The organism is Halopseudomonas phragmitis, assembly GCF_002056295.1.
Lineage (GTDB): Bacteria > Pseudomonadota > Gammaproteobacteria > Pseudomonadales > Pseudomonadaceae > Halopseudomonas > Halopseudomonas phragmitis.
Map to the genome: position 1 here is coordinate 2,078,260 of NZ_CP020100.1, position 111,760 is coordinate 2,190,019.

Sequence of the window (111,760 nt, forward strand, 5' to 3'; positions counted from 1 at the left end):
GGAACAGCAGGATCAGGATCAGCAGGCTGAAGGCCACAACGTCCTTGTATTCGGTGCTGAAGTAACCGGCGGTCATCGCCTCGGTAATACCCAGCAGCAGACCGCCAAGTACAGCTCCGGGAATGCTGCCAATGCCACCCAGTACTGCGGCGGTAAAGGCCTTGAGGCCAGCCATAAAGCCGATGTAGGGGTTGATCACTCCGTAGTACATGCTCAGCAGTACACCGGCAACCGCAGCCAGGGCCGCACCAATGACGAAGGTCAGGGCGATGATGCCGTTGGTGTTGATGCCAAGCAGATTGGTCATTTTCAGGTCTTCGGCACAGGCGCGGCAGGCCCGGCCCATGCGCGAACGGGAGATGAACAGGGTCAGCAGGGTCATGGTCAGCAGGGTGACCACGAAGATGATCATCTGCATATAGGACAAGGTGGCGTGGAACCCCTCATCCGGGCCGATGCTGATACCACCGGTCACCAGGCTGGGCATGGCGATATCGCGCGAGCCCTGAGCCAGCCGCACCAGGTTTTGCAGGAAGATCGACATGCCGATGGCTGATATGAGTGGAATCAGCCGGTTGCCGCCGCGTAATGGTCGATAGGCAACCCGTTCGATACTGTAGCCATAGGCGCTAGTGACGATCATGCTGATGATGAAGGCGCCGAGAATCATTAGCGGGAGAAACTCGACTCCCATCAAGGCCAGGGCTGCCAATGCCATGAAGGCGATATAGCTGCCGATCATGTAAACCTCGCCGTGGGCGAAGTTGATCATGCCGATAATGCCGTAAACCATGGTATAGCCGATGGCGATCAGGGCGTAGGTACTGCCAACTGTCAGTCCATTGAGCAGTTGCTGGATAAAATAATAAAGGGACTCTGGCATAGCCAAGCTACCTGTTGTGACAGGAACGTCGTTCGGAGGGAACTCACAAAAATCGGGCCCGCTGGGGTGACCAGCGGGCCCGATGACGTTGACGGTTTACTCAGTCAGTGCGGTCTTGGTGGCATCTGCGTGCCATTTGTAGACCACGAAATTGAAGTCTTTCAGGTCACCCTTTTCATCGAAGGCAAGGGTGCCGGTCGGGGTGTCGAAGCTGTTGGCGCGCAAGGCAGCGGCAACTGCCTCGGTGTCTGTGCTGCCGGCCAGCTTGATGCCATCGGCGATCACCTGAACAGCGGCATAGGCCGGAAATACGAACGGCCCTGAGGGGTCTTCGTTTTTGGCCTTGAAGGCTTCGACCAGATGAGCATTTTTCGGGTCTTCGTCAAAGGCCTTGGGCAGAGTGACCAGCAGACCTTCGGAAGCCTGGCCTGCAATCGCGGAAATGTCGCTGTTACCCACGCCTTCCGGACCCATGAAGCCAACGTTCAAGCCCTGTTCGGCCGACTGGCGCAGCAGCAGCCCCAGTTCCGGGTGGTAGCCACCGTAGTAGACGAAATCAACACCAGCCTGGCGCAGCTTGGCAATCAGGGCAGAGAAGTCCTTGTCGCCGGCGGTCACGCCTTCGAAGACTGGCACTTCAATGCTGTTTTCGCGCAGCACATCACGCACGGCGGTAGCGATACCTTCACCGTATTGCTGCTTGTCGTGGATCACTGCGACCTTGCTTGGCTTAATATGTTCAACGATGTACTGACCTGCAGTCGGGCCTTGCAGGCTGTCCAGGCCGATGGTGCGGAATACCAGCTCATAGCCGCGTGCGGTGATATCCGGGCTGGTTGAGGCGGCGGTGATCATCAGCACGCCTTCTTCTTCATATACATCGGAAGCTGGTTGAGTTGAGCTGGAGCAGAGATGGCCTACCACGAATTGAATGCCATCGTTGACAATCCGGTTGGCGACTGCAACCGCCTGCTTGGGATCGCAAGCATCATCGAATACCACACCCTCAAGCTGGCTACCATTGACGCCGCCAGCGGCGTTGATCTGCTCAATGGCCATCTTGGCGCCGATGAACTGCATGTCACCGTACTGCGCTACTGGACCGGTAACCGGACCGGCCAAGGCGATCTTGATGGTGTCGGCCAGGGCAAAGCTACTGACGCTGGCCAGAGCGGTGGCGGCGATGAATTGGGATAGTGCTTTGCGATGCATTTTCTTCATGTTATCTGCTCACTTGTTGTTGTCCGACAAATGAAAGTGCCGAGGGTTGGCGGCTCGGGACCTTCTCCGGGAACTGTACCGGAGCAGTTTAGCAATGGGATATAAGACAGGGAATCGAGCTGTTTCAATTTGCTGACAGATGTCCTTAAAGTGCAACAAAATTACCTATTAGTGACAAATGACCGATTGGTCAGGCTTTTTCCGGGTGCTACCCTACGCGTTTTCAGAGCCCTTCAGCCCCCGGGAGCCCGTCGATGACCAGCCCAAGTGAAACTTACGCCGCCATTTTAGGCTCGACCGGTCGGATCGACTGGAAAACCCTGGAACCGCATTTTGCCCGAGGAGAAGTCCTGGTGGTGGGGGCTGCGCTGGATTTGGTAGCGGTAGCCCAGGCGCTGACGGCCGATGATGCCGACACGGTCAAGGGCTGGATGGATGCTGGGCAGTTCGGCCCGATCAGCAATGAACAGGCCATTGACTGGAGCGAGCGCCACCCCGACAACCTATGGGCCGTGGTTATCCGGCCCTGGGTACTGGTACAGGAGCGGGCCTGAGTCACAGACTGGCAGAGACGCCGTGCTTCGTCATTGCGAGTCGCGCAGCGGTGCGGCAATCCATCCATAAAGAGCGTCAGGTCATAGGCGCCGGCGAAGCCAGGCGCTGAGTGCATCAACCAGCAGCACCATCAGCAGCATTGCCAGAATTACGGTCATCGCCCGCGGTTGCTGGAACAGGCTGAGGGTCACATAGAGCATCTGGCCCAAACCGCCGGCACCGACGAATCCCAGCACCGCTGCCATTCGGATATTGTTTTCCCAGCGATACAGGGTATAGGCCAGCCACTGCGGCAATACGCCTGGCAGGGTGCCGTAGAAAAACGCCGCCACGGTACCGGCTCCGGCTTCACGCAGGGCGTTGGCCGGTTCGGCTGGGGTGTTTTCCAGCGCCTCGGCAAACAGTCGGCCAAGCACGCCAGCGGTGTGCAGGGCAATGGCCAGGGTGCCGGCAAAGGGCCCGAGACCGGCGGCCAGTACCATCAGCGCAGCCCACACCAGTTCAGGTACTGAGCGCAGGGCATTGAGCAGCAACCGGGCCGCTGCCTTGGCCAGCCGACCTAGCCGACCGGCCGCGAGCAGGCTGAGGCCGGCGCCCAGTAGAGCTGCCAGCAGAGTACCGATGGCCGAAATAGCCAGTGTTTCCAGGGCGCCACGACTGATCTGTCTGAGCCAGCTGGCGGAGCTGTCGGGCGGGAAGAAAGACAGTGCATAGGCCTGCATCTGCTGTGGGCTGTCGCCGCGCAGCAGGCCTCTCAGGTCCATATCCAGATACCAGAACGAGGCGATCACCGCTGCGCCAATCAGCAGCAGCCAGCCTATGGCTTCCCCGCGTCGGCTCATGCCAGCCTCCGGCGTAGCAGGGTGCTGAGCTGGTCGGCCAGTAGCACCAGCAGCAGGAAGGTCAGCAGAATGCTGACCACTTCGCCGCCGGCGAACATTCGGATCGACAGGTCGATCATCTGGCCCAGTCCACCGGCTCCGACAAAGCCCATGATGACTGAGGCACGTACCGCACATTCCCAGCGGTACAGAGTGTAGGAGGTCAGCTCCTGGGCGGCAGCCGGCAGGATGCCGTAGCAGAATGCCGCGAGGCGACCACTGCCGGCCTGCAACAAGGCTTGGGCTGGACGCTGGTCGACCGACTCGCAAATTTCCGCATAGACCTTACCGAGCATACCGCTATAGGTGATGGCGATAGCCAACACGCCAGCCGTTGGTCCAAGACCGACAGCGCGAACAAACAGCAAGGCCCAGACGATTTCCGGCACGCTGCGCAGGATGATCAGCAGCAGTCGTACCGGGTAGCGAATCAGGCCACTGCGCAGTGCCGGCTTGCCATGCAGTAAGGCGGAGATCGACAGCGCTTGGGTGGCGATCAGCCCCAGCGGGATGGCCAGCAGCAGGGCCAGGACCAGGCCGGCGGTGGCCATTGCCAAGGTCTCTAGCGTGGCCTTGCCGAGCAGGGCGAGAAACTCTGGGGAGGTGTCCGGCGGCCAGAAGCCGGCAAGAAAACGGCCGAAGGTATCCAGGTTGCGCGAGTCCAGCAGGCTAGCGGGATTGAATTCGGTCAGCACCAGCCCCGGCCATAACAGAATCAGGACGCCCAGGGTCACCAGTGCCCGTGGCAGGGCGGCAGGATCGCGCCAATACTGCGCCTGTGCGCCTGGTTTCAGAAACATCGCGGGATATTGACGGCGTCGACGGCGCTGGGAGAGGGGGGCGGTGACTCACCACTATCCAGGCTGGCGTTGACATAGAGTTGTTCAAGATCGCGCTGGCTGACGTCACTGGCGGGCTTGTCGAACAGCAACCGGCCTTCACGCAGGCCAATGACCCGAGGGAAATGACGCAGGGCCAGGTCAACCGCATGCAGGCTGGCAATCAGGCTCACGCCGCGCTCGTTGGCCAGTCGGTTGAGCAGCCCCAACGTGTGATCAGCCAGCACAGGGTCCATGGCCGAAACCGGCTCGTCGGCCAGCAGCAGGTCGGCGCCCTGGTATAGCACCCGGGCGATGCCGACGCGCTGTAGTTGACCGCCAGAGAGCTGATCGCAACGCATAAACAGCTTGTCGGCCAGATCCAGTGGGGCCAGCGCTGCGTGGGCACCGGCAATATCCAGGGGATAACACAGTGACAACAGCGCCTTGCCCAGCGACCAGTGGCCGAGACGTCCGGCCAGCACGGCTGTCACCACGCGCTGGCGCGGTGGTAGCGGCGGGCTTTGATGGATCAGCCCGATGCGCCGACGCAGATGTCGCAGTGCCTGGCCACGCAGACGGGCCGGCTGGCTACCGAGTAGCTGGAGTTCGCCCGTGCTGGGCAGCAGACTGGTGCCCAGCAAACGCAGCAGGCTGGTTTTGCCAGCCCCGGAAGAGCCGATGATGGCGACCCGCTCGCCGGCCTCAATCTGCAGATTGACCCCCTGCAACGCAGCGAAGCCATTGGCGTGGGTCAGCCCCACGCCATCAAGCCTGATGCTCACTGCAACAAGCCGGCAGCTCGGGCGGCTTGCTCGATACCTTCGTAGTTCTCCGGCCGAGTTTCGATGAAGCGGCTGGCACGCTGCAGGTCGAGAATGGCCTTGTGCTCAGGATTGGCCGGGTCGAGCTTGAGGAACGCGGCCTTGATCCGTTCGACCAGTGCTGGGTCGAGATCGCCGCGCACGGTCCAGTTGTAGTCGAAATAGGTCGGGGTAACCTGATAAACGCGTACCTTGCTGGTGTCGACCTTGCCTTCGTCAGCCAGTTTTTCCCAGACCGAGGCATTCAGGACGCCGGCATCGACCCGGCCGGATTCGACCCAGGCGACAGTCGCATCATGGGCACCGGAGAAGCCGATGCGGCTGAAATGGCTATCTACCTCAATACCGTCCTGCTGCATGAAATAACGCGGCATCAGGTGCCCGGAGGTGGACGATACCGAGCCGAAGGCAAAGCTCTTGCCGGCCAGGTCTGCATGGCTGTTGACCTTGGGGTCGGCGGTGATGAAGGTGCTGGTGAAGACCTCATCCTGCTCGCGTTGTACCAGCGGGATGGCATCACCGGTACGCAGGCGGGCCTGAACAAAGGTGAAACCGCCCAGCCAGGCCATGTCCAGGCGCTTGGCGCCGAGAGCCTCGACTACACCGGCGTAGTCGGAAACTGGCTGAAACTGCACGCTCAGGCCCAGTTCCTGTTCGAGATATTCGCCCAGCGGCTTGAATTTGCGCAGCAGCTCGGTCGGAGCTTCGTCGGGAATGGCCGAGACGCGCAGCACGTCCTGGGCCTGCGCAGTGGAAAACAGGGTGGCAACGGACAGGCATGCGCCGGCCAGCACGGCCAGCGGTCGTTTGATCATCGACATGTGGTTTCTCCGGTTCAATAGCGGATGACTCCGGGCCGGGTGTCGAGACCGGCCAGGGCGTGGCGCAAGTTTAGAGCAATCGACTGGCGGAGCAAGCGGGAAATGCTTGGCGCGGCAGGCTCCGAGCCTTCGATAAGGCATCTTCTGCCAATGCGAGGAGCGCAGCGACGCGGCAATCCACAGGCCGCATGGATCACCACGCGGCTGCGCCGCTCGTGATGACGGGGCTGGCGGTCTGGGCGATGCAGGCTTTCTTGCCGCCAAACAGACGGTTAGGATTGTCATTCTTTTTTAGCGTTCAGGAGCCACCTGATGCCTTGGCCGATAGCTGCCAACCTGTCGATGCTGTTTACCGAAGTGCCGTTGACCGAGCGTATCGAAGCAGCGGCCAGCGCAGGCTTTGACGGCGTGGAAATCCAGTTCCCATATGAACTGCCAGCGCAAGAGCTCAAATCCCGGCTGGAGTCGGCCAGGATGCCGCTGGTACTGATCAACCTGCCGGCGGCCGACTTGTTGCAAGGCGGTCCGGGACTGGCAGCGGCGCCGGGCCGAGCTGCCGAGTTCGAGCAGGCGCTGGAACAAGGGCTGGCTTATGCCGCGCAGGTCAGGCCACAGCGAATCAATGTCCTGCCTGGGCGGCTGGTCGAAGGGCTGAGTCGTGAGGCGGCTCTGGAAACCCTGGCCGAACGTTTGCAACGCGCTGCCCAAGCTTTTGCCACGATTGGGGTAGGGGTGACCTGTGAGGCAATCAACCGACACGACATGCCGGGTTTTGTGCTGTCTACTTCGGCTGAACTGCTGGCCATGCTGGAGCGGGTAGGGCATGCCAATCTGTCAGCGCAACTGGATCTGTACCACATGGCCCGGATGGACGAAGTGCCTGCGGACAGTATCGAGCGATTGGCCGGACGGATTGGTCATGTGCAGTTTGCTGATAGCCCGGGGCGGGCTGAGCCGGGCACTGGCGTGCTGGATTTTGCTGGCGCTTTGGCCGCTTTGGAGCGAGCTGGTTATCAAGGCTGGCTTGCTGCCGAATATCGCCCAGCCAGCAGCACAGCGGCCAGTCTGGACTGGCTGGCGCGGTGGCAATAGCACTGGAGTGTTTTCACATCAGCGTCATCACGAGTGGCGCAGACACATTCTTCAGTCAGAGTCCTGGTCCGCAGCGAATGATTCGAGCCCTGGTCAGACGTTCACCTTCTGGATTCAGTAGCCAGGCTGCGGGCTGCCAGCCCCTGCGTTCAGCGTAAATCTGATACTGCTGACCGGCCCGGAAGTCATCATGGCTCAGGCCGAGAATGCAGGTGCGCTCGCGACTTTCCAGGCGTCCACCGTTACGCTGCCCGCCGCCGGGTACCTCGAACTGGAAGCGAACCTGCAGTTCGTGCGAGCCAGGCGGCAGGTCGGGAAATCTCAGACTACGCACCAACTCGCCATTGAGGCGGTAAGCGCGCAACTGCTCGAGCGGCATCGAGGTGCGCTGTTCGATCCTGACCTGCTGGCTGTCCAGCGGTGGGGTCGGCTGCTGGGCGCAAGCCGACAAGGTGCAGCAGAAAAGGCCCATGGCTGCGGCCTTGAGAGGAAACATTACAACTCTCCACTGATTCCGTTCATGCGTAGGGCCAACTCGATATCCAGACCAATGACCAGAACACCAACCACCTTGCCGCTTATGGGGTCGATGATCTGGCTGCTGACGTGTACCTGAAAACCCTGTGTTGACTGATCATACTCCAATGGCCCCATGAACGGGGTGGTGTTACTGGCGAAAAATGACTCGGTGAACTTGGCTTCGTCACCTTGCCAGTAATCTGTGGTGATCTCGCTGACAGCGACATTCAGGCCCAGATAATCAGTCACCATGACCTCGGTAATCAGGCCATTGTGGCGAATCTGTTGATCAGTCAGCCAGTGTGACAGTGGGTGAGCCAGTACGCTATTGATCAGTGGACGCTCATGCTGGCTGGTCTCCGCGATCCACTGCTGATCGAGCTGAATGATACGGGTGACGTCCAGTTGCTGGTGGCGGCGGTTCTGTTCCAGCACCGCCTCAATAATTTCGGGCTTGCCGGGCCAGTCGGCGAACAATTGTTGATGCAGTACCTGGATGCGTTCACGCTCCTCCGCGGTGAGGGTAGCCATTTCCGGAATGCAGTGGAAAACCTCGTCGTTGAAGCGGCTTAAAAAGCTCGGGTGACGATGCAGAAAGTCATCGGCGAAGTACACCCCGAGATTGGTGTACTGCTGGAAGTGTTGATGTCGGGGGCGCAGTCCAAGCGGGAGCGGGGTTAGTTCAATACGCAGGGTGCGCTGATCGGCCAGGAAAGCGTCGATACGCCCACGTTCAAGCAACTGTAACAATTGCCGGGTATTGCCGACCAGGGTGTTGACCTCGACTCCCTGCTTCTCCAGCCAAGCCACCTGATTACTGCCGCGGATGCCGCCAATCTTTAACTGAGGGTCGCTCGTTCGGCGAGGCTCGAGAGGGTGCTCGGGGTTGTTGCTGTACCAATACCATTTCTCCAGTGCCAGAGGTGCCGAGAGTTGGGCAAATTCGTTGGCCCGGCGGGTGCGGGTGGCGGAGAAAAAACCGTCAGCTCGCCCCTGACTGACCTCATGAATCGCACGCTCCCAGGGCAGCACTCGAATTTCGTAAGGCTGGGCCAGCGCCTTGAAGATACAACTCAGGGCCGTAACAGAACTACCGCCCAACTGGTCACCTTCCTTTACCTGGTAAGGTGGAAATATATCGGTATTGAGTCTGACAGGATCAGAGGCAGCAGCCAGGCTGGCGCAACCACACAGCATGAGGATGCTGGCAAGGCGAAACATGTTGGGCGTCCTTTCGGGTGTATGGAGTCACTATAGAATCGCTTGGCCTGCTGCGCCGCTCGACCATAAGCTCTGTTACTAAATCGCGATCACGGTCACGCATAGCGCTGGTTCTGACCATCCTGGACAGGCATCCTATTCATCATATTTATGATGATGTGTGGAATATATCAACTTCACGAGTTTTGAGGAGATAGGCCGATGAAAGATTTTCAGGGCAAGGTGGCGGCGATTACCGGTGGTGGCAGTGGTCTGGGGCGTGAACTGGCACTGTGCTGCGCCGCCCGGGGCATGAAGTTGGTGCTGGGTGATGTGGATGAGAAGGGTATGGTGGAAACCCAGCGCTTGGTCGAGGCCGCTCATCCGGGTACCGAAACCACAACCATGCGCCTGGATGTCTCCAGTCTGGATCAGGTTCAGGCTTTTGCCGATCTGTGCAAGAGCAGCTTCGGCGGAGTTCACCTGGTGTTCAATAACGCTGGTGTCAGCGTCGGTGGCCCGGTGTGGGAAAACACAGTGGCTGACTGGGACTGGGTCATGGGCGTTAACCTGTATGGCGTGGTCTGGGGTGTCAAGGTGTTTACACCGCTGCTGATCGCGCAGGGCGAAGGGCATATCATCAATACCGCATCGGCTGCCGGTTGGCTCAATGGGCCGAGCATGGCTATCTACAACGTTACCAAGCACTCGGTGGTCGCGTTGTCGGAAACTCTGGCGCTGGACCTGCGTGATGTCGGTGCCAATGTTGGCGTGACCTGCCTGTGCCCGGCTTTCTTCCCCACCGGCATCTCTGACTCGGCCCGCAATCGTCCGGCCGACAAGGCTGAAACCATTACGCCGAGCGACGTCATGCTCAAGCGTGCCGAGCTGACCAAAGCCGCCGTGGCCAAGGGCAAGATTCAGGCTGCCGATATCGCTGAAATGACCCTCAGGGCGGTGGAGAATGATCAGTTCTACGTCTTCCCGCATCGCAAGATCAAGGAGCTGATCAAGCTGCGTGCTGCTGCGGCAGAGCGTGAGCAGGTTGTGTTCGATTCGCTCAACCCCTGAGTAAAAAGCTCCCCCCGACAGCTGGATCGCCACAGGTCTACGGCCTTCGCGATGACGGGGGGAGCCAAGCCAGACATTCCCTGCGCCACCTCGTCATTGCCAGTCGCAGGGGGCGGCCATCCGCCGATGTGGCAATCCATCAGTGCCTGGGCCAGTACACCCCCTGGATCGCCACAGGCCTACGGCCTTCGCGATGACGGGAGCGGGAGCCAAACTCAGGCGTTCCCCGTCCTCCACCTCGTCATTTTATCTACACAGCCAACGCCAATCGCTGCTCGGCCACCCCCTGGCGCAGGAAAAACCGCTCCACCGCCGAGCGGGTATCCTGCCAGGCCGTCTTGTGTTCCATTTCCAGAAAGTGGCCGCTGTGAGCTATGGTTGCGAACTGAGCCTGTGGCGCCAGTTTGGCAAAGCCGCGTGCATCATCCGGGCTGGTGTAACGGTCCCACTCGCCATTGACGAACAGCAACGGCAGGTCGATATTGGTCACGCAGCTCATATAGCTGTTGCTGTCCAGGCCCAGTACCTGGCGTATATGGAACAGCATCTGCGCATACTCGTGCTCTTCAAGGCTGCTGACATGGCGAAAATTGCAGCGCCTGAATAGGGGCGGCAGATATTCACCGATGGTGTCATTGACCAGATTGCCCACCGCCTGGCGGTCACAGGCCGCCAGATGGGTCTGGCCGCGACTGAGATAGTCATGCATCGCGCTGTTGAGAATCGGCGAGAATGAGCTGACCACGGCACTGCGGATCCGTGCGGGTCGCTGAGCCAGGGCCAGCAGTGTGGCGACGCCGCCCCAGGAGAACGAGTAGATGTGGTCGGCACTAAAGTGCTCGATCAGATCCAGCAGAATCAGTGCCTCGTCCTCCTTGCCAATCAATGGCAGGATTGGGTTGTGCGGGCGTGAGGCGCCAGCATAAGGCTGGTCAAACAACACCACATTGAACAGTGGTTGGAGAAACCGCAACGCCTGGCTGAACGAGGCGCTGGTGGCCAGCGAGCCGTTGACCAGAATGATGGTAGCGGTTGCGTCGGGGTTCGGATAACACCAGGTGTGCACCTTCATATCTCGGTGCACGCGAATTACTGCCTTTTCAGCGTACATGGGGGCACCTCGGAATGTTGAAGGCGAGCGTTTAGCGCGCCGGTGAAGAGTGCCACCAGCTAACCGCACCCAGATGACAGCAGCGTGTCATGGCCGCAGCCGTTGGTCGGGTGTAACTGGCTGTTCATGAATCCTGTAAGGCGGGAGCATCCGCTCCCGCAGCGAGCCCGCCGCATCCCTGTCCTGGAGCAGATGCTCCAGGCTCCCAGGAAACCCCAGGCCACTCTCAAGCCCGCCCCTGCCTGCTGATAACCTCATGACGGTTAAATTTGCATGTCAAAATGCTGTCAATAGAGCCTTGAGAGGCGATGACTGGCTGCAAGTGCCTGTCAAAAAGAAAGAAAAAAATCCTTAAAAAGGTCCTAAAGCTCCCCGAACAGACGCCGATAAAGTAATCGAATGCGAACTCTATGGGTGCCTGGGCAAGTCCCACCTTGGAGGCGCAGGCTCAGGCAAACATTATTAGGTCCTCTGGAGGCATGACATGTCCTTGACCGTTAATACCAACGTCGCGTCGCTGAATACTCAGCGCAACCTCAACAGTTCGGCCAGTTCTCTGCAGACATCCTTGCAGCGCCTGTCCACCGGTTCGCGTATCAACTCCGCCAAGGATGATGCCGCAGGTCTGCAGATTGCCAACCGTTTGACCAGTCAGGTCAATGGTCTGAATGTGGCGGTGCGCAACGCCAATGACGGTATCTCGCTGGCGCAGACAGCTGAAGGTGCTCTGCAGCAGTCGACCAATATCCTGCAACGCATGCGTGATCTGGCCCTGCAGTCGGCCAACGGTTCCAACAGCACTTCCGAGCGTGAGGCATTGAACGCCGAAGTAACCCAGTTGAAGAAAGAAATCGACCGAATCAGCAATACCACCACCTTCGGTGGTCGCAAGCTGCTGGATGGCAATTTCGGCATTTCCAGCTTTCAGGTTGGCTCTGCGGCTAATGAAATCATCAGTGTCGGGATTGGGGAGATGAGTTCCAGCTCTTTGGAGGGTACTTACTTCTCTGGTAACAGTGCGGAGTTTGATCCGGCGGCAGGTACCATCGTAGCAGGTGATGTGACCGTTGCCCTGACGCTGACAACGGGTACTGTAAACGTGACAGCTACCATGAGTGGCGGCGAAACCAATAAGCAGGCGGCAGAAAAAATTGCGGCAGCGGTGAATGATGCCAATGTTGGCGTGGGTGCCTTCGTTGAGGAGGACCCTGACAATGCTGGCGACTTCCTGATCAAATACGTTTCCAAGGCGGATGATGATGGCGCCTCTCTGTTGACCAGCGTAGCAGTAACCGACACTGATACTACAGGTGTGGGTACGCTCGGTTCTGCGGCAGCTATGACAGCTTCGACTGACAATACTGTCAAGGATATCGACATTACTACAGCCTCAGGTGCGCAGGCAGCAGTGCTGGTTATCGATGATGCGATCAAGATGATCGACTCCCAGCGCGCTGACCTCGGTGCGGTACAGAACCGCTTCGAGAACACCATTGCCAACCTGCAAAACATTGCCGAGAACGTGTCGGCCGCCCGTGGACGGATTCAGGACACCGATTTTGCCGCGGAAACTGCGAACCTGACCAAGAATCAGATTCTGCAGCAGGCCGGTACCTCTATCCTGGCCCAGGCCAACCAGTTGCCGCAGGCGGTACTCAGTCTGCTGGGCTGATCTGGCAGTAGGGTTGGTTTTCAACACAAGCCGGGCTTATGCCCGGCTTGTGTGTATTTGCGGCAGGCGCTTGCCTGCGCGGCAAAAGTTTGCCGGAATATCTCGGCAGTCAGTCGGTCTGGCTGGCTGTAAGTGGCCGTGGTTGGGCGCTTTATTGTTGTTGGCACACTTCCTGCTCATTCAACCTTGTGACATTAAAAAGCGGCAATGCAGTCGTTCGTCTGCATCGATGCCGAATATTCGTTGAATGCAGATTGCATGGCTGCCTGGTGATCGCGGTACGGGCAACAGGCAACAATGGAGGCAAGACATGTCCCTGACGGTGAACACCAATGTGGCGTCGCTGAATACCCAGCGTAACCTCAATACTTCATCCAATGCGCTGCAGACTTCTTTGCAGCGTCTGTCCACCGGCTCGCGCATCAACTCCGCCAAGGATGATGCTGCTGGCCTGCAGATTGCCAACCGCCTGACCAGTCAGGTCAATGGCCTGAACGTGGCGGTACGCAACGCCAATGACGGTATCTCGCTGGCACAGACCGCCGAAGGTGCTCTGCAGCAGTCGACCAATATCCTGCAGCGTATGCGCGATCTGGCCTTGCAGGCGGCCAACGGCTCCAACAGCGTCTCTGAGCGTGAGGCGCTGAACGCCGAAGTCAGTCAGCTGAAAAAGGAAATTGACCGGATCAGTAACACCACTACCTTTGGTGGACGCAAATTGCTGGATGGCAATTTTGGTATTTCCAGCTTCCAGGTTGGCTCGGCGGCCAATGAGATCATTAGTGTTGGCATTGGCGAAATGAGTGCTCAGTCGTTGCAAACCAACTTCTACTCGGAAGCTTTTGGTGATGCGGCTGGTACGGTAACTGTCGATACCCAGGTTACTCTTGATCTGGTGTTTACTGACACCAGCAAGAACACAACCATCACGGTTGAACTGAAAGCTGGCGATACTGGTGATCTTCTTACCGCCAAACTGGCAGCGGCAATCAATGACGCCAATATCGGTGTGGGTGTGCACCTTGATGCTGATGGTGACTATCAGGTGATTTCGCGCACTGATGCCAATGATCCAACGGTCAGCGATTTGCAGACCATCACTTTTGGTGACTCCACTCCAGCTTCAGGTGCGACATTCACTACTGTTGACCTGTCGGCTGCTACACCGGTGGCAGACAACACTATTGCTGATCTGGATATTCGCGATGTGGCGGGAGCTCAGGCGGCAATTCTGGTGATTGATGAATCCATCCGCCTGATCGATGCCCAGCGCGCCGAACTGGGTGCGGTGCAGAACCGTTTCGAAAACACCATTGCCAACCTGCAGAATATTGCTGAGAACGTCTCGGCAGCGCGCGGGCGGATTCAGGATACCGACTTTGCTGCGGAGACAGCGACGCTGACCAAGAACCAGATTCTGCAGCAGGCCGGAACCTCGATCCTGGCTCAGGCCAATCAGTTACCCCAGGCCGTACTCAGTCTGTTGCAGTAAGTTGTATTTGTGGTGGGGCAAAGCCGGGCCTGCGCCCGGCTTTTTGCTGCCCGAAGAATTGCCGGTGCTGGCCTAAAGCTTTGTCAGTGGCTGCCGATACAGGGATTGAACGCAGATTTCATGGTTGCCCGACCTCGGTCGAACCATGGAGTGGATACTGGGCAATCGCCACTATCGGAGGCACTATATGTCCCTGACCGTCAATACCAACGTAGCATCGCTGAATACCCAGCGTAACCTCAACAGCTCCGCCAGCTCGCTGCAGACTTCCTTGCAGCGTCTGTCCACCGGTTCGCGCATCAATAGTGCCAAAGATGATGCTGCCGGCCTGCAGATCGCCAACCGTCTGACCAGCCAGGTCAATGGTCTGAATGTGGCAGTGCGTAACGCCAATGATGGTATCTCGCTGGCCCAGACCGCCGAAGGTGCATTGCAACAGTCGACCAATATTTTGCAGCGTATGCGTGATCTGGCCCTGCAGTCGGCCAACGGCTCCAATAGCACTTCCGAGCGCGAAGCGCTGAATGCTGAAGTGACTCAGCTGAAGAAGGAAATCGACCGGATCAGCAACACCACCACTTTTGGTGGTCGCAAGCTGCTGGATGGCAACTTTGGCGTGACCAGCTTCCAGGTCGGCTCGGCGGCCAACGAAATCATCAGTGTCGGTATTGGCGAAATGAGTTCGACTTCGTTGAATGGTACTTTCTATACCGAGGCTTTTGGGACTGCGGCAATCGGTACGCCAGCAGATTATGTTGGGGGGACGGCTACCATTGAGGTGACGCTGGATGGGGTCGCTGATCCGGTGGAGTTGAGTGTTGAGTTGAGTGCTTCCGATGATGCTGAGACTATCACGGCCAAATTGGCAGCTGCTGTTAACGACGCCAATCTGGGAGTGAGTGTACAGAAGGACGAAAATGATGCCTGGCAAGTAATTACCAACTCGAATGCAGATGGTGACGGCCCGGCCGTTACGGGTATCGAGTTTACCTCGCTGCCAGCTGAAGTCACTCTGGCCGATATTACGCTTGATGCCACGAATGCGGCAGCGGCTGCCGACAGCACTGTCAGTGCCATCGACATCACTTCTGCCTATGGAGCCCAGGCTGCCGTGTTGGTGATTGATGAGGCGATTCGTATGATCGACTCTCAGCGTGCCGACCTCGGTGCGGTGCAGAACCGCTTCGAGAACACCATTGCCAACCTGCAGAATATTGCCGAGAACGTGTCGGCAGCCCGTGGTCGTATCCAGGATACCGACTTTGCCGCCGAGACTGCGAATCTGACCAAGAACCAGATTCTGCAGCAGGCCGGTACTTCGATCCTGGCTCAGGCCAATCAGTTGCCGCAGGCTGTGTTGAGCTTACTTGGCTGAGTAGCTTGGTTAAGCATTTTGATGTTGAGAAGCCGGGCGTATGCCCGGCTTCTTGCGTATCGGTGAGTAAAAAGTCGTTATCGGGCTAAAGCTTAAGCCAGCCTGGTCGATAACCTGTCTGAATGCGGATTCTATCGGTGCCTGGGAAGTGGTGGGTGCCTGAGACGCAACCCAGGCAGTAGCCTTAAATAGCTTCAGTGGAGGCGACCCATGTCCTTGACAGTAAATACTAACGTAGCATCGCTCAATACCCAGCGTAACCTCAACAGCTCGGCCAGTTCACTGCAGACTTCCTTGCAACGTCTGTCCACTGGCTCGCGCATCAACTCCGCCAAGGATGATGCTGCCGGCCTGCAGATTGCCAACCGTCTGACCAGTCAGGTTAACGGCCTGAACGTGGCGGTACGTAATGCCAACGACGGCATCTCGCTGGCGCAAACCGCCGAAGGCGCTCTGCAGCAAACCACCAATATTCTGCAGCGCATGCGTGACCTGTCGCTGCAATCGGCCAACGGTTCCAACAGCGACTCAGAGCGTGAGGCGCTGAATGCCGAAGTCACTCAGCTGAAGAAAGAAATCGACCGGATCAGCAACACTACCACTTTCGGTGGCCGCAAGCTGCTGGACGGTAATTTTGGCATCTCCAGCTTCCAGGTTGGCTCGGCGGCCAACGAAATTATCAGTGTCGGTATTGGCGAGATGAGTTCCAGCTCGCTCGAAGGTGACTTCTTCAGAACTGCACTGGGAGCCGCTGGTCCGGCAACTGCTGACGGAACCCTGGAGTTTACGCTGGTATTTGAGGATATCGATGATGTGGAAATCACTGTCGATGTCAAGGACGGTGATACCGGAGCTGTAGTCGCTGACAAGATCGCTGCCGCAATCAACGATCTGAATCTCGGGGTGGGTGTGCTCAAGGATGAAAACGGAGCTTACCAGATCATCTCGGGTGTGGCTGAAGATGGCACCAGCAACGCACTGACAAGCATTACCATGGACGATGCTGATGGTTCTGGCGTGACCTTCACTGCTGTGACCGCTTCGACTACCGCAGTGGCTGCTAACAGTGTCAAGGACATCGACATCACCAGCGCCGCAGGTGCTCAGTCGGCCATTCTGGTCATCGACGAAGCGATCAAGCAGATCGATTCCCAGCGTGCCGACCTCGGTGCGGTGCAGAACCGCTTCGAGAATACCATTGCCAACCTGCAGAATATTGCTGAGAACGTCTCGGCAGCGCGCGGGCGGATTCAGGATACCGACTTTGCCGCTGAGACTGCGAATCTGACCAAGAATCAGATTCTGCAACAGGCCGGCACTTCTATTCTGGCTCAGGCCAATCAGTTGCCGCAGGCGGTACTGAGCCTGTTGCAGTAAGATTGACGGGATGTGAAATGACGGGGGAAAGGTGTTAGCCTTTCTCCCGCATTGTCCTTAATGAGGATACCGCCATGGACATGGGAATGCTTGGAACACCGGGGGCTGAGCGGCCTGCAGGTGCTGCTGTCAGCGCGGCTGCCGGTAAGGTCATTAGTCTGGTAGCGGGCAAGGCGCCAGAGGCTCCAGATAATCAGAACAAGACTGCACTTCCCGCAGTAGTTGATGTCCAACCGGCTGATCGCCAGAGTCTGGAAAAAGCCGTGTCGGACATGCAGGACTTTGTCCAGAGCGTGCGGCGGGATATCAATTTCCAGTTGGATGATGGCACAGGTCAAGTCGTAGTCCGGGTCACCGAGGCGGCTACTGGTGATGTGATCCGTCAAATTCCTTCCGAGGAGGCTCTGCGTCTGGCAGAGAACCTATCGGAGATTCGTAGCTTGTTGTTTGAAGCGGAGGCTTGAGCTGGCCCGTTTCTTGCCTGAAAGCTCTGGGTGAACCCATCAGGCATTGATGCCGTCAAGAAAACGGCAACGAGGTGAGTAGCATGAATATTACCGGTATTGGTTCGGGGCTGGATATCAACTCCATGGTCAAAGCGATCATGGACGCTGAACGTGCCCCCAAGGCCGCGTCGCTCTCTCGTCTGGAAAGCAAGACCACCGCACAGTTCTCTGCACTGGGGCAGTTCCGCAGTGCTATTTCCGATTTTCAGACTGCGCTGAAGAATCTCAATGATTCGGCGTTGTTCCAGAAGCGCACCGCGACCTCGTCCAACACGGACTATTTTACCGCCACGGCCACTTCCAGCGCAGCAGCGGGCAACTACAGTGTTCAGGTATTCAACCTGGCCCAGAGCAGCAAGGTGGCTCTGGCTGGGTTCGATTCGGCCACTACCCAGGTTGGTACGGGCGAGCTGAACATCACAGTTGGTGACGAGGTCATCAATGTTCAGATCGGTGAGGATAAGCAGTCGCTTAGCGCGATCCGTGATGCGATCAATGCCGCTGGTGCCGACAAAGGGTTGAGCGCGGCTATCGTCAATGATCCGTCAGGGGTTGGCGGGGCGCGCATTGTGTTGACTTCTACCAATAGCGGCTCAGGCAAAGATATCCAGGTCGAAGTGGCCAATGCCACCGGTGATCTGGGTCGGTTGGCCTTTACCCCGCCTGATCCAACTGCGACCAACTATCAGCCTCCTGCGGCGGATCCGGATGATCCGCGAGCCGCGAGGGTGATCAGCTTTGCTCGTGATGCCAGCTTTGCTGTGGATGGCCTGCTGATGAGCAGTGCCAGCAACACCATTGATGATGTGATTGAAGGTGTGAGCCTGACCCTCAAAAAACCCCAGTCGGCCGAGGATATTGCTAATGCCAATACCTTCAACTTGGCCGTGGCTGAAGACCGCGCCGGGGTCAAGGCCAACCTGCAGAAGTTTGTCGATGCCTACAACAAGCTGATCGATACCACCAACTCGCTGACCAGGGTAACCCAGGTTGGCGGTGATTCTGGTACGCCACTGGCCGGACCGTTGGTTGGTGACGCTACCGTACGTTCATTCCTCAGTGCCATGCGCACCGAGCTTGGCAATGCTCAAGGCTCTGGTGATATTCGTATTCTGGCCGATCTTGGGATTACCACCAAGCAGGACGGCAAGCTGGAAATTGATAGCGATAAGCTGGATCAGGCGCTGGAGCGTAACTTCGATCAGGTTCAGGGTTTCCTGACGGGTGAGAAAGGTTTGATGGGGCGCCTGGAAGCACGCGCTGAGCCATATATACAGACCGGTGGAATTCTCGAGCAGCGTACCAAGTCGCTGCAGACCACTCTCAAGAATATCGATAAGCAGCGTGAAGACCTGGATCGCAGGATGTCTGCCATGGAAACGCGTCTTTTTGCGCAGTTCAACGCCATGGATATGCTGGTAGGGCAGCTCAGTCAGACCAGCCAATATCTCGAAAACCAGTTGTCCAATCTGCCGGGCGTGGTCAGACAGGATAGGAAACGATGAGCAATCCGATCGACACCTACAAGCAGGTCAAGGTTTCCCAGGAAGTCTCTCAGTATCGCGCGGTCCAGCTGTTGCTGGCTGGCGCTATTGAGCGGATACGTTTGGCCCGGCATGCTCTGGAAACCGGTAATGTTGAGCGGCGTGGTGTGGCTATCGGCAACACTATCAGCATCATTGGTGCCTTGCAGGCAGCCTTGGATAAGGAACTGGGCGGTGAGATCGCCGAGAATCTGGACGCACTCTACGACTACATGACTCGCAAGCTGGCAGGTGTGGCTCTGGATGACACGCAGCGTACCCTGGATGAGGTTGAATTGTTGCTGGCCCAGATCAAGGACGGCTGGGACGCCATCGAGCCTGCTTGAGCATATTTCGTGATTGCGAGTCGCATGAGGCGGCCATCCGCCGATGTGGCAATCCACCGGTACCCGCCCCGGCAGTTGGATCGCCACAGGCCTACGGCCTTCGCGATGACGTGGTTGAAGGCGTGCAGGATTTCGCCGCCGGCGTTTTTGACATTTTCCCTAAAGTTTTCTCCCGGCCGCCGATACAGGAAGTATGTGCAACACTCACTCAGGATGTGCTCGATGAATGCCTACGCCGCCATGAAGCAATACCAAACTGTCAACGTCAACGCCCAGATCAGTGAAGCTGATCCGCATCGGTTGATTCAGATGCTGATGGAGGGTGGGTTGCGCCGGATTGCTGAAGCCAAGGGTGCAATGGAGTATGGCAATCTGGCTCTCAAGGGGGAGTTGGTAGGCAAGGCTGTGGCGATTATCGGTGGCCTGCGCGACGGTTTGAACCGGGAGCAGGGTGGCGAGATTGCCGAAAACCTGGATAACCTGTATGCATTCATGCAACAGCGTCTGAGTGCTGCCAATCTGCAGAATGATCCGGCAATCCTCGACGAAGTGGCCGGGTTGTTGCGAGAAGTCAAAATCGGTTGGGATGGCATTCGTCACGCCGCCTAAGGAGATAGTCATGGCTCAAGCCGTCAAGCAGTTGCAGCAGACCCATGAAGCGCTGATCGCCGCGGTGCGTGCCGGTGACTGGGAGCAGGTGGGTGAACTGGACAAGCTGTGCCGCCAGCAGGTTGCCCAGGCCATGGAGCAGCCCGAGCGTGATGACCAGGTGGTGGTGGAAACTCTGGACGGATTGTTGGCCACCTATCGGGAGGTGATCGGTCTGTGCCAGGCGGTCCAAGGCAAGCTGGCCGAGGAGCTGCAAGGCATGCAGCGCGGCAAGGCTGGTGCCAAGGTTTATCAGATGTTCTCCTGAGCGCTGGATTTTTGCGCTCGATTGCTATAATTGTCCCGTTAGTTGCTCGCCCTGACCGTTTGTCCTGTGTGGCTAACGGATAAGGGCGTTTTGCGATACCTTATCCGCGCCAAGTATTTGACTCTGGTGTCGAATCTGACTACCTTTGGGCCATTCAAAAAAAGCTGGCGCACCGCTATCAAAAATCACTGGTGCCGCTCGTGCGTTAACAGGACGTCTGCCACGCTATGCTGCTCAATAGCCATATTTTGCTTATCGATGATTGCCCGCAGAATCGTCACGATTTGAGTGTGATTCTGGGGTTCCTGGGGGAGGAGGCGGTCATTTCCACGTCTTCGGACTGGCAGCGCGACGTCAATGACGAGTTCGAGTCGCCCGGTTCGGTCAAGTGCGTGATTCTCGGCCGCTGTGACCATGACCATGGTGTTCAGGGCCTGCTTGGGCAATTGGACAAGTGGGATGAAAACCTGCCTGTGGTAATGCTGGACCCGGCCCAGGCCAGCCATTGGCCTGAGCACCTGCGTCAGCGTCTGCTGGCGGTGCTGGAGCCGCCACTGAGCTACAGCCAGTTCCTCGACACTCTGCACCGGGCCCAGGTTTATCGCGAAGTCTTCGATGAGCGCAGCAGCCGGCCGCGTCAGCGCGAGCCTAACCTGTTTCGTAGTCTGGTCGGCACCAGCCGGCCGATTCAGGCAGTGCGGCAGATGATGCAGCAGGTTGCCGACACCGAAGCCACCGTATTGATTCTGGGTGAGTCAGGCACCGGCAAGGAAGTAGTGGCGCGTAATCTGCATTACCACTCACGGCGTAAGGATGCTCCTTTCGTACCGGTGAACTGTGGTGCGATTCCGGCCGAGTTGCTTGAAAGCGAGCTGTTTGGTCATGAGAAGGGCGCCTTTACCGGAGCAATTACCAGTCGTGCCGGGCGCTTTGAGCTGGCCGAGGGGGGCACCCTGTTCCTCGATGAAATCGGTGACATGCCGCTGCCGATGCAGGTCAAGCTGCTGCGGGTGCTGCAGGAACGGACTTTTGAGCGGGTTGGCAGCAACAAGGTACAAACCGCCGATGTGCGAATCATTGCCGCGACCCATAAGAACCTCGAGAAAATGATTGAGCAGGGCAGCTTCCGTGAAGATCTCTATTACCGCCTGAATGTCTTCCCGATCGAAATGCCGGCCATGCGTGAGCGGATTGAGGATCTGCCTCTGCTGCTCAATGAATTGATTACCCGGATGGAAACCGAGAAGCGGGGCTCGATCCGTTTCAGCACCTCGGCGATCATGTCGCTGTGCCGGCACGACTGGCCGGGCAACGTACGTGAGCTGGCTAATCTGGTCGAGCGTATGGCGATCATGCATCCGCATGGGGTCATTGGCGTCGGTGAGTTGCCACGAAAGTTCCGTTATGTCGAAGATGATCACGAGGACCTGCGTCAACTGCGTGACGATGAAGATGAACGCAGTGAAGCCTTCAATGGTCTGGTTGGACTGGACAGTCCAGCTTTCCTGCCACCTGAAGGGTTGGATCTGAAAGAGTATCTGGGTGGTCTGGAGCAAACCTTGATCCAGCAAGCGCTGGATGAGTCTTCAGGGGTCGTGGCACGGGCTGCCGAGCGTTTGCGAATCCGGCGTACCACGCTGGTCGAGAAGATGCGCAAGTACGGCATAAATCGCGGAATCGATGCGTCAGAAGACTGACGTTTAAGTTGCTTGTTTTTTCGTAACTTGTTGTTTTTTCTTGTTTATTAGTTGGTGGCATAGGGCTTGCTTAAGCCCTCCCTGACCGGAGTTTCAACGATCAGGGGATGCCCCATGGCTGTATCCGCACACTCGCTGCCTGATAACAGGCAGTCACCAACCGAGGCCGTTCAGGCCGAGCGTATCGAGCAGAGCCGCGCGCTGCTTGAGCAGGTCTCTGCACAACTGATCGAATCCCATGCTTTGCTTGAGGCCCAGGTTGATACGCTCAAGCGTCAACTAGCCGATATGCATGCCCAGCGGACCCAAGAGCTGGCGGAAAAAGCCTGTGTTACGGCACGTCTGCAAAATCTCCTGGATCTGTTGCCGGGTGGCGTGGTGGTACTCGATGGTCGGGGCGTGGTGCGCGAGGCTAATCCGGTGGCGCGTGAACTGCTGGGTGAACCATTGGAAGGTCAGCTCTGGCGTGACCTGATTCAAGAGCGCTTTGCCCCGCGCGAAGATGATTACCATGAAGTTTCGCTGCGCAGTGGTCGGCGGGTCTCGCTTGCTACCCGGTCTTTGCGTGGCGAGCCGGGCCAACTGATTCTGATCAACGATCTTACCGAAACCCGGGAGTTGCAGGCTCGTCTGGCCCGCCATGAGCGCTTGTCGGCGCTGGGGCGCATGGTTGCCTCCCTGGCGCATCAGATTCGTACACCGCTGTCGACGGCGCTGCTGTATGCCAGTCACCTGGGTGATGACGCTCTGAGTCTTGAACAACGCCAACGTTTCAGTCTGCGCCTGAAGGATCGGCTGCAGGCCATGGAGCAGCAGGTGCGCGATATGTTGCTGTTCGCCCGAGGCGACTTGCCGTTGGAGGATCGTTTGACGCCGCCGGCATTGTTCGAGCGCTTGCGTCTGCAGGCCGAGCCGGTGCTGGAGCAGGCCGGGATCAAGTGCCGCTGGGTTGACCTGTGCCCACCGCAGGGGTGGCTGCGTTGCAATGCCGAAACCTTGGTCAGTGCCTTGCTCAACCTTGTGGAAAATGCCTGCCAGGCCGGTTCGATGAGCTCAGGGCTCAAGGTGGTGGCGCGGCGGCTGGAAGGGCAGTTGAGTCTGTGTGTAGTGGATAACGGTCCAGGTATGAGTGCCGAATTGTTGGCGCGCCTGGCTGAGCCGTTCCATACCACCAAGCCCCAGGGAACCGGTCTGGGACTGGCGGTGGTCAAGTCGGTGGTGCGGGCGCACGGTGGAGCGTTTCATTTGCGCAGCAAGGTCGGTCGGGGTACCTGCGCCGAAGTCCTATTGCCGATTCAGCTTGGTGGGGAGGAGTAATCATGACTCAGAAGATGCTGCCAGTTCTACTGGTGGAAGATGATCAGGCGCTGCGCGAAGCGTTGGTCGATACCCTGGCCTTGGCAGGCTATGCCTATCGCGAGGCTGAAAGCGCTGAGGCCGCCCTGGCTCTTCTGGCGCGTGAACCGGTGGCCATGGTGGTCAGTGACGTGAACATGCCGGGCATGGATGGTCACGCGCTGTTGCGTACGCTGCGCAACCGCTATCCGCAAGTGCCGACGCTGCTGATGACGGCCTACGGCACCGTACACCAGGCTGTGGGCGCCATGCGTGATGGTGCGGTGGATTATCTGGTTAAACCCTTCGAACCGGAGGCTCTGACTTCATTGGTGCGCCAGTACGCTCAGGGTCAGTTGCAATCCAGTGCTGACCAGGGGCCGGTGGCGGTCGAACCGGCCAGTCAGCAATTGCTGGCGCTGGCGCAACGGGTTGCCGTCAGTGATTCGACAGTACTGATCTCGGGTGAGTCGGGCACAGGCAAGGAGGTGCTTGCGCGCTACATTCATCAGCAATCGCCACGGGCCGACAAGCCCTTCATCGCGATCAATTGCGCGGCGATACCCGAGAATATGCTCGAGGCTACCCTGTTCGGCCATGAGAAGGGGGCCTTTACCGGTGCGGTTGCCTCGCAGCCCGGCAAGTTCGAGCAAGCCAATGGTGGCACCCTGTTGCTCGATGAAATCTCCGAAATGCCTTTGGGTCTTCAGGCCAAGCTGTTGCGGGTATTGCAGGAGCGTGAAGTGGAGCGGGTGGGGGGGCGCAAGTTGATTGACCTGGATATCCGGGTCATTGCTACCACCAACCGGGACATGGCTGCTGAGGTTGCGGCTGGGCGTTTCCGTGAAGATCTGTATTACCGACTCGGAGTCTTTCCGCTGCAGTGGCAGCCGTTGCGTGCTCGTCCCGGCGATATTTTGCCAATTGCCGAACGTTTGCTGGCCCGTCACGCAGCCAAGATGAAACAGACTGGTGTGCGCTTTGCCGAGGATGCTTGTCAGGCCTTGCGCAGCCACCCCTGGCCAGGCAATGTGCGTGAACTGGATAATGCTGTACAACGCGCCCTGATTCTACAGCAGGGTGGGCTCATCGCCGCTGCGGATCTCTGTCTGGCTGGCCCGCCGGGACTGGCGGCGGCTCCGCTGGTACAGTTCTCGACGGCCGAAGCGCCGGCGATTCCTGCGGTTCCTGTCGCTGCCGGGCCTGAACGCCTGGAAACTGGCGTTCGTCAGCGCGAGTACCAACTGATCATTGACGTGCTGCGCGCTGAGCGTGGACGACGCAAGGAAGCCGCCGAGCGCCTGGGTATCAGTCCTCGTACCCTGCGCTACAAGCTGGCGCAGATGCGTGATGCCGGGTTTGATGTTGAGCGGGATCTGGTGGCGTACTGAGTCCGGGTAATCCCCTGGGAGTGTCGCGCCCAGTTCAGAACACCACGCTCTATGCTGTTGCTTGGTAACCTGGCACCAATCTTGCTGAACTAACCTCAAAGCGATACACGCCGTCAAAAAAATCACGGCTTGGAGGTTACGATGACCCAGGGTGTAGAATTCAACCGACTGATGCTGCAGATGCGTTCCATGCAAATGGAAGCCATGGGCAAACCGCAGGCACCGGCCCAGGTACAGCAAAACGTCAATGCACCGGCATTCGATGACGTGCTCAAGCAGGCGGTGGACAAGGTCAACGAGTTGCAACAGACCACCAGTGAGCTGCAAAGCGGCTTCGAGCGCGGCGTGCCGGGAATCGACCTGACCGATGTGATGATCGCCGCGCAGAAATCCAGTGTTGCCTTCCAGGCCATGACGCAGGTGCGCAATCGCCTGATCAATGCCTACGAAGACATCATGAAGATGCCCATCTGATCAGCCAACGCCGACCCTGATGTTCTGAGGATAGCTGCATGGAAACCGCCAGCACTGCCAATACCCCTGCCACCCGGGCCGGCGTCGAGTCCGCTGAGGCTCAGCGCAAGCCTTTGCTGGGCCTGGCTTTTCTCGACAACCTGGCGCAACTGCCGATGCTGCGTCAGTTCGCCCTGCTGGTGGGGCTGGCTGCCAGCGTGGCTATTGGTTTTGCCGTTGTACTATGGTCGCAGCAACCGGAATGGCGGCCGCTGTATGGCAGTCTGGAAGGCTATGACTCCGGGCAGGTGGTAGAAGTATTGCAGCAGGGCCGGATTCGTTATCGGGTAGAGCCCAACAGCGGCGCATTGCTGGTGCGCAGCGAAGACTTGGCCGATGCCCGTCTGCGGCTGGCCAGCGCCGGTGTCAGTGCCAGCGATCGCAATGTTGGGTTTGAAATTCTTGACCGTGAGCAGGGGCTGGGCACCAGTCAGTTCATGGAGACCACTCGTTATCGCCGGGGGCTGGAAGGCGAGTTGGCTCGTACCATCTCCAGTCTTTACAACGTCAAGGCCGCTCGCGTACACATCGCCATGCCGCGTACCACCGTATTTGTCCGCGATGACCGCAAACCGAGCGCCTCTGTGCTGCTGGAAATGTATGCCGGGCGCCGACTGGAGCCGGCTCAGGTGATGGCTATTGTCAATCTGGTGGCGACCAGCGTGCCGGAGCTGAGCAAGGATCTGGTCACCGTGGTTGATCAGAATGGAAATCTGCTGTCCGATCAGAACGAGTTGAGTGAGCTGACCATTGCCGGTCGCCAGTTTGACTACACCCGGCGCATGGAGGAAACCTATACCCGTCGGGTCCATAGTATCCTGCAACCAGTACTCGGCTCCGGACGCTATCAGGCTGAGGTATCGGCTGATGTCGACTTCAGCGCAGTCGAATCGACAGCCGAAATGTTCAGCCCGGACGCGGCGCTGCGCAGCGAGCAGGTGCTTAGCGAAGCGCGCAGCGGTGGTCAGGCCCCTATGGGTATCCCCGGAGCCTTGACCAACCAGCCGCCAGGTATGGCCCAAGCGCCGGAACAGGTAATCGATCCGGCAACAGGTCAGCCCGTCGTGCCGGCGCCGCCGCGCGATACCCGCGAACAGGCGACCCGCAACTTCGAACTGGACCGCCAGATCAGCTATACCCGCCAGCAGCAGGGCCGCCTGCGCCGGCTGTCGGTGGCCGTGGTGGTCGATGATCCGCTGTTGCCCAATGCTGAGGGTGAACTGGTCCGCACTCCGTTGACCGAAGCGGATATCGCGCGCCTGACTCGTCTGGTCCAGGACGCGGTGGGCTATGATGCCAGTCGTGGTGATAGCGTCAGCGTGATCAATACCGCGTTCGTGGCCGAGGGTGAGGTGCCTGAGATTCCCAGCATCCCGTTCTGGTCCGAACCCTGGTTCTGGGATATCGCCAAGCAGATTCTCGGTATACTTTTCGTTCTGGTGCTGGTATTCGGAGTCTTGCGTCCGGTACTTAAGAATCTGGCCGGAGCAGGCAAGTCGACTGAAACTGCGGGCTACCCGGCATCAATTGACGATATCGACTTGGGTGATGATCTGCGTGATGATCAGGTCAGTCTGTCCGGGCCGGCCAGTTCGGCCATGATGTTACCGCCGCCCAATGCCGGTTATGAGCAGCAGCTCAATGCTATCAAAGGCCTGGTGGCTGAAGACCCCGGCCGTGTCGCCCAGGTGGTGAAAGAGTGGATCAACGCCGATGACTGAAGAAGCGAGAAAACCCCAGAAGCTGTCGAAGCTGGACAAGGCCGCTATCTTTCTGCTGAGCCTGGGTGAGTCCGACGCCGCGGCGATCCTCAAGCACATGGGCCCCAAGGAAGTACAGCGGGTCGGCAGTGCCATGGCATCCATGCGTACAGTGCAGCGCGACCAGGTCCAGCAGGTGATGGGCGATTTCATCGAGACCGTCGGAGAGCAGACGGGCCTGGGGGTTGGCTCAGATAATTACATTCGCAAGATGCTGACCCAGGCACTGGGTGAAGACAAAGCCAATAGCCTGGTTGACCGGATTCTGTTGGGCGGCAACACCTCGGGTCTGGACAGCCTCAAGTGGATGGAACCGCGCGCGGTGGCCGATGTGATCCGCTACGAGCATCCGCAGATTCAGGCTATTGTGGTGGCCTATCTGGACCCGGATATGGCCGCTGAAGTCGTCAGCTACTTTGATCACAAGGTGCGACTCGACGTACTGTTGCGGGTGGCCGCCCTCAACACGGTTCAACCAAGCGCGCTGAAGGAACTCAACGAGATTCTTGAGAAACAGTTTGCCGGCAATTCCAATACCACGCGGGCAACCATGGGTGGGGTCAAGCGCACCGCCGATATCATGAACTTCCTGGAAAGCAGCACAGAGTCGCAATTGATCGAAGCAATCCGGGAACTGGATGAAGATCTGTCGGCGCGGATCGAAGACCTGATGTTTGTCTTCGACAATCTGGCTGATGTTGATGACCGGGGCATTCAGGCGCTGCTGCGTGAGGTTTCCTCGGAGGTGCTGATCGTTGCCCTCAAGGGCGCGGACGAGCCGGTCAAGGAAAAGATCTTCCGCAATATGTCCAAGCGTGCCTCTGAGCTGTTGCAGGACGATCTGGAGGCCAAAGGCCCGGTGCGGATCAGCGAAGTCGAGGCCGCGCAGAAGGAAATTCTGACCATCGCCCGGCGCATGGCCGATGCCGGCGAGATCGTGCTCGGCGGCAAGGGTGGCGAGGAGATGATCTAAATGGCCGGCGGCAATCCCGACTCGGAACTGATTCGCGGCGATCAACTGACAGGGCTCAGTCGCTGGGATCTGCCCAGCTTCGATGAGGCCGAGCACCATGTGCCGGTGGTACGTGAGGAGCCCGAAGACGAGCCAGAGGATATTCCGCAGTCTGAGCTTGAGGAGGCCGACGAGCTCGAAGCGCCCAAACCCTTTACCGTTGAAGAGCTGGAGCAGATTCGCGAGGAAGCCTACAACGAAGGGTTTTCCACCGGTGAGAAAGACGGCTTTCATGCCGGCCAACTCAAGGCCCAGCAGGAAGCCCGCAACCGCATGGATGCCCGGGTTGCCGAATTTGAACAGCTTTTGGGGCATTTGCTTGAACCGCTGCGCCAGCAGGACGAGCAAATCGAGGACATGCTCCTGCATCTGGTCGAGCATATGGTTCGCCAGGTTGTGCAGCGCGAGTTGAAAATCGACTCCAGCCAGGTGCTCACGGTACTGCGTGGGGCGCTCAAGGTGCTGCCGATGGGGGCCGAAAACATCCGTATCTACCTCAATCCTGTCGATTTCGAGGCGGTCAAGGCTTTGCGCGAGCGGCATGAGGAGCGTTGGCGGTTGCTCGAAGATGAGCAGCTGTTGCCCGGTGGTTGCCGGATCGAGACCGAACACAGTCAGGTCGATGCGACCTTGGAAACCCGGCTCGAGCAACTGATCATCCAGTTGTTCGAGCAACGCCGCGAGCAGCGTGCACATCCACCGGCAGCGGACCTGCCGGTCTCGGGCCCTGGGCCGGAGCCCTTTGATGAACAATCCTGAGCGCATCAGCTTTGCCCGACGTCTGGCAGGCTATCAGCAGGCACTGAAGTTGCCGTCCGAGCCGGTGGTCGAAGGGCGCCTGATCCGTATGGTTGGCCTGACCCTGGAAGCCGAGGGTTGCAAGGCCCCAGTGGGCAGTCGTTGCATGGTGATCAGCGACACGCCGCAGGGGCAGACCCGGATTGAGGCGGAGGTTATGGGTTTTGCTGGCAGCAAGATCTACCTGATGCCAGTCGACAGTATGCAGGGTCTGCAACCGGGCGCGCGGGTCGTACCCAGTGCCGGTGGCGGCAAGTTGCCGATGGGTAACGCCATGCTCGGGCGGGTCGTGGATGGCATTGGCCGACCGCTCGATGGCAAGGGCCAGTTCAAGGCCGATGACTGGGTCGACCTCAACGGCCCGGTGATCAACCCGCTCAAACGCCACCCGATTGAGGAGCCGCTGGATGTCGGTATCCGCTCGATCAACAGCCTGCTGACCGTAGGACGTGGTCAGCGCCTGGGTCTGTTCGCTGGCAGTGGCGTGGGCAAAAGTATGCTTCTGGGGATGATGACCCGCTTCACCGATGCTGACATCACTATTGTTGGTCTGGTGGGCGAGCGTGGTCGTGAGGTCAAGGAGTTCATTGAGCAGATCCTTGGCGAGAAGGGCATGGCTCGTTCGGTAGTGGTTGCCTCGCCGGCCGATGATGCGCCGCTGATGCGCTTGCGCGCAGCCATGTATTGCACCCGGATCGCCGAGTATTTTCGTGACCAGGGCAAAAATGTGCTGCTACTGATGGATTCGCTGACCCGTTTTGCCCAGGCACAGCGCGAGATCGCCCTGGCCATTGGCGAGCCACCAGCTACCAAGGGCTACCCCCCGTCGGTATTTGCCAAGTTGCCGCAGTTGGTCGAGCGGGCCGGTAACGCCGAACAGGGTGGCGGTTCCATTACCGCGTTCTATACCGTCCTGTCCGAAGGTGATGATCAGCAGGACCCGATTGCTGATGCCTCCAGGGCTATTCTCGATGGCCACGTGGTGTTGTCGCGGCGGCTGGCTGAAGAGGGCCATTACCCGGCGATTGATATCGAAGCCTCGATCAGTCGGGCCATGCCGCAGATTGTCAGTCCCGAACACCTGCAACAGGCCCAACGCTTCAAGCAGCTCTATGCCCGCTATCAGCAGAGTCGCGACCTTATCAGCGTCGGTGCTTATGCCGCTGGGTCTGATCCGTTGATCGACAAGGCGGTCGAGAAAATGCCGGTTATGCAATCGTTCCTGCGCCAGGGCCTGCACGTCAGCGTCAATCTGAACGACAGTCACAGCGCTCTGGAGCAGATCATCAGTCATGAGTGAGACCCGCATCCGTCGTCTGATCCCGGTGCTGGACATGGCGCTGGAGGACGAACGCAAGGCGGCGGCCATGCTCGGGCAGTGTCAGCGCCAGGTGGATGATGCCGAGGCGCGTCTGCGCGACCTGGAATACTACAGCGGTGAATATCAGAAAGGCTGGTCTCAGCGAGGGGCGCAGGGTGTGGGTCGGGACTGGCTGCTTAACTATCAGCGCTTCATGGGTCAGATGCAGAGCGCTATCGAACAGCAGGGCCAGACTGTGGCCTGGCATCGGCAAAGCCTCGACAAGGCCAGGGCGCAGTGGCAACAGCGCTACCAGCGGCTGGAAGCGCTACGCAAGCTGATCGAACGCTATCGTCAGGAGGCTAGGGCCCGAGCAGATCGACAGGAGCAGAAACTGCTGGACGAACTATCTCAGAGGGCGCGCGGTAACTATTGAATCTGGTCCCCGGCACCATGACAGCGGTGACATGCTGTGCTACATAGTTGAGACAGCCGTCTTGACTCCGGGCGACCGGGGCGGCGCAGCTTTTCGCCAAGGGAGTGTCAGCATGCCTATTCAGGCCAACATGTCAGCTGATGGCCAGGTTTTGACCATCAAGGTCAGTGGACGTTTCGATTTTGGAGCTCACCAGGATTTTCGCGAAGCCTATGAGCGCGGAGGGCTGAGCCCCGAGCGTTATGTAGTCGATCTGCATGACACCGACTATATCGACAGTTCAGCGCTGGGTATGCTGTTGCTGTTGCGTGATCATGCTGGCGGCGATATGGCCGATATCCAGATTACGCATTGCAATGCCGATGTGCGCAAGGTTCTGAGCATTTCCAATTTCGAACAGCTTTTCACTATCGAGTGAATCATGTCATCGGTCAGTCGCGCCAGTGCCACAGACCTCGGTCCCAGTCAGGCACTGACGGTCCTGATCGCCGATGACAATCCTTCCGACCGGATGATTCTCGGCCGCCTGGTGGAGCAGTTGGGCCATCGAGTCATCCGTGCCGAGAACGGCCGGGAGGCCGTCGAGCAGTTTGCTCGCCAGCGCCCGAATCTGGTCCTGCTGGATGCCTTGATGCCTGAGATGGACGGCTTCGAGGCGGCCCGTCTGATTCGCCAGGACGCCGGCGAGGATCTGATCCCGATCATCTTTCTCACCAGTCTGAGCGAGACGACGGCGCTGGTGCAGTGCCTGGAAGCTGGCGGCGACGATTTTCTTACCAAGCCTTACAACCCGATCATTTTGCGAGCCAAAATCCAGGCGTTCCAGCGCATGCAGGAGATGCACCGGACCCTGCAGAGCCAGCGTGACCTGATCGCTAGCCAGCATCGCAACCTGTTGCGTGATCAGGAGCTGGCCAAGATCATCTTTGATCGGGTGGCCCATGCTGGCTGTCTGGGGGCGCCCAATCTGCGTTATCTGCAATCGGCCTTCGCTATGTTCAACGGCGATATCCTGCTGGCGGCCTACAAGCCTGCTGGAGGTATGCATATTCTGTTGGGCGATTTCACCGGGCACGGACTGTCGGCGGCCATTGGCGCCATGCCATTGGCCGAGGTGTTCTATGCCATGACAGCGCGCGGCTTCCATCTGCGTGACATCCTGCTTGAACTCAACCACAAGCTCGGGCGGATTTTACCGGTGGGCATTTTCTGTTGCGCGGTACTCATTGAGATCAGTCCGGGCAAAGGTCTTGTTGAGGTCTGGAACGGTGGTTTGCCTGAGGTATTGATCATCGGCCCGCAGGCCGAACTGCTACACCGGATTCCCTCCGCGCATTTGCCGCTGGGAGTGGCCAGTGCCGAGCGTTTCGACCCCAATCCGGTGGTGCTGTCGGTAGCTCCGGGTGAGCGGCTGCTGTGCTGGACCGATGGCGTGATCGAGAGTCGCAATCAGGCCGGCGAGCAGTTTGGCGAGCAGCGGGTAATGGCTGTGCTGGAGCGCCAGGCCGGGCTCCCGGCTATGGTGTTTGATGCGTTGCTGGAAGATATCGAGGCGTTCCACGGTAGCCCAGAGGATGACCTAAGCCTGCTCGAAGTGGTCATGGGGGAGAACGGCATTCAGCCGCCGGCTCAGCGTCAACTGGCCAGCGATCATCTGGCCGCGCAAGACTGGCAATTGTCCTACCAGTTTCGAGCGGCTTCGATTCGTAAGCATAACCCCTTGCCATTTCTGCTAGAGGTGCTGATGGATGTGCCGGGGCTGCGTGAGCACGCCGGCAGCCTGTTCACCATTCTCACCGAGTTGTATAGCAATGCCCTGGAGCATGGCCTGCTGGCGCTGGACTCCAGCTGGAAACGTGATTCAGCAGGCTTTAGTCGATATTACGCCGAACGTAATCGGCGCCTACAGCAACTTGATGACGGCTGGATCCGTGTGTCGCTGGATCACCGGCCATTGGCGCAGGGGGGCGAGTTGCTCATCGAGGTGGAGGACAGTGGCCGGGGTTTCAACCCGCCAGTTCCAGAAGACAGTACCGATGGCTATGCCGGACGCGGCCTGGCGCTGATCCGGGCGCTGGCGCGGGATATGAGCTTCAGCCCGGCCGGCAACCGGGTGGCGGTGGTCTTTGAGTGGCGGCTTGGGCATACTAGGGAACCTCTGAAAAACTAGCTGCGTTGGCAATACTGCGTTAAAAACAGCCTCAAAATGCTCATTTACACCACGTAAACTCCGCTTTTTCGGCTGTTTTTGCCTTGTCTTGCCGGCCTCGCCTACGTTTTGCAGAGGTTCCCTAGTTGACTTGATGCGCTGGAATTGACTAATAAACAAGGATCGTATGCCCGTAACATTGCCTGATCTTGATCAAGAGGTACAAGCGAACCTGCGTGAACTGATGCAGGACGATTTCGCGTTATTGCTCGCCACCTTTCGTTCTGACGCTCAGCAACGTTTGCACCTGATGAGCTACTGCCTGGATTGTCAGGACTGGGAAGGTTTTCGCCAGCAGGCCCACAGTTTCAAAGGCAGTTGTGGCAATATCGGTGCCCGGGCGCTGGAACAGTCCTGTCTCGCTGCCGAGCTGGCTGGCCAGCAGGCGGATGGCGACAGGGCCAAACAGGCGCTGGCCGACATGCGCAGGTGCTTTCAACGCCTGCAGCCACTGCTTTCCCCCTGAATCGCTTCGTTATTCCAATAAGCTGGCCCGTAGTTTGCTTGGAGTCGGTAACGCTACCGATTGCATGCATTAACCTACGGAGACCGCGCAATGAATGTCACTCAGAATCTGCTGCTGTCGCTTGGCCAGGATTTGCGCCAGGCAGGACTGTTCAGTGACGAGCAGATCCAGGCAGTATCACTGGATGGCGAGACCCCGGAGTCCTTTGCCGAGATCCTGGCGGGCCAGAACCCTGAACGGCTTGAGGCGTTGATCGAGCTGCTGAATGGTGATGATCCGGATGCGGCGAGGGTGGCAATTGAAGCCTTGACCCTTGCCGCCGACGGCAAGGAGTTGCCGGTCGACCCGCTGGCTGCGGAAATGACCGAGGCCGGCGAGATGGAAGTATCCGATCCGACTCTGGCCAATGCCGCACCGGAGGTCATTGCCGCGATTGCCGATGAGTGGGTACGTTGGCTGGACAATGCCCGTACCATGACCTCAGGAGTGGCCGTTGACCCGAGTCAGAGCCAGTCCAAGGTTGCACAGCCTGCTGAAGACTCCCGCTCAGCGGTCGGCAAGGAGCGGCTGGATCTGCTCGAGATGAAGCTCAATCTGCGGCAAATCACGGCCCAGCCTGCGGCCGCCGAGAGCAGTTTCGCCGCGCGGTTGGGCGATAGCCTGGACAGCGTGTCGGGATCAGGTCGCAGTGACGGCGAAACGGGTGATGCCGCTCAACGCCTGGGGGCGGCGCAGCAGGCTGCAGCTCAAGGTGCGCTGACCAGCCGTGCGGTAACCGCGACTTCTCAATCGCTGGGTGTTCCCTTTGGGCAGAGCGGCTGGGGGGACTCCGTAGTGGAAAAGGTGATGTGGATGTCCAGCCAGAATCTGCGGGGTGTGGAAATCCGTTTGGACCCGGCTGAGCTGGGGCCGCTGGAAATTCACATCCAGAGCCGTGGTCAGGAACACCAGGTGCAGTTCGTCAGTCAGAATGCTGGGGTGCGCGAGGCGCTGGAAGCGCAGGTCTTCAGGCTGCGCGAACTCTTCACCCAGCAGGGGCTGGAGTTGCACAGCGTTTCGGTCGGCGACTCGGCGCCCGACGGTCAGCAGGGCCGCGGTACCGGCTCAGGGCTTGCCGCCAATGCCGGGACCAGTCAGCCCGGCCTGGATGCTGAACCGGAGGTCGAGTTGCTCAATCAGGTCGTGCAGCAGATCAGCAATCAGCGTCTGGTTGATTTCTATATTTGATAGCTGGCGCGACCCAAGACATTTGCCGTTCAGGCCTATATCCTACACACATCCTTTCAACAACTCCCAGATTGGCACGGGAGTTGCTGAATTCAGTTAAAACGGGCGTTCAAGCCTGCGATGTGACGGAATATTGGCATGGCAAAGCAGCAAGCAGCGGCGGCGCAGGTCGCAGCAGAATCGTCGGGAAAGAGCCGTAAAACCCTGTTTGTGCTGGTTGGCGTCGGCTTGCTGGCGCTGCTGGTCTCCCTTGGGGGCGTCGGTTTTTTTCTGCTTGGCGGTGATCGCGATGAGACCACCGAAGCACCGGCCGAGCCAGTGGCCCCGGTGCGAGCCATGGCGCTGTATCAAACGCTGGAGCCGCCGTTCGTGGTCAATTACAGCCATGCCGGCCGGCAGCGTTATATGCAGGTGAGTGTGGCCTTGCTGGGTCGAGATCAGGGCGGCATGGCGTCGCTGAACCGGCATTTGCCGCTGATTCGCAACCAACTGGTCATGCTGTTTTCCAGCGAGGAGTTCGAGGTATTGCTGACTCCGGAGGGCAAGGATGAGCTGCGCCAGCGCGCAACTCTGGCGGTTCAGGCCCTGCTGGAAAAAGAAGTGGGCAACCCGGTAATTGAGTCGGTGCTGTTCACCAACCTGGTTCTGCAATAGGAAACCCTTATGGCTGTTCAGGATCTGCTCTCACAAGATGAAATCGATGCCCTGCTGCATGGTGTCGATGACGGTGCGATCGATACCGATGATGATGCCGATCCGGGGTCGGTCAAAAGCTATGACCTGACCAGCCAGGATCGCATCGTCCGGGGTCGGATGCCGACTTTGGAGATGATCAACGAACGCTTTGCCCGTTATACCCGGATCAGCATGTTCAACCTGTTACGCCGCTCAGCCGATGTCGCGGTTGGCGGTGTTCAGGTGATGAAATTCGGTGAATATGTACACTCGCTGTACGTACCGACCAGTCTCAACCTGGTTAAGATGAAGCCATTGCGCGGTACCGCACTGTTCATTCTGGACGCCAAGCTGGTGTTCAAGCTGGTAGACAACTTCTTTGGTGGCGATGGCCGGCATGCCAAGATCGAGGGGCGTGAATTCACGCCGACCGAACTTCGGGTGGTACGGATGGTGCTGGATCAGGCCTTCGTCGACCTCAAGGAAGCCTGGCAGGCGGTCCAGGAAGTGAATTTCGAGTACGTCAACTCCGAGGTCAATCCGGCCCTGGCCAATATCGTCAGCCCCAGCGAGGTGGTGGTGGTCTCGACTTTCCATATCGAGCTGGACGGTGGCGGTGGCGATCTGCACGTGACCTTCCCCTATTCGATGATTGAACCCTTGCGTGAGGTGCTGGATTCAGGGGTGCAATCAGATGTGGATGAACATGACGAGCGCTGGGTGCGCGCATTGCGTGAGGAAATTACCGGGGTCAAGGTGCCGCTCAGTGCCACTGTGGTTCGGCGTCAACTCAAAGTCAGGGATCTGCTCAGCATGCAGGTCGGTGATGTGATTCCGGTCGAGTTGCCCGAACAAATGGTGTTGTGCGCCAACGGCGTGCCCACCTTCAAGGCCAAGCTGGGTGCGGTCAAGGGTAACCTGGCCCTGCAAATTCTGGGGCCGGTGCCACGCCCGCGCTGAGTGTCACTGGACAATAACGAAACACTAGAGGAACGAAACGATGGCTGATGACGGCAAGCCTGATGAAGTCACCCCTGAGGAGCAGGCGCTGGCCGATGAGTGGGCGGCCGCGCTGGAGGAGGCTGGAGACGCCAGCCAGGATGATATCGATGCCTTGCTGACGCAGGATCAGGGTGCCCGGGTACCGATGGAAGAGTTCAGCTCCTCGGCGAACAATGTCGATGACGGGCCATTCCAGTCGGTCGACGGCCCGAATCTGGATGTGATCCTGGATATTCCTGTCACCATTTCCATGGAAGTCGGCAATACCGATATTACCATCCGCAACCTGCTGCAGTTGAACCAGGGCTCGGTGGTCGAGTTGGATCGGCTGGCCGGTGAGCCGCTGGACGTCAAGGTCAACGGTACTCTGGTTGCCCATGGTGAGGTGGTGGTGGTCAACGAAAAGTTCGGTATTCGTCTGACCGATGTGATCAGCCCCTCTGAACGGATCAAGAAGCTGCGTTGATGAAACCAACAGCAATCGTATCCTCTCCAGTCCGGGCCGCCGCCGGTCTGTCTGCGGCAAAGCCATGGCTGAAAGTACTGTTGGTTCTGACCGGAGTGTTGGCGTTGCCGTTGGCCGGCTGGGCTGATACTCCGGCGGCCAATGCCCCAAGTGCCACCCAGATGTCCCTGACTTCGCAGTTGGCGCAATTGGGTGTTGGCCTGATGGTTGTGGTGGCGTTGATCTTTGTGCTGGGTTGGCTGATGCGTCGGATCGGGCCCATGGCTGGACAGGGTGGCCAGCATATCCGGCTGGTCAGCAGCATGGCGCTGGGGCCGCGTGATCGTTTGCTGTTGGTCGATGTCGGCGGCAAGCAACTGCTGCTCGGGGCCTCGCCTGGGCGGATCAATACCTTGCACGTATTCGATGAACCGGTGGCGGACCTGTCCAGTGCCAAGCCGGTTGACAGTGACTTTGCCCGCCGCCTGCAAACCCTGTTGAAGCGGGAGTCAGATTCATGAGCCGCTGGTTGGGGCTGGTGCTGTTGTTGCTGGCGCCAGCGGCGCTGGCGCAGACGGCTGCCGACCCGTTGAGTCTGCCGGCGATAACTCTGAGTACCGACGCTGAGGGCCAGCAGACCTATTCGGTCAGCCTGCAGATTTTGCTGCTGATGACCGCGCTGACCTTCATCCCTGCGATGGTGATGATGATGACCAGCTTTACCCGGATCATCATCGTGTTTGCTATTCTGCGTCAGGCTCTGGGGCTGCAACAGACGCCGTCCAGCCAGATCCTGGTTGGTCTGGCACTGTTTCTGACCCTGTTCGTCATGGCGCCGGTCTTTGAGCGTATCAACGAAACCGCACTGCAGCCTTATCTCAATGAGGAAATGGCTGGCGAGCAGGCACTGGAAGCTGCCAGCATTCCGCTGCGCAATTTTATGCTGGCGCAGACCCGGGAAACCGATCTGGAACTGTTTGTACGGCTGGCCCGGCGCAATGACCTGAGCGGGCCGGATGAGGTGCCGTTCCATATTCTGGTCCCAGCCTTCGTTACTTCCGAGCTGAAAACCGCGTTTCAAATCGGCTTCATGATTTTCATCCCATTCCTGGTGATCGATCTGGTGGTAGCCAGTGTGTTGATGGCCATGGGTATGATGATGCTGTCGCCGCTGATCATTTCATTACCCTTCAAGATCATGCTGTTCGTACTGGTCGACGGCTGGGCGCTGATTATTGGCACCTTGGCGGCCAGCTTTGCCGTGACATAGGAGTCTGAATCATGACACCTGAAGTGGCTGTTGATCTGTTTCGTCAGGCCTTGTGGCTGACCACTGTGATGGTTGCAGTGATTGTCCTGCCGAGTCTGGTCGTGGGTTTGATTGTCGCCATGTTCCAGGCGGCCACCCAGATCAACGAGCAGACCCTGAGCTTTCTGCCGCGCTTGTTGTTCACCTTCATGACCCTGATCTGGCTCGGCCCCTGGCTGGTCAGGGAGCTGGTCGAGTTCAGTGACCGTCTGTATCGGGAAATCCCCGGGCTGATTGGCTAATGCTCGAACTGACCAGCAGCGAGATCAGTCGCTGGGTTGCCAGCTATCTGTGGGTGCTGTTTCGCATCGGCGCGGTGCTGATGACCATGCCGGTACTTGGCACCCAGTTGCTACCCATGCGCATTCGCTTGTACCTGGCTCTTGCCTTGACCATTCTGATTGCTCCGCAGGTTCCTGTAGTACCGACGCTGGATGCGCTGTCATTGGCGACCTGGGTCATCATTGCCGAACAGATTCTGATCGGCGCGGCCATGGGCTTTCTGCTGCAATTGCTGTTTCAGATCCATGTTTTGGCCGGCCAGGTGATCGCCATGCAGATGGGTCTGGGCTTTGCCTCAATGAACGACCCAAGCATGGGGATATCGGTGGCGGTTATCAGCCAGGTGTTCACTATGCTGGTGACCCTGCTGTTTCTGGCGATGAATGGTCATCTGGTGGTAATCGAGGTGCTGGCCGAGAGCTTCACAACCCTGCCCGTTGGTCAGTCGCTGGTGGCGGCTGATTTTCTGACGCTGGTCCAGCGCTTTTCCTGGGTACTGGCGGCATCGCTGCTGATTGGTCTGCCGGCGGTCACTGCGTTGCTGATCGTCAACCTGTCGTTCGGGGTGATGATGCGGGCGGCGCCGCAGCTCAACATCTTCTCCATCGGTTTCCCGCTGACTCTGGTGTTTGGTCTCTTCATTCTCTGGGTGCTGCTGGGCAATGTGCTGGGGCAATACCATGAACTGGCGGCTGAGGCTCTGATCTGGCTGCGTGAAATGGTGGGGGCGCGCTGATGGCTGAGCAGCAGGACAGCAGCCAGGAACGCACCGAAGAGCCCACGGCCAAACGGCTCAAGGATGCCCGGGACAAAGGCCAGATCCCGCGATCCAAGGAGCTCAATACCCTGGCGGTGGTGATTGTGGCCGCATTGGGCTTGCTGATGCTGGGACCGGGAATGGCCCAGAGACTGATGGATGTCATGGTCTACAACTTTGCCTTCGAACGTGAGGTGTTGTACGTCACCGACAGCATGGGCTGGCACCTGATGGCCTCGCTTGACCAGGGGCTGCGCTCGCTTGGGCCACTATTTCTGATGCTGCTGTTCGCTGCCTTGGGCGGTCCGATCCTGTTGGGCGGCTGGCTGCTCAGTGCCAAGTCGATGGCGCCCAAGTTTGAGCGGCTCAATCCGATTGCCGGGCTCAAGCGGATGTTCTCGCTCAAGGCGCTGGTTGAGCTGCTCAAGGCTCTGGCCAAGTTCCTGGTGGTGCTGACCGTGGCCTTACTGGTGCTCAACCTGCGCCGTGAAGATATGCTGTCCATGGCCAACGAGCCCTTGCCGATTGCCATCGTGCATGCCGGCTGGGTGCTGGGGACTTCATTGCTATTGCTGGCCTGTTCGCTGATTGTGATTGCGGCGGTGGATATTCCTTTCCAGCTTTGGGACAACAAGAAAAAGCTGCGGATGACCAAGCAGGAAATCAAGGACGAGTTCAAGGACACCGAGGGCAAACCCGAAGTCAAATCTCGGATCCGACAGTTGCAGAGGGAAATGGCCGAGCGGCGAATGATGAGTGAAGTGCCCAAGGCCGATGTGGTAATCACCAACCCGACTCACTATGCCGTGGCGCTCAAATACGATCCGCTGAAATCGGGGGCGCCGGTGCTGGTGGCCAAGGGGGCGGACTTTCTGGCCCAGAAGATTCGCGAGATTGCCCAGGAGCACGACGTGGTAGTGCTTGAATCGCCACCGCTGGCGCGTGCGGTGTTCCACAGTACCGAACTGGAGCAGGAAATACCGGCCGGGTTGTACCTGGCAGTGGCCCAGGTGCTGGCCTATGTGTTCCAGTTGCGTCAGTACCGGGCTGGCCAGGGCAAGCGCCCAGGCCCGATGCCAGAGCCGAAAATTCCTGACGATCTGCGTCGGGATGAGTGATCGATAGCCGTTTGTTGGTGCAGCTCGCGGCTTCGCGCCCTGGCGAAGTGAGGATCAGTCAGCGCCCGCGCCGCTTATTTTCAAGGTGCCGGCTGCACGTCCAGTTCACGTACCAGCTCACTCAGATCATCTTCCATCAATTGGCGCAGCTCGGCTTCATATTCGGCTGCCGGTCCTGACAGGTCGATAATGATCTCAACCCGACGGTTCAGTGCCCGGTTGTCTGCACTGTCATTGCTGGTGCGCGGCCGGGTTTCGGCATAGCCCTGAACCCGAAGGCGTTCCGGGTTCACCGCCTGGCTGTAGAGCAGGGCGTTGGCCACCGATGAGGCGCGCGCGGCTGACAGATCCCAGTTGGACTGGAAGCGTGCGGTACTGATCGGGATGTTATCGGTATGACCTTCAATGGTGATTTCGCCCGGTACCCTGGCTAGCACATCGGCTACCCTGTCGAGCATGTCGAGAAAGGCTGGGGTCATATCGGCTGAGCCAGATGGGAACGAGCCTTTTTCCTCGACCCGGATTACCAGACGTTGACGGTCCTGTTCCAGTTGCAGCCGGCCTTCAGTGATTTCGTGGCTGAGCAACTGTGCCAGGGCCTGCTGGGTGATTTCGAGCTGTTGGCGGGTTACATCGCTGACCTGGCTTTGCAGGCCGGCCTCCAGTTCGGCGCGCAGGGTCTCCAGTTGCGGTGCCTGCTCGGTGGTTTGCTGGCGCACACTGTCGACCGGCGTGGGTTCGGGGATGCCAGGCGAAAACTTGTCGAATATCGGGCTGGTACCCATGGGGATTTCCAGCGCCGGTACTTCGCGTTGAACACCAAAGGCCTTGGACAACTCGCCGGCGATTTGCTTGAAGCGCTGGGCATCGATCTCGGAGAACGACAGCAGCAGCACGAAAAAACACATCAGCAGCGACATCAGGTCAGCGAAGGTGACCACCCAGGGTGGCACGCCGGTCTTTTCTTCTTCCGGGGGCAGTTCCATCAGGCCGCGTCCTGTTCGCCGTCAGCATTGCGTTCACGTTTGTTCGGTGGCAGGTAGCTGCTCAACAGCTGTTCCACCACCCGAGGGTTGGTGCCTTCCTGGATAGCCAGGATGGCGTCCAGCCACAGCGCCTGCATGCGGGCTTCTTCGGTCATGCGCAGGTTGAGCTTGTCAGCGATGGGGATACAGATCATGGTTGCCAGCATGGCGCCGTACAGGGTGGTCAGCAGCGCCACCGCCATGGCCGGGCCGATGGCCTTGGGGTCTTCCATGTTTGACAGCATCTGCACCAGGCCTATCAGTGTGCCGATCATGCCCATGGCTGGGCCAACATCACCCAGTGCGCTGAATACCTTGGCGCCCCAGCGGTTGCGGTCCAGAGTCAGCAGGCGCTCTTTTTCCAGAATCGCCTTGACGGTTTCCGGGGCATGGCCGTCGATCAGCAGTTGAACACCGCTTCTGAGAAAGGGTGAGTGGATTTCCCGCTCTTCCAGAGCCAGCAGCCCGCGCTTGCGGGCGATATCGGCCAGTTCGACCAGTTCATCAATGCTTTCTTCGGTGTCCGGCAGGCGAAAGAAAAAGGCCCGGCCAGCTACCCGAATGGCGCCAATAAATTGGCTTATGCTGAATTTGGCCAGAACGACAAACAGGCTGCCACAAATAACTATCAGCAGCGCGGGAACATTGAAGAAAACTTCGGCCGAGGCGCCGAGAATGATGGCTAGAGCGATGATTACTATTGCGCCTAAAAGGCCAATAAGTGTGGCGATATCCACGCTATCTCCTGGAGAGTAAATTCTTTTGGCAGAGGTTGAGAGTTGGGCAGGGTGTCTGGTTCTGGTCTTGTCGTAATTTTGACTATTCTAAGGCCCTGCCGGGCTCTTGGAAATGTGCTTTAGTCGTTGATGTCGTATACATTGTCTGTACTTACTTGGAGCGAGGTGATTGATGGAAAGGGAATCCCGAATTGCGCTGGTGGCATTGCTGGTAGCCTTGGTTATGGCTGCTGCGCTGGCCTTTATGGCGATCAGTATCAAGACCGGCCTTTTGCAGTTTCGTGATGCTGACCGCATTGTCAGCGTCAAGGGTCTGGCCGAGCGTACCGTTGAAGCAGATCTGGCACTGTGGCCGATCAATTTCATAGTGGCTGGCAACAGTCTCGATCGCCTGCAGGCCGATATCGAAGCCCAACAGGACCTGATTCGGTCGTTCCTGTTGCTCAAGGGCTTTGCCGAGACCGAGGTACAGCTCTCGATGCCGAAGATCACCGATCAGCATTCCAATGTGTATGGCCAGACGCTGCCACCGGAGCGTTACCGGGCTGAGGTCACCGTGCTGGTGCGAACTGCTGAGGTTGAAAAGGTAAAAACCGGTATGCAAGGGGTAGGGGAGCTGGTCAAGTCTGGTGTTGCGCTAAGCCAGAGCTATGAATTCCAGCCGCGCTTTCTGTTCACCCGGCTGGAAACCATCAAGCCGGACATGATTGCTGACGCCACCCGCGATGCTCGCGCTGCTGCCGATCAGTTTGCCCGCGATGCCAACGCCCAGGTCGGAAGTATTCGCCGGGCATCACAGGGTTATTTCTCGATTGAGGATGTCGACCCCTATACCCCGGAAGTCAAGCGCGTGCGGGTAGTTACCAGTATTGACTACAGTTTGGACTGAATTTCCAGGTCGCGGACTTTGGTGCCTCGTTTGATGGGGCGCCGTGTCTTGGTAGATGTTCGGTACTCGACCTTCTAAGGCGTCTCTGATATTTTTGTTATGTTATAACAAATTTTATCCGTGAGATTTGCCATGAATACTTCAGTAAAAGCGTTGCCGGTCACTGTGCTGTCCGGCTTTCTCGGGGCGGGTAAAAGTACTCTGCTCAACCAGATTCTGAAAAACCGCGAGAACCGCCGGGTTGCGGTGATCGTCAACGACATGAGTGAGATCAATATCGACGGCAGCGAAGTTCAGCGTGATGTCAGTCTCAATCGCGCTGAGGAAAAGCTGGTAGAGATGAGTAATGGCTGCATTTGCTGCACTCTGCGCGAAGATCTGTTGGAGGAAGTGGCCCGTCTGGCTGCCGAGGGGCGGTTTGATTACCTGTTGATCGAGTCGACCGGCATTTCCGAACCGTTGCCGGTCGCTGAAACCTTTACCTTCCGTGACGACCAGGGGCGCAGTCTGTCCGATCTGGCGCGTCTGGATACCATGGTCACTGTAGTCGATGGGCTGAATTTCCTGCGTGATTATCAGGCCAGTGACAGCCTGGCCAGTCGTGGCGAGACTCTGGGGGAGGAAGACGAGCGCTCGGTGACTGATCTCTTGATCGAGCAGGTCGAATTTGCCGATGTCATTCTGGTCAGCAAGGTGGATCTGATTTCCTCTGCTGAACGTGAGGAGTTGATTGCCATTTTGCGCAGCCTCAATGCCGAAGCCGAGATAGTGCCGGCGGTGATGGGCCAGGTTCCGCTGGACAAGGTGCTGGATACCGGTCGTTTCAGCTTTGAGCGAGCCTCGCAGGCGCCGGGCTGGTTGAAGGAAATGCGCGGTGAGCATGTGCCGGAAACCGAAGAGTACGGCATCGCCTCTGGCGGCTTCCGGGCCCGGCGGCCGTTCCACCCGCAACGGTTTTTCAATTTCCTTAACCGCACCTGGGAAAACGGCCGATTGCTGCGTTCCAAAGGTTACTTCTGGCTGGCCAGCCGGCCGGAAGAGGCCGGGAGCTGGTCGCAAGCTGGTAGCCTGATGCGTTACGGCTATGCCGGGCGCTGGTGGCGGTTCGTGCCACGCCAGTATTGGCCGCAGGATGAGGAGAGCCAAACGCTGATCGAAGGCAAGTGGCAGGGTGAGTTTGGTGATTGCCGCCAGGAGCTGGTGTTCATTGGTCAGAATATCGACTTTGAACTGCTTGAGCGCGAATTGCAGGCCTGTCTGCTGACGGATGCCGAAATGGCCTATGGCGCTGAACAGTGGTTGAGTCTGCCTGACCCGTTCGGTCCATGGACCGAGGCAGCGGCCTGATGTTAGCCCCGGTTATTGCCTTGTACCCGCGTCAGGTCCTGGGCCAGGAGGTCGACAGTCTGCTGACGATCTTTGCCGACGATGTCAATCTGGCGCTCTGGCAGCGTGGCCTGCCATTGCACCTGCAGCGTTTTGCCGAGACCCTGCTAAACCAGCCAGGGGATGTCGCCGAGTCGATGACGCTGGAGTTGGAGTCTGGCAGTGATGCCGAGCCGGATTTGCGGACGCTGCTGATGGATGCACGGGATCTGGCTCATCATTCGGCCTTTGTTGCCGATGTGGCCTATCTGGTACGGATGTTCGCCTGCCTGTTCGATGCCCGTCGGGTTGGCTTGCGGGTGCGTACGCTGGACAAGGCCATGTGCCCGCGCTGGCATGTCGATCAGGTGCCGGTACGCCTGATAACCACCTATGCTGGCCCTGGCTCAGAGTGGTTGGCTGAGGGTGATTTGCCACGCCGGCGTCTGGGACATCCCGGCTGCGACGAGTTCAATGAGTTGCCGCCGGCCGGGCGAATGCAGCCGGGTGAAGTGGGCTTGCTCAAGGGTGAGCGCTGGGCTGGCAATGAGGGTCGAGGTATTGTGCATCGTTCACCGCAGCCCTCGGCAGGTCAGCGACGGCTGATGTTGACGCTCGACTGGCTGGGGTGAAGGCGGCTTGCACTCATGGATTGCCACGGGCCTGCGGCCCTCGCAATGACGGGGGAGGGACGTGGGCACGGTGACGGGGGTGAAGCAGCCCATACGCGGGCATGCGCACCCCACCACCGTCATTGCGAGAAGCAGGGGGCGGCCATCCGCCGACGAAGCAATCCATACGCAGGTGGCTTAGCCTCCGTGGCAATCCAGCAAGGTTGCACGCTCAACGGCCGGTAATGAAGGCGTCAATCAGGGCCGGCCACTGCTGCAGGTCTGCATTTGAGTTGGCGATTATCAGTTCATTGTTCGGTAGCCATCGGGCCAAGCCTTGGGCCGTACTCAGCGGGTGAATGTCGTCGTCACCCCAGGCCAGGATCAGGGCTGGTATAGACAGTTGCTGCAGTGCAGCAGGTGATGGCAAATCGGAAGCGGCAGCGCCCTGCAGTATGTTGATCAGGTTGTTCTGGGTAAAACCGGCCAGCTCATCCAGCATCAGGCCAGCCAGCTCTGAGCGACTGTTTCGCAGCCAGGTTGGCAAGGGCGGGAAGCGGCGCGAGGCCTTGACCAGTCCGGCTACGCCCTGGCGGCGCAGCAGTTCAATCATCTTCTGATAACGTAGAACCTGGTGCGGACGACTGTCCCAGGCGGTTGGCGGCAGCGCCAGGACCAGATGACTGACTCGTTGCGGCTGTTGCAGAGCTGCATGTAACGCTGTGGCGCAACCCATGGATTGACCGCCGAGAGCAAAGGGCTCGCTGCTACAGGTTTGCTCGGCGACCCGCAGCATCTCGGTAGCCAATTGTGTCCACTGGCAGACCTCTGGCGTGTCGGCTGCGCAGGACTGTCCATGTCCGCGGGCATCGTAGCGGATCCGTCGCAGTTGACCGTCTGCGGCTGGGTGGAACCAGCCGCAGGCACTCTCCAGCGTCATGCTGCCGAACAGCCCATGCGCCCAGACCAGTGCCGGGCCATCACCCTGTGTTGCAATATTGAGCATCACTGTTCCCTAAAGCGGCTTGGGGGCCGTGCCCGGCTCTGTGTAGACTGGCGCATCGATTCAGTCAGGTGTTTTGTCATGCAATTGTTGCCTTGGTCCCATGATACCTCTGCCGGTTTTGCCTTGCGCGGCTGGCATACTCCGCCAAGCGGCAAGCCGCTGCTGCATTTTCTTCACGGTAACGGGTTCTGCACCCGGACTTATGAGCCGATGCTGGAGCCGCTGGCTGAGCACTTTGACCTGTGGTTGTGCGACCTGCAAGGTCATGGTGAGAGTGACCACGGTGGGCGCTTTGTTGGCTGGAACCGCAATGCCGAGCTGGCAGTGGAAGCCTTCGAATATGGTCGCCAGCGTTTCGGCGAAGTACCCAGAGTGGCCTGCGGGCATAGCTTTGGTGGGGTGTTAACCAGCCTGATTCTGGCTGCTCACCCAGGGTTGTTCGAGCGGGCGGTGCTGCTTGATCCGGTACTGTTTCCCATGCACCTGATAGGTCTGCGCACCAGTCTCAGCCTGCTCGGCCTGCGCCGTAACCCGATGTCGCAGGCGGCGCGGGCGCGTCGGCATCACTGGCCGGATCGTGACAGTGCCTATGGCGCCTTGCACGGTCGCGGGATCTTTCGTGGCTGGGATGAGGCGGCATTTCGTGCCCACATCGAACATGCCCTGCAGGATCACCACGAGCAAGGTGTGGAGCTCAAGTGCCGGCCCAGCCGCGAAGCCGAGGTATTCGACTCCATGCCCAGGCGCCTGTGGCCGTCACTCAAACGGATTCAAACCCCAACCCTGCTGATTCATGGTGACAAGACCTATCCCTTTGTCATTCAGGCCGCGCACAGGCTTAAGGCTGTGAATAGTCGGGTCCGGGTGCAGAATCTGCCCGGTGGGCATTGTTTCATGCAGGAAGCGCCGCAGATTGCTGCCAGCGAGGTGTTGGCTTTTCTGGGGTTGTAACCGACTGTCGTCATCCAACCCATCCTCGAGCAACCGAGTAGTTTTCCGTATTGATGCGCAAGCTCTCGGTTTCGGGAAGTAAGGCCAGAGACTGCTGCTCAGTATATTGGGTGTTGCTGTTGTTCTGATACCGAGCGATAAGTAAAGTCGCTAGCAAGCAAACTTGCGATAAGGTGAATGAATGATTGAGCAGGCACTGTTACAAACACTGTTGCTCCTGGGCGTTACGGTGTTTGTCGTGTTGCTATGCCAGCGCCTGCGTGTGCCGAGCAGCCTTGCCTACCTACTGGTCGGGGTGGTGTTGGGCAGCCATACGGCCGGTCCTGTGATCAATGATCACTACATTCGCATCATCGCCGAGTTCGGCATTGTGTTCCTGTTGTTTTCGATAGGGCTCAGCTTCAGCCTTTCGCAGATTTATGCGATGCGCCATACCATCCTGGGGCTGGGAACCGCGCAGGTAGCTTTGACTACTGCGCTGGTGGGTATGGGGGCTTGGCTACTAGGTATGCCGGCGGCGATGGCCTTTGTGGCGGGGGCTGTGTTTGCGCAATCTTCGACGACTGTAATCAGCAAGCAGTTGCTTGAGCAAGGGGAGGACAACACGCGCCATGGCCGTCTGGGTACCGCCATGTCTGTATTTCAAGATATCACTGCCGTCCCCTTCGTTATCATTATCCCGGTTTTGGGTACTGCTGTGGCCACGGCAGTGGCTGGGGAGCTGGCCTGGGCTTTGCTAAAGGCATTTATAGCCATGCTCGCGGTGCTGCTTGTTGGGCGCTATCTGCTCAAGCCGTTTTTTCATCTGGTTGCTGAAAGTCGTTCGCCTGAGTTGTTTACTCTGACTGTACTGTTTGTGTCGCTGGCCTCGGCTGGCGTTACTGCTCTGATGGGACTGTCCATGGCATTTGGTGCTTTTCTGGCAGGTATGGTGCTGGCGGAAACCGAGTTCCGGCACCAAGTGGAAGCGACTGTCAGGCCTTTCCGTGATGTCTTGCTGGGAGTGTTCTTTGTCAGTATCGGTATGCTGGTTCAACCGGCCCTGCTGCCAGAGGTCTGGATCGAAGTAGTGATTGGGGCACTGTTGTTGCTGTCGAGCAAGCTGGTGCTGGTTTTTCTTATTATTCGTTTCTCTGGTATCGATAGCACAACTGCCTGGCGTACTGCTCTGATTCTGGCTGTTGGTGGTGAGTTTGGTTTTGCTCTCATTGCAATCGCGCTCGATGGCGCCATTATCGATCCGCGACTGGCTCAGATTCTGTTGTACAGCGTTTTGCTATCAATGACTATTGCTCCTTTCATTATTCGGAATAATTTGCGTCTTTCAGCCTGGCTGAGTCGTCATGAAGCTCGACAGCAGGATGCTGACGAGTCGCTTCGACTCAGTGGGAGCGTTCAGCTTGGAAGGCATGTGGTTATCTGTGGCTTCGGTCGAACTGGTCAAATGGTTGGGCGGCTACTGGAACGTGAAGGCGTGCCATTTGTGGCCCTTGATACCGATAGCTCATTGGTGCGTGAGGCGCGCCTAGCGGGTAGCCCGGTTTATTTTGCCGACTCGACCGAGGCTGCGGTCCTTGATGCGGCGGGGGTGGGGCAGGCCAGTCTGCTGGTTATCAGTCACAATGACAGAACCGCCGCCATTATGACGCTGGCCTGTGTGGCGCGCCTTGAGCACAGGATTCCGGTGCTGGTAAGGGCGCGTGATGAGTCGATGGCCGATGAGCTGCGTGCTAAGGGGGCTGCTGAGGTTATCCCCGAGACTCTTGAAGCCGGGTTAACTTTGGCATCTCATGCGCTGTTGACGCTTGGTGTTCCGATGTACCGGGTGACAGATTATCTTCAGGAGCAGCGCCGTCAGCGCTACCCGATGCTACGTGAGTTATTTCGTGGCCAGCTGGACGAGATAAAACTATCGGATACGCATAGCATCGAGCGCCTGCATTCAATCCAGATTGATGACAGTTGTCCGTTGCTGGGGCAGGCTCTGGGGGAGCTGCCTTTGGGGAATGTGCTGATTGCGGCTCTGGTCAGGGATGAGCAGCGCACTCGCTACCCAGCGCCACAAACTCGCCTCCAGGCTGGTGATGTTCTGGTGTTGCTTGGGGCGACGGAGGATATTCGGAGCGTTGAAGTGCGGTTGACCGGTGGGGCTACGAGTCTGTAACCGGGTGCTGTTGGTTCAATGCCTCGATATGGGCGCTGAGGCCTACGGCACGTGTAACATCAAGCTCCAGGGCAATGCCGGTCTGCAGGCTTTCATCCAGTTTCCCTGCCTTGAGTACAGCTTCCATGATGGCGTCACTTCGGCGTGCCTCAACCAGGAGCAGAATTACTGTGCGAGAGCCCAAGAACTCTAGGCCAAAGAAGCTTTTGTGCATCTTGAGGCCCTGACCCTGAGCGTTATTGATGATGGTCGCTCCAGTGGCACCAGCTTCCCTGGCTGCGTCGAGTACTGACTCAGACCGTTCATTGTCGACGAAGACCATTATCAACTTGAAGTCCATAACACCTAATCCTGTGCAAGAGGCGACATTGCAAGTATTGCACACACCGGTATCTTTTTATTGAGCCAGATCACTTGCAGGTAATTGCTTCCTGTAAGTGATCTGATTCTGCTGGTTTGAGGATCAAGGCAGGGATCAGGCGGCGGCGATTACATCCCCATGGTTTTCCGGCTCGATCAGGGCACGGTGCAATGCTGCCACGGCGGCGTCGTAGTCATCCTCATGGACGATGCACTGCATTTCTACCTGGCGAATCGACTGGTGAATGGCCTGGATGTTGATGCCGGCTTCGGCCAGTGCCGCTACGGTCTTGGCCAGGATGCCCTTGACCTTGAGGTCCGAGCCAATCGCCGAGACGATGGCGATGTTGTGTACGTTGACCTCGGCCATTGGGTAGCTTTCTTCGATCAGGCGCGATGCACGATTGAGCATCTTGCGCGAGCCGGCCACATAGTAGGTGATGCTGTTGGCATCGGAATCCTTGTTCACCAGATACAGCTTGAGCTGCTTGAGCAGCTTGGTGATTTCAATGTCGTAGCCGACATCGCCGAGCATTTCCTGGTCAAACACTTCCAGCCCGAACACGTCGGTACGTCCGGCGATGATCTCGACGCAGGGCTTCTCGCTACGATAATCCTGACTGATCAGTGTGCCGCCGTGTTCCGGTTCGAAGGCGTTCTTGATTCGCAGCTGGATGCCGGCCCGGCGCAGGGTGCGTGCGGCCTTGGGATGAATGGCTTCCATGCCCAGATTCGACAGTTGATCGGCAACGTCGTAGTTGGTGCGGCCAATGGTCACCACCTTATCGACACCGACCAGATTCGGGTCGGCGCTGGAAAGGTGGTATTCCTTGTGAATGATGGCTTCGCGGGCACCGGTGCTGGCGGCGATCTGGGCGAAGGTGATTTCGCTGTAGCCACGATCAAAGGTGTTCATCAGGCCTTCGCGGCAGTGGGTGTAGCCAGTGGCGACCACCAGTTCGCGCGACAGATCGATGCCGTCGAAGCTGTCCTTGATCATGTCCTGGAACAGCTTGGGTTGGGGCTGGTTCCAGCCGGTCAGGTCGACCAGGCGGGCGCTGATACCACGTTTCTTGAGCGCCAGTACGGTGTTGAAGGCGCTGTGCGCCTCGCCGAGAGAAGCAAGCATTTCGCGCACCTTCATCAGCTGTTCGCTGAGCTGGAAGTGTCCGTAGCTGCACAGCTGCTGGAGGCTGACCATGCATTCGCGCACATCGCTGATCCGGCTTTCGATAAAGCGGTCGGCAGCTTGGAGTTCATAGTCGCTGTTGAACAGTTCGGCGTTCTTGGCCTTCATTTTTTCCAGTACGGCATCCAGCGCCTCAAGCCAGGCGTCTTCATTGTGCGCATCGGCAAAGCGCTCATACACGCCGGGCTCGCCGGTTTTTTTGTGTTCGAGCAGGGCGTTGGTCATGCCGCTGTAGGCAGAGACTACGAAGACGCGCTGATACAGTTCTGCGCCCTGACGTTGGCCAATGAAAATGTTGTTCAGTACTTCGTCGAAGCGGCTCATTGAGGTGCCGCCGATCTTTTCTACTGTATGCATAATTCTGGTTACCGTCCCGGGTGTGTTGGGTTGTGTCGGCTGAGTGCACGGAGTTCACTAGCGGTGTTGGTGCTGGCCTGTTCCAGACCGTCGATGCCCTGGACGGGCATCGTCGAGCTCCCAGGGATGGGTTCACAGCGTGTCTGGGACAGGCCAGCACCAATGCCGCCTGCACACAAGTTCCAGGGTGGATCTGTGGCACTTAATCCAGCGGATAAACCCCGTCCTTATCGTGCACTTCCTTGCCGGACAGTGGCGGATTGAATACGCAGGCCATCTTCATGTCTTCGCTGCCGCCGCGCAGCAGGTGCTCGTCGTGCTGGTCGAGGATGTACAGAGTGCCGGCCTCGATCGGATAGACCTTGCCGTCCGCCAGGGTCTCGATCTCGCCATTGCCGCTCATGCAGTAGACCGACTCCAGGTGGTTCTTGTAGTGGATGTGGGTCTCGGTGTTGGCGTAGATAGTGGTGATGTGGAACGAGAACCCCATGTTGTCGTCTTTGAGCAGCATGCGGGTACTTTCCCAGTTCTCCGATACCACGCGGCGTTCGGAGTTTTCGCAATCTTTCAGGGTGCGTACGATCATTCGAGGATCTCCTTGGATCATCAAAGATTAAGGGGGTCAGGAGGCCTGGCTGTCGACCTGCTCGGTCATGACCTTGGCGAAGGCTGCATCAAGAATGTCCATGGCCTTGGCGATCTGCTCTTCGCTGATGATCAGCGGGCACAGACATTTGACGACCTGGCTATGGTTGCCGCTGGTTTCGATCACCAGGCCGCGCTCGAAGGCCTCGCGGCAGATCGCGGCGGCGATGTCTCCGTCCGGGCAGTTGATGCCGATCATCATGCCGCGCCCCTTGACGTACAGCGAGTCGGGGCCGTGCTTGCGGACGATTTTCTGCATCCGCTCCTTGATCAGCTTGCCCTTGGCCTGGACCGACTTGGCGAATTCGTCATTGGTCCAGAAGTGCTCCAGCGCTGCCGTGGCAGTGACGAAGGCATGGTTGTTGCCGCGGAAGGTGCCGTTGTGTTCGCCTGGCTCCCATTGGTCCAGTTCGCGGCGAAACAGCACAATCGCGAACGGCAGACCGAAGCCGCTGAGCGACTTGGACAGGGTGATGATGTCCGGCTTAATGCCCATCTCTTCGAAGCTGAAGAAGTTGCCGGTACGGCCGCAACCGGCCTGAATGTCATCGACGATCAGTAGCATGTCGTGCTTGCGGCAGAGCTTTTCCAGCTTGCGCATCCATTCGGCTGACGCGGTGTTCAGGCCGCCTTCACCCTGGACCACTTCAACGATGACGGCTGCCGGCTTGTCGACGCCGCTGCTCGGATCGCTGAGCAGTTTGTCCATCATGGCGATGGTGTTGACGTCCTTGCCGAAGTAATTGGCGTAGGGCATGCGGCTGACTTCGGCCAGGGGTACGCCAGCGGCACCACGGTGGTGCTGGTTGCCGGTAGCGGCCAGGGCACCAATAGTGCAGCCATGGAAGCCGTTGGTGAAACTGATGATATTGCTGCGGCCGGTGACCTTGCGCGCCAGCTTCAGGGCAGCTTCAACCGAGTTGGCACCGGTCGGTCCGCTGAACTGAATGACATGATCGCCCAGACCGCGCGGTTCAAGGATGACCCGGTGGAAGGTTTCCAGGAACCGTTCCTTGGCATCGGAGTACATGTCCAGGCCATGGGTCAGGCCATCGTTCTCCAGATAGTCGATCAGCGCTTTCTTCAGAACCGGGTGGTTATGTCCGTAGTTCAAGGTACCGGCACCGGCGAGGAAGTCGATATAGGACTTGCCTTCGCGGGTGATCAGTTCGGCGCCGCGCGCCTGTTTGAAGACCACGGGGAACGAGCGGCAATAGCTGCGGATACCGGATTCATGTTGTTCGAACTGTTCGAAGGTGTTCATGGGTGCTCCTGGCTTCATGCCTTGGCAGATGGTGAAAAAGGGCCGGCGCGATACAGCACTTCATCGTCGTGCTGGCCGTTGAAATGATTGCTGCGGGAAAACAGTACCCGGGTCTGGTAGTCACTGTTGAGGCGCGCGAAGGCGCGCTTGAACAGGGCTTCCGAGGCTTCGTTGCCCGGTGTGATGGTGGTTTCCATGTACTGCACGCCGTTGGCCATCACTCGCTCGGTCAGGGCCAGCAGCATCTTCAGGGCCAGCCCCTGGCCACGCATGCGGTCGTCGACCGCGACCTGCCAGACAAACAGGGTGTCCGGGCGGGCTGGTGGGCGATAGCCGGAAATGAATCCGACCAGTTCGCCATTGGCAGCAATAGCTGCGATGGCGGTATCGGCAAAGTCGCTGCATTGCAGCAGATTGCAGTAAACCGAGTTGGTATCCAGTGGTTTGCAGCGCTCGACCAGTTGATTCAGTGCGTAGCCGTCAGTATCGCGCGGCTGGCGCAAAGTCACGGGTGTAAGGTCTGTCAAAACGTCATCCTGATATTTATGTGTAAATGCTTTTTAAATAATAAACATATCCAAAAAAATATCTCAACCCGCCATTAATGCAGGTCTTGACCGTATGTCGTTGCTCATCAAATATTTTCAACTGTTAAATATGTTTGTCATGAAAAGGGTGCAGAGCAGGGATGGCGGGGGATTGAGGGAGGCTGGGCTGGCAGTGGATTTGGAGTTTTCTGGGAGCCTTGAGCATCTGCTCAAGGCCGGTGTTGCAGGGTAGTTCGTGCGGGAGCGGATGCTCCCGCCTCACGGGTGGCTTTAGAGGGTAAAACCGCCGTCGATCGGGATGATGTTGCCGGTCATGTAGGCGCCGGCGCTGCTGGCCAGCATGATGGCCAGGGCGGACATTTCTTCCGGGCGGCCCCAGCGGCGCATCGGAATGTCTTCGCAGTCCTTGGCCAGGGCCTCGGGGTCGAGATGAATATGCCGGGTCATCTTGCTCGGGAAGCGTCCGGGGGCGATGACGTTGACATTGATATGCTGATCAACCAGTTCCCGGGCCAATTGCCGTGAGAGCTGATGAACAGCGGCCTTGCTCGGGCCATAGGACCAGGCGTTTTCGTTCATGGTGGTAATGCCGGCCACCGAGCCGATATTGATCACCCTTGAAGGATTGTCACCGCTGGCACCCTTGCGCAGTAGTGGCAACAACTGCTGGGTGGTGCTGAATACGGCAGTGACGTTGAGCTGCATGACCTTGTGCCAGCCGTCGGCGGGGAAGCTTTCCAGTGGTGCGCCCCAGGCCGTGCCGGCGTTGTTGACCAGAATGTCCAGTTGCTCGATATGCTGGCTCAGTTCGTTGGCCAGGGCCTTAGCCCCATCCTCGCTGGACAGGTCGGCGGCCAGGGCCCGGCATTGGCCGTACTGGCTCAGTTCGCTGGCGGTAGCCTGGCCTTCTTCCAGTTTGCGACTGCAGATGATGACGTTAGCGCCGGCCTGGACGAAGCCCTTGGCGATCATCTTGCCGATTCCCCGGCTGCCGCCGGTGACCAGGGCTGTGCGTCCGGCCAGACTGAAATATTCCTGCATGAGATGCTCCATAGGATAGGTTGTGAATATAGATAACCTAGTGGACCCTAGTGCTATCGGGGCTTCCGGCCAAGTTCTGGCAGGTCTTATCAGAGCCTGGAATGGCCCGCCATAGCGCTGGCAGAGTCACCGATGTGTCGCTAAAACGACCGTCCCGGGCCGTTGCTCGTTCGGCAGTCAGCGTTGTTTTGCTTTATCCTGTGGACACTATCGAGTTGCTGAGAAGGGGTATCCGGATGGGGTCACAACGACGTTCGCGCAAGGAAGACGCTTCGGCCTGGACGGTCGCCGACAGCCGTAGTGTCTATGGCATACGTCATTGGGGTGCGGGCTTCTTCAATGTCAATGACAAGGGCCATGTCCAGGTTACCCCCAGGGGCGAGCAGGGGGCGGCTATCGATCTGCATGAGCTGGTTGGCCAGTTGCGTGACAGCGGTCTGGATCTACCCTTGCTGGTGCGCTTCCCGGACATTTTGCAGGATCGGGTGCGGCAGTTGACCGGGGCCTTTGACCATAATATTGCCGAACTGGAGTACACCAGCGGCTATACCGCGCTGTATCCGATCAAGGTCAATCAGCAGGAGGCGGTGGTTGAAAATATTATTGCCACTGAAAATGTCTCCATTGGCCTGGAGGCCGGCTCCAAACCTGAACTGATGGCTGTGCTGGCATTGGCACCTAAGGGCGGGACCATTGTTTGCAACGGTTACAAGGATCGCGAATTCATTCACCTGGCATTGATCGGCCAGAAGCTCGGTCACCGGGTGTTTATCGTGATCGAGAAGGAATCCGAGGTCGAGCTGGTTATTGAAGAGGCTGCCCGGCTTGGGCTGGTGCCGCAGATTGGTCTACGGGTCCGGCTGTCGTCCCTGGCTTCGAGCAAATGGGCTGATACTGGCGGAGAAAAATCCAAGTTCGGCCTGTCGGCCGCGCAGTTGCTGCGGGTGGTCGAGCGTTTCCGTGAGGCCGGGCTGCAGGATGGGGTGCGTCTGCTGCATTTCCACATGGGCTCGCAGATTGCCAATCTGGCCGACTACCAGCATGGGTTCCGCGAGGCGATCCGCTATTTCGGCGAGCTGCGTGGGTTGGGATTGCCGGTTGACCATATCGACGTTGGCGGTGGCCTGGGGGTCGATTACGACGGTACCCACTCGCGCAACGCCAGCTCGATCAACTATGACGTCAATGAGTATGCCCACACTGTGGTGGCGATGCTCAAGGACTTCTGCGATCAGCAGGGCCTGCCGCATCCGCACATCTTCTCCGAAAGTGGCCGGGCCCTGACTGCCCATCATGCTGTACTGGTCGTGCAGGTGACTGATGTCGAGCGGCAAAATGCCGAAATTCCGCCACTGGAAGATCTCGACAGCCAGCCGCAGGTAGTGCGCAACCTGGTGGGTCTGCTGGATCGCAATGATATTGAGCTGGTGACCGAGACCTACTGGCGGGCGACCCACTACATGGCCGATGTGGCGGCCCAGTATGCCGAGGGGCGTCTGACCCTGGCCCAGAAGGCATTGGCTGAGCAGTGCTATTTTGCTCTGTGCAATCGCCTGCATACCCTGCTCAAGGCGCGCCAGCGCTCGCATCGTCAGGTGCTGGATGAGCTTAACGACAAGCTGGCCGACAAGTACATCTGCAACTTTTCGGTGTTCCAGAGTCTGCCCGACACCTGGGCGATCGATCAGGTGCTGCCGATCATGCCGCTCAACCGGCTGGAGGAAGAGCCGCTGCGTCGGGCGGTGCTGCAGGATCTGACCTGTGATTCGGACGGCAAGATCCGTCACTATGTCGATGAGCAGAGCATCGAAAGCAGCCTGCCGGTACATGAGCTCAGAGAGGGAGAGGATTACCTGTTGGGCATCTTCCTGGTTGGGGCCTATCAGGAAATTTTAGGTGACATGCACAACCTGTTCGGTGATACCGACTCGGTCAACGTCTACCTGCGCGAGGATGGTCGGGTGGTGCATGGTGGCATCGAAACCCATGACACCATCGAGGACATGCTGCGCTATGTCCATTTTGCCCCGGATGAGCTGGTCACCCTCTACCGCGACAAGGTGGCCGGTGCGCGTCTTAGTCAGGCTGAGCGCACCCGTATTCTCGATACCCTGCGGTTGGGCCTGACTCGCTCTTCGTACCTGGCAGCCGAGTAAGGCTCGGCCGCCAGTATCAAAAACGTTGCTGCCACTGCCCCATGACCACCTGCATGGGCGCTGCGTCAGCCTGATGGCCGGGTTGGTGGATGCCAAGCCAGGACAGTTTCAGGTCGCTGTTAGCCCACAGCGGGCGCTGCCAGGACAGTTCCAGATTGAGCTGGCGGCCGCTGGGCGCCAGATCCAGCTTGACCGGCTGCCAGGCGAACTGATTGCCACTGTAGCCGGTGGCTAGCCAGACCTGGGTATCGGCGCGCTCAACGCGCAGCGGTTGCTGCAAGGCCAGGCCCCAGCTGTTGAGCTGCTGCTGGTAGTGGCCGTTGAGCTGCCAACTGCTGGTGGTGACGCGGCCCAGATCGCGTAACAGCCCCTGGCCTGAGACCTGGCTGTGGCCAATCCAGGCAGCGTGTCCCAGTAGCCAGGGGCCGTTCTGGTAGTGACCGTAGAGACCACTGAACCAGGTGTCGCTACGATCATCCAGGCCAAACAGGCCCAGTCCGCGACTGTTGAACAGGCCGTCACGGCTGCGCAGGTAACCCAGCTCCCAAGTAGTCTGATAGTTCTCGCCGATGTGGCGCTGGTAGCCCAGAGCGCCACCCTGACGTATCGAGCTGGCGCTGCTGGTCAGCTCCAGGTGGCCGTTGCCCAACGGCAGGCGCTGGCGGAGCCCCAAACTGCTTTCACCTGGTTGCTGCAGCCAGAAAGGGGCGGCCAGGCTGATATTGAGCAGGCCTTGCCCATGGCTGACGGGATGAGGGCTTAGCAGTGCAAAGTCCTCGACCAGACCCAGATGCAGCGAGCGGCCCAGCTCTTGCTGAATGTGCAGTACCCGGCTGCCTGCGCCGTTAGGGCTGCTATGCCAGGTCAGCTGGTAGTCGCCTTGCTGTTCGGACTGCTGATGGCGGCCAAGCCGATTGAGCGCGTCGCTGGCCGCAAAGCGGTAAGCCTGGTGATGTACTGCACTGCCCAGATCAATGCTGAACCCAGCCCCGAGGCTGTCGGTCGCCATGGCCGATTGGCCAGCCAAAGGATTGATGTTGCCGAAGGGCGTGCCCAGGCTCAGAACGGCACTTTCCAGACTCAGATGCTGTCCGTCGCTAGCCAGCAGTTGCAGGCTGCCGACCGGCCGGGTAGCACGTTCCAGGTCTAGTAGTCCCTGGCCGTACAAGGTCTGATTGGCGTAGTCGCCGGTTTTCTCGGCGGTACTGAGTAGGCGTTCGACCACCTGGGCCCCGCCCAAGGTCGGGAACGCCTCGCTGATTACGGCTAGTGCCCCGGTTACTGCCGGTGCGGACACCGAGGTGCCGGTCGCGGTGGCATAGCCAGTGTCGCTGTTGTTGTAGCTGGAGTTGATATTGGTCCCGGGCGCCGCCAGGCACCAGGCTGCCGCGTTGCCGCAACGGCTGGAGCTGGCATGCAGTTGCCCGGTTTGCGGATCGACATTGACCACAGCCAACCAGTGACTTTGCAGCTCCGGATAGTGGATTGGCAGGGCGGCGAACAGTAGTGGTTGACCGCCATTGTTGTTACCGGCGGCCCAGACATACACATGCCCCTGACTGACACCGTGCTGCCACTCGGCTAGCAGTGTTGGGTAGCTGTTGGCCACCTGGGTGCGGCTGAACTGACTGGCGTCAACACTGATGCTCCAGCTGTTGTTGAACCAGCGGGCGCCTTGTTGCCGCGCCCAGGCGAAACCATTGGCCAGTTGCTGCTCGGTGGCGGAAATCTGGTTGATATCATCGGTAAAGCGCACGTTGAGCAGTTGTGCGCCATGGGCATAGCCGACATTGCCGAATCCGTCGAGCTTGGCGGCGATTACGCCGGCGACCAGGGTGCCATGACCGTCACTGTCCTGGGCATCGGCAGGGGCATTGCTGGCGCTGAATACGTTGTAGTGAGCGGCGATCTGTCCATCCAGCTCGGTGTGGCTGCTGCGTATGCCGCTGTCGATCAAGGCTATCCGCTGGCCTGCGCCGGTAAAGTCGCGATCATGGGCTACATGGCCATAGCTGATGTTGTAACCATTGGTGAACAGGTATTCGGCACCCAGAGGCAACAGCTTGGCGGAGTTGTCTTCCTCTGGCGGTGGTGCGCTTGGCGGGCTGCTGGTATTGCCGCCACCGCCGCCGCCGCCGCCACCGCCACCACCGCCAGCAGCTGCGGCCAGCCCCGCTACGGCAGCCCCGCCAGCGATCCAGCCGAGATTGCCAGTTTTGCGTGCTGCTTGCGTAGATTGGGGCGCAGGAGCGCTCTGGGTGCCCGCTGCAGAATCCGCCTGGCTTTGGCTGAGTTGCTCTTCTTCTGCGGTTTCTGGTTGATCGGCGGTGCTCTGTGCCTGGGTGAGCGAGCTGCAAGCCAGCAGCGCCCCTAGACAGAGGTTGCGGTGAAAACTGCGCATGACTAATCACCCTGATTCTTGTTGTACCTGGCTGAACTCTAGCAGGCTCGGATGATGCTGCCATGACAGCATGGTGTGGTTGTGCGCAATCGCACAGCTAGACCGCTTGACGGCCCCGTTGGGTCGCCAGCGGCAGTTCGCTGAGACAGCCCAGCGTGCGATTGCGGCCCTCGCGTTTGGCTTGGGACAGGGCCATTTCTGCGCGCTGGAACAGGGTTTCCAGGGCTTCATCCGGTTGCAGGCTGGCCGCACCTATGCTGACGGCCACTGGCGAATCGACCAGCAGGTTGCTGCTGGCAATCCTTCGGCGCAGTTTCTCGGCCAGTTCCAGTGCCTGCTCGAGAGGAGTATGCGGTAGCAACAGCATGAAGCTGCCGCCGGACCAGCGCCCCAGGGCATCGGACTGTCGAATCGCGCTTTGCAGCAGGCGGGCCACGCCGTTGAGTACTTCATCACCGATGCTATGGCCATAACTGTTGTTGATCTCGTTGAAGTGATCCAGGTCAATGCATAGCACGCTGAGTGGGTGGGTATAGCGTTGGCAGCGTTTGAGCTCGGCTTCGGCGTTTTCACCAAAGCGCTGGCGGTTCCAGACGCCGGTCAGGGCATCGGTACGGGTCAGTTTGTGCAGTTGCTGCTGGATATGGAGCTGGGCTTCACAGGCTTGTTCTTTCTGCACCCCCAGGCGGCGTATGCGGGCCATGAGTTTCAGACAATAGCCCAGCGTGAGCACCCAGAGCAGGAAGCAAATCAGTGCCGCCATACTGGCGACGGGTGATGAAGGCAGCCAGGACGCATCCATAAAAGCGAGTGACTCATCAGTGAAATGGCATAAGTCAAAAGGCTATTAATGCCTGTAATGAACATGGCCAGTACAGGCTGATAAGTCAAGCCGAGGCCTCTGTAAGCCGACGGTTGGTCAGGCGGGCTGCTTTTGTTGATGCTGTGTCGGTGTGGGGCTTTTTTGACGTGACCCCATTCAAATTTCTCAATACGGGCCACGGTTGCCAGGTTTATTGTTGCTAAAGGCCTGGGCGTATAACACGGATATGCATAGGAAGGCGTTCCCTGGGTGGCTATTCCGGTTGTTGAAGTGGGCGGCGATTATTACTGGGGTGGTTATGCATGGCAAGACTCCGCATGGATTGCTTCAGGCCTGCGGCCATTCGCAATGACGCTGGGGTGGATTTTGGGCATCTGTTGTATATGCCTGGGCTGCGTATCTATCCGGGTCATTACGAGCGCGCTGCGCTGGAGTGCCTGCGAATCACCTCTCGTTCATGGCGCTGAAAGTGGTATCAACTTCCCACCCAGCCACCGCAAACAGGAAAAACCTGGCCTACAAAGCAGTTGGCGGCGTCGCTGCACAGGTAGGCGGCGAACAAGGCATCCTCTTCGGCAGTTACCAGTCGCCCCAGTGGTACTTCACGGTTCAGGCGTGCCTGGAATGCTGGGTTGGCCTGCACTTGCGCTGGGAAGTAGGTGGGGTTGTCGACAAAGTTCTGGGCAATCGCATTGACCTGAATATTGTGTTGGGCCATTTCCGCACCCACTGCGCGAACCCAGGCCAGTTGGGCGCCGCGAGCGGCACTGTAGCTGGAGGCGCGCTTCATGCCGCGTAGCGCTGAGGCGCTTCCCATCAACAGAATTTTTCCCGCGCCGCGCTCAATCATGCGTGGCAGACAGTGGCGTGCCAGTCTTGGCAACGGCTCAACCAAATGCTTGAACAAGTGGCTCCACTCGGCGTCATCGACGTCAGTAGCTGCTGTACTGGGGGCGGGTACACCGAGATTGAGTAGTAGCACGTCGATGTCACCAGCCGCTGACAGCAGTTCTGTCACGGCTTTGGCAGTGTCGAGCGCCCGTGTGTCGGGGATGACAACGGCTCCACATTGGTCCAGGGTCTGGTGCAGGGCGGGGCCCATGAATGCGTCGGCCTGGGTCAAGAGAATACGTTTTCCGGAGAGATTGCACAGAGTCATGATAGCTCCCGATGGGCAAATGTGTTTTTTTGTATGTGTTGCTAAAGTCGGAACGCTTTTGGGTCGATAACACAACTATGGAATAGATTCTATTGCCCGGAAGGTGTAGACGCTCGGTCATACCTGCGGCGGGTATTACGTTGACATAGTGAGTGGCGGCCTGCGTGGTACGTCAAGGAGTTTCTGGATGGGTGGTGTGTTGCGGTCAATGGGGTTTGGCGCACGGCTGACGGTGATGATGGTTGGCCTGGTGTTGGCGGCGGTACTGGCGGTCAGCACCCTGGTGTTTGTGTCCTTCCGCGAATCCTTTACCCAGGCGACGCTCGATGAGCTGGAGGCGACTGGTCGGCTCAATGCCGAGTCGTTTGTCGACTGGGCGCTGGCCCGTCAGGATGAAATGCGTTACCTGGCCAGCCTGGATGCCGCTATCGGCATTGATGAGCTAGGACTTGAGCATTTGCTGGAGCGGATTGCCGCGGCGCAGGGGTTCTACGACACGATTTTCTTTGTCGCACCCAATGGCCGTGGAGTGGTCGGGGTGGCCTACGATGGACGTGCACGGGTGCTGAGCCGTGATGAAGCGCAGGCCTTCGATGTGGCCGACCGGGACTGGTTCCGTCAGGCTATCAGCGGCCAGGACTCTTTCTCTCAGCCGGTACTGTCGCGGGCGACTGGTAATCGGGTCAGCACTGTGGCGATCCCGGTCCGGCGTGATGGGCGGATAATCGGGGTGGTACGCGGTGCTGTACGAGTCGACACCATTCTGAAGCGGGTCAGTGAGCTGAACCGTGGTCCGGGTAGTGAGATTTTCCTGCTCGATAACCAGGGGACACCGGTTACTCCGGCCAATTCGTTACGCAACATGGACCAGCCGGTCAACAGCGAAGCCGGACGGGCGATGGCGGCTGGCCGCAGTGGCGTTGGGATTTACCCCAATGCCGCCGGGGTTCCGGTAGTGGGTAGCTATACTTTCATTCCGCTGCTGGGCTGGGGGCTGGTGCAGGAAACCGAACGTGCGGTGGCACTGGCCGAGGTCAACGCCGTGCTTTGGATACTGGTGCTGGTAACTGCCGGGATCCTGGTAGTGGCGGTACTGGCCTGTCTGTCGCTGGTGCGTTCGGTGGTCAAGACCTTGGGCGGTGACCCCGAGTATGCCGCGGCCATGGTGCATCAAGTATCCGAAGGAGACCTGACCGCGACCATCCAGCTCAAATCCGGTGACAAGAACAGCCTGCTGGCGTCAATCCATACTATGCAGAACAGTCTGCGGACCATGCTTGGTGAAGTTAGTCAGTATTCTGAGCAGGTGGCTGCAGCGGCGACTGAGCTGACTCAGATCAACGAGGAAACCGAAGCCGGGATGCAGCAGCAGAACACCCAGATCAACAGCGCAGCGGCCGCCATGAATGAAATGACCGCTACTGTTGAAGAGGTAGCGCGTAACACGCTCAATGCTGCCGATGGCGCCAAAAAGGCCAGCCAGGATGCCGGACAGGGTCGTCAGGTGGTGGCCAGCACTGTGCAGGCGATTGATCAACTGGCCCAGGAGATCAATAACGCGGCGACGGCTGTGAGCGACCTCAAGAGCGATAGCGACCGGATTGGCTCGGTATTGCAGGTGATCGAAACCATCGCCGAACAGACCAACTTGCTGGCGCTCAATGCGGCCATTGAAGCGGCGCGAGCCGGTGAGAGCGGGCGCGGTTTTGCGGTGGTGGCCGATGAGGTTCGCTCCCTGGCCAGCCGGACCAAGGATTCGACCACCGAAATTCAGGCGACCATCGAGAAACTCCAGAGTGGCGCCCTGAAAGCCGAGAACCAGATGCACAATAGCCGTGAAGGTATGCATAACGCGGTTGGCCGGATTGCCGAGACTGGAGAGTCGCTGGAGCGGATCGCCGAAGGGGTGCTGATGATCGACGAGATGATGCAGCAAATCGCCAGTGCCGCCGAGGAACAGAGTGCTACGGCCCGGGAGATCAACCAGAATATCCACGGCATCAATGATGTGGCCGAACAGACCGGGCGTAGCGTTGAACAGTCGACCCAGGCCAGCGAATCGCTGGCCCGGTTGGCGGAGCAACTGCGTTCGCTGGTATCGCAGTTCAGGGTGTGAAGTGACGTTCGAGAAAGCTCAGCAGTAGCAGGTTGACGGTCTTGGGTTGTTCCGCCTGAATCCAGTGCCCGCAGTGGGGCAGAACATGCTGCTCCACTGCCGGTACCACGCTGGGCATTTTCTCGATGGTGTAGGCCTCAAGCTGGCCTACCGGGTCGCGATCACCGATCAGGAACAGGGCTGGCTGGTGGATCAGGTGGCCAGCCAGATCGGCGGTGCGTTCCCAGCTGCGCTCGAAGTTGCGATACCAGTTGAGCGGGCCACGAAAGCCGTTTTTGCTGAAGGTATCGACATAGACCTGGAAGGCTTCATCGGGACACCAGGCTGGCGGTTTGCCTGGGTCTTCCAGGTCGTCGAGCCAGCGTCCGTCGGCGGGCTTGTCCTGGGCCAGATTGTTCTTGCCATTGGACAGGCCGTGCATCAGCAGGCGCAGGGTGCGCGGGACGTTTTCCTCCAGCTCGGCCTCGGCCAGACCGGGCGTCTGGAAGTACAGAATATAGTGAAAGCGGTCCTGGTAGTGTTTGCGCATGGTGTCGATGGCCGGGCGCTTGGGGCGTCCACCAAAAGGTACCGACAGGCCGCCGACGACCTGGACTCGCTCGGGCTCGAGCAGAGCCAGGTGCCAGGCGACCGGAGCGCCCCAGTCGTGCCCGATCATGGCGACCCGGCGATGGCCGAGCAGGTCCATGGCCTGACGGATGTCGTCGCACAGGGTGATCAGGTCGTAGGCGGCGGGGTCTTGTGGTGCGCTGCTCAGGCCATAGCCACGCATTTCCGGGGCGTGTACCCGGTAGCCGGCTTCGGCCAGGGCGTGGATCTGGTGACGCCAGGAGTACCAGCATTCGGGGAATCCGTGCAGCAGCCAGACCGGCTGGCCGTCGACCGGGCCGCTGATGTGCAGGCTGAGCTGGATGCCGTTGACGTCCAGCAGATGCGGTTCTATGGCGTTCATGATGCTCTCCATGGGCATTGAAAACACCCACTATGGCAAATCCGGCCGCTTTGCGCCGGGCTATTCAGCGGACGAAGCGACCATCATGCATTGATGCTATGGACACTCCGGATTTATCGCGGCCTGGGCGCATGCGAGGATTCGGGGCTTTACTGGGATGTGTGGCAATCATAACGAGTATAGCGAGGCACCTACTCATGAGTTGGCTTAGATCCCTGAACATCAGCGCCCGTCTGTGGCTTATCCTTGGCGCATCCGTGCTCATGCTGTTCGCCCTGGGCAGCCTGATGCTGCAGCAGCTCAATAACCAGTTGTACGCCGGCAAGGCGGAAAAGACCCAGCATGTGGTTGAAAGTACGCTGGGGATTTTGCAGCACTTTCATCAGCGTCAGCAGAGTGGTGAGCTGGATCGTGAACAAGCCCAGCAACAGGCCATGGCGCTGATTCGCCAGCTCCGTTACGACGGCCAGGAATACTACTGGATCAACGACCTGCACCCGCGCATGGTCATGCACCCGACCAACCCAGCGTTGGAGGGCGAAGACCTGTCCGGCTACCGAGATCCGGATGGCAAGGCGCTGTTCAATGAGATGGTTGCAGTGGCTCGTGGCCCTGGTGCCGGTGTGGTCGACTACCGCTGGCCCAAGCCGGGTTCGGCCCAGCCGGTGGAAAAGGTCTCCTATGTGCAGTTGTTCGAGCCGTGGGGCTGGATTCTCGGCTCGGGAGTGTATATCGACGACATTCGGGCGCTGTTTTGGCAGCAGGTGCTGCGGGCGGCCTTGCTGGCGGGTGTGATTGCGCTGTTGCTGGGGCTGTTGATCATGTTCATCGCCCAGAGTATCAGCCGTCCGTTGCGGGCTTCGGTCGCGGCTATGGCCGATATAGCCACTGGCGAGGGCGATTTGACCCGGCGTCTGGATGAGCAGGGTGCTGACGAGCTGACGGCCCTGGCCCGGCATTTCAATGCCTTCACTGGCAAGCTTGCTGGAGTGGTGCGGCAACTGCTCAGTTCGGCTGGGGCGCTGGATCAGTCGGCACTGCGTCTGGGCGATGTGGCTGGCAGCACACAGGACAAGAGCGGCAAGCAGTCACAGCAGATGGAAATGATCGCCACAGCGGTCAACGAAGTCAGCTATGCGGTGCAGGATGTGGCCAAGAATGCTGAGCATGCTGCAGCCGAGGTGCGTCAGGCTGACGATTATGCCCGTGCCGGGCAAGCCAGTATTGAACAGAGCCTGACCCAGGTGGACCAATTAGCTGTGACCATGAGCCGGGCGGTGGTAACCATGGAGTCTCTGGCCCAGGACTCGAACCAGATTGGTCGGGTGCTGGAGGTGATCGAGGCCATTGCCGAGCAGACCAATTTGCTAGCGCTCAATGCTGCGATTGAGGCTGCGCGGGCTGGCGAGCAGGGCCGGGGTTTCGCTGTGGTGGCTGATGAAGTGCGGCTGCTGGCTCAGCGCACGCAAAAGTCCACGGCCGAGATTCAGCAAATGATCAGCACCCTGCAGAGCAATGCCCAGGCGGCGGTCAAGGTAATCCATGATGGCAGTGAAGCTACTCAGGTAACGGTGCAGCGGACCACGGAGGCGGGTAGCCAACTGGCCCAGATTGTTACCGCCCTGCAGACCGTCAATGGCCTGAACGAGTCGATTGCCAGTGCTACCTTGCAGCAGTCGCATGTGGTGGACGATATCAACCGCAATGTCACCGAAGTGGCCGGTTTGGCCCGCGACAATGCCGAGTCGGCGGACGAGTCAAGTCGTGCCAGCCAGCAGTTGACCGCGCTGGCGCGGGAGTTGAATCAGGTGTTGGGGCAGTTCCGGGTGTGATTGGGAGAAAGGGGCCGGGCAGAGCGTCAGGCTGCCCGGCAATCCTCAGAAACTTACCGCATAACTCAGGCTCCAGGTTCGCCCTCGGCCGCGATAGTCAAAGGTTGAGGCTGGCGCATAGGCGCTGTAGAACAGAATCGCACGCTGCCCCCAGACGCTGGTGTAGTCCTTGTTCAGCAGGTTCTGAATGCCAAAGCCGAGCTGGCCTACCGGCAGTTGACGTTCGACCAGCAGATCCCAGGTGGTATAGCCGTCGATGCGATTACCATCGTCGTCTTTCAGATTGAGGCTGTGGATGCCCTGCAAGCGTACGTTGGTCAGGTCATCAGCCCAGCCGCCCCAGGCCGTGACCTTGGACGGACTGGCCTGGGTCACGTTCTGTTTTTTCCAGTCACCGTCGGCCCGCAGTTCCGCACGCGTCAGGTGGGTGCTGGTGCCCAGTTGCCAGTGGGTGGTCGGCCGCCAGTTGAGCTGGGCTTCCAGCCCGTAGTTGCGTTTCTTCTCGTCGTTGACCTGGACTGCCAGGGTATTGCGGTCATAGCTCAGGCTTTCATCCGACCAGGCGTAATAGGCTGCCAGCTGGGCGTCCAGGTCGCCACGGTACAGACGCCAGCCCAGTTCGGCCTGATTGGTCTTGATCGCCTTGAGCGGCTGGTCGGCCACACTGACCCCGGCGATCAGCTCGCGGTGGCTGCCGTTGTAGGCATACTGCCCCTGACCGTAGTACTTGCCTGGGTCGGGGACTTCGTAACCTTGCGACAGGTTGCCCCAGAGCTGCTGGCCCTGATCGATGCTGAAAACCGCTCCAAGGTTGACCAGGGTGGTGTTGTAGCGGTTCTTGCCTCCAGGTACCGGGTCGGCACCTGAAGCCAGGCCGAGTGCGACCCGGACCTGTTCTGCGGCGGCAATGAAGTCATCGACCTTGACCCGGTAGCGCTGCTGACGAATGCCTGCGGTGGCCAGCCAGCGCTGGCTGAGTTGCCATTCGGCCTGGGCGAAGGCGGCCAGACTGTCCACCTCATAGCCTGGATAGCGACCGACCTTGTCGAATTTGGCAAGGTCGAGACCGCCGCTGGCCTGTGCCCTGGAGAAGTCGAACAGGGTCTGGTCGGCTTCGAAACTTTCGTGCTCCAGATCCAGTCCGTAATTGAAGCGCCAGGCTCCCTGCTGACGGCTGAAGACCGCCTTGAGTCCGCTCAGCTCGGTATCCTGCTCGGAGGCGGCGAAATAACCGGAGGCTACGTAGGGAAAGGGGTGAAAGTTGAGCTTTTCCCGGCGATGGTAGGCCTGGAGGTTGACGTTGTGCCCCAGCAGTTCGCTGAGCCGGTAATCGGCGCTTAGTTGCAGGCGCTCGGTGCGCGGTTCCAGATCCGAGGACAGGCCGCTGCGAATCTCCACCTGTTCCGGGTAGGGTGGGTACAGCGCCGCCAGGTTGGGGCCGAAATACAAGCCCTTGTTGCCCTCATAACCGGAGTCGTAGACCTGGGCGTTCAGGCTCAGGCTCTGCCTGTCGGTCAGCGCCAGATCGAGGTTGCCCAGCAAGTCGATGCTGCGGTTGTACTGCATGTCGGTCTGGGCGATGTCAAAGATCACCTGATCGCCGTTGGCATCCCAGGCGCCGCCATTGTCCTGGCCGGCCAGTGCCAGGCGTCCGACCCAGTGCTGGTTGCCGCCGCTGATCGCGGCGCCGGCCCGCAGGTCACGGTCGTCGCTGGCTTCAAAGCCGCTGCGTACTCCGGCCTCAAGCTCATAGCGGGGACCGCCAATCTGACCACGCTTGGTGACGATGTTGATGACTCCGCCTGTAGCCCCGCCGCCGTAAACTGCACTGGCGCCGGACAGCACTTCAATGCGTTCTATGTTGAACGGGTCGATGCTGTCGAACTGACGGCTGACATTACGTGAGCTGTTCAGCGAGACTCCGTCGATCATCACCAGGACTCCGCGACCGCGCATGTTCTGACCGTAGTTAGTGCGTCCCTGGGAAGCAATGTCGAGGCTGGGGACCAGATGAGCGAGTGCCTCCTTGAGGGGTACGCCAGCACTGAACTGGGCCCTGAGCTGTTCGGCATCAATGATCCAGGCATTGCCGGGAATATCGCTGATGCGAGTGGCAACCCGTGAGCCGACCACGACTTCGCTATCCAGTCGGGTGCTGCTGGCGTGGGCGAAAGGCAGAGGCAAAAGGCTGGTGATGGTAGCGCCAAACAGAGTCCAGCGTAGGGCGGGGGACAACATCTCGGGCAAGGCTCCATGTGCATGAATTGAGGGTGTTATTTATATCAAATGATAATCATTATCTGAAATATTTTGTTTATCTTTTGATTTTGTTGAGATTGGCTTTGCGGCTCTGAAAAGACCGTGCCAGACGGCAGAACTGGCAGAACTGGGCTATCTTGAAGTCACCTTGAAATCACCTTGAAACCGCTGCCGTATCTGCCCTTTTCCAGAGGCCCGCATGAACTCATTGGGACGACGTATTTCGCTGCAAGGGTTGCTGGCCAGCTCAATCGTGCTCTGCCTGTTGGTCATGCTGGTGGTGGTGGTGGTACAGGGGTATCGCGGTGCGGAGGCGGCAATGCTGGCGGCGGCCAATGACTCGGCTCGGCAGTTGGGCAGCACCCTTAACGAACGGGCCGGGCGGCTGATCAATCCGGCTGAAAGTGCTATTCGCCTGCTGGCCCATGATCCTATTGCCGCTGCCACCGATCTTGAAACACGGCTGCAGCGCATCCCCGTGCTGGTTGAAACCCTGAATGCCAATGCGACGCTAAGTGCGGTGTATATCGGTTATGCCAATGGTGAGTTTGTTCTGGTTCGGCGCCTGGAAAACCCCGAGTTCAAGGCCCGCATCGAAGCGCCAGAGATGAGCGACTATCTGGTACAGACCATCAGTCTCGATGAGCAGGGGCTGACGCAGGGCAACTGGCTGTTCTACGACCTGGCGTTTCGTTTGCATGATCGTCGGGAAATGCCGGATTACCGGTTCGATCCTCGTACCCGGCCCTGGTACAAGCAGGCGGAGGCGTCCGGCAGTCTGGTGCTGACGCGACCATATGTGTTCTTCACCACCGGCGAGGTTGGCCTGACCATGGCCATGTATAGCCTGACCGGGGATGCGGTGATCGGTATGGATGCTTCGGTCAGCGATCTGGCTGGTGAGGTCGAGGATATGCGCCTGACACCAGGGACTGAAATGGCTGTGGTCGGGCATGATCTGGAGGTGATCGCCTATCCTGAGCTGGAGCGGGTTATTCGCAGCGATACGCAGGGGCCGCGTTTGGCCAGTCTGAGTGAATTGAACATTCCGGCGCTGAACCGGCTGGCGACCTTTGACCGCGCCATGACCAGCCCTCAGGCGTTTGAGGTGAATGGTGCGGCCTGGTACGGATTAAGCTTGCCGCTGGCCAGTTTCAATCAGGCTGATGCCCGGATTCTGATTGCCATTCCGGCCTGGGAGCTGCTCAGCGGTGCTCGGCGGATCCTGATCAATCAGGCGCTCTGGGCGCTGGCGCTCATGGGGGTATTGATTCTGGCCGGTTGGGCGCTGGGCCACCGTCTTGGGCAGCCGCTGAAGACTCTGGCCGATCAGGTCAAGGCACTGGCGGATTTCGATTTCAGTCGCCCGCCTGGAGTGCGCTCGCAGATTCGTGAGGTAGACAATCTCAGCCAGGTGATCGGCAACATGGCCAAGGCCATCGACAACTTCCAGGCCATCAGTCTGAATCTGAGCAGCGAGCCCCGGCTGGATCGGATGCTGGATACCCTGCTGGTCAATCTGGTCGACATTGCCGGAGCCGAGGCCGGGGCGGTGTATCTGGGCAGTGAGGATGAAACCCGGTTGCAGCGTGCGGCCGCCTTCAAGGGTGAGCACTACCCGGACAGCTTCGAGCTGGATGCCGCGCTGCGTCAACAGCCGGCGCTGGAGCTGGCCCGGCGCCTGGACCGTGAGCAGTATGACCTGACCCTGGTACTGCATGATCGCAAGGGCGAGCTGCTGGGGGTGGTGGCGCTGCAGATGCCCGGCGCCACAGCCCCCCAGCATAGCCTGCGCCGGTTCATGCAGGAATTGTCCGGGGTGCTGGCCGTGGCGATCGAGACAAGGCAGTTGTTCGAAGGTCAGCAACGCCTGCTGGAGGCGATCATCAAGCTGCTGGCCGATGCCATCGATGCCAAGTCGCCCTACACCGGTGGCCATTGCGAGCGGGTGCCGCAATTGGCCCAGATGCTGGTGGACAAGGCAGTGGCAATGGAGCAGGGGCCGTTTGCCGCTTTCAGCCTGGATGATGAGCAGCGCTATGCCTTCCGGATCGCAGCCTGGCTGCATGATTGCGGCAAGATCACCAGTCCGGAATATGTGGTCGACAAGGCGACCAAGCTGGAGACCCTGTATAACCGCATTCACGAGGTTCGTACCCGGTTCGAGGTGTTGTGGCGCGATGCCGAGCTGGATTACTGGAAAGCGCTGGCCAGTGGTGAATCGCAAGAGCAGTTGGCTGAGCAATTGGCGGCGCGGCAGCGGCAATTGCAGAAGGACTTTGCCTTGCTGGCCGAGGCCAATATCGGCGGCGAGTTCATGTCCGATCAGGTCCTGGAAGAGCTGCAGCGAATTGCCGGGCAAACCTGGTTGCGGCATTTTGATAACCGGATTGGCCTGTCTTTTGAGGAGCGTGAGCGGCTGGCCAGGGTGCCGCAGCAGTCATTGCCTGTCGTTGAACCTCTTCTGGCTGACCGGCCGGAGCACCTGGTTCATTGGGGCGAGCGCAAACCACCGGTACAGCGCGATGATCCGCGTAATCGCTGGGGGTTTGACATGCGTTTGCCCGAACATGCCTACAACCTTGGGGAACTGCACAATCTGAGCATTCGACGTGGCACGCTGACCGATGAAGAGCGCTTCAAGATCAATGAGCATATCGTTCAGACCCTGATCATGCTCAGCACCCTGCCATTTCCCAAAGCGCTGCGTGAAGTGCCTGACATCGCCGCTAACCACCACGAAAAACTCGACGGCCAAGGCTACCCGCGGCGGTTGGATGCCAGTCGCCTGGATGTTCCGGCGCGGATTATGGCAATTGCCGATATTTTCGAGGCGCTCACTGCCGCAGACCGGCCCTACAAACCGGCCAAGACCCTGTCGGAGTCGTTGGCGATCATGACCCGCATGGCCGCTGAACGGCATATCGATGCCGAGCTTTATGCGTTGTTTCTGCGCTCCGGGGTGTACCGCGAGTATGCCGAAGGTTTTCTGCAGCCTGGGCAGATCGATGCAGTGGATGTCGAGGCCATGCTGGCGCCTTTGCGTGAACAGGGCGTACTCGACTAAAGCCAGCCCAGCTCCATGGCCAGTACCAGCAAGCTGACCAGCAGGGCGGTCATGCTCATTATCAGCGCCAAGCCGGAGTTGCCGCGCGTAGGGCCACTGGCGCTGAAGCCTTGCATGGGAAGCACTCCGCCCAATTGCAGACCGCGGGCTGGTGCTGAGGCGTTGCGTTCATGGCCGTTATCGGTTGGATCGGGCAGGCCCTGGAGCAGTTGCAGGGCCCGCTCGGTCAGATGGTGGTCAAAACGGTAAGGGTCAAAACGCTCGAACCCGTGCTCCTGCAGCAGGCGCTGCATATGCTGGTCTGCGGGCGCGTACTTCATGCTCCAATCAGGAAAGGCTAAGCGTGCGATCGGTTCGCTAACCAGCAGTTTGAGCTCGGTGTGGCGCCGGTCCTTGAGCAGTGTCCGATACAGCGCGTGGACCTTGTCCCGTTCGCCTTCCAGGCACTGGATAAAGCAGCCGTCGGCGTAATACAGCAGGCCAACGATTCCCTGGCGGGCATTGTTGAGGCGCGCACTGATCAGAATTCTGGCTACCGTGGGATCGATTCCGTCGATGTTGGGCGCGGGGCTGAAGGTCGCGCGACTGATGTAGACGATACGCACCAGTTCGGTCATGAAAAGCCTTGTACAGCGGGTGGTGTTACATGACAGCAGCATAGGCTTTTATGACCGGATTATGGCAATCTTTGTATTTCAAGAAGCGTCAGTCATAGTCTCCGGGAACATCTGTCCATGCTTAATCTTCAACCCGTCAGTGAATCCGCCACCTTGTTGCGACGTATCGGAGTAGTCTTGGGTTCGGTACTGGTCACTGCGGGTTATTGCGTCGATGTGTTGGCTCGGGCGGCGGTAGGGCGGTTGGACCGCGCCCGGGTTGATCGCTACACCCGCAGTTGGGCCGGCTGGATGTTGCGTCTGGTACGCATGCGTTTGAGCGTGGTCGGGCAAAGTCCTGACTTCAATGATGGCCGTCGTTATCTGGTGCTGTGCAGTCATGCCAGTCACTATGACATTCCTGCCAGCTTTGCCGCATTGCCCGGTTCGATCCGGATGCTGGCCAAATCCGAGTTGTACCGTATTCCTCTGTTGGGGGCGACCATGCGGGCGGCAGAGTTTCCGTCGATCAACCGCCACCGTCATGACCGGGCTCTGGCCGATCTGGCCAAGGCCCGGGCTATGATGGAGTCGGGGATTGTGCTCTGGGCTGCACCGGAGGGCACTCGCTCGCGTAGCGGCGAGTTGCTGCCGTTCAAGAAGGGCTGCTTCCATCTGGCTCTGGATACCGAGGCGGTTATCATCCCGGTGGCGATCCGGGGGATTCACCAGGTGTTGCCGGCCAAGACCTGGCGCTTCAACCTGGGGTTGCCAGTATCGGTGCATATTGGCGAGCCGATCGACACGACCAACTACAGTCGTGCCGACATCGAACAACTGATGGCGCAGACCCGTCAGCGGATCGAGGCGCTGCTGGGGCCACAGGTCGAGCCCGTTGGGCAGCGCCAGGCTCAGCCGCAGCCTGCCCAGCTCTGACTGCGGCAACAGATCCTAACGGCAGTTCCCGGCGCGTCGGTAGCCTTGAGCCAGAGCTTCGGCTTCGCTGGCAAAATGCACCTGGTTCTGCGGGCTGACCTGCTGATAACCCGGACAGCCCTGGGGCAAATGGTAGACCTGACTGCGGCGGTTGCCGATCACGGGGCCATTGTTGGCCAATGAGCTGTTCTGGGAAACGGCTTGGTGGGCCTGTAGCCCTTCGGCCAGGTTGCGGTGACCTTTGAGCCATTGGCGTTGGCCGTCGACGAAGGGGTTGGCATGCCCCATCAGCCGACTAATCCGCTGGTTGCGCTCCAGCTCCCAGCTGCTGGGGGTGTGGCGATTATCCCAGGCCATCAATAGCCTCTCCTGCTGGTCTGATAGGCGCAGGTTGTAGCGGTCGTGCATATAGAAATAGGTCCGGGCGATCATGCCCTTGACCTCGTCTCGCGGTTCGGCTGCGCGTTGGCTGAACTCAACCTTGAACGGGCAGGCTCCATGCCGGTACGGCGTATCGGGGAGCATGGCAAACCGATAGTTGCTACGATCGGCATTGACCTCGCCAATAGCCGGAGTCAGGTTGTGCAGGTCTGCTTCCATAATGTTGAACAGCGGGTCGTTGCGGCTGCAATTGCTGCGTCCGCCCTGCTGCCAGCACTGGCGCTGCTGACCGAACAGTGAGGCCGGGACTATGTGTTCCCACTCGATCCGCTGGGCGCGCTGGTCCTGGGCGCGAACCTGATAGCCGCAACTATCCAGGTCGACCCGGCCGCCGGAGCGTCCGGTCCACTGCCAACGACAACCGCAGTAGAAAGTGCCTTGAGTGGTGCGATCATGGTAGACCTGCTGGCGGGCCATGACCTTGGCCGCTTCGAAGGAGTTGGGTGCGGCCTGGATGCTGGTGACGGCAAACGCCAGGCAGGCGGCCAGGGTAATACTGCATGATCTGAACATTGAACGACTTGATGCAATGTGGATTCATTACCCTCGCGTGTCTACCCGAGGTGTTACGGACGCGGAGTGTACCTGAGTGACGGAGGCTTGTAGAGCAGTGCTTGTCGGCCTTAATTCATCATGTGAATGCGGCCCATCAGCGCCAATCGTTTCAAAACGTCGCGACTTTTGCGTAATGTATCGGTCCTCACGAACGGACCGGCCAGTCATGCCGGGTCCCGCTTTTTTCACTGGCAGGAGGTAGACTGCGATGGCTTCTTTCGAAAGCATCAGGAAAGTTGGCGTAATCGGCGCTGGTACCATGGGTCGCGGTATCGTCATGAACTTCATCAACGTGGGTTATCCAGTGGTCTGGCTGGATGTGAATGCTGAGATGCTGGAGAAGGGCGTTGAGGAAATTCGCAATGTCTACAAGCGTTCGGTTGCACAACAGCGTTTCGATGAGGCCGAGGCTGAAGCTCGCGTAGCGCGCTTGAGCACTACCCAGAACTACGCCGATCTGGCGGACATGGATCTGGTAATCGAGGCTGTGTACGAGAACATGGACCTCAAGAAGAAGATCTTTGCTGAGCTGGATGCGGCAGTAAAACCTGAAGCCATTCTGGCTTCAAATACCTCTTACCTTGATATCGACGAGATCGCATCGGCCACCAAGCGCCCTGCTCAGGTCCTGGGTCTGCACTTCTTTAGCCCGGCGCATATCATGAAGCTGCTGGAAGTGGTGCGCGGCAAGGCGACCGATCCGAGTGTGCTGGAGGCCTGTCTGGCAGTGGGCCAGAAGATCAAGAAAGAAGCGGTGCTGGCCGGCAACTGCCATGGCTTCATCGGCAACCGGATGCTGGAGAAGTATTCGCGCCAGTCCCGCGAAGTGGTCCTTGAGGGCGCTACGCCCTGGCAGGTTGACCAGGCTCTGCAGGGCTTCGGCATGGCCATGGGGCCGTACCGTATGTATGACGTGGTGGGTGTTGATCTGGGCTGGCGTTCGCGGCAGCTGGCAGGTATCGGCCGTGGTGAGCCGATTGTCTGGCTGGACAACAAACTCTGCGAAATGGGCCGTTTCGGCCAGAAGAGTGGCCACGGTTTCTATCAGTACGAGCCGGGCAGCCGCCAGGCAATCCATGACCCTGAAACCGATCTGATGGCCCGTGAAGTGGCCGAGGAAGCCGGTTATACCCCGCGTGAAGTGGGCGATGAGGAAATTGTGCGCCGCTGTATTCTGGCTCTGGTCAACGAAGGTGCGCGTATTCTTGATGAGGGGTTTGCCGAGAGCGCCGAGGATATCGATCGGGTCTACCTGTTCGGTTACGGCTTCCCGGCTGAGCGTGGCGGCCCGATGGCCTATGCCGATAGCCTGGGGCTGGATGTGGTGCTCAAGGAAATTCGTGAGCTGGAAGCTGCCCAGGGTGAGTTCTGGAAGCCGGCTGCCGGGTTGGTCAAGCTGGCTGAACAGGGCGGAAAGTTCCGCAAGGCCTGAGATATTTCGCGGCCAGTGGCCGCGAACCGGTCATGGATCAATTGGCGCTGCCAACCACTGGCTCGCCATTGATCCGGGCTTCTTCCAGCATGATCTGGTAATGCTGTCCATCGGTTTCAGTCTGGCTCAGGCGCACCAGCAGATACTGGTAGTCTTTGGCGAACCACAGGGTGGTCTGACGCTTGGCGTCAGGTTCACGTACCCGCTCGACCTCGACCGTGTTGAACCGACCGGCCTGGGTTGAAACCTGTTTCTCTCCGACTACCCGGAAATGGTAGTCATCAATATCGTCACCCTCAACCACCCGGTAGTGCATCTCCTGCTTGCCGGCCATCAGGTCGCGTTGCAGCGCCAGTTGGTAGGTGGTTTTGTCCAGCAGACCAGGCTCGGCCTGCAGGGTAAAATCCTTGTCCTTGTGTCGGCCCCGGATCTGCCCCTGGCTCCAGTCGAACTCCTGGGTGGTGACCCGGCTGCGCCCCAGGCCGCGCCGTTCGTAGCGATAGCTCAAGGGGAGCAGTTGGTCGCCTTCCAGGCGCAGGGTACTTTGTTCGGTCAGGCGAGCAACGAACATCCCGGCATTGAAGGTCAGGGTCCAACTGCCGTCGGCGTTGGCGCTGAGGCTGTGGCTGGCCTCGCCATTGACCGGGATCTTCTTCATGTCGGCCGCATAGCTGGCACTGAACGGCAGCAGCGGTTGGGCCAGAGCCAGGCTGCTGGTGAGCAGCAAGGCCAGACCCAGCGAGCTTTTTAGTAAGTTGCGACAGTGAGCATCATGCATTGTCGGATTCCCTTTGACTGAATTCGAAGTCTTCTAGTCTGAGTCCGGCGGCGGCAATCGGTTCCCCATCCAGGCAGGCGCGACCGTCGATCAGGCGCAGTCGGCCTTCGATGAACCAGCGCATGGCCAATGGGTAGAGACGGTGTTCGAGCCGGTGTACTCGCTCGGCCAGGGATTCGGGCGTATCGCCCGTCTCGACCGGAATGCGGCCCTGAACCACCAAAGGGCCGCCGTCGAGTTCTTCGGTGACGAAGTGAATGGTGGCGCCATGCTCATCATCACCGGCCTCCAGCGCGCGCTGGTGGGTATGCAGCCCCTTGTACTTGGGCAGCAGTGACGGGTGGATGTTGAGCAGCCGACCGGCGTAGTGATTGACAAAATCAGGCGTCAGAATCCGCATGAAGCCGGCCAGCAGTATCAGATCCGGGTTCAGTGCATCAATCTGCCGGATCAAGGCCTGGTCGAAACTGTCACGATCCGGGTAGTCCCGATGGCTCAGGCTGAGTGCGGCGATACCGGCCGTGCGTGCGCGTTCCAGGCCGTAGGCCTCGGCCCGGTTGGACACCACGCCGACGATGGCTCCGTCGGCGGGGTTGGTGCGCAGGTCGTCGATCAGCGCCTGCAGGTTGCTGCCTGATCCGGAGATCAGGACGACGATACGACAGCCCACGGATCAGTGGCCGTTACGCAGAACCACGGGCTCACCGCCGTCGGCGGCCTCGATGTGACCAATCAGCCAGGGCTGTTCGCCAGCCTGCTCCAGAACCTTGAGGGCAGTGCTGAGCTGGTCTTGGCCGACGCAGATGACCATGCCGACCCCACAGTTGAGCACGCGGTGCATTTCGGTTTCGTCGACGTTGCCTTGCTGCTGCAGCCAGTTGAATACCTCTGGACGCTGCCAGCTGGCCAGATCGATGACTGCACGGGCATCGGCAGGCAGAACGCGGGGAATATTCTCCAGCAGGCCGCCACCAGTGATATGGGCCATGGCCTTGACCGCGCCGGTTTCACGAATCAACTGGAGCAGAGCCTTGACGTAGATGCGGGTCGGGGCCAGCAGCAGATCGCGCAGAGGCTGACCGTCCAGCTCAACCTGGGCGATGTCGGTGCCGGATACTTCGATGATCTTGCGAATCAGCGAGTAACCGTTGGAGTGTGGGCCGGATGAGGGCAGGGCGATCAGTGCATCGCCAGTCTGCACCCTGCTGCCGTCGATGATCTCGGCCTTTTCCACCACACCGACGCAGAAGCCGGCCAGGTCGTAGTCCTCACCCTCGTACATGCCGGGCATTTCAGCCGTTTCGCCACCGACCAGCGCGCAGCCAGCCAGCTCGCAGCCTGCACCGATACCAGTGACCACCTGGGCGGCGATGTCGACATTGAGCTTGCCAGTGGCATAGTAATCGAGGAAGAACAGCGGCTCGGCACCACAGACCACCAGGTCGTTGACACACATGGCCACCAGATCGATGCCGATGCTATCGTGCTTGCCCAGGTCCATTGCCAGGCGCAGTTTGGTGCCCACGCCGTCGGTGCCGGAAACCAGTACCGGATGCTTGTAACCGGCAGGAATCTCGCACAGCGCACCAAAGCCGCCCAGGCCGCCCATGACTTCCGGGCGGGCGGTGCGTTTGGCGACGTGCTTGATGCGGTCAACCAGAGCGTTACCGGCGTCGATGTCGACTCCGGCGTCCTTGTAGCTGATGGAGGGCTTGGAGGGCGATTGGTTGCTCATGGGGAGTTCTCTGTACTCGAAAGGAATGCGGTGGACCGCCGGCTACTATAAATAGCGCGATAGTGTACCAATTCGCAGCCCGCAGAACCATTCCAGCATGCCGAGGGCGTTTCGATAATGCGGCTTTGGTTGCCGCAGCTCCGGCGCTTGTTTAATGTATGCCATTTGGCGCGGCCTTTTGGTCGCGTACGCGTGCGCCCTTGAGCCGGCCTGAGCCGCGCTGGCGTCTGACGAACAGCTTTCTCCCGGAATGGAATGCCCATGCCTGTAATGCGTACCGCCCTGATGATCCTTGCTTTACTGGTGCCGGTTGGTGTGTCGGCAGCTGTGCTGGACGACCTGTACAAGGTTGAAGTCTCCGGGGAGGAGGGGCAGTCCCGTGAGGACCAGATTCGACTGGCGGCGGCCATCGTACTGGAACGGTTGGCTGGCCCTGATCTGAACCTGTCCAGAGCTCCCTTTGCCGAAGCGCTGGCAGAGCCCAGAAACCTCGTTCGCCGGACTGCTGCCGGTGCTGATGGGGTGGTTGATATCGAATTTGAGCCCTCTGCTCTGCGTGAACTGCTTACCCGAGCCGCTCTGCCAATGCTGGGTCGCAACCGGCCTGGTGTGTTGCTTTGGGGGGTCGAAGCCGGCGTGTTGGGTGATGAATTGCTGGTGCAGGGGGCGCCCTGGGCCGAGTTGCTGAATCAGGCCGCCCGTCAGCGCGCAGTGGCGCTGGATTTGCCGTTGGCCGATTTGCAGGATCGCAGCCAAGTGACCGAGAGTATGATTCGTGAGGCCAGTCAGGAGAGTCTGCTGCAGGCCAGCGAGCGCTACCCCAGTGAGGCAGTGTTGGCGCTGGCTATTGCCCAGCAGGGTGAAACCTGGCAGTTGAACTGGACCCTGTGGCTGAACGAGCAGCGCGACAGTGGCCGGGTGAGTGATGCCGATCAGGCCCAGGCCGCCGACAGCCTGATGCGGGCGCTGGCAGCGGCGGTGTTCAAGCAATACGCGGTATCAGCTACCCCGGATGGTGAACTGCAGGGCTGGACTCTGGTGGTCAACGGGATCAATGGTGTCAACGATTACGCCAGTCTGCAGCGGACTTTGCAGCAGTTGGGTGCCCAGGCGGCGCCGCGCCTGCTGTCTGTGCAGGGCGATCGGGCCGTGTTGGCGTTTGATTTCTCCGGCACTGAGGCTCAACTGGTTCGGCTGCTTGCCCTTGACCAGCGTTTGTTGCGGGTTTCGGCGCCCATACCTGAGCCGACCCCGCAACTGGTCCCGCAGCCGACATCGCTGGATGAGCTTGAGCCCGTCGTCGAAACAGCCGCTGATGAGGTTGGGGAGACTGTTGTTGAAACTACGACTCCGTCAGCGCGCAATGACCTGCGAACACTCTACTATCGCTGGCAATAAACGCTGTCAAAGGATCATGACATGAACATCGATTACCGCTGGTACTGGGCGGCAGGGCTGCTGGGGCTGGTACTGCTGGTCTACCTGTTGCAGCCAATTCTGTCGCCCTTTCTGATCGGTATGCTACTGGCCTATCTGGGTGATCCTCTGGTGGACCGGCTGGAGCGCAAAGGGATATCGCGGGTCTGGGGTGTTAGCTTGGTCTTTGCTCTGGCAACCTTCCTGCTTATTCTGATGCTGCTGATTCTGGTGCCCCTGCTGGGCAGTCAGATCGTCACCCTGAAGGATCAGGTGCCGGCGATGATCGACTGGTTCAATAATACGGCACTGCCCTGGGTGCAAAGCACGCTGAGAATCTCGTTGAGCGATTTTCAGCTTGCTGATGTACGCGAGACCCTCAAGGACAATCTCGGCCAGACCGGTGGCTTGCTGAGTGCGATTCTGGCCCAGGCTACGCGCTCGACCATGGCACTGCTGACCTGGGTGGCCAATCTGGTGATGATTCCTGTGGTCGGTTTTTATCTGCTGCGTGACTGGGACCAGATTATCGTCCGCTGCCGCGAGCTGCTGCCACGTCATCGTGAGCCTCTGGTGGTGAAACTGGTGGGTGAGTGTGACGAGGTGCTGGGCGCCTTTATACGTGGTCAGTTATTGGTGATGCTGGCGCTGGGCGTGATTTATTCGCTGGGGTTGTGGCTGGTTGGTCTGGAGCTGGCGCTGCTGATTGGAATGCTTGCAGGGTTGGCCAGTATCGTGCCGTACCTGGGGTTCTTCGTTGGCATCAGTGCGGCTCTGATTGCGGCTATTTTCCAGTTCGGGGACTTGTTCCACCTGGTTGCGGTGGTTGCGGTGTTCGGCATCGGACAGATCATTGAAAGTACTCTGTTGACCCCCTTGCTGGTTGGCGACCGGATCGGGTTGCATCCGGTTGCGGTGATTTTTGCGATTCTGGCTGGCGGTCAGTTGTTTGGTTTTGTCGGCATCCTGCTGGCTCTGCCGGTGGCTGCAGTGGTGATGGTCCTGCTGCGCCATGTGTATCAACAGTATAAAGCCTCGGCCGCCTATGATCGGACCCTGCTTGAGTCCGCTCAGGCGGAGACCGATGAGGCGGCGAGTGAGGCGCGGGAGGAGTGATGGTGGGGCAACCGGTACAGCTGCCACTGGGGATCAAGCTGCGCGATGAGGCGACCTTTGCCAGTTACTATGCCGGTCCTAATGCGGGGGTGGTGGCGGCTTTGCAGATGCTGGCCGACCCGCAGCAGGAACTGGCCGAGCCTTGTGTCTATCTCTGGGGCGCTGAGGGTAGCGGGCGCTCACATCTCTTGCAGGCAGCTTGCCATCGCTCAGCCGAAGCCGGAGCCCTGGCCATGTATCTGCCGTTGGCAGATTTGCTTGAGCACGGTCCGAGCTTGCTGGAGGGGATGGAGCAGGTTGAGCTGCTGTGTCTGGACCAGCTTGACAGCCTGGCTGGTCGAGCGGATTGGGAAGAGGCGCTGTTTCATCTCTACAACCGTTTGCGGGAAGCTGGCGGGCGCCTGCTGCTGGCGGCCGACGCGGCGCCCAGGGCCGTATCTTTTGGCTTGCCGGATCTGGTCTCGCGGCTAGGTTGGGGGCTGGTCTATCAGTTGCAGAGCCTGGATGATCAGGACAAGCAGCAGATGCTCAAGCTGCGTGCCGAGCAGCGCGGGCTACAGCTTTCAGATGAGGTCGCGCGCTATATTCTCAGCCGCGGCGCTCGTGGCATGAGTGAGCTGTTCGACGCCTTGGAATTGCTGGACCAGGCTTCCCTGCAGGCCCAGCATCGGTTGACCATTCCCTTTGTCAAACGGGTCATGGGCTGGTAACGGCAGCCTCGACCCGGCGGGCCTGAAAGGCCCAGCGTACATAGCCCAGCGCAGCCAGGAAATACACCACGCTGAAACTGATCAGCAGGCTGCCGTAGAATTCTCTTCCCGGCTGGAAGCAGATCAGCACTCCCTGAATGAAATACAGGTTGATGGCGAAGCACAGCCAGGCATGAACCCGTGGGTTGCCGCTGAGGATGCCCGGCAGAAAGATCAGCAGTGGCACCAACAATACTGCCAGGATCACCAGTGGGTTGGCGCCGTTAAGGTTGTCGAACAGCAAGGTGTGCACCAGCAGGCTGGTGATCAGACCGAAATAGCTGACTGCGGCTACGAAGCGGCACAGGCGCATCCGGGGCCGCAGGTACTCAAGACTTGGTAGGGGTTTTTCAGCGCGCGGCATGGTCGGCTCCGGCGATCAGTTGACGGGCGGTGCTGGCGACCCGTTTGCCCAAGGCCCGGCACAGGCTGCTTTCATGCTCATCCAGTGGTCGCGAGCCATCGGTTCCGGCATGGTGGCTGGCGCCGTAGGGCGTACCGCCACCCCGGGTGGCGGTCAGAGCGGGCTCACTATAGGGCAAGCCGACCAGCAGCATGCCATGGTGCAACAGCGGCAGTTGCATTGACAGCAGGGTGCTTTCCTGGCCGCCGTGCAGGCTGGCGGTTGAGGTGAACACTGCAGCAGGGCGACCGCTCAGGGTGCCGGATAGCCACAGGCTGCTGGTGCCATCGATGAAGTATTTGAGCGGGGCAGCCATGTTGCCGAAGCGGGTAGGGCTGCCGAGAATCAGTCCGGCGCAGTGGCGCAGATCGTCCTCGCTGCAGTAAGGTGCGCCCTGTTCGGGAACCGCAGGGCTGCTGGCCTGGGTGTCTGGCGATACGCTGGGGACGGTCCGCAGTCGGGCTTCCAGGCCGGCCTGCTCGACGCCGTCGGCTATCAGTCGGGCCATTTCCGCGGTAGCGCCATGGCGGCTGTAGTACAGGACCAGGATGTAGTTGCCGGATACGCTCATGCAAACAGTTCCAGTAGCTTCTCCGGAGGCCGGGCAACCAACGCCTTGCCGTCACGGATGATGATCGGTCGTTCGATCAGTTTCGGGTAATCGACCATGGCCTGAACCAGATCGGCTTCGCTCAGTTCGGAGTTGTCGAGCTTGAGTTCCTTGTAGACATCCTCGCCCTTGCGCATCAGGTCTCGGGCGCTCATGCCCAGCAGTTGCAGCAGTTCGCTGAGGCTTGCAGCGTCCGGCGGGGTTTCCAGATAGAGGATGACGTCGATGTCTACGCCCTGTTGTTCCAGCAGGCTCAGAGCCTGGCGCGACTTGGAGCAGCGCGGGTTGTGATAGATCTGTACTGTGGACATGGTGGTCTCCGTACTCGGTGGCGGTCGGCTGGCTAATGCCGAATATGGGGGGTATTCTAAGCGTTAATGCACGGGCTGTCAGGGAGCGTTATGCCGCGTCAATTCAATCTGTTACTGCATTTTGGCCGCTATCTGGTCCGGCGTTTCGGTGAAGATAACTGCGCCAAGAATGCCGCTGCACTGACCTACACCACGCTGTTTGCCGTCGTACCGGTGATGACCGTGACCTATGCGATGTTGGCGGCTATTCCTGCCTTCAATCAGGTCAGCGGTGAAATCGAAGAGTTCATTTTTCGCAATTTCGTGCCCTCTACCGGTGAAACTTTGCGCGAGTATCTGGGGGAGTTTTCCCAGCAGGCCCGGCAGCTGACCGGGATCGGGGTAGCACTGCTGATCGTTACGGCCTTTCTCATGCTGGTCAATATCGAAAAGGCCTTCAATGCCATCTGGCGCATTCGTCAGCCGCGCCGGGGAGTTTCCAGCTTTCTGTTGTACTGGGCGGTCCTGAGCCTGGGGCCCCTGCTGTTGGGGGCAGGGTTCGTGGTCAGTACCTACCTGACGTCTTTGTCGTTTCTGCGTGGTGAGGCGCCGCTGGCGTTGGCCTGGGGCTGGCTGCTGGGCTGGATTCCGCTGTTGCTGAGTGTGGCGGCCTTCACGCTGATTTATGTTGCGGTGCCCAATACCCGGGTGCCGCTGCGCCATGGCCTGATCGGTGGGGCATTGGTGGCGGTACTGTTCGAGGCGGCCAAGGCCAGCTTTGCCCTGTATGTGGCGATGTTTCCAGGCTATCAGTTGATTTACGGTGCCTTTGCCGCCTTTCCGCTGTTTCTGCTGTGGATCTATGTGAGCTGGCTGATCATATTGTTTGGCGCTGAGCTGGTATGCAATCTGGGCAATAGCTCGGCTTGGCAACGCCCGGCGTATCCGCGTCTGGTTAATCTGTTGGGCATGCTGCAGGTATTTATTCAGGCTCAGCGCAACGGGCAGGTAGTTGATCTGGGCAAGGTCAATGCCGCCGGTTGGGTAGTGCATGAAGAGCTGTGGCTGCAATTGACCGACTGGCTGGAAAGCGAGCAAATCATCACTAAGGCCCAGCAGGGTGGCTATGTGTTGTGTCGTGATATGGCCGATATGGACATGGCAGATCTGCTGAGTCGTTTACCCGATGCGTTGCCTAGCGTGGCGCATTTGCCTGAACGGCTGGAGGGCGATAACGGCTGGTATCTGGAGTTGCGTCAGGCCTTGCTGGCGCTGGAGGAGCAGCGGGCGGTCATTTTGCGAGGCAGTGTCAAACACTGGTTGGGCCAGCCTTTGGCACTACCGGCCCGGGAGGATGCGTGATGCGGGGATTGCTACTGATCGTGGTGCTGGCGCTGACGGGGTGTGGTGCCGAGTCTTGGCTCGATCACCGGGGGAATGTCGTTAGTCGGGCCGATATGAATGGGCGTTGGCTGGTGGTCAACTACTGGGCTGAATGGTGTGCGCCTTGCCTGGAAGAGTTGCCGGAGTTGAACGCGCTGGCTGAAGCTTACCCGCGGGTGATGGTGCTGGGGATTCATTTCGACCGGGCCGAGGGTGAAGCTCTGCGCGAGTTGAGTGAGCGCATGGGGATCGAGTTTCCGGTAATGGGGCATGATTTTGCCGAGGCTTACGGCCTGCCGTTGCCGCAGGTGCTGCCGACCACCTACATTCTCAATGGCCGTGGCCAGATCGTTCACAGCCTGCAGGGGCCGCAGGATGAAGCCGGTCTGCTGGCGTTGTTGTCTGAGCCTGCCGGGTCTTAGTAGAAGCCGCCTTGCGGACGCGAAGCGAGAATGCTGGCGTCGAGGTTGTTTTGCTCAGTCCTTGACGTGCCAGTAACGGTACCAGTATTCCAGGACCCGGTCGGGGTAGCGTTGGCTACCCAGGCTACCGTTATAGCGGGCCAGCGCCCGGCGCAGGTTGCCGCTTTCCTTGTCCAGATAATATTTGAGAATAGTGCAGCCATAGCGCAGGTTAGTGGCCAGGTCGATGAGATTGTCCTCTGGTCTGCCTAACTCGTGTTTCCAGAATGGCATGACCTGCATGACGCCCTGGGCTCCCGCGCGCGACAGAGCAAAGCGATCAAACAGGCTTTCTACATGAATGACTGCCAGCACCAGATCTGGCTTCAGGCCGGCCTGGCTAGCCTCTCGATGCACCTGACGGAGAAAGTTGAGGCGCTCGCGCTCGTTGGGTAGGTAGCGGCTCATGCGGGTCGACATGTCGAGCAGCCAGACCTCGGCATCGAAGCGGTCATTGAAGCTGTCGGCCTGGGCCACGGTCTGCAGCAACAGCGCTTTGAGCTCCTGGTCGACCTGATGTTCAAGGTTGGCCTGGGCGCCGAGTGGCGCCCAACTGCCGAGTAGGATGAGTAGCCCGAAAAACTGGTGCAGTTTCCGGGCTGACCAGAGCAATGGCCGAAGCATTCGCCTCAGGCCTGGTTGATGCGTCCAGTGAGGAAGTCGAGCATCTGCGCGGCTGGCAGCAACTGTGCCTCGCTGTCGCGCCGATACTTGTACTCCAACTGCCCGTCGGCCAGACCGCGGTCACTGATGACGACCCGGTGGGGGATGCCGATCAGGTCCATGTCGGCGAACTTGACCCCAGGGCTGACCTTCTTGTCACGATCATCCAGAAGCACTTCGATGCCCTGCGCCTGAAGTTGCTGGTACAGCTGCTCGGCGGCATTGCGTACATCTTCAGAGCTTTCCATTTTCATCGGCACGATGACGACCTGGAACGGGGCCAGTGCATCCGGCCAGAGAATCCCGCGCTGATCGTAGTTCTGCTCGATGGCGGCAGCCACCACGCGCGATACACCGATGCCATAACAGCCCATCAGCAGGGTTTCGGTCTTGCCTTGCTCGTTGAGAACGGTGCAGTTCATCGCCTCGCTGTATTTGCGCCCGAGCTGGAAAATGTGGCCGACTTCGATGCCGCGCTTGATCACCAGGGTGCCGTTGCCGTCCGGGCTGGGGTCGCCCTCGACGACGTTGCGCAAATCGGCAACTTCGTCATAGCGGGCATCACGCTCCCAGTTGACACCGGTAAAGTGTTTGCCGTCCTGGTTGGCGCCGCAAACAAAGTCGCTCAGGTGGGCGGCGCTGTAATCGGCAATGACTTTGATGGCAAGGCCAACAGGGCCAATCGAGCCAGGCTTGCAGCCCACCGCTTCGAGAATCTGCGACTCGCTGGCGAAGGTCAGCGGAGCATGAATAGCCGGATGGTTCTCGGCTTTGATCTCATTCAACTCGTGATCTCCACGCAGAATCAGAGCGACCAGCGGGTGCGGTTTGCCTTCCTCGGCTGCGCCGAGCACGATCAGGGTTTTGACGCTCTGCTTGGCTGGCAGTTTGAGGAAGTTACTGACCGCCTCGATGGTGAGCTGGTTGGGGGTGTCGACCAGTGTTTTGGTCTGGCCAGGGGCAGGGCGCTCGCCTTGCGGGGGCAGGGTGGTGGCCTTTTCCATGTTTGCGGCATAGCTGCCGGTATCAGAAAACACGATGGCGTCTTCACCGGAGTCGGCCAGCACATGGAATTCGTGGGAGCCAACACCGCCGATGGAGCCGTTGTCGGCTTCTACCGGACGGAAGTCCAGGCCCAGTCGGCTGAACACATTGCTGTAGGCCTGATACATCCGGTCGTAGGTGCTCTGCATCGAGGCCTGATCCAGGTGGAAGGAATAGGCGTCCTTCATGACGAATTCGCGGGCCCGCATCAGGCCGAAGCGTGGTCGGATTTCGTCCCGGAACTTGGTCTGGATCTGGTACAGGTTGATCGGCAACTGCTTGTAACTGGTGATTTCGTTACGGGCCAGTTCAGTGATCACTTCTTCGTGGGTCGGACCAACACAGAAGTCGCGGTCATGGCGGTCCTTCAGGCGCAGCAGTTCCGGGCCATACTGTTCCCAGCGCCCTGATTCCTGCCATAGCTCAGCCGGCTGGATGGCAGGCATCAATACTTCAAGAGCGCCAGCGTTGTTCATTTCCTCGCGTACGACCTGCTCGACCTTGCGCAATACCCGCAGACCCATTGGCAGCCAGGTGTACAGGCCCGAGGCGATCTTGCGGATCATGCCGGCACGGAGCATGAGCTGGTGGCTGATGACGCTGGCATCAGCGGGTGTTTCCTTGAGGGTCGAAATCAGGTATTGGCTGGTACGCATGGAACAGGCGGTCCTGTAATCTGGATCGGGGAATGGCAGTATTGTACGGGCTTGGGCCGGCTGCCGTACAGTCTGTGGTCCGTGGCGTGGTGAGAAGTTGGCGGGCAAGAAAAAACCCGGCCGAGGCCGGGTTTTTTCGGTTTCCAACGCTGGTGCTTAGAGCAGAGTCCAGGTGTAGGAAACGATCAGGCGGTTTTCGTCAACATCACCGCCATCCAGGCTGGAGTCCTGACGGACGGTGGCGTTACGCCAGCGAACGTTCAGGCCTTCCAGGGCACCGGCTTGGAAGGTGTACTGCAGCTCGGTGTTGCGCTCCCAGCGCTTGTCGCTGGTAATCGCCGGTGTACCAACTTCATTGAGACTGCTCTGGTAGTCAGTATCGATGTTGGAGCCGCGGATGTAGCGGGTCATGAAGCTCAGGCCCGGGATACCCATGCCTTCGAAGTCGTAGTCGTAACGAACCTGGTGGGAACGTTCTTTACGAGCGTTGAAGTCGAGGTATTGAACCGAGTTGGCCAGATAGATGCCGCCATCGAAGTACTCGAAGCCGTGCTTGCCGCTCATGCGCTGATAGGCATAGCTGAAACCGTGGTGACCAGCACCCAGGTTCAGGCCCAGGGAGACGCCTTTGTTAGCGTAGTTTTCGCCAGCCGGGCTGTCATCAGAGGTGTGGTAGTAAGCCAGATCAGTGCCAACGGTCAGGCCATTGCCCAGATCGGTGCTGTAGCCCAGGCCAGCAAAGTGGCGCTTCCACAGGTCGTCGGCCTTGGAGGTGTACAGGCTGGCGTTCAGGTTGTCGTTGAAGTCATAGTTACCGCCGAGGTAAACGACTTTCTCACGCTCGATGAAGGCGCCGCGCGGCTCGGAGGAGTCGTTCATTTCGCTGCGCTTGTTCATACGACCAGCTTCAACGAACAGACCTTCGATCGACTTGTTGGTGATGCTGTAGCCAGAGTAGTGGCTGGGCAGCAGGCGAGCGTCGTCGTAGGCAATAACCGGGTTGTCGACGAAGTGGATACCGTAGCGCAGGACGGTGTCGTTCAGGACGTGGGCTTTGACAGCGCCGCGGATCTGCGAGTATTCGTTGGGGGTGCTGCCATCGTTGTCGACAGCCAGCAGGCCAGTGCCGTTACGGCCGCGGCCGCTGTCCAGCTTGATACCGCTCATGGCGACAACGTCAGCGCCCAGGCCGATCGGGCCTTCAGAGAAGCCAGATTGGAAATTCAGCAGGAAACCAGTAGCAGTTTCTTCGCGCTTGCCAGGATTGCTGCGGAAATCACGGTTGAAATAAACAGTGCGGTTGCTCAGAGTGGCAGAAGCCCCTTCGATAAACCCTTCACCCTCTGCGACAGCTTGGGTGGCGACCAGACCATTGCCCATGGCTACTGCCAGAGCGATTGAACTCCATTTGATGGTGCTTTTCATTGTGTGCTCCTTCAGTTTGAAAAAAACTTAGGTTTCAGGGAACCCGTCTTTTTTTTAGTTGTCGCGCTACATTAAAGCATCAAACCTTTGTTTGGCAAATAAAGGCTTGAAAGACAGTATCTTGTCGCATTTATCCTAGAAACTGTCGCATCATGATTGCGTAACTCACGATGTGCGTTATTGTGAACGCAACGTTGCAAAAAAGCAAAATCTACAGCTCCAGTGTCTCGTTATGAGGCACCAACCTTCCAGGGTTATCACATAACAGAGGTATGCGAATGTTCCAGCTTCATCCACAACTCGTCAATGATGGCATCTTGGTTGGTCACTTCCCGTTGTGTGCCTTGCTTCTGATAAATGACGCGCAGTACCCCTGGTTCGTCACTGTTCCTCGTAGGGAAGATGTGACAGAAATTTTCCAATTGGATGACGCGGACCGGGCTCAGCTGCTACGTGAATCCTGCCAGTTGGCCGAGGCCCTGAAAGATGCGTTTAAGGCGGACAAACTCAATATTGCTGCACTGGGCAACATGGTCAGCCAGTTACATGTGCATCATATTGTGCGTTATCGCGATGATCCGGCCTGGCCGGCTCCGGTGTGGGGCAAGTTGCCACCGGTGCCGTGCACTGAGCAGTTGATAGCTGAGCGTATTGGCAAACTCAAAGCCGTGCTCAATGCTGATTTCAAGTTTGAGGAGTTGGGCTGATGACGATGCAGGATCTTGAGGCAAGGGTCATCGATCTGGAGGCGCGGCTGGCATTCCAGGATGACACTATTCAGGCTTTGAACGATGTGGTGAGCCAGCAGCAGCTGACCTTAGACCGGTTGCAGCGTGCGTTGGAAATTCTGGCGCGCCGCCAGGCGGAGCTGGCGGCGTCGGTGCCGGGTGAGGCGGAGGATGAGCCTCCACCTCCGCACTATTAAATAACGGCTACATCCTCTGCCTGCAGGCCTTTTTCACGGTGGCTGACACTGAATTCAACGCGCTGACCTTCCTGCAAGGTGCGGTGGCCGTCACCACGGATGGCGCGGAAGTGGACGAATACATCCTCGCCGTTGTCCCGGGAGATGAAGCCAAAGCCCTTGCTGCCGTTAAACCATTTGACAGTGCCTTGCTCACGGGTATTGCGGTCACCAGGTGCTTTCCTGTTCCTGGTTGGCTGGCGTTGTGCGCTGGCTCGGTTCGGCAGTAGCCCCAGTACCAGTTCGGTCAGTACTGCGACGCTGGCCAGCAGGGCGGCGGGCAGTAGCAGTAGCCCGGCGGCTGGATTGATCAGCAATGCGCTGGTGGGGATCAGGCCGGCAATCAACAACAGCAGGCTCGACAGCAGGCCGGACAAGCGGTGCGTGCTTTGGGTGTTGCGGCTGAATTGCTGAAGATTGAGCAGGCCGATCAATAGAGCGGCGATGGCTGCTGGATGGGCGATGCCGTGGTGCGGTGCCGGGCTCAGACTGTAGAACAAGCCACTTAACAGGGCGATTGCGCCCAGGATCAGATGCAGGTAACGAATGGTGGTCAAGCTGATTATCCTTATGATGCGATTACACAAAACACGGCATTGGCCGGATGCGCACTCTAACCTGAATAGCCAGCTGCATCAAAAGGGATAAGTGTTGGCGGGCCCGACGGCCCGCCGGTACGGCAGGTTAGCCTTCCAGCAGGCTGCGCAGCATCCAGGCGGTTTTTTCGTGAACCTGCATGCGTTGGGTCAGCAGGTCTGCGGATGGTTCGTCGGCGGCGGCTTCACAGGCTGGGAAGATGCTGCGGGCCGTACGTACGCAGGACTCCTGGGCTTCGACCAGCAGCTTTATCATCTCTTTGGCCTCGGGAACACCCTCGGTTTCCTTGATCGAGCTGAGTTCGGCGAATTGCTTGTAAGTGCCGGGGGCGGCAAAGCCCAGAGCGCGGATCCGTTCGGCAATTTCATCGACGGCAGTGGCCAGTTCGGTGTACTGGGTTTCGAACATCAGATGCAGGGTCTGGAACATTGGGCCTTTGACGTTCCAGTGAAAGTTGTGGGTTTTGAGGTAAAGGGTGTAGGTGTCGGCCAGCAGGCGTGACAGACCATCAGCGATTTTTGCCCGATCATCCTCTTTGATGCCGATATCGATTTGCATGCGATCTCCTTGAGTGCTGTCCTGAATGATTGGATCAGTATAGGTATTGAGTAGCCTGACTCAACCCCCTGCGGCAAGCCTTGGAGAAAACTTTCTTTGGCTCTGATCCGGGCTTTTAAGCCTGGCGCAGTTGGCGTGGTGTGTCGCGTGGCGATTTGTCGCGCACAGGCTGTTGGTCATGTCGGGCCGATTGGCAGGTCGGCGGCGGATGACTCCCCGTGAGCAGCATTTTTCCGGTATATTATGGCGTTTTTATTGAGCCGTTCCGGCGGGCAGTGCAGCTCCGCCAGACTCACCCGTTGACGACAGGAATTACCAAACCATGATGCGTACCCACTATTGCGGCCAGTTGAACGAAACGCTGGCGGATCAGGAAGTCACTCTTTGCGGCTGGGTTCATCGCCGCCGCGATCATGGCGGGGTCATCTTTCTGGATATTCGGGATCGCGAAGGTCTGGCTCAGGTGGTGTTCGATCCGGATCGCGAGGCAACCTTCGCCAAGGCCGACAGGGTGCGCAGCGAGTACGTGGTCAAAGTGACTGGCAAGGTACGTCTGCGCCCCGAGGGGGCGCGTAACCCGAACATGGCCAGTGGTGCCATTGAGGTGCTGGGCTACGAACTGGAAGTACTGAACCAGGCCGAAACACCGCCGTTCCCGCTCGACGATTATTCCGATGTGGGTGAAGAGACTCGTCTGCGCTATCGCTTCATCGATCTGCGCCGGCCGGAAATGGCCGAGAAGCTCAAGCTGCGCTCGCGCATTACCTCCAGCATTCGCCGCTATCTGGACGACAACGGCTTCCTTGACGTTGAAACCCCGATCCTGACCCGCGCCACCCCGGAGGGCGCGCGCGACTACTTGGTACCGAGCCGTACCCACGCCGGCAGTTTTTTTGCCCTGCCGCAGTCGCCGCAGCTGTTCAAGCAGTTGCTGATGGTCGCCGGCTTCGATCGCTACTATCAGATTGCCAAGTGTTTCCGCGACGAAGATCTGCGCGCTGACCGTCAGCCGGAGTTCACCCAGATCGACATCGAGACCAGCTTCCTCGATGAGAAAGACATCATGGCTATTACCGAGACCATGGTGCGCAACCTGTTCAAGGAAGTGCTGGACGTTGATCTTGGCGAGCTGCCGCATATGCCGCTGGCCGAGGCCATGCGCCGCTTCGGTTCGGACAAGCCGGACCTGCGTATTCCGCTGGAGCTGGTGGATGTGGAAGATCAGCTCAAGGAGGTCGAATTCAAGGTCTTCGCTGGCCCGGCCAACGATCCGAAATGCCGCGTTACCGCGCTGCGGGTGCCGGGCGGAGCGAGCATGCCGCGCAAGCAGATCGACGATTACACCAAGTTTGTTGGCATCTACGGCGCCAAGGGCCTGGCCTATATCAAGGTCAACGAGCGCGCCGCCGGTGTCGAGGGGTTGCAGTCACCGATCGTCAAGAACATCCCGTTGGACAACATCAACGTGATCCTGGATCGCGTCGGTGCGGTGGATGGCGATATCGTGTTCTTCGGTGCCGACAAGGCCAAGATCGTCTCCGAGGCTTTGGGCGCGCTGCGTGTCAAACTCGGTCATGATCTGAACCTCCTGACCTGCGAGTGGGCGCCGCTGTGGGTTGTTGATTTCCCTATGTTCGAGGAAAACGACGATGGCAGCCTGACCGCCATGCACCATCCGTTCACTGCGCCCAGCTGCACTGCCGAGGAGCTGGAGGCCAATCCGGCCGGTGCGTTGTCACGTGCCTACGACATGGTACTCAACGGTACCGAACTGGGCGGCGGTTCTATTCGTATTCACAACAAGGGTATGCAGCAGGCGGTATTCCGGGTGCTTGGCATCAGTGAAGAGGAGCAGCAGGAGAAGTTCGGTTTCCTGCTCGATGCGCTCAAGTACGGTGCGCCGCCGCACGGTGGTCTGGCCTTCGGTTTGGATCGTCTGGTGATGCTGATGACTGGTGCCAGCTCGATTCGCGAAGTGATCGCCTTCCCGAAAACCCAGAGCGCTGCCTGTGTCATGACTCAGGCTCCTGGTCTGGTCGACAACAAGGCACTGCGTGAGCTGCACATCCGTCTGCGTGAGCAACCCAAGGCCGAATAAGGCCGTTCGGCGAGGGATACCACGTCGGCGGATGGCCGCCCCCTCTTCTCACAATGACGGGTATGTTCACCGTCATTGTGAGAAGGTGTTGATTCAGGTTCCTCCGGCAGGGTCTGGCGGGGGCGTTGCGTGGTGCTTGTGCCTGTCATTGTAAAGGCCGCAGGCCTGAGGCAATCCAGACGGGCAAGTAGTTGAATACTGATTAATGAACGGAGGATGTCGATGGCCGGTCATTCCAAATGGGCCAACATCAAGCACCGCAAGGCGGCCCAAGACGCCAAGCGCGGCAAGGTCTTCACCAAACTGATTCGCGAACTGACTGTGGCGGCCAAGCTGGGTGGTCCGGTACCGGCTGACAATCCGCGCCTGCGCTCGGCAGTCGACAAGGCACTGACCGCCAACATGACCCGTGACACCATTGATCGGGCCATTGCCCGTGGGGTTGGCAGCAATGATACTGACAACGTCGAGGAGTTGACCTACGAAGGTTATGGCTCGGGTGGTGTGGCGGTGCTGGTCGAGGTAATGACTGACAACCGCAACCGTACTGTCAGCGAAGTGCGCCATGCTTTCAACAAGTGCGGCGGCAATCTGGGTACTGATGGTTCAGTGGCTTACCTGTTCAGTCGACGCGGCCAGATTGGCTATGCCTCAGGCGTTGACGAAGATGCTCTAATGGAAGCGGCGCTGGAGGCCGGGGCCGAAGATATTGTCAGCAACGATGATGGTTCGGTTGAGGTTTTCACTACTTTTGAAAGCTTCGGTGCGGTCAAAGATGCGCTGGATGCTGCCGGGTTCTCGGCCGAGAACGCTGAAGTGGCGATGATCCCGTCGACTACCACTCTGCTGGATCTGGAAACGGCAGAAAAGGTTGTGCGTCTGGTCGATATGCTCGAAGACCTGGATGATGTGCAGAACGTCTACACCAATGCAGATATTCCCGACGAAGTGATGGATCAGCTTTAGGGCAGACTGATTCGTTGCAAGGAAAGCCAACGCCAATCGAGCTGCAATTAATAAGTGCTTCCCCAAGGCCTCTAAAATAGGACAAGAGCATGCCCCTGATCCTTGGGATCGACCCTGGTTCGCGCATTACCGGCTTTGGCATCGTTCGCGAGCAGGCAGGGCAGTGTGAGTATGTAACCTCGGGCTGCATCCGCTTGGGTGATGGCCCATTCCCTGAACGCCTGAAACTTATTTTTGAACATCTGAGCAGTCTGATTGGCGAGTACCAGCCGACCATCCTGAGCATTGAGCAGGTTTTCATGGCCCGCAATGCCGATTCTGCGCTCAAGCTGGGGCAGGCGCGTGGTGCGGCTATTGTTGCTGCGGTGCATGCCGGTCTGGAGGTGCGTGAATATACCGCGCGCCAGGTCAAGCAGGCGGTAGTCGGCACCGGTGCGGCGGACAAGAGTCAGGTTCAGCACATGGTGACCCAGTTGCTCGGGTTGTCCGGCACGCCGCAGGCTGATGCCGCCGATGCCCTGGCTATTGCTCTGTGTCACGCTCACTCACGAGCCCTGCACGAGCAGCTCGGTGGTGGCTTGCTGGGCTTGCGTGGGGGGCGGGTGCGCCGTCGCTGACCAATCAAATTAAGGAATAGCATGTGATCGGACGTCTCAAGGGTACTTTGCTGGAAAAGCAGCCACCACACATACTGCTCGACGTGCAGGGGGTAGGTTATGAGCTGGATGCGCCCATGACTACTTTCTATAGCCTGCCGGCAATCGGCGAAATGGTGGTGCTGCATACCCATTTGGTCGTGCGTGAAGATGCCCAGTTACTTTATGGCTTTTTGGGCAAGCGAGAGCGTGAGCTGTTCCGTGAGTTGATCCGGCTCAACGGTGTTGGCCCCAAGTTGGCTCTGGCGCTGATGTCGGGGCTGGATGCCGATGAGTTGATTCGAGCGGTTCAGGTGCAGGACAGCTCTGCTCTGGTGCGGGTACCAGGGGTCGGCAAGAAAACCGCTGAGCGCTTGCTGATTGAGCTCAAGGATCGGTTCAAGGCCTGGGACATGTTGCCCGGCTCGCTCAAGCCGCTGGCGGCTGCCGGCGCTGCGCCGTCCCTTGCCAGCCACAGCAGCGACGCTGTCAGTGCCTTGATTGCGCTGGGTTACAAGCCGCAGGAGGCCAGTCGTGCAGTGGCTGCGGTGGAAGAGGATGGCCTGAGCAGCGAGGAGTTGATTCGCCGCGCACTCAAGGGCATGGTGAGCGTGTGAATAGCCGGCAAACGCCGATAGCCCATGGACAACGCTATGATTGAAGAGGATCGCCTGATTGCCGCCGCCCCTCGGCAGCAGGAAGAAGTGATTGACCGGGCGATACGCCCGCTGAAACTGGCCGACTACATCGGTCAGCCGGTGGTGCGCGAGCAGATGGAGCTGTTCATCAAAGCCGCCAAGGGGCGGGGTGAGGCACTTGATCACGTACTGATCTTTGGTCCGCCGGGGCTGGGCAAGACTACCCTGGCCAATATCGTTGCCCAGGAAATGGGGGTGAAAATCAAGAGTACCTCCGGGCCGGTATTGGAGAAAGCCGGCGATCTGGCGGCCATGCTGACCAATCTGGAAGCCGGTGATGTACTGTTTGTTGACGAGATTCATCGGCTGTCGCCAGTGGTCGAGGAGATTCTCTATCCGGCGATGGAGGACTACCAGCTCGACATCATGATCGGCGAAGGCCCGGCAGCGCGCTCAATCAAGCTCGACCTGCCCCCCTTTACCCTGGTGGGCGCTACCACCCGGGCCGGCATGCTGACCAATCCGCTGCGTGATCGTTTCGGCATTGTCCAGCGTCTGGAGTTCTATGGTGTGGACGATCTGGCGACTATCGTCAGCCGGTCGGCGGCCATCCTTGGCCTGACTATTGATCCGGCCGGTGCAGTTGAGGTCGCTCGGCGCTCACGTGGTACGCCACGGATTGCCAACCGGCTGCTGCGTCGGGTACGCGACTTTGCCGAAGTGCGTGGCCAGGCCGTGATCAGTCGCGACGTGGCCGATCAGGCTCTGAATCTGCTGGATGTTGATGAGCAGGGTTTCGATCACATGGATCGGCGTCTACTGCTGACCATGATCGACAAGTTCGATGGCGGGCCGGTGGGGGTCGACAGTCTGGCGGCGGCCATCAGTGAAGAGCGGCATACCATTGAGGATGTGCTCGAACCTTATCTGATTCAGCAGGGATTCATGATTCGCACGCCACGTGGGCGGGTAGTGACTCGACACGCCTATAGTCATTTTGGTCTGAATCCGCCCAAGGCAAATGCCGATCCGGTTGGGGACCTTTTTTCCACTAATCAGGGTCAGAGCAATCAATAGAAAAAATTATTCACCGGGGCAGGGGGTGCCCCACTATGCAAACCATTAACTTGGCTCTACATTATGCGCGCTGAAATGCAGGGGCTGCCGTTCGCGCTGAAAGCCCGGGTTTATTTTGAAGATACTGATGCCGGCGGCATCGTCTACTACGTCAATTACCTCAAATTCATGGAACGTGCGCGAACCGAGTTGGTCCGTTCCCTGGGGTTTGATCAAAGCGTCCTGCAACGCGAAAACATCATTTTTGTCGTGCATTCGGTGGCAGCGCGTTACCACGCTCCCGCTCGGCTTGATGATGAACTTGTTGTGAGTGCTGAGGTCTTGGAGATCAAGCGCGCAAGCATTCGCTTCAGCCAGCAGGTCAGGCGCAGTGATGGCGTGTTGTTATGTGAAGGTGAAGTGTTGGTGGCCTGTGTCAGTGCCGACCAGTACAAGCCCAGAATGATTCCGGCCAGTTTGAGTGATGCTTTCAAGGCCACTCAGATGGCCACAGTTACAGCCGAGCGAGGAGAGGCAGAGCGTGCAAGCTGATCAAATGTCGATGTGGCACCTGATTGCCAGTGCCAGTGTGCTGGTGCAATTGGTGATGCTGACCCTGGTGCTGGCATCGGTCGTGTCATGGGTAATGATTTTTCAGCGCAGCAGCGCAATTCGTTCTGCCAAAAGTGCTCTGGATGACTTCGAGGACCGCTTCTGGTCCGGAGTGGATTTGTCCAAACTGTACCGCCAGGTAACCGGCAATCCCGACCATAATTCCGGTCTGGAGCAGATCTTCCGTGCCGGCTTCAAGGAGTTTTCGCGGATGCGCCAACAGTCCGGAGTGGATCCGGATGCGGTTATGGATGCAGTGCAACGCTCCATGCGCGTGGCGATTTCCCGGGAAGAGGAAAAGCTTGAGCAGCACCTGCCGTTCCTGGCTACCGTAGGTTCTACCAGTCCGTATATCGGTCTGTTCGGCACCGTCTGGGGGATCATGAACTCGTTTCGTGGTCTGGCCACTGTGCAGCAAGCGACTTTGGCCACCGTTGCTCCTGGTATTGCCGAGGCGCTGATCGCTACTGCGATTGGTCTGTTTGCCGCGATTCCGGCCGTGGTTGCCTATAACCGGTTCTCTGCACGTTCGGAGATGCTGATTGGCCGTTACTACACTTTTGCCGATGAATTCTCCAGCATCCTCCACCGCCGTGTGCATGCCAGTGAAGAGTAATCGAGAAGAGTATCGAGGGGTTTGACCATGCAGGTTCAAGGCAGACGCCACAAGCGCAAGCCAGTGTCAGAGATGAACGTCGTGCCTTATATCGACGTCATGCTGGTGCTGCTGGTGATTTTCATGGTGACCGCGCCGATGCTCAATCAGGGCGTCAAGGTTGACCTGCCGCAGGTGTCCAGTGAGGTGCTGCCTTCCGATACCAATCAACAGGTACTGACCCTGTCGGTATTGGCCGACGGCACTTACTACTGGAACCTGGGTGAAGCGGTGGATACCGACAATCACACCGACAGTGCGGTCACTCTCGAAGCGATGACCGATGGCGTGGCCAAGATCATGAACGCTCGCCCCGATACCCTGGTCTATATCCGTGGAGACCAGAGCGCTAATTATGGCGTGGTGGTAACTGCGATGGCTGCCTTGCAGCAAGCGGGTGTTCCCAACGTCGGATTGATTACCGAGGCGCCGTGAACGATCGCGAGTACCGGTTGGCGCCTGAACCCTCGGCAGGGTACGGAGCGCCACTTATCAAGGCTCTGGCGCTACATGTATTGGTGGCGATGCTGTTGTTTGTGTCGTTCAGTTCGGCGCCGGAGTTCGAGCCGGCCCGGCCGATCGTGCAGGCGACACTGGTGCAGCTAAACTCCAAGAGCCCGGCGACCACTCAGACTGATCAGCGGATTGCCGGCGAGGCAGCCCGCACAGCAGCGCAGCGTCACGAAGCAGAAGAGCTGAAACAGCAGCAACAGCAACAACAGCGCCAGCAGGAGCAAGAGGCTGCTCGTCGGGCGGCTGAGCAAAAGGCCAGAGAAGAGGCTGCGCGCGCTGAACAGCAGCGGCAACAGGCTGAGACCGAGGCTCAACGCAAGGCCCAGGAAGAAGCGCGCAAGCAGGCTGAGGCTGAAGCGGCACGTGCCGAAGCTGCACGCAAGAGAGCGGCCGAGGAAGAGGCGCGCAAACGTGCAGAAGCTGAAGCCGCGCGCAAGAAGGCTGAAGAAGAGGCTCGGCGCAAGGCGGCCGAAGAGGCCCAGCGTCGTGCAGCGGCTGAGGCTGAGGCGCAGCGCAAGGCTCAGGAGGATGCAAGGGCCAAGGCGTTGGCCGAGCTGCTGGCTAGTGAAACTCAGTACCAGCGGGCTCAGGCCGATCAGATCGGTGATGAGGTGGCGGCCAGCTACGATGATTTGATTCGTCGCTATGTCAGTGAACAATGGCGGCGTCCGCCAACCGCCCGCAATGGCATGGTGGTAGAAGTACGTATCAGCATGTTACCAACCGGTCAGATTACCGATGCGGTGGTGATACGCTCCAGCGGCGATGGTGGGTTTGACCAGTCTGCAGTGCAGGCGGTCCGTAACGTTGGGCGCATTCCGGAAATGCAACAGTTGTCACGTGATAATCCAGCGACCTTTGATCGCATGTACCGACAGCGCACCTTGCGCTTCAGACCAGAGGATTTGGCATTCTGATGAAACGCTTCATGCACATGTTGGCTGCCTTTACCGTATTGCTGATGAGTCAGGTAGTGCTGGCTCAGCAGGCTATTGAGATTACCCGTGGGACCGACAAGGCCACGCCAATTGCGGTGGTGCCTTTCGGTTGGCAGGGCAGTGCGCCGTTGCCGGAGGATTTGGCCCAGATCACCAGCAACAATCTGCGCAATACCGGTATGTTCGCGCCTCTGGCCCGAGAAAACATGCTGAGTTACCCGACTCAGGCCAGTGAGGTCTTTGCCCGCGACTGGCGGATGCTTGGGGCCGAATATGTCGTGGTCGGCCGCATCAGTGGTACTGCTGAGCGTTACGAGGCGCAGTACAGCCTCTATAGTGTGATTCGCGAAGAGGTGCTGTTGTCCAAGACGGTCAGCGGTACTCAGGCGCAACTGCGTGATATGGCTCATCACCTGAGCGATGAGATTTTCGAACACATTACCGGCATTAAAGGGGCGTTCAGCACCAAGATTTTGTACGTCGCAGCTGAGCGTTTCTCCGCAGACAATACCCGCTTTACTCTGCAACGGGCCGACTATGATGGCGCTCGCACCGTCACTCTGTTGCAGTCACGCGAACCCATTTTGACCCCGTCCTACGCACCGGATGGTCAACGGATCTCCTATGTGTCGTTCGAGTCCGGACGTCCGGAGATCTTTGTGCATTATGTGGCCACCGGGCGGCGTGAACGGATCACCAGTTTCGAAGGTCTCAATGGTGCTCCGGCCTGGTCGCCCGACGGTCAGCGCCTGGCATTCGTACTGTCGCGTGATGGGAACCCTGAAATTTACACCATGGATCTCAATAGTAAGCAGATGCGTCGGGTGACCAACCATTTTGCTATTGACACCGAGCCGTTCTGGATGGACAACAACACCATTGTGTTCACCTCCGATCGTGGTGGCAGGCCCCAGATCTACAAGCAGGATTTGAACTCAGGTGTGACCGAGCGCCTGACCTTTGTTGGCAACTATAATGCCAATGCCAAGCTGTCTGCTGATGGGCGCACCATGGTCATGGTGCATCGTCAGGATGGTTACAGAAATTTTCATATTGCTACGCAAGACCTCAAGCGCGGCAATCTGAGGGTTTTAACAGAAACGTCATTAGACGAGTCGCCTACTGTCGCTCCTAATGGCACTATGTTAATTTATGCCACCCGTCAACAGGGGCGGGGCGTACTCATGCTGGTTTCAACCAATGGCCGTGTGCGATCGGAAATTCCGACTCAATACACGGACCTGCGCGTACCATCATGGTCCCCATACCTGCCATAGGGTGCACCAACACAAAACCATATGGGGTTATCTAGGAGTCTATGATGCAAGTAATCAAGTTCGGCAAGTTTGCAGCTCTGGTTGTAGCGTTCGGCGCGGTAGTCGGTTGTTCTTCCAAGGGTGGTGACGCTGCTGGCACCGGCGCCGTTGACCCGAACGCCGGTTACACCAGTCCTGCTGTTGATAGCGGCGTAAGCAGTGCTGAAGCTGCTCTGCGCGCTATCACCACTTTCTACTTCGAGTTCGACAGCTCCGAGCTGAAGCCTGAAGCCATGCGTTCCCTGGATGTACACGCCAAGGATCTGAAAGCTTCTGGTCAGCGCGTTGTGCTGGAAGGCCACACTGACGAGCGTGGCACCCGTGAGTACAACATGGCTCTGGGTGAGCGTCGTGCTGCTTCCGTTCAGCGTTACCTGGTGCTGCAAGGCGTTTCTCCGGCCCAGCTGGAACTGGTTTCCTACGGTGAAGAGAAGCCGGCTGCCATGGGTTCCAGCGAAGAAGCTTGGGCTCAGAACCGTCGCGTAGAACTGCGTAAGTAAGAGGTCGCATGAAAGGTTACAGAGGTGTTGTGTTGGGGGCTCTGCTGCTGCCGCTGGTAGCTCAGGCTCAGGTTCCCGTGGTTGATGGTTCTGGTACGCGTGCCGGGACAGGCCAGACACTTCCCTCTGTGACCTCGCCGGCCGCAGCTGGCCTCTCCATGGAGGGCCAGCTTATGCAGCAGATGTATCAGTTGCAGCAAGAAGTCTCCATGTTGCGCGGTCTGCTCGAAGAGCAGGAGTATCGTATCCGCCAGATGGAGCAGGATCAGCTTGAACGTTATCAGGATCTTGACCGGCGTTTGTCCGGCCAGGGCTCTGCTGGTAATGGCGCCTCTGCACCCCTGCCAGCGGCCAATGAGCCGGTAGCTGGTGGTGCGCTGACGCCTGTACCAACAGCCGAGAGCAATGGTGCTGCGGCCGAGTCTGACCCTGAGCGGGAAAAACTGCTGTATGATGCGGCCTTTGACCTGGTCAAGGCGCGCGATTTCGACAAGGCCATCATGGCCTTCAATGCTTTCCTGCGTCGTTACCCAAACAGTGACTACGCTGGTAATGCCCAGTACTGGCTAGGTGAGCTGCATTTGGCCCAGTCTGATCTGGAAGAGTCCGGGCGAGCCTTTGCTCAGGTTATAAGCCGTTACTCGGGGCACCGCAAAGAGGCCGATGCGTTGTACAAGTTGGCCGATGTTGAGCGTCGTCTGGGTAATAGTGACAAGGCACGCCAACTGTATCAGGAAGTACTCAGCAAGCATCCCAATAGCTCTGCCGCGCAGTTGGCTCGGCGTGACATGGCAACCCTCTGAGCTTTACCTCTCTTGTATTGACGGGCGTAGATTGATCCGGGGATTGGTCCGGCCTGATTTTTACCGTCACTTGCGCTAGAATGCCCGCTTTCCTGAACGCGGCTGTATTGCCGCCCAATGGGCCTCTGCCTGTTTAGCAGTCCAGCCCGGTACATGAGCATGTCCAACGATCTGTTTCCGACGCTCCGGATAACGGAGATTTTCTATTCTATTCAGGGCGAAAGCCGTACTCTGGGGCTGCCTACCGTATTTGTGCGGCTGACCGGTTGTCCGCTGCGCTGTCAGTACTGCGATACGGCCTATGCCTTCAGTGGTGGCGAGCTGCTGAGTCTGGACGCCATTGTTGCACAAGTAGCCGGTTATGCGCCGCGCCATGTCTGTGTGACTGGTGGTGAGCCGCTGGCGCAACCGAACTGCCTGCCTTTGCTGACCCGGTTATGTGATGCGGGATATCAGGTGTCACTTGAGACTAGTGGGGCGCTGGACGTATCTGTGGTGGATGCCAGGGTCAGTCGAGTGGTGGATCTCAAGACTCCGGATTCGCTGGAGGTCGGACGCAATCGCTATGAAAATATGGCTGTGCTGACCGGTCACGATCAGGTCAAGTTCGTCATTTGCAGTCGGGCGGACTACGACTGGGCGCGTTTCAAGCTGGATGAGTATGACCTGGCTGGCCAGGTTGGCGAGGTCCTGTTTTCACCGAGTCATGGTCAGTTGGAGCCACGGCAACTAGCAGAGTGGATTGTTGAAGATAATCTGCCTGTGCGATTTCAGATGCAGTTGCATAAATATCTTTGGAATGACGAGCCGGGACACTGATCATGAACAAGCCAAAAGCAGTAGTGCTGCTGTCCGGGGGGCTGGATTCGGCGACTGTGCTAGCCATGGCTCAGAATAAGGGCTATGAGTGCTATACCATGAGTTTCGATTATGGGCAGCGCCACCGGGCTGAGTTGCAAGCCGCTGAGCGGTTGGCCCGGGCGGCTGGTGTGGCCGAGCACAAGGTAATCGGGCTGGACCTCAATGGTATGGGGGGCTCAGCGCTGACCGACGCCAATATTGCCGTGCCGGAAACTCCCCAGCAAGGAATCCCGGTCACCTATGTTCCGGCGCGCAATACGGTGTTCCTGGCATTGGCCCTGGGTTGGGCCGAGGTGCTGCAGGCGAGTGATATTTTTATCGGCGTCAATGCTGTGGACTATTCTGGCTACCCGGATTGCCGGCCGGCCTTTATCCAGGGGTTTGAACAGTTGGCCAATCTGGCGACCCGGGCGGGGGTTGAGGGACAGGGGTTCCGTATCAGGGCACCGCTGCAGGATATGAGCAAGGCGGATATTGTGCGTGAGGGTACCCGGTTGGGTGTGGATTACAGTCTGACTATTTCCTGTTATCAGGCCGATGAGCAGGGGCGGGCTTGCGGGCGTTGTGATAGTTGCCGTCTGCGTGCTGCAGGCTTTACCAGTGCCGGGCTGCCAGACCCGACGCGCTATGCCTGAAAAAAATCAAAAAACTTCTTGAATTTCTGTGATAAATCAGTAATATGGCGCGCGTTCCGGGTCGTTAGCTCAGTTGGTAGAGCAGTTGGCTTTTAACCAATTGGTCGTAGGTTCGAATCCTACACGACCCACCATTTTCCCCGTTGTTCTGTGTTTCTCTCCTCATTGCTTCGCACTGTATAGTTAACCAGCCCTTGTATCAGGTTGTGTTAATATAAGGTTCTGTCTCCGTTAGGGATTGAAGTTCATGTCACAGATTCCTGAGCGTCTGCTGGTGCAGGCGCACCTGGCGGCCAAGGAGCCGGCTCCATTGAGTGCGGCAGAGCAGGCCGACTACAAATCCCGTATCGCAGCTGCGCTGAAGGCGCACAACGCGGTATTGGTTGCGCACTATTACACCGATCCGTTGATTCAGGCTCTGGCTGAAGAGACTGGTGGCTGTGTATCCGACTCCCTGGAGATGGCTCGTTTCGGCAAAGAGCATCCAGCTCAGACCCTGGTGGTCGCTGGCGTGCGGTTCATGGGCGAAACGGCGAAGATCCTCAGTCCGGAGAAACGCATCCTGATGCCGACTCTGGAAGCGACCTGCTCGCTGGATATCGGCTGTCCGATCGATGAGTTTTCCGCTTTTTGCGATCAGCATCCAGACCGCACCGTAGTGGTGTATGCCAATACCTCGGCAGCGGTCAAGGCTCGTGCTGACTGGGTAGTCACATCCAGTTGTGCACTGCAGATTGTTGAACACCTGATGGATAAGGGTGAGAAAATTCTCTGGGCACCGGATCAGCACCTGGGTAATTACATTGAGCGTGAAACCGGCGCTGACATGCTGTTGTGGGAAGGCTCCTGCATTGTTCATGAGGAATTCAAAGCCAAGGCCTTGCTCGACCTCAAGGCTGTGTATCCCGAGGCTGCAGTGCTGGTGCACCCAGAATCACCGGCTTCGGTGGTGGAGTTGGCTGATGTGGTGGGTTCGACCAGTCAGTTGATCAAGGCTACCCAGACACTGGCTAACCCGACTTTTATCGTCGCGACCGATCGGGGCATTTTTTACAAGATGCAGCAGGCAGCTCCTGACCGACAGCTGATCGAAGCGCCAACCGCAGGTAATGGCGCGACATGTCGCAGCTGTGCTCATTGCCCGTGGATGGCCATGAATACCTTGCCGCGGGTTCTGCAAAGTCTGGAGCAGGGGACCGATGAGATTCTGGTTGATCCGGCCCTGATCCCGCGTGCGGTCCAGCCGCTGCAGCGGATGCTTGATTTTACCAACGCCAAGCGCTGATCAATCGGGCTTTAAGGGCGCCCCAGGTCGCAATGGGAAACGTATGTTCCTGTTGCAGCTCAAGGGGCAGCCTGCGCGATTCTGAAACTGGCAGCACCTCGTTGTTTAAAGTGCCGCTCTGCTCAGAAGCTTTTTATCATTTCACGTTGGCGCGCCAGGTCTTCCTGGCGCGCCTTGATCCGTGAACTCATGACGAAATTGTCTCCGGCTCGACGCAGGGCCAGGTCCAACTGCTCGCCAGCCTGGTTGAGATCGCCTGCCAGCATGAAATATTCGGCGCGAGCCATATGCACACCGAGAATATCACCGGCCAGGCCGCGAATTTCGGCGGTCAGATACCAGACGTCCGGGTCATCGCTGCGTTGCTGGACGAGGCGGTCAATGCTGCGTTGCGCATCCTGATAACGTCGGGCCTTGAGCAACGCTTCGATACGGGCTTGCTGGAGCGGGTAGCTGTTGGGGTGGTTGCGTGACTGAGTGTCGATCAAGGCCAGCGCGCTTTCAGTCCGGTTGCGCTGAATCTCCATGTCGATCTGTGCCAGGTGTACGGCGAGATTGTCGGCCTGGCTTTGCAGCAGCGGCGCCAGTGTCTGTTCGGCTTGATCCAGTTGTCCGCTGCGGGCCTGGGCCAGAGCCAGGCCATAACGGGCGGCGGCGTGTTCGCCTTCGTGCTGGTCGAGCAGGGCGCGGAAGCGTTGGGCGGCCAGTCCGGGGCTTTGTTCGTAGAGCAGTTGTACTCGGGCGCGCATCATCTGGTAATAAATGCTGTCGCGCCGGCCATTGCTGGTGAGTTGCTCGGCCCGGTTGCGCGAGTCGGCAATACGTGACTGGTTGACCGGGTGAGTCAGCAAGAATTCTGGCGGGGTACGGTCGAAACGACTGAGTTGGGCCAGGCGCTCAAACATGTCAGGCATGGCGCGTGGGTCGTAGCCGGCCTGCTGCAGGTTCTGGATGCCGATGCGGTCAGCTTCCTGTTCGTTTTGGCGAGAGAATCGCCGCTGCTCCTGTATTGCTGCCGCTTGGGTCGAGGCCAGGGCGGCAAAGCCGGCATCGCCACCGCCACTGGCGGCCAGTACCACGCTAGCAAGCATCGCTGTCATCAGCGGTATACGCATGCGCTGTTGCTGTTCCAGATTGCGGGCGAAATGGCGCTGCGACAAGTGCGCCAGTTCGTGGGCCATAACCGAGGCGAACTCGGCTTCGGTGTGGGCGTGCAGGAACAGTCCGCCATTGACTCCGACAACTCCGCCAGGGGCGGCAAAGGCATTGAGCTGCGGGCTGTTGACGATTACAAAGGCCAGGCGCCGGTCGGTCAATTGGCTGGTTTCGGCCAGTTGGTAGACATGGGTTTCGACATAGTCCTTAAGGAGCGGGTCGTCCAGGGTCGGCACGGCGCCGCGCAACATCGTCAGCCAGGCCCGGCCCAGCTGGAACTCTTGGTCTCGGGACATGATCGAGGCACTGGTGTCACCCAGTGAAGGCAGGTTGAACTCGGCCTGTGCTACCAATGGGGTGCTCAGGCTGGCGAGTAAACTCAGGGTCAGAACCTTGAGGGCGCCAACAGGGACTACTTTGCTGAAATACATGATTACGATTCTAACCGTCCCGTAGTGGTTGTCTGCTCTGTGCAGGGCAAGGCTATACTGGGCGACCTCTCTGCTACAACGGAGCCTGATCATGGTTGTCGATTCAACGGTGCCCCGCGCCGACCAAACGCTGGATGCCCGTGGGCTGTCCTGCCCGCTGCCTCTGCTCAAGGCCAAGCAGGCCTTGAATTCTCTGGCGTCAGGGCAGGTGCTGCATGTGTCGGCGACAGATGCCGGATCGCGGCGCGACTTTCAGCGCTTTGCTGAATTGTCAGGCCATGCATTGCTACACGCCGATACATTGGACGGCGAATTCCATTATTGGTTGCGTAAATCCTGAGATCAACCGGCATGCTGAAAGTTTTCCAAGGTTGGGTGCACCGTTATTTCTCCCAGGAAGAGGCTGTGGTCCTGGCTGTGGTACTGGGACTTGGCTTTAGCATCATCATTTTCTTTGGTGGAATGCTGGCACCGCTGTTGACCGGCTTGGTGCTGGCTTATTTGCTGCAGGGGATGGTCATGTTGCTCAAGCGCTGGCACATGCCGCATTGGCTGGCGGTGTGGACGGTGTTTTTGCTGTTCCTCGGTGGGCTGGGTGCCCTGTTCGGTGTTGTGGTGCCATTGGTCTGGAAGCAGATGCTCAATCTGTTCAATGAGCTGCCGCGAATGTCCAACGAATGGCAGGATCAGTTGATGCACCTGCCGGAACGTTATCCGGCGCTGGTGTCGGAAGAGCAGATCGTGCGCATGATCAATACTGCCAGTGGTGAGCTTGGGCAGTTGGGGCAGTGGGTGCTGTCCCAGTCATTGGCCAGTCTGCCGATGCTGGTGAATATCCTGGTCTATCTGGTGTTGGTACCGATTCTGGTGTTCTTCTTTCTGATGGACAGCAGCAAGATTCGTGACTGGATGGTCAACTACCTGCCGCGTGAACGTCGCTTGATGTCGGAAGTCTGGACCGAGATGAATCAGCAGATTGCCAACTACATTCGCGGCAAGGTGGTGGAGATCATCATTGTTGGTGCCGTGACCTATGTTTGCTTTGCCATCCTCAAGGTCAACTATGCCGCTCTTTTGGCCGTGGTGGTCGGTCTGTCGGTGCTGGTGCCTTATATTGGCGCGGCGGTAGCGACCATTCCGATTGCGTTGATCGGGCTGTTTCAGTGGGGGTTGGGCAACGAGTTCATGGTGCTGATGATCGTCTATGCGGTGATTCAGGCGCTGGATGGCAATGTGCTGGTGCCGGTGCTGTTTTCCGAGGCGGTCAACCTGCATCCGGTGGCGATCATTGCCGCTGTGTTGATTTTTGGCGGGTTATGGGGGTTCTGGGGGATCTTCTTCGCCATTCCGCTGGCGACTCTGTTCAAGGCTGTGCTTTATGCCTGGCCCAAAGGGGTCGAGGCGGTCAGTGAGGGAGCGCCACCTGAAGAAGAGTGAAGTGCTGGCCTGACATCCAGGCCAGCAGGCTTGTGGTTACAGTGAGCGAACTGCCTCCAGAACCTCAGCCACATGCCCGGCAACCTTGACCTTGCGCCACTCCCGGCGTAGCACGCCCTGGGCGTCGATCAGGAAGGTGCTGCGCTCAATGCCTTCGTATTGCTTGCCGTACATCTGCTTGAGCTTGATCACGTCGAACAGGCGGCACAGTTGTTCTTCAGGATCGCTGATCAGCTCGAATGGAAAGCTGTGCTTGGCGCGGAAGTTTTCGTGGGTACGCAGGCTGTCTTTGGATACCCCGAAGATTACCGCTCCGGCCTTTTGGAACTCGGCATGCAGATCTCGAAAGTCCTGACCCTCGGTAGTGCAGCCGGGAGTGTTGTCCTTGGGGTAGAAGTAGATCACTACCTTCTTGCCGGCCAGGCTTGCCGGGCTGACTTCCTGTTGGCTGGTGGCTTGAGCGCTGAAGTCGGGAATCTGCTTGTCCAGAGTAATGCTCATCGGTGTGCTGCCTCTCAGTGAAGGGGACGCCAGGGTTCTATCACGGCATCAAGGTTGAGTTCATCACAGAAATCGAGGAACTGTTCGCGCAGCCAGCTCAACTGAGTTTTGGCCGGGATGGCGATGGTCAGGGTCAGATTGAGCATCGCGGTGCCAGTATGCTGGGCCTGATAGGTGAAGCTGTAAAATTCTTCGATGTCGATGCCAAGCTGCTGGAAGAAGGCGCAGAGCTCGCCGATCAGCTCCGGGCGCTGGGCGGCGGTAACGAACACGTTGTAGGGCAGAGCCTGAGGGCGCTCGACCAGGCTTTGGCTACGGCTCATGGATACCGTGAAGTGTTCGCGCTTGGCCAGTGGCGGCAGTAGGCTTTCGAGTCGGGCTAGGGCGTCCCAGTTACCGCTGACCTGCAGCAGCAGAGCGGTGGTAGTGCCATGGCGGCTCATGCGGCTGCTGACAATCAGGCAGCGCTGCTCTAGGCACAGCCGGGTCAGGAGGCTGGCCAGGACCGTGGTCTGCTGGCCCATGGCGTTGATGACCAGGTACTGTTCCCGTTGGCTGGGCGGTGTTGACATGCGGTTCCTCGAACAGATGATCGCAGCTTGAGGCTGCGTTGGGTTTAATGCGCTATTGTCCTCGTCCCGGATGCCGGGTTCAACCATCGGATGAATCGCCCGCCCAGAGGCGCTTTGCCGCTGTCGGCACCTTGTGCTGGATGGATGGCGAAAGTACCATTGCCTATTCACGATTTAAGCGGAGCAGTTGCATGATCTCAGGCAGCCTTGTGGCGCTGGTTACCCCCATGGATTCGCGTGGTGAATTGGATTGGCAAGCCTTGGAGCGGCTGATCGATTTTCACCTCGACCAAGGGACCGACGGTATCGTAGCGGTGGGTACCACCGGCGAGTCGGCCACCTTGGACATGGACGAGCACAAGGAAGCCATTCGGCGGGTGGTGGATCAGGTTGCCGGGCGAATTCCGGTAATTGCCGGCACTGGAGCTAACTCCACTCGTGAGGCGGTCGAGCTGACCGAAGCGGCGCGCAGCGTCCGTGCCGATGCCTGCCTGCTGGTGACCCCTTATTACAACAAGCCGACCCAGGAAGGTTTGTATCAGCATCATCGCTTCATCGCCGAGGCTGTGGCGATTCCGCAGATTCTGTATAACGTGCCGGGGCGCACGGCCTGCGACATGTTGCCGGAAACCGTCGAGCGTTTGGCCGATGTGCCGAATATCGTTGGCATCAAGGAAGCCACGGGTGACCTGCAACGTGCCAGGGAACTGATTGACCGGGTCGGCCAGCGTATTGCGGTCTACTCGGGAGATGATGCCACCGCCGTCGAACTTATGCTGATGGGCGGCAAGGGTAATATTTCCGTGACAGCCAACGTCGCACCAAAGGCCATGCATGACCTGTGCATGGCTGCTCTGGCTGGCGACGCCGATAGCGCACGGCAAATCAATGACAGCCTGATGCCTTTGCATAAGGCTCTGTTTATCGAATCCAACCCGATCCCGGTCAAATGGGTTTTGCATGAAATGGGGCTGATCAGCGATGGCCTGCGTTTGCCGTTGACGCCGTTGAGTGCACGCTGCCATGAACCGGTACGCGAGGCCATGCGCCAGTGCGGCCTGTTGTAATACGGGATTAATGATGTCGACCAAGGAACTCTCTATGAAGCCTGTGCTGGGTGCACTGACGCTGGTAACGCTGGGCAGCCTGAGCGGCTGTGGTTATTTTTTCGGCGAAGACGGTTATTTCCGTGACCGTGGTGGCGATTACCAGGCGGCGGTGATCGAACCGCGCATGACTGTCCCCGCCGGGGTTGAGAGCAAACCCATTGGCGATCTGTTGCCAGTACCTGGCCGGGTTGAGCCTGGTCCGGGAGGCAAGTTCCAGACTCCACGTCCCCAGGCTCTGATGGTCACGGCGGATACGTCGGATTTCTCCCTGCAGCAAAATGGCCCTAATCGCTGGTTGCTGGCTCAGCGTACGCCGGTCGAGGCCTGGCCATTGGTGCGCCAGTTCTTCAGTGATTATCAGGTGCCGCTGAGCGGCGAAAATCCGCGGCTGGGTGAGCTGGAAACATCGGGTCTGGTTTTCGATCAGCAGGCTGAAAACCCGCTGGTGCGGCGCCTGGTGCCGGCAGTGGGGCCGAACCGCCGGACCGATGGTCAAGAACAGCGTTTCCGTTTGCGCATTGAGCCGGGCGTACAGTCGGGCACCAGTGAAATTCAGGTTGTGCACACCAGTCGCAGCCAGGGCAGCACCTTGAACAGTTGGCCTGAGCGCTCGGATAACCCCAACCTTGAGCGGGCTCTGCTGGCCGAGTTGGAAAGCTATCTGAGCCAGTCGACCGACAGCGATTCGGCTTCTCTGGTAGCCGCTCAGGGCATGGGCCAGAGTGATCGGGTGACCCTGGAGCAGGATGGTGCCGGCAATCCGGTGCTGAACATGCAGACCGACTTCAACCGGGCCTGGGCTGCTGTGGGTGAAGCACTCAATCGGGCGGACGTACTGGTCAGCGATATCAACCGCAGCGCTGGCGTCTACTATGTCGACCTCGAACAGCGCGCCAGCCAACAGCAACGCAAGCGCGGCTTTTTCGCCCGTATGTTCGGTCGCGACAAGCCGCAGGAAAGCGCCAGTGAAGAGCGGATTCAGGTACGTCTGACCCCGGTGGCCAACCGTGTTCAAGTGACCGTTGAGAAGAGTATCGACACCGCTGCAGATGCGGCTGAGGCCCGTCAACTGCTTGAGCGGATTCGCAACAACCTGACGTGAGGTTAGGAGGCTTGGGGTGCGTTATTGTTCACTGGGTAGTGGCAGTCGTGGCAATGCCACCCTGGTCGAGCAGGGCAACACCCGGCTACTGATAGATTGCGGTTTCAGTCTGCGCAGCACCGAACAGCGATTGGCGGCCGCCGGGCTCAGCCCCCGGCAACTTACCGCGATTCTGGTAACCCATGAGCACAGTGACCATATTCAGGGCGTTGAGCGACTGGCTCGACGTTATGGGTTGCCAGTGTTCATGACTGCCGGTACGGCAAGGGCACTGGATGTTGGCAGTCTGGCAGTTGAGCGCATTGCCCTGGACCGTGACCTTGAGATTGGCGAGTTGCGCATCACCCCGGTTGCGGTACCCCACGATGCGCGTGAACCCTGTCAGTTTGTTTTCGACAACGGCCAGGCGCGACTCGGGGTACTCAGTGATACCGGCACCATTACGCCTTGGATTACCGAGTGCTACAGTGGAGTCGATGCGCTGTTTCTGGAAGCCAACTACGACCCGCAGATGCTTGCCGCCGGGCCTTACCCGGCGAGTTTGAAGGCTCGGGTAGGCGGTGAGCTTGGGCATTTGAGTAACCAGCAGGCCGCCGGCCTGCTGGAGAGTATTGACCGGAGCGCGCTGCGGCATGTGGCCGTTGCGCATATCAGCGAGAAAAATAACCGCCCGGAACTGGCCCTTGGTGAATTGTCCCGGGTGCTGGCGGGCTGGCAGGGGCAGTTGCTACTAGCCATGCAGGATCAGGGGCTGCCTTGGCAGGACCTCAGTCAACTTAATCATCACCATTTTGCGGACAGCGGGAGCCGGTAATGGAAAAACGCAATGAACTGTATCGCGGCAAGGCCAAATCGGTTTTCACCACCGATGATCCGGATCGTCTGATCCTGCTGTTCCGCAATGACACCTCGGCTTTTGACGGCAAGAAGATTGAGCAGCTCGAGCGCAAGGGTATGGTCAACAACCGCTTCAATGCCTTCATCATGCAGAAGCTGGAAGAGGCTGGTGTCCCCACCCAGTTTGACCGTCTGCTCTCCGATACCGAATGTCTGGTCAAGAAGCTCGACATGATTCCGGTTGAGTGTGTAGTGCGCAATTTCGCCGCCGGCAGCCTGGTCAAACGGCTGGGCGTTGAGGAAGGCATGGCGCTGACGCCGCCGACCTTCGAGCTGTTCCTCAAGGACGACGCCAAGGGTGACCCTTTCATCAACGCTTCCCACGTCTTCGCCTTTGGCTGGGCGACTCCCGAGCAACTGGCACGCATGGAAGAGTTGACCCGCAAGGTCAACGAAGTGCTGAACAAACTGTTTGATGACGCCGGCCTGCTGCTGGTTGATTTCAAGCTGGAGTTTGGCCTGTTCCACGGCGAGATCGTTCTGGGTGACGAGTTCAGTCCGGACGGTTGCCGTCTGTGGGACAAGGAAACCCGCAAGAAGATGGACAAGGATCGCTTCCGTCAAGGGCTGGGCGGCGTCATCGAGGCTTATGAAGAAGTGGCTCAGCGCTTGGGCGTGCCTCTGGCTTGATCGGGCTTCGCAGATGCTGGCAAAGCTGGTATGATGCGCGCCACTTGGAGAGGTGCCGGAGTGGCCGAACGGGACGGATTCGAAATCCGTTGTACGGGTAACCGTACCTAGGGTTCAAATCCCTATCTCTCCGCCAAATCAAGAAAAAGGGCCCGGCTAATGCCGGGCCCTTTTTTGTCTCGAAACAGCCTGCATTTCAGTCTGCGCAACGCGTCATTGCTTCTGGTGAAATGCTATTAAAATCATTGGGTTGAATTCATATTTCTGTAGTTCGAATGTCACCCAAAACCAGCGAAATATTCATCGTCGTTTGTTCGTTCTGTCATCTGTGATTCCCATCCTAGGCGGGTCCTGAAAACCCACAAGCCTGATGAGGAAACAACGGATGTCCACCGAACTTCGCACCAATCTGACCGTAGTCGACCATGGCGAGGGTGATGAGCCCCAGGTCAACTATTCGCTGAACCCAACCTTCGCTTCCGTGCTGCAAGCCCGTTTGGCCCGCCGTGATCTGCTCAAGGGCAGTCTGGGTGCGGCTGCCCTGGGTTTCATGGGGGTTGGTTTGGCCGGTTGCAACAGCGGCTCGAGCTCGCGGAATCGCAATGATGATGAAAATCCGGTCAATCCGCCGGCGGCATTGCTGGGCTTTACCGCAATCCCGACCAGCGAATCGGACGATATCATTGTGCCTGAAGGTTACAGCTATCAGGTTCTAATTCCCTGGGGGACGCCGATTGCCGGTAGCTTCCCGTCC

At 58.8% G+C, this 111,760-nt stretch carries 112 protein-coding genes and 2 tRNA genes (2 of these 114 running past the window's edge); 75 read left to right on the plus strand and 39 right to left on the minus strand.

Going from position 1 to position 111,760, the window contains the following annotated elements; all coding sequences use genetic code 11:
- A protein-coding gene (livH, locus tag BVH74_RS09545) for a high-affinity branched-chain amino acid ABC transporter permease LivH (protein ID WP_080049847.1) crosses the window boundary here: on the minus strand, positions 1-883 show its 5' portion. It extends 44 nt beyond the left edge of the window; 883 of the gene's 927 nt are visible here — the first part of the coding sequence; the start codon lies at positions 881-883; its stop codon lies off the left edge, out of view.
- Between the two features lie 96 nt (positions 884-979).
- Positions 980-2,104: a branched-chain amino acid ABC transporter substrate-binding protein gene (locus BVH74_RS09550; protein ID WP_080049848.1), complete on the minus strand. Its 1,125-nt coding sequence runs from the start codon at positions 2,102-2,104 to the stop codon at positions 980-982.
- A 254-nt stretch (positions 2,105-2,358) separates the two neighbouring features.
- Between BVH74_RS09550 and BVH74_RS09555 the strand changes: the two genes are divergently transcribed.
- A complete protein-coding gene (locus tag BVH74_RS09555) occupies positions 2,359-2,658 on the plus strand; it encodes a DUF2288 domain-containing protein (RefSeq protein WP_080049849.1) in 300 nt (99 codons plus the stop codon).
- 81 nt (positions 2,659-2,739) lie between these two features.
- Here the strand turns inward: BVH74_RS09555 and phnE are convergent, their stop codons facing one another.
- The 4 genes from phnE to BVH74_RS09575 are packed head-to-tail and all read right to left on the minus strand — an operon-like array spanning position 2,740 to position 5,997.
- A complete protein-coding gene (phnE, locus tag BVH74_RS09560; protein ID WP_080049850.1) occupies positions 2,740-3,501 on the minus strand; it encodes a phosphonate ABC transporter, permease protein PhnE in 762 nt (253 codons plus the stop codon).
- Complete coding sequence (locus BVH74_RS09565) at positions 3,498-4,340, minus strand: PhnE/PtxC family ABC transporter permease (RefSeq protein WP_080049851.1); 843 nt, start codon at positions 4,338-4,340, stop codon at positions 3,498-3,500. Before BVH74_RS09565 ends, phnE begins: the two co-directional genes overlap by 4 nt.
- Positions 4,331-5,143, minus strand: coding sequence for a phosphonate ABC transporter ATP-binding protein (locus tag BVH74_RS09570; RefSeq protein ID WP_080049852.1), 813 nt, complete (start codon positions 5,141-5,143; stop codon positions 4,331-4,333). The genes BVH74_RS09565 and BVH74_RS09570 overlap by 10 nt, the downstream gene beginning before the upstream one ends.
- On the minus strand, positions 5,140-5,997 hold the full coding sequence (locus tag BVH74_RS09575) for a putative selenate ABC transporter substrate-binding protein (RefSeq protein WP_080051688.1): 858 nt from the start codon (positions 5,995-5,997) through the stop codon (positions 5,140-5,142). The genes BVH74_RS09570 and BVH74_RS09575 overlap by 4 nt, the downstream gene beginning before the upstream one ends.
- A 318-nt stretch (positions 5,998-6,315) precedes the next feature.
- Here BVH74_RS09575 and BVH74_RS09580 point away from each other — a divergent pair, with 318 nt between their 5' ends.
- Complete coding sequence (locus BVH74_RS09580) at positions 6,316-7,095, plus strand: hydroxypyruvate isomerase family protein (protein WP_080049853.1); 780 nt, start codon at positions 6,316-6,318, stop codon at positions 7,093-7,095.
- 55 nt (positions 7,096-7,150) lie between these two features.
- Here BVH74_RS09580 and BVH74_RS09585 read toward each other — a convergent pair whose 3' ends face one another.
- A complete protein-coding gene (locus BVH74_RS09585; RefSeq protein WP_080049854.1) occupies positions 7,151-7,591 on the minus strand; it encodes a PA0061/PA0062 family lipoprotein in 441 nt (146 codons plus the stop codon).
- Positions 7,591-8,835: a type 2 periplasmic-binding domain-containing protein gene (locus tag BVH74_RS09590; protein ID WP_080049855.1), complete on the minus strand. Its 1,245-nt coding sequence runs from the start codon at positions 8,833-8,835 to the stop codon at positions 7,591-7,593. The genes BVH74_RS09585 and BVH74_RS09590 overlap by 1 nt, the downstream gene beginning before the upstream one ends.
- A gap of 201 nt (positions 8,836-9,036) precedes the next feature.
- Between BVH74_RS09590 and BVH74_RS09595 the strand changes: the two genes are divergently transcribed.
- Positions 9,037-9,885: an SDR family NAD(P)-dependent oxidoreductase gene (locus BVH74_RS09595; RefSeq protein ID WP_080049856.1), complete on the plus strand. Its 849-nt coding sequence runs from the start codon at positions 9,037-9,039 to the stop codon at positions 9,883-9,885.
- A gap of 250 nt (positions 9,886-10,135) precedes the next feature.
- Here BVH74_RS09595 and BVH74_RS09600 read toward each other — a convergent pair whose 3' ends face one another.
- Positions 10,136-10,996 (minus strand): alpha/beta fold hydrolase, encoded by an 861-nt coding sequence (locus BVH74_RS09600; protein ID WP_080049857.1) that lies wholly within the window; start codon positions 10,994-10,996, stop codon positions 10,136-10,138.
- Positions 10,997-11,480: 484 nt separating this feature from the next.
- Here BVH74_RS09600 and BVH74_RS09605 point away from each other — a divergent pair, with 484 nt between their 5' ends.
- The 30 genes from BVH74_RS09605 to flhB all read left to right on the plus strand — a co-directional run bounded on the left by BVH74_RS09605 (position 11,481) and on the right by flhB (position 39,936).
- Positions 11,481-12,668: a flagellin gene (locus tag BVH74_RS09605; RefSeq protein ID WP_080049858.1), complete on the plus strand. Its 1,188-nt coding sequence runs from the start codon at positions 11,481-11,483 to the stop codon at positions 12,666-12,668.
- A gap of 310 nt (positions 12,669-12,978) precedes the next feature.
- Positions 12,979-14,160 (plus strand): flagellin, encoded by a 1,182-nt coding sequence (locus BVH74_RS09610; RefSeq protein WP_080049859.1) that lies wholly within the window; start codon positions 12,979-12,981, stop codon positions 14,158-14,160.
- Between the two features lie 187 nt (positions 14,161-14,347).
- Positions 14,348-15,535 (plus strand): flagellin, encoded by a 1,188-nt coding sequence (locus BVH74_RS09615; RefSeq protein WP_080049860.1) that lies wholly within the window; start codon positions 14,348-14,350, stop codon positions 15,533-15,535.
- 210 nt (positions 15,536-15,745) lie between these two features.
- A complete protein-coding gene (locus BVH74_RS09620; RefSeq protein WP_080049861.1) occupies positions 15,746-16,912 on the plus strand; it encodes a flagellin in 1,167 nt (388 codons plus the stop codon).
- Positions 16,913-16,986: 74 nt separating this feature from the next.
- Positions 16,987-17,376: a flagellar protein FlaG gene (locus BVH74_RS09625; protein WP_080049862.1), complete on the plus strand. Its 390-nt coding sequence runs from the start codon at positions 16,987-16,989 to the stop codon at positions 17,374-17,376.
- An 83-nt stretch (positions 17,377-17,459) separates the two neighbouring features.
- Entirely contained in the window at positions 17,460-18,923 is a 1,464-nt protein-coding gene (fliD, locus tag BVH74_RS09630) for a flagellar filament capping protein FliD (RefSeq protein ID WP_080049863.1), read from the plus strand.
- Positions 18,920-19,288 carry a flagellar export chaperone FliS gene (fliS, locus tag BVH74_RS09635; protein WP_080049864.1) on the plus strand — a complete coding sequence of 123 codons (369 nt, stop codon included), beginning with the start codon at positions 18,920-18,922 and terminating at the stop codon, positions 19,286-19,288. Before fliD ends, fliS (BVH74_RS09635) begins: the two co-directional genes overlap by 4 nt.
- Before the next feature lie 222 nt (positions 19,289-19,510).
- A complete protein-coding gene (gene fliS, locus BVH74_RS09640; RefSeq protein WP_080049865.1) occupies positions 19,511-19,897 on the plus strand; it encodes a flagellar export chaperone FliS in 387 nt (128 codons plus the stop codon).
- Positions 19,898-19,907: 10 nt separating this feature from the next.
- Complete coding sequence (locus BVH74_RS09645) at positions 19,908-20,204, plus strand: flagellar protein FliT (RefSeq protein WP_165443742.1); 297 nt, start codon at positions 19,908-19,910, stop codon at positions 20,202-20,204.
- Positions 20,205-20,431: 227 nt separating this feature from the next.
- Positions 20,432-21,901 carry a sigma-54 dependent transcriptional regulator gene (locus tag BVH74_RS09650; RefSeq protein ID WP_080049867.1) on the plus strand — a complete coding sequence of 490 codons (1,470 nt, stop codon included), beginning with the start codon at positions 20,432-20,434 and terminating at the stop codon, positions 21,899-21,901.
- A gap of 114 nt (positions 21,902-22,015) precedes the next feature.
- Positions 22,016-23,218, plus strand: a complete 1,203-nt coding sequence (locus BVH74_RS09655; protein WP_080049868.1) for a sensor histidine kinase — start codon at positions 22,016-22,018, stop codon at positions 23,216-23,218.
- A 14-nt stretch (positions 23,219-23,232) separates the two neighbouring features.
- Positions 23,233-24,627: a sigma-54-dependent transcriptional regulator gene (locus BVH74_RS09660; protein ID WP_231705605.1), complete on the plus strand. Its 1,395-nt coding sequence runs from the start codon at positions 23,233-23,235 to the stop codon at positions 24,625-24,627.
- Positions 24,628-24,768: 141 nt separating this feature from the next.
- Positions 24,769-25,101, plus strand: a complete 333-nt coding sequence (fliE, locus tag BVH74_RS09665; protein ID WP_080049870.1) for a flagellar hook-basal body complex protein FliE — start codon at positions 24,769-24,771, stop codon at positions 25,099-25,101.
- A gap of 38 nt (positions 25,102-25,139) precedes the next feature.
- Positions 25,140-26,861: a flagellar basal-body MS-ring/collar protein FliF gene (fliF, locus tag BVH74_RS09670; protein ID WP_080049871.1), complete on the plus strand. Its 1,722-nt coding sequence runs from the start codon at positions 25,140-25,142 to the stop codon at positions 26,859-26,861.
- Positions 26,854-27,873, plus strand: a complete 1,020-nt coding sequence (gene fliG / locus BVH74_RS09675) for a flagellar motor switch protein FliG (RefSeq protein ID WP_080049872.1) — start codon at positions 26,854-26,856, stop codon at positions 27,871-27,873. Before fliF ends, fliG begins: the two co-directional genes overlap by 8 nt.
- Positions 27,874-28,671, plus strand: coding sequence for a flagellar assembly protein FliH (gene fliH / locus BVH74_RS09680; RefSeq protein WP_080049873.1), 798 nt, complete (start codon positions 27,874-27,876; stop codon positions 28,669-28,671). It begins immediately after the preceding gene.
- Positions 28,658-30,010: a flagellar protein export ATPase FliI gene (fliI, locus tag BVH74_RS09685; RefSeq protein ID WP_080049874.1), complete on the plus strand. Its 1,353-nt coding sequence runs from the start codon at positions 28,658-28,660 to the stop codon at positions 30,008-30,010. Before fliH ends, fliI begins: the two co-directional genes overlap by 14 nt.
- On the plus strand, positions 30,003-30,446 hold the full coding sequence (gene fliJ, locus BVH74_RS09690; protein ID WP_080049875.1) for a flagellar export protein FliJ: 444 nt from the start codon (positions 30,003-30,005) through the stop codon (positions 30,444-30,446). The genes fliI and fliJ overlap by 8 nt, the downstream gene beginning before the upstream one ends.
- A gap of 112 nt (positions 30,447-30,558) precedes the next feature.
- On the plus strand, positions 30,559-30,864 hold the full coding sequence (locus tag BVH74_RS09695) for an STAS domain-containing protein (protein WP_080049876.1): 306 nt from the start codon (positions 30,559-30,561) through the stop codon (positions 30,862-30,864).
- Between the two features lie 3 nt (positions 30,865-30,867).
- A complete protein-coding gene (locus tag BVH74_RS09700) occupies positions 30,868-32,616 on the plus strand; it encodes a fused response regulator/phosphatase (RefSeq protein ID WP_080049877.1) in 1,749 nt (582 codons plus the stop codon).
- Between the two features lie 166 nt (positions 32,617-32,782).
- Positions 32,783-33,121, plus strand: coding sequence for an Hpt domain-containing protein (locus tag BVH74_RS09705; protein ID WP_080049878.1), 339 nt, complete (start codon positions 32,783-32,785; stop codon positions 33,119-33,121).
- Positions 33,122-33,211: 90 nt separating this feature from the next.
- Positions 33,212-34,348, plus strand: coding sequence for a flagellar hook-length control protein FliK (locus BVH74_RS09710; protein WP_080049879.1), 1,137 nt, complete (start codon positions 33,212-33,214; stop codon positions 34,346-34,348).
- 138 nt (positions 34,349-34,486) lie between these two features.
- On the plus strand, positions 34,487-35,002 hold the full coding sequence (locus BVH74_RS09715; RefSeq protein WP_080049880.1) for a flagellar basal body-associated FliL family protein: 516 nt from the start codon (positions 34,487-34,489) through the stop codon (positions 35,000-35,002).
- A 9-nt stretch (positions 35,003-35,011) separates the two neighbouring features.
- Positions 35,012-35,983, plus strand: coding sequence for a flagellar motor switch protein FliM (fliM, locus tag BVH74_RS09720; RefSeq protein ID WP_080049881.1), 972 nt, complete (start codon positions 35,012-35,014; stop codon positions 35,981-35,983).
- Positions 35,984-36,023: 40 nt separating this feature from the next.
- On the plus strand, positions 36,024-36,491 hold the full coding sequence (gene fliN, locus BVH74_RS09725; protein WP_080049882.1) for a flagellar motor switch protein FliN: 468 nt from the start codon (positions 36,024-36,026) through the stop codon (positions 36,489-36,491).
- Complete coding sequence (gene fliO, locus BVH74_RS09730; RefSeq protein ID WP_231705502.1) at positions 36,491-36,991, plus strand: flagellar biosynthetic protein FliO; 501 nt, start codon at positions 36,491-36,493, stop codon at positions 36,989-36,991. Before fliN ends, fliO begins: the two co-directional genes overlap by 1 nt.
- Positions 36,988-37,740 carry a flagellar type III secretion system pore protein FliP gene (gene fliP, locus BVH74_RS09735; protein ID WP_080049883.1) on the plus strand — a complete coding sequence of 251 codons (753 nt, stop codon included), beginning with the start codon at positions 36,988-36,990 and terminating at the stop codon, positions 37,738-37,740. The genes fliO and fliP overlap by 4 nt, the downstream gene beginning before the upstream one ends.
- 11 nt (positions 37,741-37,751) lie before the next feature.
- Positions 37,752-38,021 carry a flagellar biosynthesis protein FliQ gene (gene fliQ, locus BVH74_RS09740; RefSeq protein WP_080049884.1) on the plus strand — a complete coding sequence of 90 codons (270 nt, stop codon included), beginning with the start codon at positions 37,752-37,754 and terminating at the stop codon, positions 38,019-38,021.
- Positions 38,021-38,797 carry a flagellar biosynthetic protein FliR gene (gene fliR, locus BVH74_RS09745; protein ID WP_080049885.1) on the plus strand — a complete coding sequence of 259 codons (777 nt, stop codon included), beginning with the start codon at positions 38,021-38,023 and terminating at the stop codon, positions 38,795-38,797. Before fliQ ends, fliR begins: the two co-directional genes overlap by 1 nt.
- The gene (gene flhB, locus BVH74_RS09750; protein WP_080049886.1) at positions 38,797-39,936 is read left to right on the plus strand and encodes a flagellar biosynthesis protein FlhB; all 1,140 of its coding nucleotides are present in this window, start codon (positions 38,797-38,799) and stop codon (positions 39,934-39,936) included. Before fliR ends, flhB begins: the two co-directional genes overlap by 1 nt.
- Before the next feature lie 80 nt (positions 39,937-40,016).
- Here flhB and BVH74_RS09755 read toward each other — a convergent pair whose 3' ends face one another.
- Both BVH74_RS09755 and pomA read right to left on the minus strand, forming a co-directional pair.
- Positions 40,017-40,922, minus strand: a complete 906-nt coding sequence (locus tag BVH74_RS09755; RefSeq protein WP_080049887.1) for a flagellar motor protein MotB — start codon at positions 40,920-40,922, stop codon at positions 40,017-40,019.
- A complete protein-coding gene (gene pomA, locus BVH74_RS09760) occupies positions 40,922-41,698 on the minus strand; it encodes a flagellar motor protein PomA (protein WP_080049888.1) in 777 nt (258 codons plus the stop codon). Before pomA ends, BVH74_RS09755 begins: the two co-directional genes overlap by 1 nt.
- 172 nt (positions 41,699-41,870) lie before the next feature.
- Between pomA and BVH74_RS09765 the strand changes: the two genes are divergently transcribed.
- The 3 genes from BVH74_RS09765 to BVH74_RS09775 all read left to right on the plus strand — a co-directional run bounded on the left by BVH74_RS09765 (position 41,871) and on the right by BVH74_RS09775 (position 44,584).
- A complete protein-coding gene (locus BVH74_RS09765) occupies positions 41,871-42,587 on the plus strand; it encodes an SIMPL domain-containing protein (protein WP_080049889.1) in 717 nt (238 codons plus the stop codon).
- A 132-nt stretch (positions 42,588-42,719) separates the two neighbouring features.
- Complete coding sequence (gene zigA / locus BVH74_RS09770) at positions 42,720-43,934, plus strand: zinc metallochaperone GTPase ZigA (protein WP_080049890.1); 1,215 nt, start codon at positions 42,720-42,722, stop codon at positions 43,932-43,934.
- On the plus strand, positions 43,934-44,584 hold the full coding sequence (locus BVH74_RS09775; protein WP_080051690.1) for a DUF1826 domain-containing protein: 651 nt from the start codon (positions 43,934-43,936) through the stop codon (positions 44,582-44,584). The genes zigA and BVH74_RS09775 overlap by 1 nt, the downstream gene beginning before the upstream one ends.
- A 211-nt stretch (positions 44,585-44,795) precedes the next feature.
- Here the strand turns inward: BVH74_RS09775 and BVH74_RS09780 are convergent, their stop codons facing one another.
- Positions 44,796-45,569: an alpha/beta fold hydrolase gene (locus BVH74_RS09780; RefSeq protein WP_080049891.1), complete on the minus strand. Its 774-nt coding sequence runs from the start codon at positions 45,567-45,569 to the stop codon at positions 44,796-44,798.
- Between the two features lie 78 nt (positions 45,570-45,647).
- Between BVH74_RS09780 and BVH74_RS09785 the strand changes: the two genes are divergently transcribed.
- Complete coding sequence (locus BVH74_RS09785) at positions 45,648-46,520, plus strand: alpha/beta fold hydrolase (protein ID WP_080049892.1); 873 nt, start codon at positions 45,648-45,650, stop codon at positions 46,518-46,520.
- Between the two features lie 181 nt (positions 46,521-46,701).
- The gene (locus tag BVH74_RS09790; RefSeq protein ID WP_080049893.1) at positions 46,702-48,684 is read left to right on the plus strand and encodes a monovalent cation:proton antiporter family protein; all 1,983 of its coding nucleotides are present in this window, start codon (positions 46,702-46,704) and stop codon (positions 48,682-48,684) included.
- Here the strand turns inward: BVH74_RS09790 and BVH74_RS09795 are convergent.
- The 6 genes from BVH74_RS09795 to BVH74_RS09820 all read right to left on the minus strand — a co-directional run bounded on the left by BVH74_RS09795 (position 48,671) and on the right by BVH74_RS09820 (position 54,088).
- Positions 48,671-49,024 (minus strand): P-II family nitrogen regulator, encoded by a 354-nt coding sequence (locus BVH74_RS09795; protein WP_080049894.1) that lies wholly within the window; start codon positions 49,022-49,024, stop codon positions 48,671-48,673. The two genes, BVH74_RS09790 and BVH74_RS09795, sit on opposite strands and share 14 nt — an antisense overlap.
- A gap of 135 nt (positions 49,025-49,159) precedes the next feature.
- Entirely contained in the window at positions 49,160-50,590 is a 1,431-nt protein-coding gene (locus BVH74_RS09800; RefSeq protein ID WP_080049895.1) for an aspartate kinase, read from the minus strand.
- A 202-nt stretch (positions 50,591-50,792) separates the two neighbouring features.
- Entirely contained in the window at positions 50,793-51,176 is a 384-nt protein-coding gene (locus BVH74_RS09805) for an ectoine synthase (RefSeq protein ID WP_080049896.1), read from the minus strand.
- Between the two features lie 36 nt (positions 51,177-51,212).
- Positions 51,213-52,499, minus strand: coding sequence for a diaminobutyrate--2-oxoglutarate transaminase (gene ectB / locus BVH74_RS09810; RefSeq protein WP_080049897.1), 1,287 nt, complete (start codon positions 52,497-52,499; stop codon positions 51,213-51,215).
- A gap of 14 nt (positions 52,500-52,513) precedes the next feature.
- Positions 52,514-53,026, minus strand: coding sequence for a diaminobutyrate acetyltransferase (gene ectA, locus BVH74_RS09815; protein WP_231705503.1), 513 nt, complete (start codon positions 53,024-53,026; stop codon positions 52,514-52,516).
- Positions 53,027-53,317: 291 nt separating this feature from the next.
- Positions 53,318-54,088 carry an SDR family oxidoreductase gene (locus BVH74_RS09820; protein WP_080049899.1) on the minus strand — a complete coding sequence of 257 codons (771 nt, stop codon included), beginning with the start codon at positions 54,086-54,088 and terminating at the stop codon, positions 53,318-53,320.
- Between the two features lie 236 nt (positions 54,089-54,324).
- Here BVH74_RS09820 and speA point away from each other — a divergent pair, with 236 nt between their 5' ends.
- Positions 54,325-56,244: an arginine decarboxylase gene (speA, locus tag BVH74_RS09825; protein ID WP_080049900.1), complete on the plus strand. Its 1,920-nt coding sequence runs from the start codon at positions 54,325-54,327 to the stop codon at positions 56,242-56,244.
- Between the two features lie 16 nt (positions 56,245-56,260).
- Here speA and BVH74_RS09830 read toward each other — a convergent pair whose 3' ends face one another.
- The 3 genes from BVH74_RS09830 to BVH74_RS09840 all read right to left on the minus strand — a co-directional run bounded on the left by BVH74_RS09830 (position 56,261) and on the right by BVH74_RS09840 (position 60,627).
- The gene (locus tag BVH74_RS09830) at positions 56,261-58,645 is read right to left on the minus strand and encodes a S8 family peptidase (protein WP_080049901.1); all 2,385 of its coding nucleotides are present in this window, start codon (positions 58,643-58,645) and stop codon (positions 56,261-56,263) included.
- A gap of 97 nt (positions 58,646-58,742) precedes the next feature.
- A complete protein-coding gene (locus BVH74_RS09835; protein WP_080049902.1) occupies positions 58,743-59,447 on the minus strand; it encodes a GGDEF domain-containing protein in 705 nt (234 codons plus the stop codon).
- Between the two features lie 496 nt (positions 59,448-59,943).
- Positions 59,944-60,627, minus strand: a complete 684-nt coding sequence (locus tag BVH74_RS09840) for an SDR family oxidoreductase (protein ID WP_165443769.1) — start codon at positions 60,625-60,627, stop codon at positions 59,944-59,946.
- Between the two features lie 187 nt (positions 60,628-60,814).
- On the opposite strand from BVH74_RS09840, the gene BVH74_RS09845 reads away from it, so the two are divergent.
- A complete protein-coding gene (locus BVH74_RS09845) occupies positions 60,815-62,743 on the plus strand; it encodes a methyl-accepting chemotaxis protein (protein WP_080049903.1) in 1,929 nt (642 codons plus the stop codon).
- On the opposite strand, the gene BVH74_RS09850 is transcribed toward BVH74_RS09845, so the two are convergent.
- Positions 62,733-63,695, minus strand: coding sequence for an alpha/beta fold hydrolase (locus BVH74_RS09850; protein WP_080049904.1), 963 nt, complete (start codon positions 63,693-63,695; stop codon positions 62,733-62,735). The two genes, BVH74_RS09845 and BVH74_RS09850, sit on opposite strands and share 11 nt — an antisense overlap.
- Positions 63,696-63,892: 197 nt before the next feature.
- Here BVH74_RS09850 and BVH74_RS09855 point away from each other — a divergent pair, with 197 nt between their 5' ends.
- On the plus strand, positions 63,893-65,527 hold the full coding sequence (locus BVH74_RS09855; protein ID WP_080049905.1) for a methyl-accepting chemotaxis protein: 1,635 nt from the start codon (positions 63,893-63,895) through the stop codon (positions 65,525-65,527).
- Between the two features lie 45 nt (positions 65,528-65,572).
- Here the strand turns inward: BVH74_RS09855 and BVH74_RS09860 are convergent, their stop codons facing one another.
- Entirely contained in the window at positions 65,573-67,765 is a 2,193-nt protein-coding gene (locus tag BVH74_RS09860) for a TonB-dependent receptor (protein ID WP_080049906.1), read from the minus strand.
- Positions 67,766-67,985: 220 nt separating this feature from the next.
- Here BVH74_RS09860 and BVH74_RS09865 point away from each other — a divergent pair, with 220 nt between their 5' ends.
- Positions 67,986-70,853 carry an HD domain-containing phosphohydrolase gene (locus BVH74_RS09865; RefSeq protein WP_080049907.1) on the plus strand — a complete coding sequence of 956 codons (2,868 nt, stop codon included), beginning with the start codon at positions 67,986-67,988 and terminating at the stop codon, positions 70,851-70,853.
- Here the strand turns inward: BVH74_RS09865 and BVH74_RS09870 are convergent.
- Positions 70,850-71,470 carry a BLUF domain-containing protein gene (locus BVH74_RS09870; RefSeq protein WP_165443770.1) on the minus strand — a complete coding sequence of 207 codons (621 nt, stop codon included), beginning with the start codon at positions 71,468-71,470 and terminating at the stop codon, positions 70,850-70,852. The two genes, BVH74_RS09865 and BVH74_RS09870, sit on opposite strands and share 4 nt — an antisense overlap.
- Before the next feature lie 117 nt (positions 71,471-71,587).
- On the opposite strand from BVH74_RS09870, the gene BVH74_RS09875 reads away from it, so the two are divergent.
- A complete protein-coding gene (locus BVH74_RS09875; RefSeq protein WP_080049909.1) occupies positions 71,588-72,385 on the plus strand; it encodes a lysophospholipid acyltransferase family protein in 798 nt (265 codons plus the stop codon).
- A gap of 15 nt (positions 72,386-72,400) precedes the next feature.
- On the opposite strand, the gene BVH74_RS09880 is transcribed toward BVH74_RS09875, so the two are convergent.
- On the minus strand, positions 72,401-73,339 hold the full coding sequence (locus BVH74_RS09880; RefSeq protein ID WP_080049910.1) for an endonuclease: 939 nt from the start codon (positions 73,337-73,339) through the stop codon (positions 72,401-72,403).
- 250 nt (positions 73,340-73,589) lie between these two features.
- Here BVH74_RS09880 and BVH74_RS09885 point away from each other — a divergent pair, with 250 nt between their 5' ends.
- Positions 73,590-74,813, plus strand: a complete 1,224-nt coding sequence (locus BVH74_RS09885; protein ID WP_080049911.1) for a 3-hydroxyacyl-CoA dehydrogenase — start codon at positions 73,590-73,592, stop codon at positions 74,811-74,813.
- A 37-nt stretch (positions 74,814-74,850) separates the two neighbouring features.
- Here BVH74_RS09885 and BVH74_RS09890 read toward each other — a convergent pair whose 3' ends face one another.
- From BVH74_RS09890 to purM, 3 genes are read right to left on the minus strand one after another with little or no spacing between them, the layout of a single operon-like run.
- Positions 74,851-75,591 carry a DUF3108 domain-containing protein gene (locus tag BVH74_RS09890; protein WP_080049912.1) on the minus strand — a complete coding sequence of 247 codons (741 nt, stop codon included), beginning with the start codon at positions 75,589-75,591 and terminating at the stop codon, positions 74,851-74,853.
- Positions 75,584-76,261 (minus strand): phosphoribosylglycinamide formyltransferase, encoded by a 678-nt coding sequence (gene purN / locus BVH74_RS09895; RefSeq protein ID WP_080049913.1) that lies wholly within the window; start codon positions 76,259-76,261, stop codon positions 75,584-75,586. The genes BVH74_RS09890 and purN overlap by 8 nt, the downstream gene beginning before the upstream one ends.
- Positions 76,262-76,264: 3 nt before the next feature.
- The gene (purM, locus tag BVH74_RS09900) at positions 76,265-77,326 is read right to left on the minus strand and encodes a phosphoribosylformylglycinamidine cyclo-ligase (protein WP_080049914.1); all 1,062 of its coding nucleotides are present in this window, start codon (positions 77,324-77,326) and stop codon (positions 76,265-76,267) included.
- A gap of 261 nt (positions 77,327-77,587) precedes the next feature.
- Here purM and BVH74_RS09905 point away from each other — a divergent pair, with 261 nt between their 5' ends.
- Genes BVH74_RS09905 through hda form a run of 3 tightly spaced genes read left to right on the plus strand, consistent with a single transcriptional unit; the run spans position 77,588 to position 80,568 of the window.
- Entirely contained in the window at positions 77,588-78,724 is a 1,137-nt protein-coding gene (locus BVH74_RS09905) for a DUF2066 domain-containing protein (protein ID WP_165443771.1), read from the plus strand.
- A 21-nt stretch (positions 78,725-78,745) separates the two neighbouring features.
- A complete protein-coding gene (locus tag BVH74_RS09910) occupies positions 78,746-79,858 on the plus strand; it encodes an AI-2E family transporter (protein ID WP_080049916.1) in 1,113 nt (370 codons plus the stop codon).
- On the plus strand, positions 79,858-80,568 hold the full coding sequence (gene hda, locus BVH74_RS09915) for a DnaA regulatory inactivator Hda (RefSeq protein ID WP_080049917.1): 711 nt from the start codon (positions 79,858-79,860) through the stop codon (positions 80,566-80,568). Before BVH74_RS09910 ends, hda begins: the two co-directional genes overlap by 1 nt.
- Here the strand turns inward: hda and BVH74_RS09920 are convergent.
- Genes BVH74_RS09920 through arsC form a run of 3 tightly spaced genes read right to left on the minus strand, consistent with a single transcriptional unit; the run spans position 80,555 to position 81,931 of the window.
- Positions 80,555-80,971: a DUF2069 domain-containing protein gene (locus BVH74_RS09920; RefSeq protein ID WP_080049918.1), complete on the minus strand. Its 417-nt coding sequence runs from the start codon at positions 80,969-80,971 to the stop codon at positions 80,555-80,557. The two genes, hda and BVH74_RS09920, sit on opposite strands and share 14 nt — an antisense overlap.
- A complete protein-coding gene (wrbA, locus tag BVH74_RS09925; protein WP_080049919.1) occupies positions 80,958-81,581 on the minus strand; it encodes an NAD(P)H:quinone oxidoreductase in 624 nt (207 codons plus the stop codon). The genes BVH74_RS09920 and wrbA overlap by 14 nt, the downstream gene beginning before the upstream one ends.
- Entirely contained in the window at positions 81,578-81,931 is a 354-nt protein-coding gene (gene arsC, locus BVH74_RS09930; protein WP_080049920.1) for an arsenate reductase (glutaredoxin), read from the minus strand. The genes wrbA and arsC overlap by 4 nt, the downstream gene beginning before the upstream one ends.
- A 90-nt stretch (positions 81,932-82,021) precedes the next feature.
- On the opposite strand from arsC, the gene BVH74_RS09935 reads away from it, so the two are divergent.
- The gene (locus tag BVH74_RS09935) at positions 82,022-83,272 is read left to right on the plus strand and encodes a YihY family inner membrane protein (RefSeq protein WP_080049921.1); all 1,251 of its coding nucleotides are present in this window, start codon (positions 82,022-82,024) and stop codon (positions 83,270-83,272) included.
- Entirely contained in the window at positions 83,272-83,715 is a 444-nt protein-coding gene (locus BVH74_RS09940) for a TlpA family protein disulfide reductase (RefSeq protein WP_080049922.1), read from the plus strand. The genes BVH74_RS09935 and BVH74_RS09940 overlap by 1 nt, the downstream gene beginning before the upstream one ends.
- A 54-nt stretch (positions 83,716-83,769) precedes the next feature.
- Here the strand turns inward: BVH74_RS09940 and BVH74_RS09945 are convergent, their stop codons facing one another.
- The 3 genes from BVH74_RS09945 to BVH74_RS09955 form a co-directional block, all read right to left on the minus strand.
- Positions 83,770-84,378 (minus strand): lytic transglycosylase domain-containing protein, encoded by a 609-nt coding sequence (locus BVH74_RS09945; protein WP_080049923.1) that lies wholly within the window; start codon positions 84,376-84,378, stop codon positions 83,770-83,772.
- Positions 84,379-84,383: 5 nt separating this feature from the next.
- Complete coding sequence (locus tag BVH74_RS09950; protein ID WP_080049924.1) at positions 84,384-86,117, minus strand: proline--tRNA ligase; 1,734 nt, start codon at positions 86,115-86,117, stop codon at positions 84,384-84,386.
- A gap of 156 nt (positions 86,118-86,273) precedes the next feature.
- Positions 86,274-87,542, minus strand: a complete 1,269-nt coding sequence (locus tag BVH74_RS09955) for an OprD family porin (RefSeq protein ID WP_080049925.1) — start codon at positions 87,540-87,542, stop codon at positions 86,274-86,276.
- A 278-nt stretch (positions 87,543-87,820) separates the two neighbouring features.
- On the opposite strand from BVH74_RS09955, the gene BVH74_RS09960 reads away from it, so the two are divergent.
- Together BVH74_RS09960 and BVH74_RS09965 are read left to right on the plus strand one after the other, a co-directional pair.
- Entirely contained in the window at positions 87,821-88,249 is a 429-nt protein-coding gene (locus BVH74_RS09960) for an HIT domain-containing protein (protein WP_080049926.1), read from the plus strand.
- Positions 88,249-88,467, plus strand: coding sequence for a SlyX family protein (locus BVH74_RS09965; RefSeq protein WP_231705504.1), 219 nt, complete (start codon positions 88,249-88,251; stop codon positions 88,465-88,467). Before BVH74_RS09960 ends, BVH74_RS09965 begins: the two co-directional genes overlap by 1 nt.
- Here BVH74_RS09965 and BVH74_RS19055 read toward each other — a convergent pair.
- Together BVH74_RS19055 and BVH74_RS09975 are read right to left on the minus strand one after the other, a co-directional pair.
- Complete coding sequence (locus tag BVH74_RS19055; protein ID WP_269434081.1) at positions 88,464-89,063, minus strand: cold-shock protein; 600 nt, start codon at positions 89,061-89,063, stop codon at positions 88,464-88,466. The two genes, BVH74_RS09965 and BVH74_RS19055, sit on opposite strands and share 4 nt — an antisense overlap.
- Before the next feature lie 127 nt (positions 89,064-89,190).
- Complete coding sequence (locus tag BVH74_RS09975; RefSeq protein ID WP_080049927.1) at positions 89,191-89,661, minus strand: Dps family protein; 471 nt, start codon at positions 89,659-89,661, stop codon at positions 89,191-89,193.
- A gap of 322 nt (positions 89,662-89,983) precedes the next feature.
- Between BVH74_RS09975 and aspS the strand changes: the two genes are divergently transcribed.
- From aspS to nadA, 16 genes are all read left to right on the plus strand, one after another.
- A complete protein-coding gene (gene aspS, locus BVH74_RS09980) occupies positions 89,984-91,759 on the plus strand; it encodes an aspartate--tRNA ligase (RefSeq protein ID WP_080049928.1) in 1,776 nt (591 codons plus the stop codon).
- A 222-nt stretch (positions 91,760-91,981) separates the two neighbouring features.
- Entirely contained in the window at positions 91,982-92,725 is a 744-nt protein-coding gene (locus BVH74_RS09985) for a YebC/PmpR family DNA-binding transcriptional regulator (RefSeq protein WP_080051694.1), read from the plus strand.
- Between the two features lie 89 nt (positions 92,726-92,814).
- The gene (gene ruvC / locus BVH74_RS09990; protein WP_080049929.1) at positions 92,815-93,342 is read left to right on the plus strand and encodes a crossover junction endodeoxyribonuclease RuvC; all 528 of its coding nucleotides are present in this window, start codon (positions 92,815-92,817) and stop codon (positions 93,340-93,342) included.
- A 23-nt stretch (positions 93,343-93,365) separates the two neighbouring features.
- Positions 93,366-93,977 carry a Holliday junction branch migration protein RuvA gene (ruvA, locus tag BVH74_RS09995; RefSeq protein WP_080049930.1) on the plus strand — a complete coding sequence of 204 codons (612 nt, stop codon included), beginning with the start codon at positions 93,366-93,368 and terminating at the stop codon, positions 93,975-93,977.
- Between the two features lie 36 nt (positions 93,978-94,013).
- The gene (gene ruvB / locus BVH74_RS10000; protein ID WP_080049931.1) at positions 94,014-95,075 is read left to right on the plus strand and encodes a Holliday junction branch migration DNA helicase RuvB; all 1,062 of its coding nucleotides are present in this window, start codon (positions 94,014-94,016) and stop codon (positions 95,073-95,075) included.
- A 63-nt stretch (positions 95,076-95,138) separates the two neighbouring features.
- Positions 95,139-95,606, plus strand: a complete 468-nt coding sequence (gene ybgC, locus BVH74_RS10005; protein ID WP_080049932.1) for a tol-pal system-associated acyl-CoA thioesterase — start codon at positions 95,139-95,141, stop codon at positions 95,604-95,606.
- Between the two features lie 4 nt (positions 95,607-95,610).
- Positions 95,611-96,282, plus strand: a complete 672-nt coding sequence (tolQ, locus tag BVH74_RS10010; RefSeq protein ID WP_080051695.1) for a protein TolQ — start codon at positions 95,611-95,613, stop codon at positions 96,280-96,282.
- Between the two features lie 27 nt (positions 96,283-96,309).
- Positions 96,310-96,756, plus strand: coding sequence for a protein TolR (gene tolR, locus BVH74_RS10015; protein ID WP_080049933.1), 447 nt, complete (start codon positions 96,310-96,312; stop codon positions 96,754-96,756).
- Positions 96,753-97,751, plus strand: coding sequence for a cell envelope integrity protein TolA (gene tolA, locus BVH74_RS10020; RefSeq protein ID WP_231705505.1), 999 nt, complete (start codon positions 96,753-96,755; stop codon positions 97,749-97,751). The genes tolR and tolA overlap by 4 nt, the downstream gene beginning before the upstream one ends.
- 11 nt (positions 97,752-97,762) lie before the next feature.
- Positions 97,763-99,049 carry a Tol-Pal system beta propeller repeat protein TolB gene (tolB, locus tag BVH74_RS10025; protein WP_080051697.1) on the plus strand — a complete coding sequence of 429 codons (1,287 nt, stop codon included), beginning with the start codon at positions 97,763-97,765 and terminating at the stop codon, positions 99,047-99,049.
- Positions 99,050-99,093: 44 nt separating this feature from the next.
- On the plus strand, positions 99,094-99,588 hold the full coding sequence (gene pal, locus BVH74_RS10030) for a peptidoglycan-associated lipoprotein Pal (protein WP_080049934.1): 495 nt from the start codon (positions 99,094-99,096) through the stop codon (positions 99,586-99,588).
- Positions 99,589-99,596: 8 nt separating this feature from the next.
- The gene (gene ybgF, locus BVH74_RS10035; protein WP_080049935.1) at positions 99,597-100,391 is read left to right on the plus strand and encodes a tol-pal system protein YbgF; all 795 of its coding nucleotides are present in this window, start codon (positions 99,597-99,599) and stop codon (positions 100,389-100,391) included.
- A 171-nt stretch (positions 100,392-100,562) separates the two neighbouring features.
- A complete protein-coding gene (gene queE / locus BVH74_RS10040) occupies positions 100,563-101,210 on the plus strand; it encodes a 7-carboxy-7-deazaguanine synthase QueE (RefSeq protein WP_177344570.1) in 648 nt (215 codons plus the stop codon).
- Positions 101,211-101,212: 2 nt separating this feature from the next.
- Positions 101,213-101,887, plus strand: a complete 675-nt coding sequence (gene queC, locus BVH74_RS10045) for a 7-cyano-7-deazaguanine synthase QueC (RefSeq protein ID WP_080049936.1) — start codon at positions 101,213-101,215, stop codon at positions 101,885-101,887.
- A gap of 58 nt (positions 101,888-101,945) precedes the next feature.
- Positions 101,946-102,021 (plus strand) — tRNA-Lys (locus BVH74_RS10050).
- 113 nt (positions 102,022-102,134) lie between these two features.
- Complete coding sequence (gene nadA / locus BVH74_RS10055; RefSeq protein ID WP_080049937.1) at positions 102,135-103,172, plus strand: quinolinate synthase NadA; 1,038 nt, start codon at positions 102,135-102,137, stop codon at positions 103,170-103,172.
- Between the two features lie 122 nt (positions 103,173-103,294).
- On the opposite strand, the gene BVH74_RS10060 is transcribed toward nadA, so the two are convergent.
- Positions 103,295-104,758: a M48 family metalloprotease gene (locus BVH74_RS10060; RefSeq protein WP_080049938.1), complete on the minus strand. Its 1,464-nt coding sequence runs from the start codon at positions 104,756-104,758 to the stop codon at positions 103,295-103,297.
- Positions 104,759-104,849: 91 nt separating this feature from the next.
- Between BVH74_RS10060 and BVH74_RS10065 the strand changes: the two genes are divergently transcribed.
- Complete coding sequence (locus BVH74_RS10065) at positions 104,850-105,098, plus strand: sulfurtransferase TusA family protein (RefSeq protein ID WP_080049939.1); 249 nt, start codon at positions 104,850-104,852, stop codon at positions 105,096-105,098.
- A gap of 11 nt (positions 105,099-105,109) precedes the next feature.
- Entirely contained in the window at positions 105,110-106,195 is a 1,086-nt protein-coding gene (locus BVH74_RS10070) for an AI-2E family transporter (RefSeq protein ID WP_080049940.1), read from the plus strand.
- Positions 106,196-106,231: 36 nt separating this feature from the next.
- Here the strand turns inward: BVH74_RS10070 and BVH74_RS10075 are convergent, their stop codons facing one another.
- Positions 106,232-106,696, minus strand: a complete 465-nt coding sequence (locus BVH74_RS10075; protein WP_080049941.1) for a peroxiredoxin — start codon at positions 106,694-106,696, stop codon at positions 106,232-106,234.
- A gap of 14 nt (positions 106,697-106,710) precedes the next feature.
- Positions 106,711-107,268, minus strand: a complete 558-nt coding sequence (locus BVH74_RS10080; protein WP_080049942.1) for a glycine cleavage system transcriptional repressor — start codon at positions 107,266-107,268, stop codon at positions 106,711-106,713.
- A gap of 191 nt (positions 107,269-107,459) precedes the next feature.
- On the opposite strand from BVH74_RS10080, the gene dapA reads away from it, so the two are divergent.
- The 6 genes from dapA to BVH74_RS10110 form a co-directional block, all read left to right on the plus strand.
- Entirely contained in the window at positions 107,460-108,335 is an 876-nt protein-coding gene (gene dapA / locus BVH74_RS10085) for a 4-hydroxy-tetrahydrodipicolinate synthase (RefSeq protein WP_080049943.1), read from the plus strand.
- Between the two features lie 34 nt (positions 108,336-108,369).
- Complete coding sequence (gene bamC / locus BVH74_RS10090) at positions 108,370-109,479, plus strand: NlpB/DapX family lipoprotein (RefSeq protein ID WP_080049944.1); 1,110 nt, start codon at positions 108,370-108,372, stop codon at positions 109,477-109,479.
- Between the two features lie 16 nt (positions 109,480-109,495).
- Positions 109,496-110,293, plus strand: coding sequence for an MBL fold metallo-hydrolase (locus tag BVH74_RS10095; protein ID WP_080049945.1), 798 nt, complete (start codon positions 109,496-109,498; stop codon positions 110,291-110,293).
- Positions 110,293-111,006, plus strand: a complete 714-nt coding sequence (gene purC, locus BVH74_RS10100; protein WP_080049946.1) for a phosphoribosylaminoimidazolesuccinocarboxamide synthase — start codon at positions 110,293-110,295, stop codon at positions 111,004-111,006. Before BVH74_RS10095 ends, purC begins: the two co-directional genes overlap by 1 nt.
- Before the next feature lie 46 nt (positions 111,007-111,052).
- Positions 111,053-111,142, plus strand: a tRNA-Ser gene (locus BVH74_RS10105).
- A 249-nt stretch (positions 111,143-111,391) separates the two neighbouring features.
- Positions 111,392-111,760, plus strand: the start of a protein-coding gene (locus BVH74_RS10110) for a PhoX family protein (RefSeq protein ID WP_080049947.1). The gene runs 1,728 nt beyond the window's last position; the window shows 369 of its 2,097 coding nt (coding positions 1-369); it begins with the start codon at positions 111,392-111,394; its stop codon lies off the right edge, out of view.

Bases quoted from the DNA above. Each gene is read 5' to 3' on its own strand.
- BVH74_RS09550 (WP_080049848.1), bottom strand. From the start codon at position 2,104: ATGAAGAAAATGCATCGCAAAGCACTATCCCAATTCATCGCCGCCACC.
- BVH74_RS09555 (WP_080049849.1), top strand. From the start codon at position 2,359: ATGACCAGCCCAAGTGAAACTTACGCCGCCATTTTAGGCTCGACCGGT.
- phnE (WP_080049850.1), bottom strand. From the start codon at position 3,501: ATGAGCCGACGCGGGGAAGCCATAGGCTGGCTGCTGCTGATTGGCGCA.
- BVH74_RS09565 (WP_080049851.1), bottom strand. From the start codon at position 4,340: ATGTTTCTGAAACCAGGCGCACAGGCGCAGTATTGGCGCGATCCTGCC.
- BVH74_RS09575 (WP_080051688.1), bottom strand. From the start codon at position 5,997: ATGATCAAACGACCGCTGGCCGTGCTGGCCGGCGCATGCCTGTCCGTT.
- BVH74_RS09580 (WP_080049853.1), top strand. From the start codon at position 6,316: ATGCCTTGGCCGATAGCTGCCAACCTGTCGATGCTGTTTACCGAAGTG.
- BVH74_RS09585 (WP_080049854.1), bottom strand. From the start codon at position 7,591: ATGTTTCCTCTCAAGGCCGCAGCCATGGGCCTTTTCTGCTGCACCTTG.
- BVH74_RS09590 (WP_080049855.1), bottom strand. From the start codon at position 8,835: ATGTTTCGCCTTGCCAGCATCCTCATGCTGTGTGGTTGCGCCAGCCTG.
- BVH74_RS09595 (WP_080049856.1), top strand. From the start codon at position 9,037: ATGAAAGATTTTCAGGGCAAGGTGGCGGCGATTACCGGTGGTGGCAGT.
- BVH74_RS09600 (WP_080049857.1), bottom strand. From the start codon at position 10,996: ATGTACGCTGAAAAGGCAGTAATTCGCGTGCACCGAGATATGAAGGTG.
- BVH74_RS09605 (WP_080049858.1), top strand. From the start codon at position 11,481: ATGTCCTTGACCGTTAATACCAACGTCGCGTCGCTGAATACTCAGCGC.
- BVH74_RS09610 (WP_080049859.1), top strand. From the start codon at position 12,979: ATGTCCCTGACGGTGAACACCAATGTGGCGTCGCTGAATACCCAGCGT.
- BVH74_RS09615 (WP_080049860.1), top strand. From the start codon at position 14,348: ATGTCCCTGACCGTCAATACCAACGTAGCATCGCTGAATACCCAGCGT.
- BVH74_RS09620 (WP_080049861.1), top strand. From the start codon at position 15,746: ATGTCCTTGACAGTAAATACTAACGTAGCATCGCTCAATACCCAGCGT.
- BVH74_RS09625 (WP_080049862.1), top strand. From the start codon at position 16,987: ATGGACATGGGAATGCTTGGAACACCGGGGGCTGAGCGGCCTGCAGGT.
- fliD (WP_080049863.1), top strand. From the start codon at position 17,460: ATGAATATTACCGGTATTGGTTCGGGGCTGGATATCAACTCCATGGTC.
- fliS (WP_080049864.1), top strand. From the start codon at position 18,920: ATGAGCAATCCGATCGACACCTACAAGCAGGTCAAGGTTTCCCAGGAA.
- fliS (WP_080049865.1), top strand. From the start codon at position 19,511: ATGAATGCCTACGCCGCCATGAAGCAATACCAAACTGTCAACGTCAAC.
- BVH74_RS09645 (WP_165443742.1), top strand. From the start codon at position 19,908: ATGGCTCAAGCCGTCAAGCAGTTGCAGCAGACCCATGAAGCGCTGATC.
- BVH74_RS09650 (WP_080049867.1), top strand. From the start codon at position 20,432: ATGCTGCTCAATAGCCATATTTTGCTTATCGATGATTGCCCGCAGAAT.
- BVH74_RS09655 (WP_080049868.1), top strand. From the start codon at position 22,016: ATGGCTGTATCCGCACACTCGCTGCCTGATAACAGGCAGTCACCAACC.
- BVH74_RS09660 (WP_231705605.1), top strand. From the start codon at position 23,233: ATGCTGCCAGTTCTACTGGTGGAAGATGATCAGGCGCTGCGCGAAGCG.
- fliE (WP_080049870.1), top strand. From the start codon at position 24,769: ATGACCCAGGGTGTAGAATTCAACCGACTGATGCTGCAGATGCGTTCC.
- fliF (WP_080049871.1), top strand. From the start codon at position 25,140: ATGGAAACCGCCAGCACTGCCAATACCCCTGCCACCCGGGCCGGCGTC.
- fliG (WP_080049872.1), top strand. From the start codon at position 26,854: ATGACTGAAGAAGCGAGAAAACCCCAGAAGCTGTCGAAGCTGGACAAG.
- fliH (WP_080049873.1), top strand. From the start codon at position 27,874: ATGGCCGGCGGCAATCCCGACTCGGAACTGATTCGCGGCGATCAACTG.
- fliI (WP_080049874.1), top strand. From the start codon at position 28,658: ATGAACAATCCTGAGCGCATCAGCTTTGCCCGACGTCTGGCAGGCTAT.
- fliJ (WP_080049875.1), top strand. From the start codon at position 30,003: ATGAGTGAGACCCGCATCCGTCGTCTGATCCCGGTGCTGGACATGGCG.
- BVH74_RS09695 (WP_080049876.1), top strand. From the start codon at position 30,559: ATGCCTATTCAGGCCAACATGTCAGCTGATGGCCAGGTTTTGACCATC.
- BVH74_RS09700 (WP_080049877.1), top strand. From the start codon at position 30,868: ATGTCATCGGTCAGTCGCGCCAGTGCCACAGACCTCGGTCCCAGTCAG.
- BVH74_RS09705 (WP_080049878.1), top strand. From the start codon at position 32,783: ATGCCCGTAACATTGCCTGATCTTGATCAAGAGGTACAAGCGAACCTG.
- BVH74_RS09710 (WP_080049879.1), top strand. From the start codon at position 33,212: ATGAATGTCACTCAGAATCTGCTGCTGTCGCTTGGCCAGGATTTGCGC.
- BVH74_RS09715 (WP_080049880.1), top strand. From the start codon at position 34,487: ATGGCAAAGCAGCAAGCAGCGGCGGCGCAGGTCGCAGCAGAATCGTCG.
- fliM (WP_080049881.1), top strand. From the start codon at position 35,012: ATGGCTGTTCAGGATCTGCTCTCACAAGATGAAATCGATGCCCTGCTG.
- fliN (WP_080049882.1), top strand. From the start codon at position 36,024: ATGGCTGATGACGGCAAGCCTGATGAAGTCACCCCTGAGGAGCAGGCG.
- fliO (WP_231705502.1), top strand. From the start codon at position 36,491: ATGAAACCAACAGCAATCGTATCCTCTCCAGTCCGGGCCGCCGCCGGT.
- fliP (WP_080049883.1), top strand. From the start codon at position 36,988: ATGAGCCGCTGGTTGGGGCTGGTGCTGTTGTTGCTGGCGCCAGCGGCG.
- fliQ (WP_080049884.1), top strand. From the start codon at position 37,752: ATGACACCTGAAGTGGCTGTTGATCTGTTTCGTCAGGCCTTGTGGCTG.
- fliR (WP_080049885.1), top strand. From the start codon at position 38,021: ATGCTCGAACTGACCAGCAGCGAGATCAGTCGCTGGGTTGCCAGCTAT.
- flhB (WP_080049886.1), top strand. From the start codon at position 38,797: ATGGCTGAGCAGCAGGACAGCAGCCAGGAACGCACCGAAGAGCCCACG.
- BVH74_RS09755 (WP_080049887.1), bottom strand. From the start codon at position 40,922: ATGGAACTGCCCCCGGAAGAAGAAAAGACCGGCGTGCCACCCTGGGTG.
- BVH74_RS09765 (WP_080049889.1), top strand. From the start codon at position 41,871: ATGGAAAGGGAATCCCGAATTGCGCTGGTGGCATTGCTGGTAGCCTTG.
- zigA (WP_080049890.1), top strand. From the start codon at position 42,720: ATGAATACTTCAGTAAAAGCGTTGCCGGTCACTGTGCTGTCCGGCTTT.
- BVH74_RS09775 (WP_080051690.1), top strand. From the start codon at position 43,934: ATGTTAGCCCCGGTTATTGCCTTGTACCCGCGTCAGGTCCTGGGCCAG.
- BVH74_RS09780 (WP_080049891.1), bottom strand. From the start codon at position 45,569: ATGCTCAATATTGCAACACAGGGTGATGGCCCGGCACTGGTCTGGGCG.
- BVH74_RS09785 (WP_080049892.1), top strand. From the start codon at position 45,648: ATGCAATTGTTGCCTTGGTCCCATGATACCTCTGCCGGTTTTGCCTTG.
- BVH74_RS09790 (WP_080049893.1), top strand. From the start codon at position 46,702: ATGATTGAGCAGGCACTGTTACAAACACTGTTGCTCCTGGGCGTTACG.
- BVH74_RS09795 (WP_080049894.1), bottom strand. From the start codon at position 49,024: ATGGACTTCAAGTTGATAATGGTCTTCGTCGACAATGAACGGTCTGAG.
- BVH74_RS09800 (WP_080049895.1), bottom strand. From the start codon at position 50,590: ATGCATACAGTAGAAAAGATCGGCGGCACCTCAATGAGCCGCTTCGAC.
- BVH74_RS09805 (WP_080049896.1), bottom strand. From the start codon at position 51,176: ATGATCGTACGCACCCTGAAAGATTGCGAAAACTCCGAACGCCGCGTG.
- ectB (WP_080049897.1), bottom strand. From the start codon at position 52,499: ATGAACACCTTCGAACAGTTCGAACAACATGAATCCGGTATCCGCAGC.
- BVH74_RS09820 (WP_080049899.1), bottom strand. From the start codon at position 54,088: ATGCAGGAATATTTCAGTCTGGCCGGACGCACAGCCCTGGTCACCGGC.
- speA (WP_080049900.1), top strand. From the start codon at position 54,325: ATGGGGTCACAACGACGTTCGCGCAAGGAAGACGCTTCGGCCTGGACG.
- BVH74_RS09830 (WP_080049901.1), bottom strand. From the start codon at position 58,645: ATGCGCAGTTTTCACCGCAACCTCTGTCTAGGGGCGCTGCTGGCTTGC.
- BVH74_RS09835 (WP_080049902.1), bottom strand. From the start codon at position 59,447: ATGGATGCGTCCTGGCTGCCTTCATCACCCGTCGCCAGTATGGCGGCA.
- BVH74_RS09840 (WP_165443769.1), bottom strand. From the start codon at position 60,627: ATGACTCTGTGCAATCTCTCCGGAAAACGTATTCTCTTGACCCAGGCC.
- BVH74_RS09845 (WP_080049903.1), top strand. From the start codon at position 60,815: ATGGGTGGTGTGTTGCGGTCAATGGGGTTTGGCGCACGGCTGACGGTG.
- BVH74_RS09850 (WP_080049904.1), bottom strand. From the start codon at position 63,695: ATGAACGCCATAGAACCGCATCTGCTGGACGTCAACGGCATCCAGCTC.
- BVH74_RS09855 (WP_080049905.1), top strand. From the start codon at position 63,893: ATGAGTTGGCTTAGATCCCTGAACATCAGCGCCCGTCTGTGGCTTATC.
- BVH74_RS09860 (WP_080049906.1), bottom strand. From the start codon at position 67,765: ATGTTGTCCCCCGCCCTACGCTGGACTCTGTTTGGCGCTACCATCACC.
- BVH74_RS09865 (WP_080049907.1), top strand. From the start codon at position 67,986: ATGAACTCATTGGGACGACGTATTTCGCTGCAAGGGTTGCTGGCCAGC.
- BVH74_RS09870 (WP_165443770.1), bottom strand. From the start codon at position 71,470: ATGACCGAACTGGTGCGTATCGTCTACATCAGTCGCGCGACCTTCAGC.
- BVH74_RS09875 (WP_080049909.1), top strand. From the start codon at position 71,588: ATGCTTAATCTTCAACCCGTCAGTGAATCCGCCACCTTGTTGCGACGT.
- BVH74_RS09880 (WP_080049910.1), bottom strand. From the start codon at position 73,339: ATGTTCAGATCATGCAGTATTACCCTGGCCGCCTGCCTGGCGTTTGCC.
- BVH74_RS09885 (WP_080049911.1), top strand. From the start codon at position 73,590: ATGGCTTCTTTCGAAAGCATCAGGAAAGTTGGCGTAATCGGCGCTGGT.
- BVH74_RS09890 (WP_080049912.1), bottom strand. From the start codon at position 75,591: ATGCATGATGCTCACTGTCGCAACTTACTAAAAAGCTCGCTGGGTCTG.
- purM (WP_080049914.1), bottom strand. From the start codon at position 77,326: ATGAGCAACCAATCGCCCTCCAAGCCCTCCATCAGCTACAAGGACGCC.
- BVH74_RS09905 (WP_165443771.1), top strand. From the start codon at position 77,588: ATGCCTGTAATGCGTACCGCCCTGATGATCCTTGCTTTACTGGTGCCG.
- BVH74_RS09910 (WP_080049916.1), top strand. From the start codon at position 78,746: ATGAACATCGATTACCGCTGGTACTGGGCGGCAGGGCTGCTGGGGCTG.
- hda (WP_080049917.1), top strand. From the start codon at position 79,858: ATGGTGGGGCAACCGGTACAGCTGCCACTGGGGATCAAGCTGCGCGAT.
- BVH74_RS09920 (WP_080049918.1), bottom strand. From the start codon at position 80,971: ATGCCGCGCGCTGAAAAACCCCTACCAAGTCTTGAGTACCTGCGGCCC.
- wrbA (WP_080049919.1), bottom strand. From the start codon at position 81,581: ATGAGCGTATCCGGCAACTACATCCTGGTCCTGTACTACAGCCGCCAT.
- arsC (WP_080049920.1), bottom strand. From the start codon at position 81,931: ATGTCCACAGTACAGATCTATCACAACCCGCGCTGCTCCAAGTCGCGC.
- BVH74_RS09935 (WP_080049921.1), top strand. From the start codon at position 82,022: ATGCCGCGTCAATTCAATCTGTTACTGCATTTTGGCCGCTATCTGGTC.
- BVH74_RS09940 (WP_080049922.1), top strand. From the start codon at position 83,272: ATGCGGGGATTGCTACTGATCGTGGTGCTGGCGCTGACGGGGTGTGGT.
- BVH74_RS09945 (WP_080049923.1), bottom strand. From the start codon at position 84,378: ATGCTTCGGCCATTGCTCTGGTCAGCCCGGAAACTGCACCAGTTTTTC.
- BVH74_RS09950 (WP_080049924.1), bottom strand. From the start codon at position 86,117: ATGCGTACCAGCCAATACCTGATTTCGACCCTCAAGGAAACACCCGCT.
- BVH74_RS09955 (WP_080049925.1), bottom strand. From the start codon at position 87,542: ATGAAAAGCACCATCAAATGGAGTTCAATCGCTCTGGCAGTAGCCATG.
- BVH74_RS09960 (WP_080049926.1), top strand. From the start codon at position 87,821: ATGTTCCAGCTTCATCCACAACTCGTCAATGATGGCATCTTGGTTGGT.
- BVH74_RS09965 (WP_231705504.1), top strand. From the start codon at position 88,249: ATGACGATGCAGGATCTTGAGGCAAGGGTCATCGATCTGGAGGCGCGG.
- BVH74_RS09975 (WP_080049927.1), bottom strand. From the start codon at position 89,661: ATGCAAATCGATATCGGCATCAAAGAGGATGATCGGGCAAAAATCGCT.
- aspS (WP_080049928.1), top strand. From the start codon at position 89,984: ATGATGCGTACCCACTATTGCGGCCAGTTGAACGAAACGCTGGCGGAT.
- BVH74_RS09985 (WP_080051694.1), top strand. From the start codon at position 91,982: ATGGCCGGTCATTCCAAATGGGCCAACATCAAGCACCGCAAGGCGGCC.
- ruvC (WP_080049929.1), top strand. From the start codon at position 92,815: ATGCCCCTGATCCTTGGGATCGACCCTGGTTCGCGCATTACCGGCTTT.
- ruvB (WP_080049931.1), top strand. From the start codon at position 94,014: ATGATTGAAGAGGATCGCCTGATTGCCGCCGCCCCTCGGCAGCAGGAA.
- ybgC (WP_080049932.1), top strand. From the start codon at position 95,139: ATGCGCGCTGAAATGCAGGGGCTGCCGTTCGCGCTGAAAGCCCGGGTT.
- tolQ (WP_080051695.1), top strand. From the start codon at position 95,611: ATGTCGATGTGGCACCTGATTGCCAGTGCCAGTGTGCTGGTGCAATTG.
- tolR (WP_080049933.1), top strand. From the start codon at position 96,310: ATGCAGGTTCAAGGCAGACGCCACAAGCGCAAGCCAGTGTCAGAGATG.
- tolB (WP_080051697.1), top strand. From the start codon at position 97,763: ATGCACATGTTGGCTGCCTTTACCGTATTGCTGATGAGTCAGGTAGTG.
- pal (WP_080049934.1), top strand. From the start codon at position 99,094: ATGCAAGTAATCAAGTTCGGCAAGTTTGCAGCTCTGGTTGTAGCGTTC.
- ybgF (WP_080049935.1), top strand. From the start codon at position 99,597: ATGAAAGGTTACAGAGGTGTTGTGTTGGGGGCTCTGCTGCTGCCGCTG.
- queC (WP_080049936.1), top strand. From the start codon at position 101,213: ATGAACAAGCCAAAAGCAGTAGTGCTGCTGTCCGGGGGGCTGGATTCG.
- nadA (WP_080049937.1), top strand. From the start codon at position 102,135: ATGTCACAGATTCCTGAGCGTCTGCTGGTGCAGGCGCACCTGGCGGCC.
- BVH74_RS10060 (WP_080049938.1), bottom strand. From the start codon at position 104,758: ATGTATTTCAGCAAAGTAGTCCCTGTTGGCGCCCTCAAGGTTCTGACC.
- BVH74_RS10065 (WP_080049939.1), top strand. From the start codon at position 104,850: ATGGTTGTCGATTCAACGGTGCCCCGCGCCGACCAAACGCTGGATGCC.
- BVH74_RS10070 (WP_080049940.1), top strand. From the start codon at position 105,110: ATGCTGAAAGTTTTCCAAGGTTGGGTGCACCGTTATTTCTCCCAGGAA.
- BVH74_RS10075 (WP_080049941.1), bottom strand. From the start codon at position 106,696: ATGAGCATTACTCTGGACAAGCAGATTCCCGACTTCAGCGCTCAAGCC.
- BVH74_RS10080 (WP_080049942.1), bottom strand. From the start codon at position 107,268: ATGTCAACACCGCCCAGCCAACGGGAACAGTACCTGGTCATCAACGCC.
- dapA (WP_080049943.1), top strand. From the start codon at position 107,460: ATGATCTCAGGCAGCCTTGTGGCGCTGGTTACCCCCATGGATTCGCGT.
- bamC (WP_080049944.1), top strand. From the start codon at position 108,370: ATGAAGCCTGTGCTGGGTGCACTGACGCTGGTAACGCTGGGCAGCCTG.
- purC (WP_080049946.1), top strand. From the start codon at position 110,293: ATGGAAAAACGCAATGAACTGTATCGCGGCAAGGCCAAATCGGTTTTC.